Genomic DNA, 111133 nt, shown 5'->3' with positions numbered 1-111133 from the left:
CCTATTATGACGAATACGGCGCCCTGCGCGACATGGTGCAGAACCATATGCTGCAGCTGCTGTGTCTGGTGGCGATGGAGCCGCCCAGCGATCTGGACCCGGACTCGGTGCGCAATGAGAAGGTGAAGGTGCTGCGCTCACTTCGCCCCGTCACCGCCGAGGACGCCGAACGCGTCACCGTGCGCGGCCAGTATACGGCCGGGGAGGTCGAGGGTCGCCCGGTCGAGAGCTATGAGGCCGAACGCGGCCAGAAATCAGACACCGAAACCTTCGTCGCCATCCGCGCCGACATCGACAACTGGCGCTGGGCGGGGGTGCCCTTCTTCATGCGGACCGGCAAGCGGCTGGCCGAAAAGCGCACCGAGATCGTCATACAGTTCAAGCCGGTGCCCCACTCCATCTTCGGCCACGGAGAGCGCGGCGACATCTATGACAACCGGCTGGTGATCGAACTTCAGCCGGACGAGGACATTTCCCTGTCGGTGATGAACAAGAAGCCAGGGCTGGAGCAGCGGATGCAGCTTCAGCCGATCCGGATGAGCCTGTCGTGGGGGCAAGACGGCAAGGACGGCGCCCCTCCGCGCCGCCGCATCGCTTATGAGCGGCTGCTGCTGGACGCCCTCAACGGCGACTCCACCCTGTTCGTGCGCCGGGACGAGGCCGAGCAGGCCTGGAAATGGGTCGATGAAGTCGCCGACGCTTGGACGTGTCGCGAGTGCAAACCGCTGGACTATGCGGCGGGCGGTTGGGGACCGGAGGCGGCCGATCTGCTTCTGTCGCGCACGGGGCGGAAATGGAACGTGCGATGAGAAACGCAAACTCTCTTCCTTTTCCCCTCAGGGGAGAAGGTGGCCTGCGGAGCAGGACGGATGAGGGGGCTGTGTCCGCCCGCTCGACCTTTGACGTCGCGTCTGTATCCGGCCAGCCCCTCATCCGAGCCGCGCTGCGGCCCACCTTCTCCCTCGAGGAGAGAAGGAAGGTGTCAGTATGATCCAGGCCTTTCCCACCCACGATACTTGGGCCGAGGCCGCCGCTAATCGGCTGGCTACGGCGCTGGCGGATGCGGTGGCCGCTGACGGGCGCGCCCTGTTCGCCGGGTCGGGCGGATCGACGCCCTCGCCCGTCTATGCGCGGTTGGCGCAGGCCGATCTCGACTGGGCCCAGGTCACGGCGACGCTGGTGGATGAACGCTATGTGCCCGAAACCTCGCCGGACTCGAACGCGACCCTGCTGAAGCGCACCCTACTGAACGGCCCGGCCGCCGCCGCGCGGTTTATCCCGCTCTACAGCCCCGCCGTGACGGTGGATCGCGCGGCCGCCCTCGCCTCTCAGGCGCTGGCCGCTGAGGGCCGCCCGCTGGACGCCGTTCTGCTGGGCATGGGCGCGGACGGGCATATCTGCTCGATGTTCCCCGGCAGCCCGACGCTGACCACCCTGCTGACGCCCAGCCTCAAGCCTGCCGTCTACGGCGTGCCGGCCGGACGCGACGGCGCGGGGCCGCCGCAGGAGCGGCTGACGCTCAACCTGCCGTGGCTGGTCTCGGCGCGGCGGGTGGTGCTGGCCCTAACCGGGGCCAAGAAGCGCGCCGTATTCGAGCGTGAGGCGGCGAGCGATCCCGACGTCAGCCCCATCGCCGCCCTGATCGCGGCGAACGCCCCCCTTGAAGTGTTCTGGACGGAGGCCGACTGATGGCGCTCAATCCTGTGGTGGCCGAGGTCACCGCCCGCATCGTCGAACGCAGCCGCAAGACCCGCGCCGACTATCTGCGCCGCATGGACGCGGCGACCGGCTCCGGGTCGGGACGGGCCAAGCTGTCTTGCGCCAACTGGGCCCACGCCTTCGCCGGGCAGACGGTGGCGGACAAGCTGACAGCCATGACCGGCGCCCAGCCGAACCTCGGCGTCGTCACCGCCTATAACGACATGCTGTCGGCGCATCAGCCGTTCGAGCACTTTCCGGAGATCATCCGCAAGGCCGCACGCGAGGTCGGAGCCACGGCGCAGGTGGCGGGCGGAACCCCGGCCATGTGCGACGGCGTCACCCAAGGCCGCCCCGGCATGGAGCTGAGCCTGTTCAGCCGCGACGTCATCGCCATGTCGACAGGGGTGGCCCTGACCCACGACGCCTTCGACGCCGCCCTGATGCTGGGGGTGTGCGACAAGATCGTTCCCGGCCTGTTCATGGGCGCCCTGGCCTTCGGCCATCTGCCGGTGGTCTTCGCCCCGGCCGGGCCTATGCCCAGCGGCCTTCCCAACGCCGAGAAGGCCCGCATCCGCGCCGAATACGCCCAAGGCCTGATCGACCGCGCCGAACTGCTGAAAAGCGAGATCGCCTCGTACCACTCGCCCGGCACCTGCACCTTCTACGGAACGGCCAATTCCAACCAGATGATGATGGAGATCGCCGGGCTGCACCTGCCCTCGACCGCCTTCGTCCATCCCGACACCGGCCTGCGCGACGCCCTGACGGCGGCGGCGGCCAAGCGGGCGATCGAACTGGCGCGCGAGGGGCGCGGACGCATGGCCGACGTCGTGTCGGAGAAGACCATCGTCAACATGATCGTCGCCCTGCTGGCCACCGGCGGCTCGACCAATCACGCCATCCATCTGGTCGCCATGGCGCGCGCGGCGGGGGTGCTGATCGACTGGACCGACATGGACCAGTTGTCCTCGGTCACGCCGCTGCTGGCGCGGGTCTATCCGAACGGTTCGGCCGATGTGAACGCCTTCCAGGCGGCGGGCGGGGTCGCCTTCGTCACCCGCGAATTGGTTGAGGCGGGCAACCTGCACGCCGACGTGACCACCATCATGGGCCAAGGGCTGGAGCCTTATTTCAAGGAGCCCCGGCTGGAGGACGGCGCACTGGTCTGGCGCGACACGGTGAAGGAGAGTCTGGACCTCAGCATCCTGCGCCCCGCCTCGGACCCGTTCGACCGCGAGGGCGGCCTGCGGCTGGTGCAAGGCGATCTGGGCCGTGCGGTCATCAAGATCTCGGCGGTGAAGCCTGAGAACCGCATCGTCGAGGCCCCCGCCGCCGTGTTCGAAACGCAGGAAGACGCGCTTCAAGCCTTCAAGGACGGCAAGCTGAACCGCGATGTCGTGGTGGTGCTGCGCTTCCAAGGACCGCGCGCCAATGGGATGCCCGAACTGCACAGCCTGTCGCCGGCGCTCAGCGTGCTGCAGGACAAGGGCTTCAAGGTCGCCTTCGTCACCGATGGCCGCATGTCGGGCGCCAGCGGCAAGACGCCCGCCGCCATCCACGTCAGCCCCGAGGCCTTAGCAGGCGGCCCCCTGGCCCACGTGCGCGACGGCGACCTGATCCGGCTGGACCCGGAGGCCGGTGTGCTGACCACGGTCGGGGTCGGCGACCTGGGCGCGCGTCCGGCGGCGACGCGCTCGCGCGCCCATGCCGAGGGCTCGTCCTGGGGCTATGGCCGCGAGCTGTTCGGCGCCTTCCGTCAGGCGGTGTCGACGGCGGAGGAAGGGGCCAGCGTCTGTTTCGTCGCCCCCATCGGCGCGAACGGCCACGACGACGGCCCGCCCGATCCCAACCTGGTCGATCGCGCCGTGGACGCCTGAAGGAGAGCCGTATGACCGATCCCCTGCTTCTGGTCGGCGACGTCGGCGGCACAAACGCCCGCTTCGCCCTGGCCCGCATGGTCAACGGTCGCCCCCGGCTGGAGCATTTCGAGAGCTTCCCCGCCGAGACCCACCCGACCTTTCTGGACGGCGTGAAGGCCTATCTCGACGGCTGCCCGGTCAAGCCGACGGGCGGCGTCATCGCCGTGGCCGGGCCGGTGACGGACGGCGCCATCGACCTGACCAACTCGCCCTGGCGCGTGTCGGAGGGCGAGCTTCAGACGCTGGGGCTGAACCCGATCCGCCTGATCAACGACTTCGAGGCCCTGGCTTGGGGCGCGCCCATCGTGCCCGAAGACGAACTGGCGTCTCTGGGCGGCCCGGCCCAGGGCGATCCCCACGCCGCCATCGCCCTGGTCGGGCCGGGAACGGGTTTCGGCGTCTCCGCCCTGGCGCGCGACGCCCACGGCCGCGAGATGGCCCTGCCCAGCGAGGGCGGCCACGCCTGTTTCGCCCCTGGCGACGAAATCGAAGACGAAATCCTGCGCATCCTGCGCCGCCGCTACGACCGCGTCTCGATCGAACGGCTGATCTGCGGGCCGGGCCTGCTGAACCTGCACCGCGCCCTGGCCGAGATCGACGGTCGCGAGACCCACATCGACGACCCCGCCCAGATCACGGCCCAGGCGCTGGACGATCCGAACAGCCCCTGCGGCGCCACCCTGGCCCGTTTCTGCGCCATGCTGGGCGCTGTCGCCGGGGACATCGCCCTGACCACCGGCGCGCGCGGCGGGGTCTATATCGCCGGCGGGATCGCGCCGCGCATCCTGCCCTTCATCCAGGCCAGCCCCTTCCGTCGTCGGTTCGAGCGCAAGGGTCGGTTCCAGGACTATATGGCCGCCATTCCGACCAAGGTGATCCTGCATAAACACGCCGCCTTGCTGGGCGCCGCGCGCGTGGCCTTCGCCGAGGCGGGCTGAAAATGTGATCACAGGTGCGTGAACCGAATGTGATCCAGCGAGTTTCCAAGGCTCAACCATCTGGAGCACCATCATGCGCAAACTCGTTCTCGCCGCCGTCTCCATCGCCGCCCTGACCGGCCTGGCCGCCTGCCAGAACCCGGCCGAAAAGGAGGCCGACGCCCGCGCCGACGCCGTCGAGGCTCAGGCTGATGTGACGGCGACCCAGCTTGAGAACCAGGCCGACGCCGCCCCGACCGCAGCCCAGGCCGACGCCCTGAACGCTCAGGCGGACGCCGTGGAGAAGAAGGCCGATGAAAAAGCCGACGCCATCAAGGCTGAGGCCGGCAATCGCGACGGCGGCATGACCACCTCGAACACCCCGCCGAAGTCCTAAGCTGACATTGCACAGAAGAAGGGCCCCGTCGCGATCGCGGCGGGGCCCTTTTCATATCGGATTTGGGGAAGGCTTCAGACCTTGCCCTTCTCGAAGCCGGTCCAGCAGTCGTCATAGTCCAGCTGCATCAACGGCGTCTGTTCGGCCCAGGCCGTGGTGCGGATCGGCATCCGCGTCTCGAACATGAAGGCCAGGGTGTTCTCGATCTTGTGCGGCTTCAGATCGGCCTTGGTCGCGCCGTCCCAGCTGGCCTGATCCGGTCCGTGGCCGCTCATGCGGTTGTGCAAACTGGCCCCGCCGGGGGCGAAGCCGCCCGCCTTGGCGTCGTACTCGCCGAAGATCAGCCCCATGAACTCGCTCATGACGTTGCGGTGGAACCACGGCGGACGGAAGGTGTCCTCGGCCACCATCCAGCGCGGCGGGAAGATGACGAAGTCGCAGTTGGCCGTGCCGGGCGTGTCGCTGGGCGAGGTCAGAACGGTGAAGATCGACGGGTCCGGGTGGTCGTAGCTGACCGTGCCGATGGTGTTGAACCGCGCCGTATCATAGCGATAGGGGGCGTAGTTGCCGTGCCAGGCCACCACGTCCAGCGGGCTGTGGTCGAAGGTCGTGGCCCACAGCTGGCCGCCGTATTTCTGGACGCACTCGGTCGGGCGATCCACGTCCTCGAAAGCGGCGACCGGCGTCTCGAAATCGCGCGGATTGGCCAGACCGTTGGAGCCGATGGGGCCGAGGTCCGGCAGGCGGAAGGGCGCGCCGTAGTTCTCGCAGACATAGCCGCGCGCCTCTCCGTCCACCTCGACGCGGAAGCGGACACCGCGCGGGATGACGAGGATGTGGCCCGGCGCCGCCTCGATCACCCCCATCTCGGTGACGAAACGCTGCGTCCCGTGCTGCGGCACGATCAGCAGTTCGCCGTCGGCGGAATAGAAGACGCGGTCGACCATCGAGCGGTTGGCGACATAGAGGTGGACGCCCACCCCCGTGCCGGAATCGGCGCAACCGTTGCCGCCGTAGGTGGTCAGCCCCTCGACCCAGTCGGTCGGCTGGTCCGGCATGGGCAGCGGGTCCCAGCGCATCCGGTTGGGATTGGGCGGCGTCTCGGTGAAGGGGCCGGAGCGCACGCGGCCTTGCGCGAACGGCTGATACGGCCCGTGCTGGGCCGAGGGCCGCAGGCGATACAGCCAGCTGCGCAGATTGTGGTCACGCGGGGCGGTGAAGGCCGTGCCCGACAGCTGTTCTGCATAGAGGCCCAGCGCGGGGCGCTGCGGCGAGTTGCGGCCGACCGGCAGGGCGCCGTCCACCGCCTCGGTGGCGAAGTGGTTGGCGAAGCCTGTCTGATAGGCAGGCGCGTTGGATCGCGTCATGTCGTTTCTCCCTTGCCGGGAGGTGTAAGCGATCCTCGCCCAACCGTCACCCCGAGCCGCACGGCTTTGCCCTGGATAAAACGAGAAGCGTCAGAATCCTTGCGCTCTGGCCAGGCGTTCGGCGTGGAAGTGTGCGTCGCCGAGCAGCTCGTTCAGGACGCGGACGCGCTTCATGAACAGGCCGACGTCAAACTCGTCGGTCATGCCGACGCCGCCGTGCATCTGGACCGCCTCCTGCACCGCCAGTTCGGCGACGCGGCCGGCCTTGGCCTTGGCGATCCCCGCGGCCTGTTCGGCGTCGGGGCGGCCCGCGTCGATGGCCTGAAGCGCGGCCAGCGTGGCCGCCTTGGCCAGTTCCAGCTCAGTGAACAGGTGGGCGGCGCGGTGCTGCAGAGCCTGAAACTCGCCGATAAGCTTGCCGAATTGCTTGCGGGTTTTCAGATAGTCGAGGGTGGTCTTGAACGCCTGATCGCCTGCCCCAACCAGCGACGAAGCAGCGCAGGCGCGGCCCAGCGTCAAGGCGGCGTCCAGCGGCCCCTGCCCCTCGCCCACAGCGCCGACCACTGCGTCGGCGTCGACCTGAACCTCGCTGAGGGTCACGCGGGCGGCGTTGTGGGCGTCGACCATGACCGTGCGCTCGACCGAGACGCCCGGCGTCGCCGGATCGATCAGGAACAGGGTCAGGCCCTCATCCGTTTGCGCCGCCACGATCAGGGCGTCGGCGACGTGGCCGTCCAGCACAAAGCCCTTGGCGCCGTTCAGCTTGAAGCCGTTGCCGGACCGTTCGGCGCGCGCGGCGATCTTCGCGGGCGCGTGTTTGGGTCCTTCATCGACAGCGAGGCTGAGGATGACCTCGCCCGCCGCGATCTTGCCCAGCCAAGCCTTCTGCGCCTCTGATCCCGCCGTCTTCAGCACCGTCGCCGCCAGCACGGACGAACCCATGAAGGGCGACGGCGTCAGGGTGCGGCCCAGACTTTCGGCGATGACGCCCGCCTCGACGGCGCCGAGGCCCGAGCCGCCGTCTTCTTCAGCGATGACGACGCCGGAAAAGCCCATCTCGCCGAACGCCCGCCACAGGTCGCGCGAGACGCCGTCGGGGTCGCGGCTGTCGCGCAACTGGCGCAAGTGGGCGATGGGCGCGTGTTCTTTCAGGAAGCCGTCGGCGGCGTCCTGAAGCAAGGTCTGCTCTTCGGTCAGGATCAGGGGCATGGGCTCAGGCTCCCGGCAGTTGCAGCAGGTGTTTGGCGATGATGTTGAGCTGGACTTCGCTGGTGCCGCCCTCGATGGAGTTGGCCTTGGTGCGCAGCCAGTCGCGGGCGGCCTGGCCGTCGTTCGAGCGGTCGCCTTCCCATTCCAGCGCGTCCGATCCGCCCGCCGCCATGGCCAGTTCGTGGCGACGCTTGTTCAGTTCCGAGCCGTAGTATTTCAACATGGAGGCGATGGCCGGATGGGCCTGTTTCGCCTTCATCTGATCGCCCGCCCGCTCCATCGCCAGACGGAAGGCGGCGGCGTCGATGTCGTAGTCGGCGATACGGGCGCGCAAGCTTGGCTCATCCAGCCGCCCGGCCTCGTCCAGCCCCAGATGATCAGCCGCGACCTGACCCAGCGGTCGGCCGACCCCGGTATCGCCCATGGCGCCGATCATGGTTCGTTCATGCGCCAGTAGGGCCTTGGCCACGTCCCAGCCCCGGTTCAGCGTGCCGATCAGGTTCTGCTTCTCCACACGCACGTCGTCGAAGAAGGTCTCGCAGAAGGGCGACTTCCCGCTGATCAGGGTGATGGGCCGCGTCGTCACGCCCGGCGTCGCCATGTCGAACAGGACGAAGCTGATGCCCAGATGCTTGGGCGCCTCGGGGTCGGTGCGGACCAGGCAGAAGATCCAGTCGGCCTTGTCGGCGTAGGAGGTCCAGATCTTCTGGCCGTTGACGATCCAGTGGTCGCCCTGATCGACCGCGCGGGTCTGGATCGAGGCGAGATCGGACCCGGCGCCCGGCTCGGAATAGCCCTGACACCAGCGGATTTCGCCGCGCACGATGGGCGGCAGGAAGCGCTGCTTCTGTTCCTCTGTCCCGAAGGCCAGCAGGGCCGGGCCCAGCATCCAGACGCCGAAGCTGTAGAGCGCCGGATGGGCCTTGATGCGGCGCAGCTCGGCGGCCAGCACCTTGGCCTCTTCGCGGCTCAGCCCGCCGCCGCCGTATTCGCGCGGCCATTCCGGCGCGGTCCAGCCGCGTTCGGCCATGCGCTCCAGCCAGACCTTGTGCGCAGGGGTCGGATAGACGGCGTTGCGCCCGCCCCAGACCATATCCGCCTCAAGCGGCGGCGCGCCGCGACACTCCGGCGGGCAGTTCGCCTCCAGCCAGGCGCGCGTCTGCGCGCGGAACGTCTCCAGATCGGCCATGGCCGCCCTCCCTCGCGTTCTTGCTTGGGAAGGACGCTAGCCGGTCCTTTTTGAAAACGGAACCCTACTTCTTCGAGGGCAGGAAGGGCGAGAAGGTGATGACGGTGAAGGTGTCGCGGATGTGCGGGCGCGTCTGGACCTGCTTGGTCACGAAGGTGCCGATGTCGGCGTCCTTGGGCAGCTGGAACTTGGCCAGCAGGTCATGCTGGCCCGACGTCGAATAGACCTCGCTCACATTCTCGACATTATCGACCAGATCGGCCGCAACATCGTTGGCGTAGCCCAACTCGCATTTGATGAAGACGAAAATGGCGGTCATCATGGCCTTCAAGCCTCCCGTTCAAGCGGAGGTCTCTAGCGGATGGAGACGACATGGGTAAGGCTTTGTCGCCCGAGGCGACGCAGATGGAACGGGCCGCGGCCTATGAGGCGGCCTATAACAACCGCGCCCGCGTGCCGGGCCACCCCGCCATTCTGGATCGCTGGCGCAAGGACTCGCTGCGGGTGATCGACGCCCGGCGGCCCGAGACGATCGAATACGGCCCGTCCGAACGGCAGAAGATGGAATGGTTCGACGCGGGCGCGGGCGCGCCCGTCGCCGTCTTCATGCACGGCGGCTACTGGCAGGCGCTGGACCGCGGCTGGTTCGCCTGGGTGGCGCCCGCCCTGCTGGAGCATGGGATCAGCGTCGTCGTCCCCGGCTACGACCTGGCGCCCGCCGTCACGGTCGGCAAGATCATCGGCCAGATGCGCGAGGCGACGGAGTTCGTCCGCGCGCGCACCGGCAAACGGCCGCTGGTGTTCGGCCATTCGGTCGGCGGCCATATGGCGGCGGGCATGCTGTCCGAGGGTCGGGCGCGGGCGGCGCTGGCGATCTCGGGCGTGTTCGATCTGGAGCCGCTGGTCCACACCTCGCTGAACGAGGCGCTGAAGCTGGATACGCCGGTCGCGCGCGCCCTGTCGCCGATCCACTGGCCCGCGCCGAACGGCGCGACGCCCGGCGGCACCGCCCTGGACTGCTGGGTGGGCGGCGACGAAAGCAATGAGTTCGTCCGCCAAAGCCGCGAGATGGCCGCCGCCTGGGGCGGCAAGGGCGCCGACACCCATGTCGAGATCGTCGAGGGGGCCGACCACTTCACCGTGCTGGACCCTCTGGCCGATGCGGACAGCGCCATGGTGAAGCGGCTGGTGGAGCTGGCGACCGCCGAATAGCGGCGCTTACCAGGATTGATCCCCGCCGCCCTTGACGCCAAGGGCGGCGACCGTCGATCTGCGGCCGTCAGACTTGCGAAGGAGACCCCATGCGCCACGACCGCCTCAGCGTGCTCACCGCCCTTGAAACCCAGGGCGTGGTGCCGGTCTTCTATCACCCCGATTTCGAGGTCTGCGTCGAGGTGATCCGGGCCTGCGCGCGCGGCGGCGCCAAGGCGATCGAGTTCACCAATCGCGGCGACTTCGCCTGGGAGACCTTCACCGCCCTGTCGAAGGAGTTCGCGCGCACCGACCCTGACATCATCATGGGCGTCGGCTCGATCCTGGATGCGCCGACGGCGGCCCTCTACCTGGCGTCGGGCGCGCGCTTCGTCATCAGCCCCTGCCTGGTCCCCGAGGTCGCCAAGGTCTGCAACCGCCGCCAGGTGGCCTATTCGCCCGGCTGCGGCTCGGTGCGCGACATCTCCGAGGCGCAGGAGCTGGGCTGCGAGATCGTCAAGCTGTTCCCCGGCGCATCCGTCGGCGGACCGGACTTCGTCAAGGCGGTGCTGGGCCCCATGCCCTGGAGCAAGATCATGCCGACCGGCGGGGTCGACCCGGACGAAGCCTCCATCGCAAAATGGTTCGGCGCCGGCATCGTGGCGACCGGAATGGGGTCCAAGCTGATCACCGAGGCCGCCATTCAGGCGAAGGACTGGGCCGGCATCGAGGCCAAGGTGCGCCAGACCGTCGAGGCGATCGCGGCGTTCCGGGCGAAGTAGCCACGCCTCCTTCCCCGTCCCTATCCCGCCGTCGTTCTCGGGCTTGACCCGAGAACGACGGCGGAGAGGAAGCAAGTAGCAGTCCCAAAAAAAAGGCCCCGCCGGTCAAACCAGCGGGGCCTCTTCATATTCAGATGCAGACGCCAATCAGGCGGCGACGTCGCCCTTGGCGGCCAGCTTGGCCTGGTGGGCGGCCATGCCGGCGGCGATCAGCTCGGCGGCCTCGCCAGCGTCGCCCCAGCCCTTGACCGTGACCGACTTGCCCTTCTCCAGATCCTTGTAACGGGTGAAGAAGTGCTCGATCTGCTCGATCAGGATGGCGGGCAGCTGACGGTAGCTGGAGACCTCGGTGTAATAGGGGTTCAGCTTGTCGACCGGCACGGCCAGGATCTTTTCGTCGCCGCCGGCTTCATCGACCATCTTCAGCACGCCGATCGGACGCGAACGGATGACGCAGCCCGGCACCACCGGCGTCGGGTTCAGCACGATCACGTCGCAGGGATCGCCGTCGTCCGACAGGGTGTGCGGCACGAAGCCGTAGTTGCCCGGATAGTACATGGCGGTGTGCAGGAAGCGGTCGACGAACAGGGCGCCCGATTCCTTGTCCATTTCATACTTCACCGGCAGGCCGCCCTGCGGGATCTCGATGATGACGTTGATGTCCCACGGCGCGTTGGGGCCGACCGGGATGGCGTCGATGTTCATGATACGCTCTTGTTGCAGGTGCGAACGGGGAGAATTGACGCGCGTGATAAGCTTTGCGCGGCTTTACGGCAAGCGTCGCGGCGATCACGCTTGCCTTGCGGCGGCCGACGTGGCGTCAATCAGGCATGAGTCTGTTTGATTGGATCGCCCTGTTCGTCTTTGTCGTCGCCTGGCTGGGCTACGGCCCGCTGATCCGCCTGGTGGCGCGGCGCAGCGGTTCGCTCAACATGGACATGCTGGCGGTGCGCGACGCCTGGATGCGCGCCATGACCCACCGCGAGATGCGGCTGATCGACAGCCAGCTGATGGGCCATTCGATCAACTCCGGCTCCTTCTTCGCCTCGACCAATCTGCTGTTGATCGCCGCCGTGGCCGGGGTGCTGTTTGGGGGCGAAGCGGCCATACGCGGTTTCGCCGCCGTCGGCGCAGAGCCCGTCACGCCGCGCCTGATGGAGGCCAAGCTGGCCCTGGTGCTGCTGTGCCTGGCGCGCGGCTTCCTCGACTTCATCTGGTCGCTGCGTCAGTTGAACTACACCGTCGCCCTGATCGGCGCCGCGCCGGAAATCCACGAGGAAGCCGACCGCGTCGCCTATGGCCGCGCCGTGGCGCGGGTGCTCAACCCCGCCCTGACCAACTTCAACCAAGGCGTTCGCGGCTATTATTTCGCCCTGGCCGCCGCCGCCTGGCTGTTCGGGCCGCTATGGCTGATGTTGGGAGCGGTGTCTGTGTTCGCCCTCCTGGCCTGGCGCCAGCTGGCCTCGCCCGCCGCCGGCGCCATTCGACAGGCTCGCCGCCTGCTGGAGCGGGGCTGATCATCTCGCAACTGCGAAATCAACGAAGCGCGCCCGCATTTCAGGATCATGGGATTGAGCGTCGAACTTCGTAACACCCCGTGATTGTATATGATTGAATCGGGACTTGTATTTTTGTGCGCTGCAAACTAACTTGGCTTTCGACGCTTTCGAGCGTCTTGCCCTTCCTGGGCGTTTCCTCCCTATAGACTTTCCAAAGCCGCGCCGTTTGGCGCGGCTCTTTTTTTGCCTCGAGCGCAGCCGTCAGGCGCGCCAGTCGGCGCAAAGCTCGGCGATCACCCGACGCAGGGCCGAGCGGCAGCGCTTCCACCCCGGCGACGGCGCCCAGACCGCCTCATCCCAGTACAGACCCCGGCTCAGTTCAATCTGGACGGCCTGAAAGCCCTCATCCGGCCGCCCCCAGATCTGGGTCGCATAGCCGCCCGCATAGGGCCGGTTCAGCCCCACCGTCAGCCCTTGCGCCTCGAACAAGCGCCGCAGACGTCGCGTCAGCAGCGCCTCGCAACTGGTCCCGTGCCGGTCGCCCAGCACCACGTCCACCGCCCCGTTCGTCGCCCGCGCGGGCATGGAATGCCAGTCGATCAACACCGCCCGCCCGGACCGCGCCCGCGCCGCCCGCATCATCTCCGCCAGGGCCGCGTGATAGGGGGCGTGCACCCGCGCCACCCGCGCCTCCGCCTCGCTCCGCATCAGCCGTCGCCCATAAAGCGGCGTCCCGTCGCCCGCCAGCCGCGCCAGCACGCCATAGCCGGCCTGGGCCTTGGCGCTGACGCGCGACGCGACCGCATCGACGATCAGAGCCGGATCCCACTCGTCCGGCGCCCGGTTCAGATCGACATAGGCCCGGCCGATACACGCGGCGATCAGGCCCGCCCCCTCCCCCGGCCCGCAGTCGATCAGTTGATCCACGGCCGCGTCTTCGGCGCTGCGAACCGCGCGCGCAGAGGCCGTCGCCCCCATGTCGTCGGGATAGAGATCGCCCGAATGCGGCGAGGCGAACACCAGGGGCGTCGCCCGCCCGGCGTCCGCCGGAACAATCCAGAAGGGCGGCTGAGGCGCATCCATGCCTTCGCCATAGCCTGCTTCGCAGCGGAAGGCGCGTCCCGATGCCGCCGCGCCCCCGCTCGTCTTCATCGCCGGTTTACCCGGCTAGGCCTAGGTTGGCCGCCAATTCCCCAACGGTTTCGATACGATCATGGCGCGCATTCTTCTGGCCGAAGACGACAATTCTCTTCGCGGCTTTCTGACCCGCGCCCTAGAGCGGGCCGATCATGAGGTCGTGGCCTGCGAGAACGGCGACGACGCCATCGACGCCCTGGACCAGGGCCCCTACGACCTGCTGCTGACCGACATCGTCATGCCGGGCGCCGACGGCATCGAGGTCGCCCGCGTCGCCGCCGCCCGCCAACCGGGCCTGCGCATCATGTTCATCACCGGCTTCGCCGCCGTCGCCCTCAGCGCCGCCCAGGCCTCGCCCCAGGCCAAGGTTCTGTCCAAACCCGTCCACCTGCGCGACCTGGTGAACGAGGTCGAACGCATGATCGCGGCCTAAGCGAAAGAAAAGTCGAAGAAAGGCGTCAAAGCCCCTTGCAGGCCCCGCAAACTGCGGGTTATAGACGCCGCCTTCCTGCCCACCGACACATCAGTCGGCCGGGCCGCAGAATAGGCGGACGCGTAGCTCAGCGGGAGAGCACTACGTTGACATCGTAGGGGTCACAGGTTCAATCCCTGTCGCGTCCACCATTCTCTTTCAACCTTAGAGATGCAGTCCGACTGTCATTGGCCAGAAACTGACCCACTTCCTTGGTTGGCCGTCCTTAAGTGTTAGCCTGACAACCACTCCGTTGCGTCATGCGCGCCTCCCCACCTTGCGGATCGGTCTTCGTTTTCATCTTCTGGAAAGTTCGGAAGAGTTGTTCTGGAATGCGCAGCGCTGATCTTGTCCGGCGCCATTTCAGCCACAAGCCGCTTCGCTCTGGGTAGCCACGGTCGCAAGCCAAGCCTCTTCGAGCTTGGGACGAAGCACGCCCAAACAGGCAGGCTTCAAGACCAATATCGGTTTCGTTCAACTCGCAGGCAATTTTCACGACGGATCAGGCAGCGCTCCATAGTTGTTGTTGTACCGCCTTCCAGGGATAGGCATTGTAAACTTGAGGGCAGACCAAACCTCATTAAAGCTAAGGGCGGTGTTCTCGACCATGCCATGCTGATACCCGATCCTTATAACTTCGCGGATATTCAGATCCGTGCGATTTTGCTTACCCTTTGGCCAGGACACCCAAAGTCGTCCTTTGGGCGCAACGTGGTTTCTGAGGGTGGGGAATTGCTCATTCAGGTCAGAAGCCGTCAGAACGAAGAGATGGATATGATCAAACATCCCGTCCAGTGAGCTAGGGATCTCCAGTTCCGGTAACTTCATCGCGGCGTGCGCATCACTCGGCGCGCCAATGAAGTAAGCCCGAGAACCCGCTCTCAAGCCCATCTTTTCCGCCACTGTGCGCACTACCTGCCTCCCTTCGGTTGGTTTTATCCCCGCGCTCAAGACGCCGAGAATCCATCATGAAAGGCGACGCTGCCGGATACTTTTGAGCCATCGAGAGATAGTTTCATGAAGTACTCAGGAGGCGCCTCGTCGTATCGCACCGCGGGATCGTGTTCGAATCCGAAGCGCCGATAGTAGTCAGGGTCGCCCAGGACGACGCAGCCGCCCGCGCCAATAGCCTTCAGTTGTTCCAGACCGGCCCGGATCAGCATGCCGCCAAGGCCTTGGCCGTGGAGCTTCGGCGTGACGGAAACTGGGCCGAGGCCGAACCAGCCGATGTCCGCGCCATTGATCGTGACCGGCGAGAACGCAACGTGTCCGACAATTTCACCTTCATCAGTCGCGACAAGGGAAAGGGCGAGAGCATTTTTTGCCCGCAAGGCGTCGATAATCGCGCCTTCGGCGCCAGAGCTGTGTTCTGCGACCTTGAAAGCAGCTTCCGTCACCCGACGAATGTCTGACGCATCTTGCGGTATTTCTAGTCGAATATTGTACTTCATTGATTCCATTCCTTTAAAGGTGCTTTCGGCTTAGCTAACACGCCGAAAGAGGTGAGGTAGAGGCCGATCACTGATCTACGCAAACAGGCTTTCATGACGTTCGGATGCGGCCATGTTCAGCATATGGCTGAGCCCGCGAAGCGCACATCCGGCGGTCAGGGCGGACTTGAGAGCCAGGTCGCCCAGGCTCGCTCGTTGACGCGCCATATCAGCAAGTTGTTGGACGCCGTCCTGGAAAGCGTCGCGCTTGGAGTCGCCGCCAAGGTTCGCCGCCGTGGCGCGCGCCTATCCTGAAGGCCCGACGGGCGCGGACTACACCTCGATCGTCAACGAGCGGCACTTCGAGCGCCTGAAGGGGCTGCTGGGCGACGCTCGGACGAAGGGTGCCCGCGTCATCGAAGTCGGCGTCCATCCGGAGACCGCTGAGACGCGCTCCCGCACCCTCGCGCCGGCCTTGGTGATCGGCGCCGGCGACGACGCGGGGTTGATGCAGGAGGAAATCTTCGGACCAATCCTGCCGGTGCGCACTTATCGCACGATCGACGAGGTGATCGCCCATGTGAACGACCGCCCCCGGCCCTTGGCGCTGTATTATTTCGGCGACGAGGATGCGGGTTGCGCGCGTATGCTCGGTTCCACCACATCCGGCAACGTCGGGATCAACAACACGCTGATGCATGTCGCTCAGGAAGACTTGCCCTTCGGCGGCGTTGGCGCGAGCGGCATGGGCGCCTATCACGGCATCGAAGGCTTCCGCGCCCTGAGCCACGCCAAGGGCGTCTTCGTTCAGGGCCGCTGGAACCTGACGGGTTTGATCCGCGCGCCATTCGGCACATCGGCCGCAAGAGTGCTGAACGTGGTTCTGCGGAGATAAGGCGATATTGTTTGTCTTGGGCCGGGGGAGGCAGAGCCCCAACGCGCTCTCTGCGCCAGCACCAGCCGATACGAGACTGAAGGCTAAAGTTGCGATCAGTTCTCATATTGAGCCACCCTTAACTGGTTTTGAGCCAGTTCTAAGTGGTCCCGACAAAAGAATGGCGACCCCGGGAGGACTCCAACCTCCGACCTCGGCTTTAGGAAAGCCTTGCTCTATGCAGCTGAGCTACGGGGCCACGGCGTCACTGCCTAAAGGAGGTTGCAGCGTCAGGGAAGCCCTTGCGGTCGCCCGTCACGTCACAGCATGCGCGCGGCCGTTCCGCCTTGTGGTTAAAGGCCGTTAAGCTACAATCTCTAGTATGGAACAAAGCCTGAATCGACGGACGTCGCCGATTCGGTCATGATTCGTTTCGCCCGTGTTCCAGCGTGCGGTAAGGTTCCGCTTACCATTCGCCCCTGCCCTAGACATTCACGCTCGCCCCTCCCTCCGCGCCGCTTGTGAAAGCCTTCAGTGTTCGCCACCTTGGGCCGGTCATGAGCGACCGTTCCGCAGGCATGGCTCCATCGCGCGTCACGGCGATCCTGGGCCCCACCAACACCGGCAAGACCCATCTGGCGGTCGAACGGATGCTGGGTCACGCCTCGGGCATGATCGGCCTGCCGCTGCGGCTGCTGGCGCGCGAGATTTATGAGCGGATCGTCAAGCGGCGCGGGGCGGCCTCGGTCGCCCTGATCACCGGCGAGGAGAAGATCGTCCCGCCGCGCCCCGCCTATTTCGTCTGCACGGTCGAGGCCATGCCACTGGAGCGGTCGGCCGACTTCCTGGCGGTGGACGAGATCCAGCTGGTCGCCGATCCCGAGCGCGGCCACGTCTTCACCCAGCGGCTGCTGCACGCGCGCGGACGGTTCGAGACCATGTTCCTGGGCGCCGGGACGATGGCGCCGCTGATGCGGTCGCTGGTTCCGGACGCGGAGATCGTCACCCGCGACCGGCTGTCGACGCTGAGCTACGCCGGGTCGAAGAAGCTGACGCGCCTGCCGCGCCGCAGCGCCGTCGTCGCCTTCTCGACCGAGCAGGTTTACGCCATCGCCGAACTGCTGCGCCGTCAGAGGGGCGGGGCGGCCGTGGTCATGGGCTCGCTCAGCCCCCGCACCCGCAACGCCCAGGTCGAGCTGTTCCAGTCGGGCGAGGTGGACTTCCTGGTCGCCACCGACGCCATCGGCATGGGGCTGAACATGGACGTGGACCATGTGGCGTTCGCGGGGTTGCGGAAGTTCGACGGGCGGCGCACCCGCTGGCTGCACGCCGCCGAGATCGGCCAGATCGCCGGGCGCGCAGGGCGGCACCTGCGCGACGGCACGTTCGGCGTCACCGGCGAGGCGGAAGAGCTGGACGAGGATCTGGTCGAGCAGGTGGTCGAGCACCGCTTCGACCCGATCGAGGCGGCCGAGTGGCGCAGCGGGCGGTTGGATTTCGATACGCTGCCTGACCTGTTGCGGTCGCTGACCGTGACGCCGGACCGGCATGGGCTCCGGCTGACGGCTCAGGCGCTGGACGAGACCCTGCTGCGGCGCTTTGCGGTCGATGAGGACGTCCGGAAGATCGCCCGTTCGCGCGGCGCCCTGATGCGTCTGTGGGAAACGTGCCAGTTGCCCGACTTCCAGAAGACGACGCTGGACGAGCACGCCCGTCTGTCAAAGGAGGTCTTCACCGCCCTGACCAGCCGTCGCGGGCGGCTGACCGAGGACTGGGTCGCGCCGCGTTTCAACGACCTGGACCGCGACGACGGCCAAATCGACCAGTTGTCGGCGCGGCTGTCGGGGGTGCGGACCCTCAGCTACATCGCCAACCGGCCCGACTGGCTGGCGGGGGCGCAGGAATGGCGCGACCGAACCAAGGCGCTGGAGGAACGGCTCAGCGACGTGCTGCACGAGCGGCTGACGGCGCGTTTCGTCGATCGGCGCACGGCGGCCCTCATGCGGGCGCTGAACGTGCGCTCCGACGTGCTGGCGGGCGTGGCCGACGACGGCGAGGTCACGGTCGAGGGCGAAGTGGTCGGCCATCTGGACGGGGTGTGCTTCACCGTCGACGCGGGCGGATCGGCCCTGGCCGACCGGGCGCTGCGGCAGGCGGCGACGCGGGCCGTGGGGCCGGAGGTGGCGCGGCGGCTGGGGCGGCTGGCGGCGGATGAGGACGCGGCCTTTTCCGTCACGCCCGACGGCGGGGTGCTGTGGAACGGCGCCCTGACCGGGCGCATCGTCAACGAAGACCCCTTCTCGCCGCGCGTGCGGCTGCTGGGCGAGCTGGGGCCGGCCCCCGCGCGCGAGCGGGCCGAGCGGCGCATGGAGGCCTGGCTGGCGGCCGAGGCGGGGCGGGCGCTGAAGCCGCTGAAGCGGCTACGCCATGCGATCGAGAGCGGCGCCCTGACCGGCCTGCCGCGCGGGCTGGCGTTCCGACTGATCGAGGCGGGCGGCCTGATCCCCCGGCGCGAGGTCGAGCGCGATCTGGCGGCTTTGAGCCAGCATGAACGGCGCACGCTGAAGACCTTCGCCATCCGGGTCGGCGCCCATTCGGTCTGGCTGCCCGGCGTGATGAAGCCGCGCGGCGCGGCGTTGGCGCAGGCCTTCCTGCCGCGCGAAGCGATCAACGGCCTAGCGGGCGAAGGTCTGTCAGCTCTGCCGGAACCGCCGCCGTCGGCGCGCGCCCTGTCCGCCTTCGGCCGCCGCTCGGTCGGGCGCTGGACCGCGCCGGTCGAAACGCTGGAAGCCTTCGCCGACGCCCAGAAGGCGGCAGGCAAGGCGCCGCTGTCGGATGAAGCCCTGGACAGCCTCGGCTGGACGGCGGATCAGGCCAGGGCCATCCAGGCCGCCCTACGCACGCCGCGCGCCGAGCGAGCGACGTCCTCCGGCAAGCCGACGGCCCCGCCCAAGGATTCGCCCTTCGCCGCCCTGGCGCAGCTGACCCAGCCGCCCCGCCCGACCCCCTCCGCCAAACCCAAGGCGGCGCGCCGATCCCGGCGTCGCCCGCGACGCGCCGCGTCTCAGGGGGCGGGCCAGAACGCCGAATGAGCCTCGAAAGCTGCCGCATCGACGTCTGGCTGTGGCGCGCGCGCTTCGCCAAGACGCGAAGTCTGGCCGCGGCCATGGTCGAACAGGGCGCGATCCGCCTGACGCACAACGGCGCCCAGTCCCGGCTCGACAAGCCCAGCCGCAGCGTCCATCCCGGCGACGAGGTGCTGTTCGCCCAAGGCGGGCGTCTCATCGCCGTGCGCGTGGTGCAGATGGGCGAAAGACGCGGCCCGCCCGAGGAAGCCCGCGCCCTCTATGAGCCGCTGGACGTACCGACCTAGCCCGCCGCCTTCACGAACTCGCCTTCGATGTGCAGCTTCACCTCGTCGCCCAGGGCGGGCAGGCCGAAGGTGATGCCGAAGTCGGAACGCTTTATGGTCGCCTCGCCGTCGAAGCCGGCCTTATAGCCGCCGCGCGTCGGGCCGGCCTGATTGAACTCCACCTCCATGACCACCGGACGGGTCACGCCGCGCAGGGTCAGCTCGCCGTGGACCGTCGCCTCGTCGCGATCATCGGCGTCGACCATGATCCGGGTCGAGCGGAAGATGGCGACCGGATGGTTGGCGGTATCGAAGAAGTCCGCCGTCTGCAGATGGCGGTTCAGCCCGTCCGAGTTCGACGCCACGTCCGTCAGGGGAATGGTCGCGGTCAAGGTGCTGGCGGACGGGTTAGCGGGGTCCAGCTTCAGCTCGGCCTGGACGTTCACGAACTGGCCGACATAGGTCGAGAAGCCCAGATGATCGACGGACCAGGTGATCTTGCCGTGCTCCGGATCCAGCCTGTAGTCGCCGTGCTGGACCTCGGACGGAACCTTGGTCAAGGCGGACTGGGCCACGACCGCGCCGCCGGCCAGAAGGCTCAACGCCAGGCCGGCCGCGCCGATGCGGCCGAGGACGGAACGAGAGATGAAACCTTGATTGAAACGCATGGGGACAGGCCTCCGGGCGGACGATGATCAGGCGTCATGACGGTGAAGCGCGGCCCGGCGCCGTCGGGCCTGAACAGCTTTGCAACAGCGCCTTCGGTTGACAGTTGGTTCCGTCGGGGCCATGTGCGCGCCCTCGACCTCATCGCTGCCACAGGCCCGCCCGAACGCCATGACCTACATCGTCACCGACGCCTGCGTGAAATGTAAGTTCATGGACTGCGTCGAGGTGTGTCCGGTGGACTGCTTCTACGAGGGCGAGAACTTCCTGGTCATCGCGCCCGACGAATGCATCGACTGCGGCGTGTGCGAGCCGGAATGCCCCGTCGACGCCATCGTCCCCGACACCGAGGACGAACCCGACGGCAAGTGGCTGCAGGTCAACGCCGAATACGCCAAGGTCTGGCCGAACATCACAGTCAAGGGCGTGCCCCCGGCGGATCGCGAACAGTATGAACGCGAAACCGGCAAGTTCGAGAAATACTTCAGCCCCAAGCCGGGCAAGGGCTCCTAAGAATTCGCCACAATGCGGTCACAATGCGCCGATCCTCGCCGCGCGCCCTGTGGATGTTTTGAGATTTTCTAATTTTATGATAGGTTCCTCCCTATTCGAAACGGGCGGTTCCGCAACTCTGCGCGCCGCCCGCATTTACGACAGAACCTCGCCGCTAGAGACGAGGTCGGCCAGAGGTTTGGTGATCCGTTTTCGCGTCTGACAGTGCGATCCTCCGCCTCAACCGCCGGGCCCAGCGCTCGGCGGAGGGGCGGTTTTTCACTATCTGCGTGGCGACGATCTCATCCCGACGGTTCGGGAAAGGAATGACATGACGAGCAAGACCGGTCTGGAATTCAAGGTTGGCGATGCGGTGGTCTATCCCGCGCATGGCGTCGGCAAGGTCGCCGCGATCGAGACTCAGGAAGTCGCCGGCATGGCGCTGGAAGTCTATGTCGTGACCTTCGAACACGAGAAGATGACCCTGCGCGTCCCGACCAAGAAAGCCAAGACCGCCGGTCTGCGCACCCTGGCCGCCGACGACACCGTCTCCAAGGCCCTGACGACCCTGAAGGGCCGCGCCCGCGTCAAGCGCACCATGTGGTCGCGCCGCGCCCAGGAGTATGAAGCCAAGATCAACTCGGGCGATCTGATCTCGATCGCCGAAGTGGTCCGCGACCTGCACCGCGCCGAGACCCAGCCGGAACAGTCCTATTCCGAGCGCCAGCTCTATGAATCGGCCCTGGACCGCATGGCCCGCGAAGTCGCCGCCGCCAATAAGATCGACAAGGACGCCGCCATGGCCCTGCTGGGCAAGTCGCTCAGCGCCAAGAAGCCGGTCGCTCCGGCCGCCGAGGCTGAAGCCGAGGCCGCCTGACCTCAGGCGATCCGCAAACGACGCGAAAGGCCCGGCGGCGACGCCGGGCCTTTTTCATGAGCGCCGTCGGCAAGCGCTCAGTGAAACCAAATGGTCTGGCGAAATGGCCATGAATGGACAGGTCTGACCGGCCATTGATCCTCTAGGAGCGCGCGCATCGTCGTCGTTCGCAGAGGCCCTCCCCATGTCCATGCCCGCCCCTTCTCCACCCTTGCGGTGGAGCGACCTGCTGCACCCCGTCGTCGCCGGACTGATCTCGGTCATCGTCAACTATGGCGGCACCTTCATCCTGGTGTTCCAGGCGGCCAAGGTCGCGGGCCTCAGTCCTGAGCTGACCGCCTCCTGGGTCTGGTCGATCTCCATCGGCGTGGGGACGACGGGCCTATGGCTGAGCTGGCGCTACAAGGCGCCGATCATCACCGCCTGGTCCACGCCCGCGGCGGCCTTCCTGGTCACGGCCCTGGCGGCGACCTCCTACGCCGAGGCGATCGGCGCCTATCTGATCTCGGCGGCGGCCTTCGTCGTCCTGGGGCTGTCCGGCGGGTTCGACAAGGTGATCCGCCTGATCCCGCCCGCCATCGCCGCCGCCCTGCTGGCGGGCATACTGCTGCCCTTCGGGGTTCAGGCCTTCGGCGGCGTCGGCGTCGACCCCGTTCTAGCGGGCCTGCTGATCCTGACCTACGTCGTGCTGAAGCGGTTCACGGCGCGCTATGCGGTCGTGGGCATCCTCGTGCTGGGGCTGGGTTTCCTGCTGACGCAGGGGCGGGTCGACCTGTCGGGGCTGGAGCTGAAGCTGGCGGCACCGGTCTTCACCATGCCCGCCTTCTCGTTCAAGGCGCTGCTCAGCCTGGCCATCCCCATGTTCCTGATCACCCTGACGGGCCAGTATATGCCGGGGATGCTGGTGCTGCGAAACGACGGCTATGCGGTCAACGCCAACCCCCTGGTCACGGTGACGGGGCTCGGGTCGCTGCTGACGGCGCCGTTCGGGTCGCACGCCTTCAATGTGGCCGCCATCACCGCCGCCATTTGCACCGGCAAGGAGGCGCATGAAGACCCGTCCAAGCGCTGGATCGCGGGCGTGGCGGCGGGGGTGTTCTATATCCTGATCGGCGTGTTCGGCGTGACCCTGGCGGCGGTCTTCATGGCCCTGCCCTCCGTCTTCATCACCACCCTGGCGGGGCTGGCCTTGCTGGGCGCCATCGGCGGCAGCCTGGCGGGCGCCCTTGTCGAGCCGAAGTCCCGCGAGGCGGCCCTGATCACCTTCCTGGCGGCGGCGGCCAACATCCAGCTGTTCGGAATCGGCGGGGCCTTCTGGGGCCTGGTGATAGGGCTGATCGCCTATGCGGCCCTGAACGGCGACCTGGCGGCCTTCGCCAAGACCCTGCTGCCGGTCGGGCCCGCGCCCGAGCGTCCGGCGGAATAGGGCGCAAAGGAACAGAGGCCGGGTCTCGCGTCCCGGCCTCTTCCAAAATCAGATCAGAAATACTCGGCCCCGGCCGGGCACTGGGCGGCCAGGCGGCGCGCGGTGATGCTGGCCGGGATATAGGGCGTGCCGCGCGCCAGCTGGGCGCCGCCGTTGAAGCGGAAGGCCTGCTCTTCATAGGTGCCGTTCAGCCGCACATTGATGCGGCGGCCCTTGCGATCCTGACAGCTGCCTTCAAAGCGCGCGCGGCCGTCGCCGACCTGGCGGGTCGGATAGGTGCACCGCCACTTGCGCGTCGACAGACCGCCGAAGAATCGATTGATCTCGCTGGGCCGCACGCACTTCTGCTCAGTGTCGCGGGCGCCCATGACGCTGGTGGTGTACTCCCAGTAGCCGGGCAGAACCTCGGATTGGGCGGCCGACTGGGCCTGAGGCGCGGACGCTGGCGCGGCCAGCATCACGGCGCCGGCGGCCACAGGGGCGACGACAGCCATCAGCCGCGCGAAGGGGATCAAGGTCTTCATGGATTTGCCGTTCATGGGACTCATCATGGGTCTGCTCTATATAGTCACGCCTTGAACGACTGCTGAACGAAGGCGATCCCTCGCCTTCAGAATGACTCTGTCGCGCCGGACGACGACTCCAGCCTTGACGCCCGGCGAGTCCTTCCTCTATACGGCCCCCTCTCGCGCGGGCCTCCTTGCTCGCCGCGTCCCTGTTTCATGCGTCCGCACCGGTATCGCGGATGTGACCTTGAGGATCTTCAGATGTCGCGTCGCTGCGAACTCACCGGTATCGGCCCCATGGTCGGCCATCACGTGAGCCACTCCAACATCAAGACCAAGCGCCGCTTCCTGCCTGCGCTGAAGACGGTCAAGGTTCAGTCGGAAGCTCTGGGCCAGACCTTCTCGCTGCGTATCTCGAACGCCGCCCTGCGCACCCTGGACTTCAAGGGCGGCCTGGACGCCTTCATCGTCAAGGCTCGCGACGAGCAGCTGTCGATCGCCGCCCTGCGCATCAAGCGTCAGGTCCGCGCCAAGCTGGCCGAGCAAGCCGCCGCCTGATCGGCGTCGACTGACGGATTTTGAAGAGGCCGGTGGAGACGCCGGCCTTTTTCTTTTGCGCGCCGCGCGGCTAACCTCAGGGTTCGTCCTGCCGGAGCTTCAGCCTTGCGTCCTCTCGTCGCCCTCTGCCTGACCACGGCCCTGCTGTCGTCGCCCGTTCTGGCGCAGGAGGCGGCGCGCGAAACCACGGCCTTCACCCTGTCCAGCGGCGCGCCGCGCACGGCGGAGCAGTTGGCCCTGCACTTCGACAAGGCGGACCTGTCCTTCAGGCTGCTGCCGGAGACTCAATCCCTCGAAGGCGTCGCCGTCCTCGACTTCACCGCCACGGCGCCGACTTCGGCGGTCGTGGTCGAGCTGGACGCGGTCTTCGCCATCGCCGCCATCACCGTGGACGGGCAGGCCGTCGCCGACTGGTCCAACCCCGAGGGGCGGCTGACCATTCCCATGCCCCACCCCCTGACGGCGGGCGAAAGCGTTTCCGTCCGTATCGCCTATGCTGGACGCCCGCATCAGGCCAAGCGCGCGCCCTGGGACGGCGGCTTCGTCTGGACCACGACGCCCGACGGCCAGCCGTGGATCGCCAGCGCGGTTCAGGGCGAGGGCTGCGACCTGTTCTGGCCCTGCGTCGACCACCCCCAAGGCGAGCCGGAGCAGGTGGATCTGCACATCACCATCCCCTCAACCCTCAGCGCCCCCGCCAACGGCCGCTTTCTGGGCAAGAGCGACAACGGCGACGGCACGACGACCTGGAACTGGACCGCGCGCCAGCCCGACACCTACGCCATCAGCCTGAACGTCGGCCCCTATGTGGAGATGGCCGCCGACTATCAGAGCCGGTTCGGGAACATGATTCCGTTGCGCTTCTGGCGGCTGGCCTCGGCCGATCCGGCCAAGGCGCAGGCGCTGTTCGACGAGTTCCCGCAGATGCTCGACTTCTATGAGGCAAGCATCGGCCCCTTCCCCTTCGGCGACGAGAAGATGGGCGTGGTCGAGACCCCCCACCTGGGCATGGAGCACCAGACCATCAACGCCTACGGCAACGGCTACAAGCTGGACGGCAAGGGCTACGACTGGCTGCTGCAGCACGAACTGGCGCACGAATGGTTCGGCAATCAGCTGACCAACGCCGACTGGGACGACATGTGGCTGCATGAGGGTTTCGGCACATACATGCAGCCGCTCTACGCCCGCTGGCTGAACGGCGAGCGGGCCATGCAGGCCGAACTTCAGACCATGCGGCTGGCCCTGGCCAACCGCTTCCCAGTCGTGTCCGGCAAACAGCAGGACGCGGGAACCGTCTATGACGACAAGACCGGCCCGGCGCTGGATCTCTATTACAAAGGGACGCTGATCGCCCACGCCCTGCGCCTGCACATCGGCGACGACGCCTTTTATGAAAGCCTGCGCCGTCTGGTCTACGGCCGTCCCGATCCGCAGCCGGGGAATTTCCGTCCGCGCTACGCCACGACGCCGGACTATGTGGCCATCGTCAATGAAGTGACGGGGCGCGACATGGGCTGGTTCTTCGACGCCTACCTCTATCAGGCGGCCCTGCCCGATCTGGTCATGACGCGGCAGGGCGAGCAGGTGACGCTGGAGTGGAAGACCGCAAACGGCCGCCCCTTCCCCCTGCCGGTCGAGGTCGAGGTGGACGGCGCCGTGCGCGCCCTGCCCATGACCGACGGCCGCGCGACGTTCGAGGCGCCGCCGGGCGCGCACATCCTGCTGGACCCCGGCTCAAAGGTCTTGAGGCGGCTGGAGTATCTGGAGCGGTGGAAGGCGGCCTCAACCGCCAACTGACGCTCAGGCCGTTTCCAACTGACGCCGTCCCAGGGCCGCGAACCGGCGCCAGTCGGCGTTGTCAGCCCAGACAGCGGCCAGAGCCTCCAGCAGATGATCCTCGTCGTCGTCGTTGTGCAGCGGCGTCGGCGTGACGCGCAGCCGCTCGGTCCCGCGCGGCACCGTGGGGAAGTTGACCGGCTGGATATAGACGCCGTGCTCATCCATCAGGGCGTCCGTCACCGCCCGCGCCGTGGCCGCGTCGCCGATCATCACCGGCAGGATATGGCTGGGGCTGGGGAGGACCGGCAGACCCAGCCGCTGCATCCCCGCCTTGATCGAGGCGGCGCGCGCGGCCAGCGTCCGACGCGGCGCGCCGTCGGCTTTCAGATGTCGCAGCGCCGCCCGCACCCCGGCCACGACCGAGGGCGGCAGGGCCGTGCTGAAGATGAAGCCCGGCGCGTGACTGCGCACGAAATCGACCGCCGCCGCATCGCCCGCCACATAGCCGCCCATGGCGCCGAACCCCTTGCTGAGCGTGCCCTGAATCATGCTGATGCGGTGCGACTGGCCGTCGCGTTCGGCCACGCCCGCGCCACGCGCGCCGTACAGGCCCACGGCGTGAACCTCGTCCAGATAGGTGAAAGCGCCGTGCTTCTCGGCCACGTCGCAGAGGGCGGCGATGGGGGCGAAATCGCCGTCCATCGAATAGCAGCTCTCGAAACAGACCAGCTTGGGCCGATAGCGGCAGACCCCGCTCATCAGCCGGTCCAGGTCGCGCCAGTCGTTGTGGGCGAAGATGTGCTTCTCCACGCCCGAGCGGCGCATGCCCTCGATCATGGAGGCGTGGTTCAGGGCGTCGGAAAAGATCACCGCTCCCGGCAGGCGCGACGCCAGCGTCGACAGGGCCGCGTCATTGGCCGCATAGCCGGAGGTGAACAGCAGCGCCGCCTCCTTGCCGTGCAGATCGGCCAGATCGCGCTCCAGCAGGACGTGTTCGTGGCTGGTGCCCGAGATGTTGCGCGTCCCGCCCGCGCCCGCGCCATAGGTGCGGATAGCGCTTTGCGCCGCCTCGACCACCTCGGGATGGACGCCCATCGACAGATAGTCGTTCGAGCACCAGATGGTGATAGTCCGCTCGCGCCGGTGATCCCAGGCGTAGGGCGCGCCCTTCGACAGCCGCTCCAGATCGGCGAAGACGCGATACCGGCCCTCCTGCTTCAGATCGTCCAGATCGCGGCTGAAGAAGTCGGCGAAATCAAAAGCGCCCATGACATCACATCCCATCACAGGACGGGCGGCGACATTGCCATCCCGCCGGGGGCGTGACACCTAACGCTGGATTGGCTGGATCATTCCGGCCACTTTGGAAAGAAACTGCAGACCATTGCTGAAGCGCGCCCAGCTGGAATCCGTTCAAGCCTTCATGGACCATCCGGCCCAGTCCGGCCTGCCCCTGCACGCCCGCATCCAGCGCGCCGTGCGCCAGTTGATCGTCGAGCGATCGCTGACGGCGGGGCGGCCCCTGCCGTCATCGCGGACGCTGGCCCGGTCGCTGGGCGTGTCGCGCGATACGGTCGAGACGGCCTATGCCCAGCTTCACGCCGAGGGCTTCATCGAGCGGCGCGTCGGCAGCGGCAGCTTCGTCTGCGAGCTGACCGAACTGGGCCTGAAGCGCGGAGTGCTGCGTCCGGCGGGCCGCCGCCCCGCCCTGCAACCGGCGACAGCGCCGACGCTCAGCAAGCGCGGACAAGCGATGGCCGACAGCGGAGGTCTGCGCGATCCCTACGCTCCGCTGGCCTTCTCGCCCGGCGTGCCGGAGACGCGGCTGTTTCCTTTCGCACAGTGGGACCGGCTGCACCGCCTGACCCTACGCGAGGAGGGCGCCGCCGCCCTGCACCACGGCGACCCGCAGGGCCATCCGCGCCTGCGCCGCGCCATCGCCGGCTATGTGAACCTGGAACGCGGGGCGCGGGCCGATCCCGACCAGATCCTGGTCCTGACCAGTTCCCAGCAGGCCCTGTCGCTGTGCGCGCGGGTGCTGGCCGATCCCGGCGACGGCGTCTTCATCGAAGACCCGGCCTATCAGGGCGCCGCCAAGGCGCTGGATGCGGCGGGGCTGAAGCGCCTGCCCGTGGCGGTCGACGCACAGGGGCTGCGGACCGACGACCTGCTGGCCCGACGTGAGGACGGGCGGGCGGTCTTCGTCACCCCCTCGCACCAGTTTCCGACGGGGCGCACCCTGTCGCTGGACCGACGGCTGGCGCTGATCCAGTGGGCGACCGAGCATGACGCCTGGATTCTGGAAGACGACTACGACAGTGAATTCCACTATGCCGGGCGGCCGACGGCCTGCGTTCAGGGCTTGGACCCGCATGACCGGACCCTGTATCTGGGCACCTTCACCAAGTCGCTGTTTCCAGGTCTGAGGCTGGCCTATCTGATCCTGCCGCGCCCGCTGGTCGAGCCGGTGGTCGCGGCGCGCAGCCTGATGGACGGCTTCACCGCCTCAGTGGCGCAGCTGACGCTGGCCCGCTTCATCGAGGACGGCCGGTTCGGCGCCTATGTCCGCACCATGCGCGGCGTCTATGCGGAACGGCTGGATGCTCTGGAGGCGGCGGTGAGGGCGCGCCTGCCCCACGTCGTCACGCCCGACCGACCCGCCGGGGGCCTGCAGATGCCCTGCTTCCTGAAGGACGGCTTCGATGAGGCCGAGACGGTGCGCGCGGCCCGGCGCGTCGGCGTCCACCTGACCGGCCTGACGCCCCTGCACGACATGGGCGCGGGCCGTCCCGGCTGGCTGATGGGCTTCGCCGCCTCGACCCCGGCCGAGATCGACGCCGCCGTCGACCGGCTGGCGAAGCTGTTCCTCGCGTGATCGACGCTTACAAAGCGGTCTGACAATCTGCGCCGACGTGGCGGGGAATGGCCGGGACAGCGCCGCCTAGGATGCGGAGGTCGGCGGTCAGCCGACGCCGTGAAAGCTCCCGTCCCTTGCCTGCCCTCGCCCTGTTCTCGACCGACCAGCCGGGCCGCCGATCCGACCACGGCGGCGGCCGGATTCACGTTTCCTTACGCGCCGTCGCCGCCAACTATCGCGCCATGTGCGACCAGGTCGCGCCCGCAGCCTGCGCCGCCGTGGTCAAGGCCGACGCCTATGGTCTGGGCGCGGCCCGCATCGCGCCCGCCCTCTATGACGCCGGATGCCGCGCCTTCTTCGTCGCCCATCTGTTCGAGGCCGTGGATCTGCGCCGCAGCCTGCCCGCAGACGCCGAACTGTTCGTGCTGAACGGTCTGGCGCCCAGCGCCGAATACGCCGCCCTCGCCGCCGGGGCGATCCCGGTGCTGAACAGCCGCGAGCAGATGGAGGGCTGGGCCCGCCTGGGCCGGGCCGTCGGGCGGCCGCTAGCAGCGGCGATCCAGTTCGACACCGGCATGTCGCGGCTTGGCCTGCCGCCCGAGGACGCCGCCTTCGCCTTCGACCCGGACGGCCCGATCCGCTGGATCGAACCGCGCCTGATCCTCAGCCACCTGGCCGTCGCCGACACGCCCGGCCACGCGGGCAATGCGCGCCAGCGTCAGGCCTTTGAGCGCATACTGGCCCACGCGCCGCCGGGCGTTGCGCGTTCGCTGGCCAACTCGGCCGGGTGCTGGCTGGGCCAAGACTATCACTACGACCTGTGCCGGGTCGGGGCCGCCCTGTTCGGGCTGGACGCCTCGCCCTCGGCCAAGGCCATGCAGCCGGTGGTCGAGGTGACGGGCCGCGTCATCCAGACCCGCGCCGTGCCTGCGGGCGCGGGCGTCGGCTACGGCTGGGCCGTCACGGCGGCGAAGGGAATGCGTCTGGCCACCATCGGCGTGGGCTATGCCGACGGCTGGCCGCGTCAGTTGTCGGCCGTCGGCGGCGCCGCGTTCGAGGGGCGGTTGCTGCCCTTCGTCGGCCGCATCTCGATGGACAGTCTGGTCGTGGACGTCAGCGCTCTGCCGCCCGACGCGCTGAAGCCGGGCGATCACGTCGAGCTTCTGGGCCCCAACCGCCCGCCGGAGCAACTGGCGCTGGAAGGCGCGACCATCGACTATGAAGTCATCGCGCGACTGGGCCGTCGCCTGTGTCGGGAGTATGTTTCGTGACCCTTTCGTCTGAAAACCTCGCACGCTTCGGGTCTGATCCGCGCGAGCGGTTCGCCGCCAATCTGGCGCTGGTCCATCGCCGCATCGCCGCCGCCTGCGAACAAGTCGGGCGGCCGATCGACAGCGTGCGTCTGCTGCCCATCACCAAGACGGTTCCGGCCGAGATTCTTCGTCTGGCCTGGGCCGCGGGCGTCACCGACTTCGGCGAGAACAAGCTGCAGGAGGCCCGCGACAAGGCCGAGGCCATGGCCGACCTGTCGATGCGCTGGCACGTCGTCGGCCATCTGCAATCGAACAAGGTCAAATACCTGACCCGTCTGGCGGACGAGTTCCATGCGCTGGACAGCCTCAAGCTGGCCGAGGTGCTGGACAAGCGGCTGGAGACCGACGGGCGCGACATGAAGGTCTATGTCCAGGTCAACACCTCGGGCGAGGAGAGCAAGTTCGGCCTGCATCCCGACGACGCGCTGGACTTCATCGAACGGCTGGAAGCCTTCCCCCGGCTGAAGCCGCAGGGGCTGATGACGCTGGCGGTGTTCAGCGATGATCCCGACCGGGTGCGGCCCTGCTTCACCCTGTTGCGGTCCCTGCGCGACAGGGCCGAGCGCATCGATGCGCGCATCACCGGCCTGTCGATGGGCATGACCGGCGACTACGAACTGGCCGTGCGCGAAGGCGCGACCGTGGTGCGCGTCGGACAGGCCATCTTCGGCCCGCGCCCGACGCCGAACGCCCACTACTGGCCCGGTCTGGCCTGAGCCGACTGTCCTGAGCTGACTGGCCTGATCACCATTCCCTCCCCGGAGTAACCGCGTGACGATTCCCTTCATCGATCTTCTCAGCCAGCGCCGACGCATCGGCGCGACCATCGACGCCGCCCTGATGGAGGTCGCAGCCAGCGGCCAGTACATCATGGGTCCGGCTGTCGGCGCCTTTGAACAGGCCCTGTGCGACTTCGGTCAGGCGCCCCACGCCCTGTCCTGTTCCAACGGGACGGATGCGCTGGTGCTGCTGATGATGGCGTGGGGCGTGGGGCCGGGAGACGCCGTCTTCTGCCCCGCCTTCACCTTCGCCGCCACGGCCGAAGTGGTGGCGCTGGCGGGCGCCACGCCGGTCTTCGTCGACATCCGCCCCGACACCTGGACGATCGACCCCGACCACCTGCGCGCCGCCGTCGAGGCGGTCGAGCGCGAGGGCGTGCTGAAGCCCCGCGCCGTCATCGCCGTGGACCTGTTCGGCCAGCCCGCCGACTATCCCGCCCTGTCGGGCATCACCCAGAAACACGGGCTGAAGCTGATCGCGGATTCGGCGCAGGGGTTCGGCTGCACCCTGAACGGCCGGCACCCCATCCACTGGGCCGACGCCACGACGTTGAGCTTCTTTCCAGCCAAACCTCTGGGCGCCTATGGCGACGGCGGGGCGGTGCTGATGAAGGATGAGGCGCTGATGGATCACCTCGTTTCCCTGCGCGTCCACGGACAGGCGACGGCGGCGGATGCAGCGGCGCAGGGCTTTGCGCACGACCCCAAATATCTGAACCCGCGTCTGGGCATGAACGGGCGGCTGGACACGCTGCAGGCCGCCGTCCTGCTGGAGAAGTTGAAGATCTTCCCGGACGAGATCGAGCGCCGCAACCGCATCGCCGAGCGCTATGTGCAGGGTCTGGCCGGTCATGTGGCGGCGACGCCCGTCGTCATTCCCGGCGGCCGTTCGGTCTGGGCCCAGTTCACCGTCGAGCATGACGACCGCGACGCTCTAGCCGCCCATCTGAAGGCTGAGGGCGTGCCGACCGCCGTCTATTATCCGATCCCCCTGCACCGCCAGCCCGCCTATCGCCAGCACCCGGTCGGACCCGGCGGTCTGGCCGTGACCGAGGCCAAGGCGGAACGGGTCGTCAGCCTGCCGATGAGCGCCTATCTGGACGAGGCCGTGCAGGACCGGGTGATCGCCGCCGTCGCCGGCTTCGGCTGAGGGCTTTCAGCCCTCGGTCAGGCGCATCTCGAAGGCGCCCGCCGCCTGGGTGCGCAGCAGAACGGTCTGGACCCCGGCGGTGGCGCGGGCGGCGGCCTCGGCCAGCGCCTCGCCGCGCATCAGCCAGCCGGTCAGATAGGCGGTGAACAGGTCGCCGGTGCCGCTGGGCCGGATCGGGATGCGGGGGATGGAGACGCGATGGGCGACGCCGCCCTCGACCGCCACCGTCTCGACCTCGCCGGGCGCGGTGTCGGTCAGGACGCAGCCGGTCACCACCGTCCGGCCCGTGCCGCGCGCGTTCAGGATGCGGGCCGCCTCGATCACGCCCTCGACCGTATCGGGCCGTTCGCCGACCAGTCGGCCCAGTTCGAACTGGTTGGGAGTGATGATGTCGGCCATCGGCGTCAGTTCGTCGCGGAACTGTTCGATCAGGCCCTCGGCGACGAAGACGCCCAGATCATCGTCGCCGATCACCGGGTCGCAGATGTGCAGAAGCGCCGGGTTCCTCCCCTTCCAGCGCCGCAGGAAACCCGCCGTCGCCGCCGCATTGGCGGCCGAGCCCATATAGCCCGTGACCACCGCCCCGGCCGTCATCGGCAGGTCGCGCTCCTCGACCCCCAGCAGCAGGTCGGCGACCAATTCCGTCTCCAGAATCCGGCCGCGCATGGTGGGATAGTGCGGGTGATTGGACAGCAGGGTGGTCGGCACCGCCGCCACCTCCAGCCCCATGGCCTGCATCGGCTGGACCGCCGCGCTGTTGCCGACGTGGCCGTAGACGACCTGGCTTTGAATCGAGATGACCCGCACGCGCGTTCGGAACCTCCTTAAGCGGGCGTCAGCGCCGGTCCGACAATCGGATAGGCCCGCGTCAGTTCTCTTCCCTGCGCCTTCACCGCCGCGCTGTCGAGATCGCCGTCGCGCAGACCCTTGAGGATGGTCAGGATCATGCCGCCGACCGTGCGGAACGCCTCGGCGTCGAACCCGCGCGAGGTCGAGGACGGCGAGCCCAGCCGCAGCCCCGACGTCACCATCGGCGAGGCGGTGTCGTAGGGGACGGCGTTCTTGTTGGCGATCAGGCCGTGATCCTCCAGCGCCTCGACCGCCGCCTTGCCGGTCAGGCCGAAGGGGCGCAGGTCGACCAGCACCAGATGGCAGTCCGTCCCGCCCGACACGAGGCGCAGGCCACCGTCCGCCAGCGTCTGGCCCAGCACGCGGGCGTTCTCGATCACCGCCTTGGAGTATTCGACGAAGTCCGGTTGCAGCGCCTCATGGAAGGCTGCGGCCTTGCCCGCGATGACGTGCATCAGCGGCCCGCCCTGCGTGCCGGGGAAGACCGCCTTGTCGATGCGCCGCGCCAGTTCCGGATCGTTGCACAGGATCAGGCCGCCGCGCGGGCCGCGCAGGGTCTTGTGCGTGGTCGAGGTGGTGACATGGGCGTGCGGCGTCGGATTGGGATAGAGGCCCGCCGCGATCAGCCCGGCGTAGTGGGCCACGTCGGCCACCAGGTATGCCCCGACCTTATCCGCGATCTGGCGCATCCGGGCGAAGTCGATGCGGCGCGGATAGGCCGAGCCGCCCGCATAGATCAGGCGCGGCCGGTCCTGAAGGACGCGCTGCTCCATGTCGTCATAGTCGATCAGGTCGTCGTCTTCGCGCACCCGATAGGCGCTGACCTCGAACCACTGGCCCGACAGGCTGACCGGCGAGCCGTGCGTCAGGTGGCCGCCGCAGGCCAGATCCAGCCCCATGATGCGGTCGCCCGGTTTGATGAGGGCGAACAGCACGGCCAGGTTGGCGTTGACGCCCGAGTGCGGCTGGACGTTGGCGTAGGCCGTGTCGAACAGGGTGCAGGCGCGCTCGATGGCCAGCTTCTCGGCGATGTCGACCGCCTCGCACCCGCCGTAGTAGCGGCGGCCCGGATAGCCCTCGGCGTATTTATTGGTCAGGACCGAGCCCTGCGCCTGACGCACAGCGGCGCTGACGATGTTCTCGGACGCGATCAGCTCGATGCTGTCCTGCTGGCGCTGGCGCTCCAGCATCAGGGCTTGGGCCAGTTGCGGGTCCAGAGCCCGCGTCGCCAGGTCGGAAGTCATGCTGTCTCCGTCAGACAAGAAAAAACGGCGGGTCGGCCGGTGAGGAGGGATCGCCGACCCGCCAAGCAATCCGGCTTCGGGGGACAGAAGCCGGATCGAACAGCATCAACGCAGGGCGGAAAGGTCCGCGCCATGGTTGATGTGATAGACGGCGTCGCCGAGGACGATGGCCGGAACGGACTTCACGCCCGCCGCCTCGGCCTCGTCCAGACGCTGAGGCGTCTCGCCCAGATGAACGACCTCGACCTCATAGGCCGCAGGATTCAGCGCGCCGGCGAAGCGCTGCTCGGCGTCGACGCAGACGGTGCAGCCTGCGTGATAGAAAACGGCTTTCTCGGCCATGACCCTATCCCTTGTTTCTGTTCCCGCAGCGGTGTTGCTGCCTGGGAGTGCGCGTGGGATACCCGGCCTATCGGCCCTGTCATAAGAGCCGCTTTCCTGAAACCTGGTAGGCCGGATCATGGGACGCAGCGCCGTCGTCATTGAACTGATCGAAGACCCCGCCCGGCCCCTGTTCATCAATCTGGCGGGGTCGGTGATCCGTGAGATCGAGCGCGGTCGGCTGAAGCCCGGCGACCGCCTGCCCGGCACCCGCGCCCTGGCCAGCGCCCTGGGCGTGCATCGCAACACCGTCGACGCCGCCTATCAGGAGTTGGTGCTGCAGGGCTGGCTGACCGCCGAGGCGTCGCGCGGCACCTTCGTCGCCCGCGACCTGCCCGATCTGGGCACGCAGAACTGGGGCGTCCGGCCCGCCGCCGCGCGCCTCGCCTCGCCCCTGCCGCAGACCCGGCCCGCGCCGCCGCCGATGCAGTTCTCGGACGGGGCCCCCGATGCGCGCCTGATGCCGGGGCTGGAGCTGGCCAGGGCCTTCCGCCGCTCGCTGACCGGCGCCGAACTGAAGTCGCTGCCCGGATACGGCGACCCGCGCGGCGCGCCCTCGCTGCGAACGGCGTTGGCCCGCTATCTGTCGACCGAGCGCGGCCTGACCATCGGCGCAGACGACATCCTGGTCACGCGCGGCAGCCAGATGGCCCTGTTTCTGGCCGCCGCCGTCCTGAATCCCGGCGACGCCATCGCCGTCGAAGATCCCGGCTATCCGCTGGCGTGGAAGGCGTTTCGCGCGGCCGGCGCCAGGGTGGTCAGCGCCCCGGTCGATGCTCAAGGCCTGGACGTCGAGCGCCTGGAGGCGCTGCTTGCCCGCGACCCGACCATCCGCGCCGTCTATGTCACGCCCCATCATCAGTTCCCGACCACCGTCACCCTGGGCGCCGGACGACGTCTGCGCCTGCTGGAGATGGCGCGTCGCCACGGCCTGATCCTGATCGAGGACGACTATGACCATGAATACCGCTTCGAGGGCCGCCCGGTCCTGCCCCTGGCCGCCCGCGCCCTAGGCAGGAGCCAGGGCCAGGACGGGAACCGCATCATCCATATCGGTTCGGTGTCCAAACTGCTCTCGCCCGTGGTCCGCATCGGCTATGCGACAGGCGCGCCGGACCTGATCCAGGCCATGACCGCGCGACGCGAGGCCATCGACCGTCAGGGCGACCTGCCGCTGGAACGGGCGCTGGCGCGGCTGATCGACGACGGCGAGTTGGGCCGCCACGCCCGCAAGGCGCGCAAAATCTATGAACAGCGCCGCGATCTATTGTGCGCCGAGATCGCCGCCCGGCTGGGCGATGCGGTCGCCTTCGACAAGCCGGCGGGCGGGCTGGCGCTGTGGCTGCGCGTGAACCCGGACATCGACGCCGCCGCCTGGGCCGCCGAGGCCGAGCGATCCGGCCTGATCCTGACGCACGGCGGCCAGCTTCAACTCCAGCCCGGCCCAGGCCGCAACGCCTTCCGCATCGGTTTCGCCAGCCTGGACGAAGCCGAACTGGTCCGCGCCGTGACAAGGCTGAGAGCGGCCGTCCCAAACTAGGCTATCGAGAATGACTTGCACCTGACCGCGCACCAGCGCATGAACCGACCTCGATAGAGCCGCCCAAGAGGTCATCCGTGTCCGACGTCGACAAAACCGCCGCCACCCTGCCCGAGGGCCAGCCCGTCGGCCGCGTCATCGCCATGCCCGCCGACACCAATCCGGAAGGCGACATCTTCGGCGGCTGGCTGCTGGCGCAGATGGACCTGGCCGGGGCGACCCCGGCGTTCGAGCGCGCGGGCGGCCGCTGCGCCACCGTGGCCCTCGACGGCATGGTCTTCCACCAGCCGGTGTCGGTCGGCGACGAAGTCTCCATCTACGCCAAGATCATCCGCACGGGCCGCACGTCGATCCGCGTCCATGTCGAGGCGTGGAAGCGCGCCCGCGGCCAGGCCGAGGCCCAATCGGTCCGCGTGACCGAGGGCGTCTTCACCTATGTGGCCATCGACCAGGAGCGCAAGCCGCGCGAAGTGCCGCCCGCCTGAAGCCGGCCGAGAAGTCCGAGCGCCACGGTCGGTAATTCTTGACGTTCGGGGGCGGCGGCCCTACCTCCCCCGCATGGCCATTCGTCGTATCCTGACTATCGATAACGCCGCCGATCTGGCGATCCTGAAGACCGTCGCCGCGCCCGTCGAGGGCGGCGTCAGCGACGCCGTGCGCGCCCTCATGGATGACATGCTGGAGACGATGTACGACGCGCCGGGCATCGGCCTGGCCGCGCCCCAGATCGGCGAGTTGACCCGCGTGGTCGTCATGGACCTGGGCGACAAGCCGGTCGAGGGCAAGGCGGACGAGCCCGAAACCGAGGAAGAGGCGCTGGAGCGCCGCAACCCGCGCTTCTTCGTCAACCCGGAAATCCTGTGGTCGTCCGAAGAGATGTTCTCCTACGAGGAAGGCTGCCTGTCGGTGCCGACCTATTACGACTCGGTCGAGCGCCCCGCCCGCGTGCGCGTGCGCTACATGAACTATCAGGGCGAGACGATCGAGGAAGAGATCGAGGGCCTGTACGCCGTCTGCTTCCAGCACGAGCTGGACCACCTGAACGGCGTCCTGTTCATCGACCACCTGTCGCGCCTGCGTCGCGACCGAGCGGTCACCAAGGTCAAGAAACACGCGAGGATGGCCGCCTGATGGCTCGCAAGACCCGCATCATCGACCAGCGCGGCCGTCGCCGCCTGACCCGCAACGAAAAGGTCGGCGTCGCCAGCGTCGCGACCTTGCTGGCCGTCGCCGCCGTCGGCGTGGTGGCCGGTCTGGTCATCGATCGTCTGCTCGATTTCGACGACGCCCTGGACGCGGGCGGCGAGTGGGACGAGGGCGGCGGCGTCTATACCCGCTGGATGTAATCGGCCCCACGGTCTAAAGGCCTGCCCATGCGCCTAGCCTTCATGGGAACCCCCGACTTCGCCGTGCCGTCCCTGGCCGAGCTGATCGCCTCGGGGCACGAGATCGTCGCCGTCTATTCGCAACCGCCGCGCCCCAAGGGCCGGGGTCAGAAGCTGACGCCGTCGCCGGTTCACGCCTTCGCCGAGGCCATGGGCCTGCCGGTCTTCACGCCTGAGAGCATGAAGTCGCCGGAGGCCATCGACGTCTTCAAGAGCCTGGACCTCGACGCGGCCTGCGTCGTCGCCTACGGCCAGATCCTGAAGCCTGAAGTGCTGGAGGCGCCGCGTCTGGGCTGCTTCAACCTGCACGGGTCGCTGCTGCCGCGCTGGCGCGGGGCCGCCCCGATCCAGCGCGCCATCATGGCCGGGGACCGCCAGACCGGCGCCCAGATCATGCGGATGAGCGAGGGGCTGGACGAAGGCGCCATCATCCTGTCCGAACTAATGGACATCCACGCCGACGACACGGCCGCCTCTCTGGGCGACCGCATGGCCCATGTCGGCGCCGCCCTGTGGCCCCGCGCGCTGGCCGCCATCGAGCGCGGCGGCTTCACCGAGACGCAGCAGGCGGGCGAGCCGACCTACGCCAAGAAGATCACTTCGGCCGAGGCGCGTATCGACTGGACCCGCCCGGCCGCAGAGGTGGACGCCCACATCCGCGGCCTGTCGCCCTTCCCCGGCGCCTGGTTCGAGGTCGAGGCTGACGGCGAGCCCGTCCGCATCAAGGCCCTGATGTCGGTTCTGGCCGAAGGACAGGGGACGCCCGGTCAGGTGCTGGACGACGCCCTGACGATCGCCTGCGGAACCGGCGCCGTGCGCCTGACCCGCGTGCAGCGCCCCGGCAAGGCGGCGCAACCGGCCGACGAGATGCTGCGGGGCTTTCCGGTTCCAGCCGGCGCCATGCTGGACGGGCCGCGTCAGGTCGAGAAGGCGGAGCCTTCTGATCGCGGCCCCCAAGGCTAATGCCCCGGTATCGTTTCACAGTTGAATACGACGGCTCGGCCTACAACGGTTTTCAGGCCCAGCTCGGCCAGCCGACCGTGCAGGGCGCCATCGAGACGGCGATCACCGCCTTCAGCGGCCAGGCCGTGCGGATCGCCGCCGCCGGGCGCACCGACACAGGCGTCCACGCCACGGGCCAGACCTGCCACGTCGATCTGGAGCGCGACTGGCCGGCGCAGACGGTGATGAACGCCCTGAACGCCCATATGGTGAAGGAGGCCGTGGCGGTGCTGGACTGCACGCCGGTCAGCGACGACTGGCACGCCCGCTTCACCGCCAATGGACGCAAATACCTGTATCGCATCCTGAACCGCCCCGGCCGTCCGGCGCTGGATCGAGGCCGGGTCTGGCACGTCAGGAAGCCGCTGGACGCCGAGGCCATGCACGCGGCGGCGCAATACCTGACCGGCCTGCACGACTTCACCACCTTCCGCGACGCGGCCTGTCAGTCGGCCAGTCCCGTGAAGACGCTGGACGTGGCCCGCGTGAACCGCGTCGGCGAAGAGGTGCATCTGGTGTTCGAGGCGCGCAGCTTCCTGCATCGCCAGGTGCGCTCAATGGCGGGCAGCATCGCCGAGGTCGGCCTGGGCCGCTGGCGTCCCGCCGACCTGGCCGATGCGCTCGAAGCCAGGGACCGCTCGCGGTGCGGCCCGGTGGCGCCGTCAGACGGGCTTTATCTGACGGGCGTCACCTATGAGGCCGAAGCCTAGCGCCAAGCCTTAGCGCTTGAACAGGCCGCCCAGCGCGCCGCCGAGGCCGCCCGGCAGGTTGTCCAGCAGACCGCCCAGCATGTCGTCGGCGCCGTCGACGGAGCCGCCCGGCGTCAAGCGATCGACCGCTTCCGGCAGCAGGCCCGCCAGGGTCTCGCTGGCCTGTTCCGGCGAAATGCCCAGCTTCTGTGCGAAGTCGGCGATCGGACCCGAGCCGATGACGGCGGCGATCTGTTCCGGCGAGATCGCGGCGTTGCCGCCCTTGCCGATCCACGAGGCCGCCACGTCGCCCAGGCCGTTCTGACCGAACTTTTCGGCCAGGCCCGCCACGCCGCCCTGCCCCTTCAGCAGGTCGGCCAGGCCGCCGGCGGCGTCATCGCCGAGGCCGCCCAGGATATTGTCCAGAAGTCCCATCTCAATTCCTCCGATTGCGCCGTCAGAATGACGGACTTCGTCTGCGGATTTGTGGCGAAAAGGCAAAACAAGGCAACGCCTCGCGCCTTCGCCCGGCGTCAGCTCTTGGCGCGCTCCGAGCCCGAGGTGACGGCCTGACCGGCGGCGGACAGGTCGCGGCCGATGCCCGACACCGTGTTGCAGGCGGCGGTGGTCAGGGCGGCGGCGATGACGCCGAGAACGATGAGCTTGCGCATGATGACATCCCCATGAATCGATTTGGCGCTTCAACGTGAAGCTTGACCATAAGGTTGCATGGCCAATTCATCCTTCAATCTGCTAACGGCGAAAGCATGACGCAAGCTTCCGGAACCGCCGCCCGCCGTTTGGTCGAAACCCTGGTGATGAACGGGGTCGACAAGGTCTTCTGCGTGCCGGGCGAGAGCTATCTCGCCGTGCTCGACGCCCTGGCCGACGTGCGAGACCAGATCGAGGTCATCGTCTGCCGCCACGAGGCCGGCGCCGCCAACATGGCCGAAGCCTACGGCAAGCTGACCGGACGCCCCGGCGTCTGCATGGTCACGCGCGGACCGGGCGCCACCCACGCCTCGATCGGCGTGCATACGGCGCATCAGGATTCGACGCCGATGATCCTGTTCGTCGGTCAGATCGCCCTGACCGACCGCGGCCGCGGCGCCTTTCAGGAAGTCGACTACCGCGAAGTGTTCGGCGGCCTGGCCAAATGGGCGACCGAGATCGAGAGCCCGGAGCGCACGGTGGAAGTGGTCGAGCGCGCCTTCGCCACGGCCCAGCAAGGCCGCATGGGCCCGGTGGTCGTCGCCCTGCCCGAGAATATCCTACACGAGGACGGCGGCCCCTCGCCCATCCGCCCCGTCGTCCCGGCCAGGGCGGCCCTGGACCCGGCCTTCGTCGAACAGGTGCGCGAGCGCCTGTCGCGCGCCGAACGCCCGATGCTGATCCTGGGCGGCTCCGGCTGGAGCGATGAGGCGACGGACGCGATCTCCGGCTGGGCCGAACGCCTGGGCCTGCCGGTCGCCCTGTCCTTCCGCCGCAAGGATCTGATCCGCAACGACCACCCCGGCTATGCGGGCGACCTCGGCCTGGGGCCCAACCCCAAGCTGGTGGCGCGGGTCAAGGACGCCGACCTGCTGCTGGTGATCGGCGCGCGCATGGGCGAGAACCCGACCCAGGGCTACACCCTGTTGGACCGCACCAAGACGGCCGAAACCCTGATCCACATCCATCCGGGCCCCGAAGAGCTGGGCCGCGTCTGGGCGCCCGCCCTGTCAGCGGCGGCGGACAATTCGCTGGCGGCCCTGGCCCTGTCGACTGTCGAGCCGAGCCGCGTCTGGGCCGAACAGGGCGCGACGGCCCATGCCGACTTCCTCGCCTTCTCCTCGCCCATCGAGGTGAACAGCGCCGTCAATATGAGCGAGGTCATCGCCCACCTGGCCGACGCCCTGCCCGAGGACGCCATCATCACCAACGGCGCAGGCAATTTCGCCGCCTGGCTGCACCGCTTCCACCGCCATCAGGCCCGCCGCACCCAGCTGGCCCCGACCTCGGGCGCCATGGGCTATGGCTATCCCGCCGCGCTGGGGGCCAAGGCGGTTGATCCGGCGCGCGAAGTGGTCTGCATCGCCGGCGACGGCGACTTCATGATGAGCGCCAACGAGATGGCCACCGCCGCCCAATACGGCCTCGGCGTCGTCGTGGTCGTCGTGGACAACGGCACCTTCGGCACCATCCGCATGCACCAGGAGCGGGAATACCCGGCCCGCGTCATCGCCACCGAGCTGAAGAACCCCGACTTCGTCAAATACGCCGAGGCTTTCGGCGCCTTCGCCGTTCGGTGCGAGATGACCGGCGATTTCCCGGCGGCTCTGGCGGCCGCGCGAGAGGCGGCGGCAGGCGGGCGCCCTGCCCTGATCCATCTGATCACCGACGCCGAACAGATCGCGCCGGGCCGCACGATCACGCAGTTGCGCGGCGGGTAAGGCGCCCCCTCTCCCGGCGGGAGAGGGCTGCCTCCCGGCTTGCGTCCCGCCACGCTTCGCGAAAGAGTGCCCCCTTATTGTACCGAGGGGGGTCTTTCTCATGCGTCGTCTTCTGATTTCATCCGCCGCCGTCCTGGCGCTTTGCGCCGCCGCGCCCGCTGCCATGGCAGAGGGGGCCGCGCCCGTCGCCGCGACCACCCAGGCCCAGAGCGAGGACGCCCGGCTCAACGCCTTCTTCGAACAGGCCTTCGAAGCGCGCGTGGCGCTGAGCCCCCAGCGCATGACCTCGCTGGGCCGCAAGACCGACTATGACAAGCTGGACGACGTCTCCGACGTCGCCGCCGAACGCTCCCTGGCCCTGCAGGAAACCCAGCTGGCGCAGATGAAGGCCCAGTTCGACCCGGCCAAGCTGAGCGAGCAGAGCCGCCTGTCCTGGCGTCTGTTCGAACACGGGGTGCAGCAGGCCCGCCTGTCGAACCAGTGGCGCGACTGGGGCTTCCAGTTCGCCGCCAACGGCAACCCGACGACCAGCCTGCCGGTCTTCCTCATCAACAACCACCGCATCGGCAGCGTCTCGGACGCCGAGGCCTATGTCGCCCGCTTGAACGCCGCCGAACGCTACATGGGCCAGGTGGCAGACACCCTGACGGCGCGCGCCGGCAAGGGCGTGGTCTCGCCGCGCTTCGTCTTCGAGCCCTCGATCGACAACACCCGCGCGGTGATCGCCGGCGCCCCGTTCGACGGCGCCGCCGACAATCCGGTCTGGGCCGACTTCCAGAAGAAGATCGCCGCCCTGGACGCCGATCAGGCGACCAAGGACCGCCTGCTGGCCTCGGCCCGCACGGCCCTGACCGGCCCGTACAAGCGCGGCTTCGACACGGTTCTGGCGGCGCTCGGCCAGGTGCAGACCCAGGCCGACAGTGACGCGGGCGTCTGGCGCCTGCCGCAGGGCGAGGCCTATTACAACGCGCGCCTGCGGCTCTCGACCACCACCGACCTGACCGCCGACCAGATCCATCAGATCGGCCTGGACGAGGTCGCCCGCATCCAGCGCGACATGGAGACGATCAAGACCCAGGTCGGCTTCACCGGCTCGCTGCAGGACTTCTTCGCCTTCCTGAAAACCGATCCGCAGTTCCAGTATCCGAACACGCCGGAAGGCAAGGAAGCCTATCTGACCGACGCCCGCGCCTTTGTGGCCCAGGTCATGGCCGTAGCGCCGCAGTGGTTCTCCAACCTGCCCAAGGCCCCGCTGGAGGTCCGCGCGGTCGAGCCGTTCCGTGAGGCGACGGCCTCCATCGCCTTCTACAACTCGCCTGCACCGGACGGCTCGCGCCCCGGCATCTACTACGTCAACCTGTCGGACATGACCCAGGTGCTGAAGCCCCAAATCGAGGGCATCAGCTATCACGAGGGCGCGCCGGGCCACCACTTCCAGATCGCCTATGCGCAGGAGATGGAGCACCTGCCCAGTTTCCGCCGCTTCGGCGGTTACGGCGCCTATTCCGAAGGCTGGGGCCTGTATTCCGAGCGCCTGGGCAAGGAGATGGGCTTCTATCAGGATCCCTATTCCGACTTCGGCCGTCTCTCTACCGAGTTGTGGCGTGCGGTGCGTCTGGTGACCGACACCGGCCTGCACGCCAAGCGCTGGAGCCGTGAGCAGGCGATGGACTACTTCCGCCACAACTCCCTGCTGTCCGAGCGCGACATCCAGAAGGAGGTCGAGCGCTACATCACCAACCCCGGCCAGGCGACCAGCTACAAGATCGGCGAGCTGAAGATCGAGGAACTGCGCGCCAAGGCCGAGGCGGCGCTGGGCGACAAGTTCGACATCAAGGACTTCCACACCGTGGTCCTGGGATCGGGCGCCGTGCCGCTGGACGTTCTGGGCGACCTGGTCGACGCTTGGATCGCCAAGGGCGGCGGCGCGCCCAACTAAGTCTTCCTTCTCCCCTCCGGGGGAGAAGGCGGGCGCCGGAGGCGCTCGGATGAGGGGGAGGTTTCAGCGCACGCGCGGCTGACGTCTCGCTTTCATCCGCCCGCCCCCTCATCCGTCATGCTGACGCATGACACCTTCTCCCCCGAGGGGAGAAGGGCTAGGAGGCTGCCCATGCCCTTTACCGCCACCGTCCTGACCATGTTCCCCGAGGCCTTTCCCGGACCGCTGGGGGTGTCGCTGATCGGCGCCGCCTGGCGCGAGAAGGGGCTGTGGGACTTGCAGACGCTGGACATTCGCGCGTTTTCCGAAGATAAGCGCGGCTTCCTGGACGACACCCCTGCGGGCGGCGGTCCTGGTCAGGTGCTGAAAGCGGACGTGGTGGCCAGGGCTCTCGACAGCCTGGAAGGCCCGCCTAGGCCGCTTTTGTACATGAGCGCACGCGGTCGACCCCTGACGCAGGCGCGAGTGACGGAATGGGCCAAGGCCGACGGCATCGTCGTGCTGTGCGGCCGTTTCGAGGGGGTGGACCAACGGGTGCTCGACGCCCGGGGGTTCGAGGAGGTCTCCGTCGGGGACGCGGTGCTCGCCGGCGGCGAGGCGGCGGCCATGGTGGCGATCGAGGCGTGCGTCCGGTTGGTTCCGGGGGTTCTGGGTGCGGCGGAAAGCCTGTCCACCGAGAGCTTCGAGGACGACCTGCTTGAGCATCCGCAGTACACGCGACCGCGGACGTTCGAGGGCCACGACATCCCCGAGATCCTGTTGTCAGGCGATCACAAGAAGATCGCCAAATGGCGCCAGGAGCAAAGGGAAAAGACCACGCGGGAGCGGCGCCCGGATCTCTGGGAGCGGCATCTCGCCAACTTACAGCTAAAGAGCAAATAAGCTCCGGAGAGACACTATGAACATCGTCCAGCAACTCGCTGCCGAAGAAAAAGCCCGCCTGCTCGAAGGCAAGACCATCCCCGAATTCCAGCCGGGCGACACCCTGCGCGTCAACGTGCGCATCAAGGAAGGCGAGCGCGAACGCATCCAGGCGTTCGAAGGCGTCTGCATCGCCCGTGACGGCGGCGGCATCAACGAGACCTTCACGGTCCGCAAGATTTCCTTCGGCGAAGGCGTGGAGCGTCGCTTCCCGATCCTGTCGCCGAACGTCGACTCCATCGAAGTGAAGCGTCGCGGCGTCGTCCGTCGCGCCAAGCTGTACTACCTGCGCGACCGCCGCGGTAAGTCGGCCCGTATCGCCGAGCGCCAGACGGCCCGCAAGGTCGCCGTCCCGGCCACCGGCACGGCCGAGAAGGCCGGCGACGAGGCCTGATTTCAGGCTTCGGCTTCACGCTGAAGATCAAGAGCCCCGGCGGAGACGCCGGGGCTTTTTAGTATCTGACCTCTAGTGCGCAAACACTCGCCGCGCGGCGGCTCGCTGCTTGAGCGCCTCTTAGCCCGCCAGTCCCTGTTTCAGGGCGCTCAGTTGGCCGCGCCCCGCCCGGACCTCGTCATAGGCGCGGCGGATGGTCTCCTTGGTCGTCGCCGACAGGGCGTCATCCGACAGCGCGCGCTCAAAGCGCATCTTCAGCTGATCCTCGCCGCTTTCCACCATGCCGAGCACTGAGGCGTCGTTGCGCAGCAGGGCGTGCTTCACATCCATGAAGGCCCGCTGGGCCTTGGCCAGAATGGAGCCGTCTTCCTCCGGCGATCCGCCGCGTTCGCGCACCGTCGCCTTGAACGCCTCGGCCAGACGACGCCGCTCGGCCGCCCGCGCCTCGAACCAGGTGCGATAGGGGCCGTCCGCCGCCTCCACGGCCGCCTGATGATAGCCGTCGGCGCTGTCGACCAGCCCCTCGACCAAACCATTGAGGGTCTTGATGTCGTGGCTATTGCCGCTCATCGGAAACCTCCGTTGCTGCTCAAGAGAGAAACCCCTGCCAGCGGCGAAGGTTTCCAGCGTCACAGCTTGGTGCGCAGCGACCACAGCTCGGGGAAGCAGCGGCGCTTCAGCGTCTCGACCAGATAGCCGACGCCGTCGGTGCCGCCCGTGCCCTGGCGACGGCCGATGATGCGCTCGACCGTAACCACATGCTTGTGCCGCCACGTCAGCAGGGCGTCGTCCAGATCGACCAGCTTTTCGGCCAGTTGGTACAGCGGCCACCAGCGCTCGGTGTCGCGATAGACCTCCAGCCAGGCGGCCTCGACGCCCTCGTTCGCCTCATAGGACTGGCTGACGTCGCGGTTGAGCACGGCCTCCGGCACGGGCAGGCCCGCCTTGGCCAGCTGGCGCAGGGCGTCGTCGTAGAGGCTGGGCGCCTCCAGGGCCGCCTGCAGCGCCGCATGGGCGTCAGGGCGTTCGGCGTGGAAGCGCAGGAAGCGCGGGTCTTTCAGGCCCAGCATGGTCTCCAGACGACGGAACTGGTCGCTCTGGAAGCCCGAACTGGCGCCCAGGTCGCCGCGGAACTTCAGGTAGTCGGCGGGCGTCATGGTGGCCAGGATGTCCCAGCTCTGGGTCATCACCGACTGGATGCGGCTGACGCGGGCCAGGCTCTTGTAGGCGGGCACAAGATCGCCCGCGCGCACCAGCGTCTGCGCCAGCGCCACCTCGTGCAGGATCTGCTTGAGCCACAGTTCCTTGGTCTGGTGGATGATGACGAACAGCATTTCGTCATGCTGGTCGGAGCGCGGCTTCTGGGCGGACAGGATGTCGTCGAGCGCCAGATAGCCGGCGTAGGTCACGCCCTGCGGCTCATGCTTGGCCGTCTCGATCGCGTGTCCGCGGATGTCGTTTGCTTCGGTCATGCGCCAGCTATCGCCCGATCAGCCGGGCGGGGCCAGACCCTTTTTGACTTGAGAAACTAGTTGGCGGCGCGGTCGTCGGCGACGGCGTTGGCGGCCATCTGACGGCCGTTGGCGAAGGCGTCGCGGGCGTTGTTGTAGATGAAGCCGTAGGTCGGATAGACGGTCGTGCCCAGATCGTTGATCGGGTTGTACCAGACCTTCACCCGGCTCCAGTCGCCCGAGGACGAGACGTCCACGACGGTGACGTTTTCCTCGACCTTGCCGCGGCTGCCGCCCCAATTGGCGTGAGTGACGCGGATCACGCGGTCGGTCAGGACGTCGGAGACGACGGCGACGTGGCCGGCGCTCATGCGGCCGTGGGGCTGGAACACCAGCACCGAGCCGGTCTCAGGCGCGTCGCCGGTGCGGAACTTGCTGACGGCCTGACGCCACCAGGTCCAGGCGTCGCCGAAGATCTGAATCCCCGAGAACATGCGCGCGAAGGTCACGCACTGCCAATAGGGGTCGCCGGCCTGAGCCGGGGTCGTGCTGAAGGCGAAGAAGCCAAGGGTCGCCGCAAGGGCGGCGGCTGTGAGCCGTTTCATCATCTGGCGTGCTCCCGACTGAACGCGGACAAGCCTTAGACGATAGGGTCAGAATGTTGAAGAACTGTTTCCGACTGTTTCCCCGGCTGATCCACAGATGATCGCCGCTTCGCCGCCCATCCACGCAGGAAACGACGGGCCGGGCGCTCGATCAGCTGGTGAACAATCGCCGCCGCGACAATCAAGCCCGCGATGACCGCCAGCCACAATACGAGAGGAAGCTGCTTGTCTTCCGCTCCGGTCAGGCGCGCCGCGACATTGACCGCCAGGATCTGCCACGGGGCGCACAGCATATAGACCGCATAGCTGATCTCGCCGAGATAGACTGCGGGCGCGGAGCCGAGAACGCCCGCCTTGTTCGCCGGAATGCTAGCCAAGGCCAGGATCAGCAGGCTGCCGGACAGGACGGTGATCCCGTCCCAGCTCATCAGCGAGGCGCTGAGCGCCATCACGACCGCCGCCGCCAGGGCCAGCAGGCCCGCGCGCGGCAAGGGCGCCCGGCGATAGACCAGGTAGAGGGCGCAGCCGTAGGCGAAGCAGGGCACGATCCGCAGCGCGCCCCATTTGAAGGTCGCCTCGGTCAGGCGATAGCCGGCGACGCGCTCAAAACCGACATAGAGGGCGGCAAGGAACAGCGCCGCCGCCCCTGTCGCCAGCCACGGCCGGTTCCGCAACTTCCACGCTGCGGCGGCGAAGACGGGGAAGGTCAGATAGGCGAACCACTCGGCCGAGATAGACCAGGACGGGTGGTTCCAGCCCGCCTCGCCCGCAAACCCCCAGGCGTGGACCATCAGCAGGTTGGGCAGCAGCGTCTTCCAGCTGAGGATGCTGGCGTCGATCGCCATGCCGGCCGCCGTCGCCGCCAGCCCCAGAGCCATGACGCCGAAGAGGGTGAACAGGTGCAGCGGATAGACCCGCGCGATGCGCGCCCACAGGAAGCCCCTGTAGCCGAAGCGTTTCTCGCCGAACGCCTGCAGATAGACGTGGCTGAGGATGAAGCCCGACAGGACGAAGAAGAGCTCGACGCCCAGATAGCCCTTGGCCGCCAGGGCGGGCATGCCGCCGACCGCCAGATTGGGCCACATCAGATAGACCACGACCCACAGGGCCGCGAGGAACCTGAGCGAAGTCAGGGGACGGATGTCGATCGGCGTCGCTACGGGCGTCATGGGACCATCCTGGCCGGTGAACCGACCGGGGACAGCCCGGCCGCATAACAGCGCTCAATGCAAGCCGGGCGCCAGCTTCGCCTTACTCTACGCGGCCGCTCTCCCCGGCCCTCTCGATGGCGGCCGTGGCGGCGGCGCAGCCGGTCAGGGTCTCATCCCCGATCTCGACCTTGGCGGTCAGGGGATAGGTGCGGTCGCTCATGCCGTCCGAGCAGTCCGTCGCCGTCAGGGTGACGGTCAGATCCGTCCCGGCCTCGGTCTTGGCGGTCCAGCTGGCGACCGTGCCCTGCAAGCTCGGACCGGGATTGGCGGCCTTCTGCTCGGCCCGGTCGACGCCGGAATAGGTCAGGCCGTCCGGCTTGATCTCCACCGCCCAGAAGGGCTCGGTTCCCAGCACGCGCACCGGCTGGTCCAGATCGACGCCCGCCAGGGCGCGCGGCTCGACCTTGGCGGGCGCGGGCGCCTTTTCAGCGGGCTGCGAGCAGGCGGCCAGGGCCAAAGACAGAGTCAGGGACAAGGCGGCGGCGGAGAGGAGGGCGACGCGCATGGCGGTCCTTTCTGAAAATTCGCGGCCAAAGTCCCGGTTTGCCTTCCCCCCGTCAAGACAGGCGCCAAAGCGGCTCGCCTGGGTTAATGTCCCCTCATGCCGATTCGCCCCGCCCCGATTGCAGACGCAGGCGCCGCCTTCACCGCCTGCGAATTCTTCGCGGGAGGCGGTCTGGCGGGGCTGGGGCTGAACCTGGACGGCGTCGGTTTCCGCACCGTTCTGGCCAACGACATCGACGCGGCCAAGGCGCGCGCCTTTCGCGCCAACCACCCCGAGACCTCGCTGATCCACGCCGACGTCTGGGCGGTGACGCCGGATCAGGTTCCGGGCGCGCCCGACCTGTGCTGGGCGTCGTCGCCGTGTCAGGACGTCAGCCTGGCGGGCGCGCGCGGCGGGCTGAAGGCCCAGCGCTCGGGCGCCTTCTGGGGCTTCTGGAAGCTGATGCAGGGGTTGGACGCCGAAGGCCGCGCCCCGGCCGTCATCGTGCTGGAGAATGTCGTCGGCCTACTGACCTCGGGCGAGGGGCAGGATTTCGCCGCCGTCTGCGGGGCCATGGCCGAGGCGGGCTATACGGTCGGCGCCCTGGAGATCGACGCCGGGCTGTGGCTGCCGCAGTCGCGCCCGCGCCTGTTCATCATCGCCATGCGGGGCGTCGAGGGGCCGCGCCTGCCCGCCCCCGCCCAACCCTTCCATTCCTCGCGCCTGATCTCCGCCTGGGAGCGCCTGCCCGAAGCGGCGAAGGCGAACTGGGCCTGGTGGCGGCTGGCCGCTCCGCCGCGCCGCAACCTCGACCTGGCGGCCGTTCTGGAAGCTGAGGCGCCCTGTTTCAGCGAAGCGGAGACGCAGACCCTGCTGACCATGCTGTCGCCGCTGCACCGGGCGCGGCTGGAGACGCTCAAAGCCTCAGGCGAGCGGCGCGTCGGCGCAGCCTTCCGCCGGGTGCGAACCAAGGACGGGAAAAAGCTGCAACGGCTGGAGATGCGCTTCGACGGTCTGGCCGGATGCCTGCGCACGCCGTCGGGCGGTTCATCGCGCCAGTACGTCGTCATCGTCGAGGACGGCCGCGTCGCCATGCGCCGTCTGACCGGGCGCGAGGCCGCCCGCCTGATGGGGGTGGACGACGCCTATCGCCTGCCCGCCAGCGAAAGCGCGGCGCTGAAGCTGATGGGCGACGCCGTGGCCGTGCCGGTGGTGGACGCCCTGGCGCGCGGCCTGTTCCTGCCCGCCCTCTCCGGCCAGGCGGAAGCCGCCGCCTGAAGCCTTAGTAGTAGAGGTCGTCGTCCTTGCGGTCCTCGGCGCTCTCGATGCCGGGGTCGAAGCTATTGTCGACCTGATCGTCCCAGCCGTCGCGATCAGAGCGGAAGGCCAGGGCCATCAGCCCCCAGGCCAGGCCGACCGTGCCCAGCACGCCCAGCCCCATGGCGATCCAGCCGTGCATGCTCATCTCGCCCCCGCCGATCAGACGCCAATAGGCCGCCAGCCCAAGCGTGCTGACGGCCGATATGGCGACGGCGAGGAGCAACGACCGCAGAAGCCGGACCAGCCGCCCGCCTCTGGAGGTCGATGTCATGGCTCAGCTCAGCGCTGGACCCACTGGCCCTGGGCGTTCTTGTACCACTGGCCCGAGCTGATGCGCGGCAGCAGCTGGGTCTCGAACATCCGGGCGCCGGCCACTTCGGCCGAGGTGCCGGCGTCGGCGGCGCTGCGGGCGTAGGCCTGGCGGCGGCCGGCGTTGGTCGCGCTGATGGCGGCCTGGGTAGGACCGTCGACCGAGGTGCGCACGCCGACGTAGCCGTCGGCCTGCTCGCCCGCCGCGCCGGCGGCCTTGGCCTGATCGACCAGAGCCTTCTGCGAGGCGGTCTGAGCCACGGCGGCGCCGGCGGCGACGCCCAGAGCGGCGACAGCGGCCACAGCCACGAAGAGTTTGCGGTAAGTCATGTCAAAGCCCCCTTTCGTATCAGAACAGGTTGGGGTTTTCGCGGAGCAGGTTCTGCAGTTCCTGGTCCAGCTTGATGCGGATGTCGGCGTCCAGCTTGGCGTAGATCTGCAGCGGCTCGCTGAACTTGATGTTCACCGTAGGCGCGCATGCGGCCAGGCTGACGGCGCCGAGGCCGAGCATGGCGACGATCTGACGCTTGCTGATCATGGGGCCGGTCTCCGAGGGCGGCGTTGGAAGTCATCGCCACTAAACGCTGCGGCGTGTGAATGGGTTCTGAACAAAGCGCGGCCGCGACTCAAGGCGTTTCATCCGTCGTCAGCACGGGCGTTTCGCCGCGCCGGGCGTATTCCAGAAGATCCGAGATGATCTGGTTGGCGTTCCACGTCGTGTCCAGCGTCAGATCGATCGGCGTATCCGACGGCAGATTCAGCTTCTTGTTGAGGAAGTCGCGACGGATCAACTCCATGAAGGTCAGGCGAAGCTGCTCGCGCTCCGGCGGATCGTGGCGGCCGTTGATGCGGAAGCGAACGCCGAGCCGTCCCTGATCCAGGCTGTTGACCTCGGCAGTCAGGTCGCTGATCGCCAGATCCTGCATGGCCTGATAGGCCAGATCCTGCATGGTGTTGGGCGGCACGCCCGTCTCGCCTCCGCCGCCGGCGGCCAGGTCGTCGAACACCTGGGGCTGGATCGACAGACGGCCGGGCCGCACCCCGTTCAGCACGCCGCCGACGATGCGCCAGCCGTCCTTGGGGTCATAGGTGAAGGGCAGCCGCCCCGACACCACGGCGTCGAACTCGGCCTTGTCCTGAAGATTGGCGCTCTTCAGCAGTTCGTTCAGCTGCACGCCTTCGACCACGACCACCCCGCCCCAGCCTTCGCCCGGCGTCAGCGGCAGCGAAAGAGGCTCGACGCTGATGCGCCCGCCCGCCGCCTGGATCTGGCCGCCGCCGATGGTCAGGGCCTTTTCGTCCAGGCCGAAGGAGAGCTGAAGATCGGTCAGCGGCGTCACCGTCTGCACCCGGTCGGCGGTCAGCGTCTGGTTCGGGGCGGTGATCAGCGGCGTCAGGCTAGTGAACTCCACCCGCCCCTTCAGCCCCTGGACCTTGCCCGCCGGGCTGGTGAAATCCAGCTCCGGCACCGTCAGGACGCCCGAACTGGTCGCGCCCTCGGCCGCCCAGTCGAACCGCCCCTCGAACCCGGCCGAACCTTCGACCGGCGACTTCACATAGTCGGCCACGATCGGGCTGAGGTCGTCCGGCTGAAGCCCATGCTCGGTGAAGGCCAGGCTGGGCGCCGAGATCACCGCCCCGCCCGCTTCGGCCTGAACGTCATGGCGCACCTCGACGCGGCCGACGGCGTGGTCCAGTCGGCTGAGATCAAAGCCGGCGCTCCAGACGTCGCCCGCCAGCCGCGCCTCGCCCTTGGCCTGAAGCGGCAGGAAGCGGACCGGATCGGCTGTGTCCGCGACCTGGGCCTTGCTGACGCCCACCCGCATCGACAGCCCCTTGGCCGCGCCGTCGACGACCAGATCGCCCTCGGCGCCCGTGAAGCCGACCTCGAAGACGGGCGCCGTCGCCGCCACCTCGGCCAGCCGCGCCTGAGCGCGCCAGGCGCCGTTGCGGGCGGTGAACAAGGGCGTCGACGTCGGACACACGCGGCCGGACACGGCCTCGACCGAGTTCTCGCCCAGGTCGAGCTTGTCCAGCGTCACCGGAATACAGTCGCTCGCCGTATAGGTCAGGCGCCCGCCCGCCGAGGCCAGTTCGCCCTGGGTGCTGAAGGCGATCCCGCGCGCCGGACCGAAGTCCAGAGCCGCCCGCCCCTTCAGCTTCGCCGCGAAACCGCCCGGCGTCAGCCGCCATTCAACGCCGTCGAAGCGCGCCTCGGGCAGGCCGCCGCCGCGTATCGACGCCACGCTGAAGGCCCCGCGCGTCGCCCCGCCCGCCGTCAGGGACAGGGTCGGCCCCGTCGCCGCCGACAGCCTCAACTCGCCGCCGTTGGCCGGGCGGGCGGTGATCGGCCGCAGCAGGGTCAGCTCGACCCCGGCGTTGTCGCTGATCAGCCTCACCTGGGGCGCATCCAGGGCGAAGGCGCCCAGCGCCCGCTTCAACTCCGCCAGCTCCGGAAGATCGTCGGCCAGCGGCGCGCCCAGCACCGGCGCCGAAACCCGATCCGCCCCCAGCGCGCCGGTCGCGCTGATCCGCGTGATGGAATCCCGCACCAGGTCGAAGTCGAGGCGGCCCCGCGCCCCGTCCAGCGTCACGTCGCCGGTCGCCAGCCGCCGCGCCGTCAAGGTCGCCGGCCCTTGAACCTCGAAGGCCGCGCCCTTGCCCCCGGCCTGAATCGCGTTCGAGGCGACGACCGCCTGGGTCAGCCGGTTCTCGCCGAACCGGCCCGACGCCGCCGTCAGCCGCAGGGGCGAGGCCGCGCGCCACTTCATCTCCTGGCCTTCCGTCCCGCCCGACGTCGACAGGGTCAGGCGGCTGAGGTCCAGCGCCGCCTGGCGAACCTCCATACCCTCGCCCTGAAGCCGGTCCGCCGTCGCCGACGCCTTCGCCTCGCCCTTGAGGCTATAGGCGTTGAGCCAGCCTTCGACCGCCCCGGCGAAATTCATCGTCGCCGCCGCCTGACGCGCCGTCGCCCCGGCCCCGGCCAGTTCATCCGCCGTCAGCCGCGCGGTCAGACCGATCCGCCCGTCGCCGCGCCGGGTCTTCATGTCCGGGTAGGGCAGGTCGCCGCTGAGGCTGAGCGCAGCCCCCTGCCCGCCGACGCCCGCCACAGCGAAGCGCTCGGCCTGGGCGTCCAGCTTCACCGCCGTACGGTCGCCCACGGTCGTCACCTCAATGACCCCGCCCAGGCCGCGCGCCTCGGTCTCGCCGCTCTTGAGCGAGGCGGCGGGCATCCGCCCCGACAGCCGCATCAGCTTGCCGTCGTCGATCCGCGCGTCCGCCAGCAGGCGAATCGGGCCGTATTCGGTGTCGAGCCGCGCCTGGCCGCCTTCGACGATGACCAGGGGCGCGCGGGAATCCGGCTTGGGCGGCTTGCCGGTGAACTCCTCGACCAGGGGATCAAGGCTGCCCAGCGACAGCTTGCCGTCCTTCCACGCCGCGCGCACGATCGGGCGGACCAGACGGACGCGGCTGGGCGTCACCCCCAGCCCGGCCTTCGACCACGGCAGGCCCACGGCGTAGTCGACCTCGACCCGCTCGACCTTGAAATCGGGGTTCTTGGGGTCGCCGATGGAGACCTTGCCGACGAAGCCGTTGAGCTCCAGCCGTTCGACCTCGACGTCGGCGTCTATGCCCTTGCGGTCCAGCCAGCCGACCAGCAGTTCGCGCGCCGCCGCCCGCCGGTTCAGATAGACGGTCGCCGCCAGCACCAGCAGCAAGGCCAGCAGGATCAGCAGCGTCCGGGCCGCCAGCCGCAGCCGCCGCGGCCTTCCCTTGCCGGACGGCGCGCCAGAGGAATGAGCGGGTCCGGCGTCGGACCCTGAGGTGGCGATGTCGTCGGTCAAGGGGGCGCGGCGTTCAACTTAACAGGAAGGGCAACAACGCCACAGAATGCGCGACAACAACAGTCGTTGCAGAATGAGCACTGCGGCGTGACACCTCCGCCACTACCAATCGACCTCAACTACAAGAAGGCGAAGTTTGGCGTGAGACTCACGCAGAACGCTAAATTACTGCACATCATCGCCGCCACGTTAACCAATCGTAACATTCCATCTTCCCAAGATGGGACGTGCGGGCTATACGGCTCGCTTCGCGTTCGTCGGGCGACCGGCAAACGCGTCGAGATTCGACTGTTTTGGCGCGGAACGCGTCGCCGACTTGCCGGGGACCCATGGCTCAGTTCGATCCTCGCCGCCAGCCTGTCCGGCTCGCGCCGCACCTGCTGACGACCTGCGCCGCTGTGGGCATCGCCCTGCTGGCCGGTCGTGGATATGAACAGGTGAAGGCCGAGGAAGTTCCGGCCCTGACCGCGGCGCAGATCGAATCGCTGGAAGCCCAGGCCTACGCCGCCGCCGCCGCGCCGGCCGGCATGACCGCCCCGGAAGCCATCCCCGTCCAGATCCGCCGCGGCGAGACCTTCGAGCAGGCCGTGCGCCGCACCGGCATCGGCGCCGACGAGGCCCGCGCCGTGGCCGCCACCGTCGCCAGCGCCTTCGACCTGAAAGACATGCGCGCGGGCCTGCGCTTCGAAACCGCCGTGTCCAAGCCGCGCGGCGGCCTGGGCGACGCCCGCCTGATCGGCCTGACCATGCGCACCGGCCCGGCCAGCCAGCTGACCGTGTCGCGCAGCTTCGACGGCGCCCTTCGCCTGCGCTCGCTGGACGAGAAGATCACCGAGGAAACCGTCGTCGCCAACGACAAGGTGCAGCGCTCCCTGTCGGCCAGCGCCCGCGAACTGGGCGCCACCTCGGCCGTGGTGCGTCGCGCCAGCCAGCTGTTCGCCCACAAGTTCGACATGCAGCGCGACGTGCGCGCGTCGGACGAGTTCACCCTGGTCTTCGACCGCACGGTCACGGAATCGGGCCGCACGGTGGAAACCGGCGAACTGCTCTACGCCGAGCTGAAGGGCCACGCCTTCTACCGCTTCCAGCCCGCCGGCTCAAAGACGGCCCAGTATTTCGACGCCACGGGCAAGAACACGCGCACCGCCATGATGCGCACCCCGCTGCAGAACTTCCGTCGCGTCAGCTCCAACTTCGGCGTCCGCACCCACCCCATCTCGGGCTATCGCAAGATGCACCAGGGGATGGACTTCGCCGCCTCCACCGGCACGCCAGTCGTGGCCCCCGCCGACGGGGTGGTGGTCGAGGCCCGTCGCTGGGGCGGTTACGGCAACTGGCTGCGCATCCGCCACTCGAACGGCCTGGAAAGCGGTTACGGCCACCTGTCGCGTTTCGCCTCGGGCATGCGCGCCGGTCAACGCGTGACCCAGGGCCAGGTCGTGGCCTACGTCGGTTCGACCGGCGCCTCGACCGGTCCGCACCTGCACTATGAAATCTGGCGCAACGGCCAGCGGATCAATCCGGCCGGCATCAAGACCCAGGAAGGCACCGTCCTGGCGGGCGCCGATCTGGCCGCCTTCCGCGCCGAGAAGGCCCGCATCGACCGCGTCATCGCCGCCGGCGGCCAACGCCGCCCGGCCGCCGTGCAGCAAGCCGCCAACGGCCTGCGTCCCGCCGAGGGCTGATCCCCTCTTCCAAGCGCTGATCTCAGCCGACCAGTTGCGGAACGCCGCCCTGGTTCGGACAGCGTACGCCATGCACCCAGACGTCGGCCTCGCCTAGCCGAACGCCGAGCAGCTCCAGCAACGGCTGAACCACGCCGTCCAGCACCGGCCCCAGCGGCGTCAATACGGCCGCCAGAAGTTGGGTCACCAGGTGCAGCGGTATGCCCAGGGCCGTCAGCTTGGTGTCCCGCAACAGGGTCGTCAGCAGCCCATTCGCAAACCCCTTGGCCTTGACGCTCTTGGGCTGCGCCGAACCGATCTCAGCCCCTGTAAAGCGCAGCTCGCTCCATTCCACATCCGCGACCTGAATATCGGCGCTGCCCTCGACGGCGATCAGCAACACAGACACCAGCCTGGCCGGGCTGACCTTGAGCTCGGACTTGAAGTCGCGCAGGCGCTTCTCGTCGATCTCGCCCAGACGCACGCGGGCCACGCCGGGCCGCGCCTCGATCAAGACACGCGGCTCGCCCTGGCACTGAACCGCCTTCAGCCGCGCCTCGGCGCTGGCCGCCTCGACCAGGATGGGAACCTTGACCTGCGCCAACAGGCCGACCAACGGGACTTTGTCCAACGCCGTCGCCTTCAGATAGAGGCGCGTCTGCACCGTGCGGATGATGGGCTCGCCAGTGCTGGTCACGGTCAGCCAGGGCGCGCGATTGGGTCGCTCGCCGATGGCCAGCATGACGTCGAGGTCCGCCAGCCCCGTGCGGGCGCCCACGTCCAGGGCCAGCTGACGCTCCTGATTGGCGGTCTGCAGCGTCGCCATCAACAGGTCCATGGCCGAAACCTCGGCGTTCAGTCCGCGCCGCAAGCCTTCGCGCGCATCCGCCTCGACGCCGATCAGTTCATCCAGCTTCACCGTCGCGCTCGCCGGAAGGCGGGTCAGCTTGCCCAGCGCGCTCTGGGCGCCCGAGCCGGCCACGGCCTCCAATGCCTTCAGCACCTGGCCGGTCTGGGCCTCATGCGCCAGCAAGGCGTCATAGTCGCCCGCGGCGACGCCCAGCTCCGCCGCCAGGGCGTCCGAGAATTGCAGCAGATTGACCCGCGCGTCGGCCAGGGCGCGATAATCCATCACCGTCAGTGACACATGGCTCCCCAACAGGCCGGACAACAGGGCGTTGGCCAGGCCCCCATCCAGGCTCGCCAGCCGCGAGCCGATGGAGAACATGGCGCTGGGTTGGCCGCCCGGCAGGGCCGCCATCGCCGACTTGGACACCGTCACGCTGTCACGCCCCATGATCCAGCGGCCGAAATAGAGCGGCGCCGGCGCGCTCAGAACCACGCGGGCGGCGTTGGGGCGGGCCGCGCCTGGGGTGAAGCGTGCAGCGGGCTTCAACCGACGATCCGGCGTATAGCCGCCGAGCTGAAGCCGCACGCTCGCCAGATCCGCCAGATTGGCGCGGGCGGTGTCGGCGGCGGCGGCCTCGGTCCGCGCCAAAGGCTGCGACAGGGTCTGGGCGGCGGCCAGGGCCGATAGATCCGCCGCGCCCTGCACCTCGCGCCCCTTCAGCACCATGGAGCCCACATCAACCGCCAAGGCCGCTGCGATACAGATCAGAGCGCTGAACACGGCCGCCATGACGGCCACCCCGCCCCGGTCGTCGCCCCAGCGGCTCATACGTCGGCGCGGGCGCATCTCAGCTCTCCTCGACGCGGATGACGGCGGCGCGGCGAATGGTGCGGGGCGGCGGCACGGTCAGCGGCGACAGGGCCATCAGCGGATGACCGCCCGCATCATAGGCGACCTCCACCCTGACCCGCCCCGGCTCGGCCCGCACCCCCACGACGGCGTCGGCGGCCTTGAGGCCGAGATCCTTCAGCTGCGCCTCGACCACCTCTCGTGCAAGTTGTTCCCGCTCGGCCGCATCCAGCCCCGCGATCGCCGCCCGCGCGCCCTCGGATACGGCCGACTGGACCGAATGCGCCATCCAGAACCAGGCGCCGTAGACGACCATCCCCACCAACAGCAGGAAGAACACCGGCCCTACAAGGGCCAACTCAACCGCCGCTGCGCCCTCGCGCTCTTCGCCCCGGATACGTGCATAGCTTCGCATCATCGCACCTCATGACGCGATGATCATCGTTATTACAACTTAAAGGAGAATGTAGGCGCGTGATGAATACGCCCTAACCCTCGCTGGCGTTCAACAAATGCCCGGCGGCGCGCGAGTTTAAACCCGCGACCGGCTGCGCCTTCTCGTGAGGCTCCCGATCATGAGAGAGCCGATCACGCCGATGTTCCAGACATAGTAGGCCGAGATATAGCCCCACTGCTCCAGCTGCAAATTGGAGGCGAAGGCGTAATGGGTGGCCAGCACCAGGAATTGGAAGCCCGCCGCTGCGATCAACCACCGACGGCCGCTGCTGACGACGCCGTACAGAAGGAGCAGGAACACCCCCGCGTCCGCTCCGATCGCGAACCAGGGCGGCGACCGATGATCGAACGGGGCGACGGCCGAGATCACCCCCGCCACGATGATGGCGATCGCTACAGCGCGCTCCCAGGGGCCGCCGCGGACGAGGGCGAGCCCCGTCGCAACGGCCAGCAGGATAATCGTGAACAGGAAAATGGGCGACATGGCGCACCATGCCACCCACAGATGATTCAGCCCACCCGTTCGATAAGCGAGAGACGGACGTTGCGCGGAATCTGCTGGTCCTCCTTGTCCAGGCCGACCAGTTGCACGCCGCGGAAGCGCGTCGTCTCCTTCACATTGGCGAGGGCCTCGTGCAGCTCGACCATTGCGGCCTGGGCGGCGACCTGGGCCGCCATCGCTCTGGCCAGGGCGTCAAACGCCGGCTGGCCGACGGTGGCGGACAGGCCCGCGTCCTTTCGACCGCGGGTCAGGGCTTGGGCGAGGCCCCCGAGACGTTCGATCGATTGATCCTGCCCGTCCTCGGCCCGTTTGAGCGCGCGCTGTATGCGCGAGGCGATCAAGGTCGCCTGCTCGGTTCTCTTCATCAGTTCAGTGTCTTCCGGTATTGAAGCCGGCGAACCTTCAGGAGCCGTACCGCAGCTTCTGCAGTACGAAGGCGAACTGTTCGGCGCCGGCTGCGGCTGTCAGGATCCAGGCGGCTGCGGCGGCGACGCCGAAGACGATGAGGATGCTTCCCAGACGCCCGAGTCCGACTGGGTCGGCGCGAAGTTCACGTCCAACATGGCCGCTGCGATATAGGCCAGCTCCCTCATCACGCCGCTCGGCGTCAGGAACGGCGCCTGCTTGCGCGCCCCCTCCATGAGGAGAGGCAGCATCCGGCGCTTGGCGGAGGTCGTCGCCATCTTCATGAAGAGGGCTTCGGCCTCGCCCCAACGCAGGGTGGGGATGGGATCGTTGCTCGAAAACATAGGGCGTCCTTTCGGCGCCCCCAGTCGATGCGATCAGCCCCTCGGCGGGTATTGGGAACGAGCCCGATTGGGAACCGCCCCCAACGCCTTCACGGGCCGCCAGGGCCAGCGCGGCGGCGATGCGGTTCTCGACCTGCAGCTTTCTGGTCGCGTTCTCGCAATGGCGGTCCACCGTGCCCGGGCGAATGCCCAGCTCCCGCGCGATCTGCTTCGAGTTGAAGTGCGCATGGACAAGCCGGAGGCATTGGCGCTCTCTCTCGGTCAGCAAGGCTACGGATTCAGTCACGCCTTCCACCTGCGACGATCGTTCGACGATGAATGTCGCCCGCCGCCCTGAGCGACACAAGCCGGCATGACCGTCGCACACACTGTCGAGGTCCGGCTAATGGAACGGACGCATCTGCCCGCCGCATTGGCGATGCGAATGCTCTCAGACCGGGGCCAATCGCAGTGATTATACACGCGCCTGAGGGATTCAGCATCATGCTTGAGGGAGTGGCGCGCCGCGACGGATGATGCCGAGAACTATTGTGCGAGCATCCTGATGATGGGCTGACGTCTCGAGGGCGCCAGGAGCATGCGTAATCGGGCGGTCCTGAAGGCCATACCTCAGCGCGGCCATCGCCTCTGTCGGTGAGATGCAGACCTGCGTCTACTGCTACACATCTGGCCCCACGCTTATGATCGAAGAAGTGGCGGACCGAGAAGGCCTTCGAGGAGCATTTAGCTCGAACCGCCGACAGTCCCGACAGATGGCAGATCGCCCTGCCGAACGACCGCGAGTCCAACTACGAGTAGGAGCCGAAGCGATTTCATCGGCCTGCGTGCAAGCCGATGTTTCGTTGAAGAGCCTAGAACTTTAGACTGAAGCTGGCTGTGAAGGCATGATCCTGGGCGCCGTTTGAGACCTGCCCAGCGTAACCTAGGCTCATGGTTGTGGCGGGCGTGAAGGAGAGGGCGAGTCCGCCTTCGAGCACGGTGCTGTCTTTTGAGATCGGCGCGCCTGTGATCGTGAAGGCGTCGCCTGCTGTGAAGGCGTGGACGCTTTGCGGCGAGGTGTCGCCGAAAGCACGCCTCCACCCGACTGTCCCGCGAAGGGCCGCTTTCGTTTCGCCCAGATCGAACGCCTGTTCAGCGCGTAGGCCCAGAGTGGCGAAGGTCACATCGGCGTTGGCTTCTTCGCTGGTCAGAGCGGCATCGCCGCCGCTTTCAGAGAAACCATCCGTTTTCAGACGGATGTGCGCCAGGTTGGCGAAAGTTTCGAGGCGTGCACCGTCGCCTGCGGTCAGCCCATAAGCGACCTCACCAAACGCCTGTAAGGCGTCGGCGCGATATTCGGCCCGGGTGCGATCGCTCAGACCGGGCATGGCGATGGTGCGGCGCGCGTCCAGTTCGTGCCAGCTCTGGGCGAGGCCGGTGCGGAAGGCGAGGGCGCCATGCTGCGTCCCGGCATAGACGCCCAGGTGGTAGTTGTCGGACGAGACGGATGACGCCCTGTCGCGGGGTTTGATGTTGGACTGGCTGTAGCCCCCGGTCACGCCCACGCGCCAGCGGCTCAGCAGCGCATCGCCGCCCAGCAGGACGCCGCCGGTGTCGCGATCCAGCGTCTTGCCGTCGTCATCGCCGTCGAATGCGCCCCACGAGCGGAAGCCCTGCGCCCAGAAGGCGGGACCAGCATGGTCGGAGGCGACGGCGACGGGCGCGCCGCTGGAGGCATAGGCGACGACGGGGGCTGTCGAGGCTGCTGCCTGTCCGAAGGCGGCGCGCAGACGGTCGTTGGCCGCGTTGCGGATCAGGCGGCTGTCCTCGATCATGGCCGTCAGGGCTGAGACATGAAGCTCTCCCGACAACTGATCGAAGCTGGCGCGGATCTGGTCCGCGTCATCGGACAGTTGGACGACGGCGTCATAAACCGCGTGTTCCGCACCGAAGCCGATGCTCTCGATGGCGTGGGCCGTGGCCGCCTGATTGCGCGTCTTGGCGGCCGAAGCGAACTCGTTGTCGTTACGCAGCAACTCCATCTGCACCGTTCCAGCCCCGTAATCGTAGTGCAGCTTGGGATTCAGGAAGGCGAAATCCGAGGTGACGTCGTCGAATGCGCCCGTCAGACTTGCAGCAGACAGGATGGTGTAGGTCGAGCGCGGATCATAGCGTCCGGTCGCGCCGATATGGGCGACTGTTCCACCATTCAATGTGGCGGCGCCGGTGACGCGCACCATGTCGCTGTCGGCGCCGAGCGGATTGACCTCGACCTCGAAGCGAGCACCGGCCGCCAGCGTCAGATCGCCGTTGATGGTGAGGGTTCCGATGGAGTTGCCGGGCGACAGGACGCCGCCCGATGCGATGCTGACGTGCGAGCCTGCGCCCGAACCGATCACGCCCGATCCGCCCAGGGTCGCGCCGTCCAGCACGTTCAGCGATCCGCCCAGTCGGCCGAGCCCGTTGGCGTTCCCGACCAGCAGCGTTCCGGCGTTCAGCGTGGTCACGCCGCTGAAGCCCGAGCTGTCGCCCGTCAGCAGCACGGTTCCGGGGCCGTCAAGCGAGACGCGCCCGACGCCGGAGAAGGCGCCGGCAAAAATACCGGCATTGGCGTTGACGAGGCTCAGCCGGCTTGATGCGGAGATCAGGGCGATGTCGCCGAAGAGGGAGGAAGTCGTGCCGATCAGGCCGCCGTCCTCGATGCGCGCGCCGCCGAAGGCGTTGTCGCCGGATAGGATCAACGTCCCTTCGCCGCGCTTGATCAGAGCGCCCGCGCCGTTGATGTCGGCGCTGACCTCGAAGCGGTTGGCGGCGTCCGTGATGTCGAAGGCCCCGCCGGCGGCGCCCCAGCCGATGGTCCGGTCGGTGCCGTTGAAATCGGTTCCGGTCACGCGCAGCGCGCCGCCATCAAAGCGCAGCGCGCCGTCGGCATGGCCCAGATTGGCTTCCTGTGAAACGGCGACCACGCCGCCGCGCAGGGTCGTTCCGCCAGCATAGCTGTTGGCGCCGGACAGGGTCAGAACGCCGCCTTGCGTCACGATCAGACCGCCCGCGCCGGTGATCGTGGCGTCTATGCGGGCGCTGTTGGCCAGCACGCGGATTTCAGACCCGTCTGCGTCCGTGACCAGCGAGCCGGGGCCTTCCAGACGATAGCCGTCATCAACGAACTGAAGTCCCTGGAACGCCTGGGCGCCGTCGACCGTGATGACGCCGCCGGTGTAGCCTCCCGGCTGATGGCGGAAGACGGCGTGCTGGCCGCTCCAGTTGGCCGCAACCGTCCCGTTCCTGTTATTCCATTGCGGGCTCGAGGCGCTCCAGACGCCGTCGCCGCCCTGCCAGTGCTGCAGGGTGTCGTCGCCGACCGCGGCGATGAACAGATCGACATTGCCGTTTCCGGTCATGATCTCGAAAGCGGCGGGATCGTTGATGGTCGGGGTCTGGCCGATCGTCAGACCGGCGCCGCTCAGCACGCCGCCATAGGTCATCAGGCGATAATAGCCGAGCCCGGCCGCGCCATCGGCGGCGTTCAGGCTCTGGCTCAGGTTGAGCGCGCCGTCCAGCGACAGGTCGCCGCTGACGTTAATGCGGTCGCTGAAGCCGGGCGCGCCCAGTTCCATATTGACCGTAGAACCTGCCGCCAGCGTCAGGTCGCCGTCGATGGTCAGGGTTCCGATGGAGTTTCCGGGCGACAGGACGCCGCCTGCCGCGATGCTGACGTGCGAGGCGGCGCCCGACCCGATCACGCCCGACCCGCCCAGGGTCGCGCCGTTCAGCACATTCAGCGACCCGCCCAGCTTGCCGAGGCCTGAGGCGTCGCCGACCAGCAACTTACCGGTGTTAAGCGTCGTCAGGCCCCCAAACGTGGAGCTGTCGCCGGTCAGCAGGGTCGCGCCGTCACGGTCCAGAACGAAGCGCCCGGCGCCCGACACGGCGCCTGCATAGGTCTGGTTTCCGGCGTCTGTGAAGCTGAATGCGGCGGGGGAGGCGATGTCTACATCACCGCTGAAGCGGTCGATGGCGGCGATTAACTCTCCCTCGGCGACAGACCAGTCCAGATGAGACGCGCCGCTCAGGCTAAGCCTGCCGACGCCTTGCTTTTTCATCGTGCCGAAGACGCCGTTCAGACCCGTAAGACTGCCCGCGAAGACGCTATCTGTCGCCTGATCGAACAAGACGGTCGCGGCGTTTTCGATCCGGCGGGACAGGGACCCGGCATGGCCGATCAACGTCCCGGTCTCAACCAGAGTCCGCTGGACGGCGGCGGCCTGATCGAGACGCAGCGTTCCTGCGCCGCGTTTGTGAAGGGCGCCGGCGCCCGAAATGGCGCCCTTCAGGTGCAGCTGCGTGCCTGCTGCCGTGTCGAACACGCCCTCCTGCGCCAGTTGGATCTCGCGGTTGGTGGCGAAGCTGTCCGTGGTTTCCAGCACGCCGCCGTTGAACGTCAGGGCGCCTGACGCATCACCCAGATTGGCGTCTGACGCCACGCGCAGCGCGCCCTGCGTCAGGGTCACGCCGCCGGTGAAACTGTTGGCGCGGGTCAGGGTCAGGGTTCCCGCCCCGTTTTTGATCAAACCGCCAGAGCCCAAAACGATGCCGTCGAAGGCGAAGTCGTCGGACCGCTGGAAGGCCAGGGTTCCGTGATTGATGATGTCGCCCATGACCGAGCCGGTCGCGCCGTCGTTGCCGATCTGAAGCACGCCGCTCTGAATGGTCGTGTCGCCGGTATAGATGCTGTCGCCGGTCAGGATCAGGGTTCCCTGTCCAGCCTTGGTCAGGCTGCGCCCGTCCCAGCCGAGCGCCGCATTGGGCGACTGATCGCGCAACGCCACGCCTAAGATGATGTTGTCCGTGGCGTTGGTCAGGGTGAATGTCCCGTGGGACATGTTGTTGCCGCCTGTCCAGCTCAGTCCATAGGTCGCCTGATAGCTAAGTCCGTCACCCGACTTGCCCGTGTGGACGGTTAGATAGTCGACGGAACCGGCGAAGCCGCCGATCGTCACGCTCGCGAAATCGCCGCTGATGCCGTTGGCGGTCGAGATCAGCACCTTCGGCAACTGGCCTTCGTCATCGATGCCGCTGAGGTTGAAGACGACGTCCGAACCGATGTTCAGACGATCGGCGGCCAATGTCGGCCCGGTCGTACCTGCGCCGATGTTCAGGCGGGTCTGAGCGGCCAGATCAATCGTATTCTCGACCGACAGGGCCGCTGGTCCGGTGACGGCGAGGGTGGCGCCGGACCCGCTGACGTTCAGATCGCCGCTCAGGCGGCTGACGCTGCCGGTCGTTCCATTTCCGAACTGCAGCACGCCGCCCGTAACGGCGGCCGAACCTGCCAGGCGGCCTTGAACGATCAGCTTGCCGCCCGATACGGTTGTCTTGCCCTTGAAGTCGACGTTATCGGCCGTCAGCATGGTCGTCCCGGCGATCTGATTGATGCTGCCCGTGCCGCCGCCCTTCAGGCGCGTATCGAACAGATAGTCGTTGTCGGTATGGTTGAACCGCAGGGTCGCTGCGCCCTTGCCGAACTCAATCAGCCCGGCCTGCAGGGTTCCTGCCCCCACCGCGTCGGCGGCGTTGTCGCTGGCCGCACCGATGCTGAGCGTGCCGGTCGTGCCGAACCCGGGAAACAGGCTGTCTTTCGCCAGATAGACCGTGCCGGTTCCCGTTGCGCCGACTGTAACGAGGGCTCCATCCGCAATGGAGACGGCGCCCGTGCCGTAGTTGCCGAATACTCCGAAGCCGACATTCAGGTCGCCGGTATTGTTCCAGCGCGACCCCGCGCCCGCGACGCTGACCGTGCCGACGCCGCCGCCCATGCTGCCGATATAGCTGGTCGTATTGGACACGACGCCGCCGTCGGCGATGCGCAGGGTTCCCTGGGCGTTCATGTTCCCGACCTTCAGTTCGCCGTCATTCGTCCACGTGGACCCGGCGCCTGAGACTTCGACCAGGCCCTCTCCGGGGGCGTTCGAGCCAGCGCCGATGTGGCCGTCGACGCTGGTTATGACGGCGCCGTCCAGAGCGTAAATCTCGCCCCGCCCACGGTTGACGCCCGCCAGCAGGGCGAAGCCGTTGTCCCATCTGGAGCCTTGCCCCGACACGGTCACGCTGGCCGCAGAGCCGGAACTGGACGCCACGTCGCCGAAAATGTTGGATACGGTCGCGCCGTCAAGAATACGCAGAGCGCCCTGGCCGATTCCGCCGACCGTCAGATTGTAATCCATCGCCCAGCCCGCGTTCGGGCCTGTGACTTCGATGCTTGCCGGGTCGCTGCCTGCGCCTTCGATATGACCGGCGTCGCCGCCCAGTCTGCCGGTGATCTTCAGCGCGCCGTTCGTCACGCGCGTGTCGCCCGTGAAGGCGGAGCTGTCGCCGCTCAGCGTCATCGTGCCGGCGCCCTGTTTGATGATGTCGCCGGCGCCGTCGAACTGACCTGCAAACACCGTATTGGCGCCGGTGCCGAATGTCAGAGAGTTGGTGCCCAGAAGGACTTTCGTTCCGGCAACGCCGGACAGGGCGCCGATGGTCTGTCCGCTGGACAGGCCTGAGATGTCGAACGTCGCGTTCGCCGCTGTCAGGCTCACATTGTTTCCAGACATTAGGGCGCCTGAATGGGTCAGGGCCAGGGTTCCTCCCGCGACCATAACGCCGCCGGTGAAGCTGTTCGCGCCGCTCAGCGTCATGACGCCTGAGCCCTGTTTGACGATGGCGCCTGTGCCGCTGATCGATCCTGCGAACGCCGTGCTGGCGGTCGAGCCGAAGGTTAGAATGTTTCCGCCCAGCAGAACATTTGTTCCTGTGTCGCCGACCAGAGAGCCGATCGTCTGGGCGGAGGATGCAGCGGATATGTCGAACGTCGACCCGTTATTCAAAGACATGGCGGTCGTCCGGGCGAGCGTTCCTGAACCGCTCAGGGCCAGGGTCCCTGCCGCGATGTCAACGCCGCCGGTGAAATGGTTGGCGCCGCCCAGCGTCATGACGCCTAAGCCTTGCTTGACGATGCCACCTGCGCCAGTGATTGACCCGTTGAATGTTGTGCTGCTGGCACCCCCGAGCGTCAGATTGTTTACACCAAGAACAATTTTTGTTCCGGAAACGCCCGACAAGGCGCCGATGATCTGTTGATAAGGTGAGTTGGAAATATTTAATACTGCGCCAGCAGCGGGCAGAAGGACCTTGCTCGAAGGCGAGAGTCTTCCTTGCTTTTCCAGGGACAAAATTCCGGTATTTATTAATGTGTCTCCGGTGTATTGATTGGTTCCTTCTAAAATAAGAACTCCATCTCCATTCTTGCTAACGGAGTTTTGTCCAATTATTTGTCCCGATACAATGTATATATTCTTTGCGCCATTTACCTTGATTGAAAGATTTGATTTTAAGATTAGTGTTACTGATTTGTCAATATTGGAAAGTTGGATGGGTGAGGGAATTCCATTGGATATTATTTCTGCGTCTTCTGATGAACCTGAATCCATAATAATGGATCCATCATGCAAAAGATGTATACTTTCTATAGAGTTATTTGAAGTAATTCTTCCTACTGTATATGTATTCTCGCCAAGATGTATTCCAAAGTTGTTTTGTGGAGTTTGGTTGTGCAATAATATAGACGCGCCCGGGCTATTTGGAACCGCTGACGTGCTCCACTCCCGGGGATCGTTCCAACGACCGAAAGTACCAATCCATTCTGACGTTGCCGCCTGCGCCCATGTGGGTTGAGGCGCGACGCTTACGCACAGGAAGACGGCCAGCGCAGCCGGGACAAGCGGGCGCTGCGTCGTCGCGCGGCCCGCTACGGCGACCAGGGCGGTCGAACTGCGCAGCAACGAACGCATCGCGTGCAAAGTGGTTTTGGACATGTCGATCCCCGATCTGTTGCGATCGTTTCGCGGGACTGGGGCCGTGCGCGATAACGATCCATCCGCCAAGAGGACGGCCGCCCGATCTGAAGAGCGGCGCATCCGAATTTGGCGTTCGATGGGGCGCTCGGACAACATTGTCAACGGAGGCAAAACGACAAAAGTGCTTGATAATTAATGCACTATATCGAGCATCTCAGGATGCGGCGTTTTTGTTTTCTCTCCGTCTCACGTCGCTGCATCGGAGTGAAAATCGAACGATTTTTATCGCATCGCTGACAGCCAGCGGCTCCAGTCAAGTTCGGATGCCGAATGGGTCGCGCCCAATTCCTGACCGAAGGCCATCTGCCGATAGTCACGCGGCGGCAGGCCGAAGGTTCTCGAAAAAAAGGCGCTGAAAGCCGCCGCGTTATGAAATCGCCACCCGGCGGCGATATCGGCGATCGGGCGGTGGCGCTGGGCGCGGTCCGCCAGGTCTTCACGACAGCGATACAGCCGACGCAGGCGCACATAGGCCGAAAAGCCGTGGACCGGCTCCATGATCCGATAAAGGGTCGCGCGCGAAAAACCGAAGTGCCGGGCCACGCGCTCGGCGCTGAGTTCGGGGTCCGACAGACGGTCTTCCAGATGCCGTCGGACCGCCAGCCAGGCGGCGGTTCGCACCGGTTGGGCCTTTTCCTCTGTAACCGCTCCGTTCAGGGCCGCCGCCGCCAGCGCCAGGGTCGGCCCCTGCATGGCGATGGCCTGATCCTGCGTCATCTCCGGCCCAGCCTGATAGAGCGCTAGAAGGTGGCTGCGGAGCAGGGCGACCAGCGGCTGCTGCGACGCGAACAGGGCGCCGCCGAACGCATCCGGATCGCCCAGCAGGGGGTCGAACAACCGCCGGGGCAGAACCAGATCGAAGCTCTGATACTCGGTCGATCGCGTCTGAAGTTGCTGGGTCATGTCGACGACCAGCAGATCGCCATTCTGCGCCAGCACCTCGTGCCCGCGTGCGTTCGCGCTGCGCTGCCCGCGCACATAGAACTGCAGCATGTAATAGTCGAGGCTGTCCGAGGCGATGCGCAGGCGCGTCCGCTCGGTCGCCTGGCCGGAACTCTTGACGGTGCCGAACATCAGGTCGCCCGCCTGGAAGGCGTCGACATAGGCGTAGAATCCGTCGTCGGTAATGCGCTCCACATCCCAGACCGATGTCGCGCTGTCTCGCCACAGCGGCGCCCGCTGCCGCTGCGGCAACTGATTGGTGTCGAGCACGGATCGTGGAAGGTGCTGTCGCGCGGCGGTCATGCCCGCAGTTTACACTGTTTTTTATTTCAGAAAGGCGATGGGCGTCGTTTAACCGCGAGGCGACCATCACCTCGTTCGACCAAATGCGTTCGAACATTGTGTAGCAACTTTGTGTAGCAGCCCTCCGCCCGCTTTCTTGAATGATCATAAGACTTTAGCTCATGATCGTCGGTCGAATTGTGTAGCAATCGTCTGAAAACGGTTGTGCGGACGGTAATTCTGCAGCGTTATCAACGATGTTGGGAGAGGTGGCGCGCCGCGACGGATGATGCCGAGAACTATTTGACCCTGGTCGGCTGGGCACCTTGATGCATCACTCTCTAGACGCCTACAGACCATCCAATTGACGCGCCAAACTTAGCGGTGAATAGGATGGTGGATTCCTGCAGGCATCGTGAAGCGCCCTTGGTTACCCATCGCCAATGAGATTGCGCGGGGGAGCATTGCATAACGAGGCTGTCAGTGATCGAGGAAACTCGCGTAGCGCCGATTGACACTGACGTTTGAGGCCGCAAACGCGCCGGGGCCCGTCACGGCGGGCGCTGCAGCGCGCTAGACGTGAAGCTCCAAGTCTCAGTGCGACGCCGCGTACTGCTTCAAGAGGAAGTCGATCGTGATGTTTTCAGCAACGGCGTCATGAGGGATCAGGGCGTATCGCCACCGCTTGCCCCCATATGTGTGCGCGTGTTCAGTCGCCCAGCCACACCACTGCACGGCAACGTCGCGCTTCGCCAAAACGTCCTTGTCGGTCATCTGCGTCGCCATTTTTGGCTCCAGCATGACAATGCAATCATCCATCTCAGCGACAAAGTCAGGCTGATATTCAAGATGGTCGTTTCCACTCCGATAGAACATTTGGAACTGCCCTTTGGCCGGGCGTAGCCATTTCAAAGCTTCACGTTCAAGAATGACGGCTAGCTTACGCTCCGTGTCCGAGTGGAACTTCGTGACGTTCGATAGGCACTTGGAAAATCCGCCAAACAGGTAGCGGGCCATGTTGCTCTTGTCCGCGGGTGACTGTCGGAAATCGAGCGGCGGTTCGTTGACCGTTGTGAACGCGCTTTCCTTCAGATCAGTCCAACCTTGCCGGACCTCGTGATGATATTCGACCGTATCATCTAGCCAAAAATAGTCTTGCATTTGCGCGTGAACGGCGCGAGCGATTTCCCTTTGGTGGAGCGCCAGCACCCGCCTAGCGTCATCTTCCGGCAAATAGGTTTGCAGATGCGCGGCGACCTGTCCCGCCAAGTCGTAGAGCAGGTCAGCATGCTCATCGTAGGCGATATCGGGGAAGTCGATCAGACCGCTAACAACATAATCCTCAAGCCGCTCTTCGGAGAGATTACCCTGGCTAAGGCCAATGACATCCACCTGATCGGTACGGAGATGCTTAGCCCACAATTCCTCACTTGGCGCGGGATAGCGCATTCCAGAAAGGTCGAGCTTGAAGGGCTTGAAACCCGCCTTCACCTCTCCCTTCGGCATCACGATGATGCGGGGAATGTCGATGGTGCCTTCAGCCATAAGTTTGGCTGTTGCCGCCACGACGGCGGCCATGTCGGGAGCCGGAGCTTCAATGCCCTCCAGTTCCATTTGCGCGGGCTGAAACTGACTGGCGACCTCCCGAACGACTTGAGCCTGGACTTCAGGGCGGCTCAGGTAAGCGGCGCTCGGAACCTTGTCTGGGTCACGCGCTAGCTTCCGAAAGGCATCATAAGCCAACCGCGCAACCTTCAACTCCTGCGGGTCGACAAATGCCGGGGCGACTGACGGCGGTGCTGCTGGGCCTTCAGGAGCCGGTGCCGACTGGAGGCCAAGGCTGGACAACAGGGTCGGCGTCGCCACAACCGTCACCGTCTTCCGAATCAGGTCGGCTTCGTCGAGGATGAGTTGCTTGAGCCGGATCGGCGAATTAGGGTTGTTCGCCTCGTCGACGATCTCCTGAAAACGGTCATGCGCGACGATATTCAGGCGGTCAACAGCGGTGACGCCAGTGCGCTTACCGTATGGAAGGCGCAAGCCGCGACCGATGCTCTGCTCGATGAGCGTCCGGGCATTCGCCGCGCGAAGGGGAACGATGGTGTAGAGGTTTGTGACGTCCCACCCTTCCTTCAACATATTGACGTGGATGACGATCTCGACCGGATTGTCGTTCTGCTCGACCGTCAGCAGCTTTTCGACGGTCTCCTCTTCCTTCACGCTGGAATCGACCTGGATCACCTTGTCGGCGTATCGCCCTTGAAAGAAGGCGTCCGATTGGATCGACGCCATAAGTTCCGCCGCGTGATTTGTGTCGCGCGCGATCACCAGGACGAACGGCTTGACGATCCGCTCGCCATTCTCGCGGGCGTAGGTCTCAAGATCGACCTTGACGCTTTCGTGCAAGCGAATGCCATCCTCCAGCTTCATGGTCTGGATCGCTTCAGGCGACTTACCTGCCGGATTGAAATTCTTGCGCGTGACGACGGCTGGCTCCTTGACGAAGCTATCCTCCATCGCACGCGCCAGCGGATAGTCGAAAACGACATTGCGGAACGGCACCGGGCCGCGAGCGCTCTCGACAAAAGGCGTCGCGGTCAGCTCCAGACCGAGGATTGGCTTCAGCTCATTGATGGCCCGCATCCCCGCCGTCGCACGATAGCGATGCGACTCGTCCATCAGCAGAACGAGGTCGGGAAGATTGGCCAGATAGTCGAAATAGCTCTCGCCAATCTCTTCGCGGAAAGAGCGGATGCGAGGCGACCGCCCGCCACGCACCTCGGACGAAATCTTGGCGATATTGAAGATGTTGATGGTCGTCGGGAAAAGCTGACCACCAGACGCGATCTGGCGCTCGAAGTTCTCGCCAGTCGTCAGCACTGGCGGTGCAATGGCGAATTCCGACAGGCCCTTGAAGACGTACTTCGGCGTGTTCGGCGTAAAGTCCGCGATCAGTTTGTTGTAAATCGTCAGGTTGGGGGCCAGGACGAAGAAATTATTGATGCCCTGGGCGATCTTCAAATAGGCGATGAAGGCCCCCATCAGGCGCGTCTTGCCCACGCCCGTCGCCAAGGCGAAGCAGAGCGAAACGAAGTCACGCTCGAAGTCCGTAACGCCTGGGTATTCGCTGCGGATCACATCGAGGGCTGCGGCGAGATCCGCCCGCTTGGAAGGCGGCGCGATCTCGGTCACGCGGTCCAGGATTTCCAAACTGGTGCGTTGGGGCTGACGCAGGCTCAAACGCCCGGCGATGGCATTTACATGGCGGAGATTGCTCATTCGGCATCTCCTTCATCAAACAGGCCTGGCTGAGGCGAGGCCTTCTCTGCCGATGTGTCTGCCTGCGGCAGATTGGCGACGTTGAGGCTGTAGTCGTCATGTCCCCATTCGCATCGTGTACGAATATGGTTGGGAATCTTCCGGACCGTCAGATTGGGCCAGTTGTCCGGGTTTCCTCGGAATGCGGCGCATAGGATCAGCAGCGACCGCCCTTCACCCACATCCTCGCTGAGAGCCGCCAGTTCATCTGGCCCCAACGTCTGGGTGGTTACGTAGAGGAAGTCGGCTTCCGACGACTGGCCTTGCTGCCAATAAATATCGGGACTCGGCGCATAGGCGAAGCCTTCCAGCTTGCACAGCGCCTGCGTCAGCATCTCGGCGTTGTAGTCCTTGGAGATGACTTCGCGACCCCACTTGTCCTTTTGCAAGAGCGACGGTGCGAGTTCGTAGTAGCGGAAGCCACCTCCGCCCTTCCAATCAACAGCCTTGGAGATGCCGCCATGATCCGTGCCGTCAACGACCTTCTGCAAACGCGGCACAATGTGAGTGGTGCAGTGGTCGCCGAGTTCAACCATGATCCAGCGACGGCCCATTTTATGGGCGGCCACGCCTGTAGTTCCTGAGCCTGCGAATGAGTCGAGTACTATGTCGCCTGGTTTCGTGGCGATCTGTATCACCCGGCTAAGCAATTTTTCCGGCTTCGGTGTATCGAACGGTCGCACGCCTTCGACGTAAGTCTTGGCTTCAGCCTTTGCATGCCGGTTGCTCCCGGCGAAAGCATGCGTCCAGATCGTCTCTGGGGGCCGAGTATCATTGTCCTCAGCATAAATCCGGAAGTTAGCACTCCAACCGTTTCTGCCTTTCACCCATTCAATCCGCCAAAGCTCCTTCTCCACTCGATCAGGGCTCCACCTCCATCGGCTGTCAGAACCATCTGGATTTTTGGGATAAACCTCAGCTCCATCGGGGGCGATCAGAGGAAAATACATAGAAGGTCGAGCTTCTCGCGTCCCATCTACCCCCATCGCTCGCAGCGGCTTAAGATAGTACCGACGACCTTTATCGTCTGTCTTATTATAGTGGGACGGGGCTGCTTCTTCTTCGGAGATCACATGGTTTATACTAAGGGATTGGGAATCCTTCGCAAAGACCAATAAATGGTCATGCCTGGTCGAAAAAAATCGAGCATCCATTCGAGGACTGTCCGCTTTTTCCCATACAATGTTCGCCATAAAGTTCGATCGACCAAATAGTTCGTCGCAAATTACCTTTAGATAATGCGCTTCGTTATCATCAACGGTAATCCAAAGCGATCCATCCTCGGAAAGCAGACGCCTAATCAATTCGAGACGGTCCCGCATAAGGCCAAGCCAAATACTATGCTCGAGACCATCGTCGTACTGGGCAAAAGCGCTACCCGTATTGTAGGGCGGGTCGATGAAAACGCATTTCACTTTACCGGCGTAGTCCGTTTCAAGCGCTTTCAGCGCGAGCAAGTTGTCGCCGTGGATGAGCACGTTGTCGAAGATGTCCGCATCGCTTACGCGCTTCGCTGCGTGATAGCTCTTCTCCGCATCCTCAATCAGGATGCGGGGCTCCAGGCGGGGACGGTTCTCCTTCCCCACCCAGGTCAGTTCCAGTTTCGTCTTCTTACTCGTCATAGGCTTCCTATTTCACGCCTCTAGGCGGGCGCGTTTTGTATGTTCCATAGCTGCGCCTTCAGAGCCCCGAAAAGAATCTGGCAGTCGCCCTGGGTCTTGAAAACAGATTGAAAATCTCGGGTCGAGCGAAGCACGCTCGCACCGCCTGCGACCGTATCGTAGCTCGCGAATCCCTTGGATACAGCCTGCGACAGCAGCTTTTCAGCATAGTCTGAAACTGCCGCTGATATCGCCGCGCGTTCATCCTCAGAGAGCGCTATCGCCTCACCAGTTTCCGGCTCCAGCCGCTTGAAGATCGCCGCAAGCACCACCCAACGTGCGTTCGTATAGAAGGACTTCTCGGCACCCGTGCTGGCGCGTGCGGCATCGCCCATGATTTGAAGGACGATGCGCTGCACCTGCACGGCCCGCCAGGCCGTCCGTGCCGAAAGCGATATCGGAAAAACTCTTTCGTGGCGCGTTCGCACAGCCTGATCTGCTGGGAATACCATCTCCAAGGACCGCAAAGAATCACGGTTTGTCGCAACCCGATAAAGCAGATCGCAGTCCTGTGCATTGTGCAGACAGGCACAGGCTGTCAGCGCCTCATCAATCGTAAAATTCTGATCGTCCGGCGCGGGCGTGTCTTCATCCAGCCGATAATGATAGCCGATGCCATGGGGGCTCAGCGTCAAGCTGATCTGTTCGTGCAACGGATAGGCAGCGGCGAAGTCTTTCAGGCTGACGTAGTTCTGGAAATTCGCAGCCCGAGAAATGCGTTCCGCGAACGACGCCTCGTCCTCGCACTTTTCGAGGGAAACGATCTTGATGAAGGCATAGCCGGATGGAGCAGCATCGCCCTCGGGTATGGCGACACACTTGCCGATAGATCCCAGCGTTTGAGCGCCGTTGATGATGGCAAAGCCCCTTGCCGTCACCCGCTTTCGCTCGGAATTCGTACGGTCAAGGTTGTTGAGCTCCAGGCGGTCGCAATAGGCAGTTAGGCCATTGTTGAGATAGTGGAAAAGGCCCGCCTCTTCCGTCAGGGTCTTCTGAATGTCGTCGTTTACGTCCGTGCTGCCTTTGAAGCCTCGGATATTGGCGCGGATAAGCTTTGCGCCATGCTCTTCATGAAGCGCTTTCAACCGCTCCAAGGCGATGAGCCCGTAGATTGTCTCAAAGGGGGAGGTCATCAGGCCGGGCCGGATAATCTCCAACTCAATGGCCGCGATACCCGGCCCCTCGTCTGCGCCCGTCACCCAATCGTTGAGGGTCGTGAGATTGACCGACTGGAACCGAAAGAAATCATCCTCCTGGTCCTTGCTGACCTTCGCTTTCAGCCGCTCGAAAAGGTGCTTACGGTCATCGGAGATGAGGGGAAGCGCCGAGTAACAGAGGGCCGCACGCACCTGCGTGGCGGCATCAGCTAAAATGCCCTCCAGCTGCCCGCGTCTCGCAGTGATGAGCGCGTTCGCCGCGAAGGCTTCGAACTTGCCCTCAAGCAGGTTCTCCACGCCGGTTTTGAACTTCGTGACATCGCCCAATTCCGGCTCGTTCATGCCGGAGTGGACGTATTTCGATTGCGTGAGCCAGAGGGTATTGGTGACTGGCGAGAAATAGATGCCGTCGATCCCGCCATCTCCCCCTCCATCGACCACGCTGTCTGCGGCTTCCTGAAGAGTGGCTCCGCCCAGCTTGTGTAGGGCATAGGCGGCAAGCGCGCGGCTCAGAAAGTCACGCTCATTCTGCTCAGCGTCGCCGTTCGTTTTCTGAGCAAGCAGACCGTCGAACAATTGGTGCAGTTTCGTAGGCAGGGCCAGGATTTCAATCGGACGATCCGGCATCAGCGCAGCCTCCAACGGATCGAGAACACTCTTTTTGACGTCACATCCTGCTCTAATCGCCCTTCTATCTGGGCGATCAATTCGCGGCGCTGTTCGTCAATCTTGTCCTGAGCATCAAAGAGGCTGCGCCTCTTGGTCGTCCGGGCTGCCTCTAGGGTCTTGACTGCTTTCTGACCCGCCAGCTTTTCTTCCAGCGTCAGGGCAATGGTGGCGGCACGGCGCGCTTCCTTAATCTGCCTATCGAGTTCCTTCAGCTCGCGCTCAAGCCCGACCTTCAAATCATCAGCCCAGCCATCCAACTTGTTCGCTTCCGCCTCGAAAAAGCGGGCGTTTCGCTCTGATATTTCTTTGCGTATCGCGTTTTTCTGCTGCGCAAGTAACTGAGTCAGCGCGGCCTCAACATTCTGCGGCAGATGCGCTTCACCGGTTACCGCCGCTCCCACCGTCAAGAGACGGCTCGCCGCCTCCGCCTCCAGGCTCTCGCCTCCATCCGTCTGAGCGGCTATCAAGAGATGATCCTCGCCCTGGCCGAGAGCATCAACCGAGAGAAGCTGAACCGACATCCATCCCGCGTGCCCGACATAGGGCTTTAGGGCACTGATCTGTCCTTCGTGGCTGCCCAGATCGAATACGATTTCAGAGACAACCAACTCACGTTCTTTGGCACGCTCAACAATCGCGTCGCCCAACGCATGGTTAAGTCGGAAGAGATGCGCTTCCCCCGAGCGACGTGGAAGTTCGTACAAGCCGGTCGCGATAGGTCGGTCTTCGGCCCATTCTGGCAAGCTATCGAGTCGGAAAGACGAGTCATTGATGAACGTCGCCGCCCCGTCCAGTTCGTGCTTGGCGAGACGCATGAGCTGCCGCTCAAAATGATTCAGCAGGACTTTCGCGTCCTCGTCTCTCAGCCTCAGTTTCTCTCGGACCTCGTCATCGAAGTTCTCCAGGAGTTTCCGACGCGCAAGCTTCATCGCCTCACTGATTTCCGAGCCGAGCTCACGCTGAAGGTCGTCGAACGCCTGTTTGATGTCCTCGGGCTGGCGACATTCGTTGTAGATTTCAGCGATACGTTTCTCAAAGTCCACGCCGGACTCGATTGCGCCAAGCACCTCGTCGCTGGCCCCGAACACACCCTCGAATAGCTGAAATTTCTCAGACAGCAGCTTATAGACGCGCTGATCAGCCTCGTTCTTTTTGTTGAGGAAGTTCACTACCACTACATCGTGCTTCTGGCCGTAGCGATGGCACCTGCCGATCCGTTGCTCAATCCTCTGAGGATTCCAAGGCAGGTCATAGTTGACGACCATAGAGCAGAACTGAAGGTTGATGCCCTCAGCCCCCGCCTCGGTGGCGATCATGATCTTCCCAGTATCACGGAAATAATCGACAAGCGCGGAGCGCATATCCGCTGTCCGCGAGCCGGTGACACGATCTGATCCCTCGTGGCGGACAAGCCAATCCTGATAAATGGCGCGCGACTGTTCGTCGGTATTGCTGCCGTTGAAGAGTACGATGGAATCTGCGAACGGGCTGTCAGCTAGGACTCTCAACAAGTACGATTGTGTGCGCTTGGACTCGGTGAAGATGATGGCTTTCTCAGCCGCACCGCCTTCACGGGCCTTCGCAAATCCCACTTCAAGCGCCGTCAACAATGCACGGCCTTTAGCGTTCTGTTCGATCGATGTCGCTAGTTTGGCAAACTCTCGCAGTTCGGAGATCTCAGCCTCCAAAGCGCGCTGGTCGCCTTCGCTTAGAGGCGCCGATGCCTCGTCATCGCTCCACTCGTCCTTCATCTCGTCGAGAGCCTCATAATCATCCTCGACAATCTCGGTCAGGGCGGCAGGCGGCCTCCCCTGATCCAAGCGCGCTTGGAGGCGGTCGGAGATGGACGCAAGCGCACCGGCGATAGCGAAGGAGGATGACGCGAGCAGCTTACGCAGCACCAACGTCATCAGGGCGCGCTGGCCAGACGGCAGGGCCTGAAGATTTTCACGCTGGAGATACGCCGTCACAAGATTGTAGAGGCGATCTTCAGTCTCGTCAGGACTGAACTCTTGCAAGATCGCGTGACGCTTGGTGTAGGGAACGTACGCTGTCACCTGACGACGAAGCGTTCGGTGACAGATGGGTCTAAGGCGTTCGCGTAGAAGCTCGAAAGCGCGTTCTTGCGCCACGCCAGCGAACTGTTCGCGGAAGCTTTTAAGATCACCGAACGAATGTTCGTCGATGAAGCTTACAAGCCCAAAGAGCTCCAATAACGAGTTCTGCAGCGGCGTCGCCGTGAGTAGCAACTTGTGACGCTCGGACAGCGCAGTCTTGAGCGTATTGGCAATGATGTTGGAAGGTTTATAGACGTTACGAAGCCGGTGCGCTTCGTCCATGACAACCAAGTCCCATGGCGTGGTGGCGACATCAGAGGCCTTGCTGCGTGCAAACTGGTATGAACATATAATCACGCTATCATCGAGCTGAAACGGCCTTATATTACCAGATTTGATTTCAGCGTTGTATGATTTTGACTCCAAAATCGTAGCGGGAATGAAGAATTTTTCTTGGAGTTCCTGATGCCACTGCTTGCGAAGATTCGCGGGGGCAATGATGAGGATGCGACGTTTGCTTTCCGCCCATCGCTGAGAGATCACCAGTCCGGCTTCGATGGTTTTTCCGAGCCCGACCTCATCGGCGAGCAGCGCCCCTTTGGATAACGGCGACGAAAAGGCGAAGAGGGCGGCGTCGACCTGGTGGGGATTCATGTCGACTTGAGCGCCAGCCACTGCGACGGCCAACCGGTCCGCGCTGTCAGACGGACGGCGGCGGGTCAGATCGTAGGCAATGTACTTAGACTGGTAGTCAGTGATCATTTTCAGGTCGTCGGGGTTGAGCGGCACAATATGATTACCGAGGATGGAAATCTTGGCAGTTTATGAGAGGTCGTTAACGCGCGTAGACTATTGCGTACCAGTGTTTTTTTGGAGCGCCTTGAACCACTATCTCAATCATTGTGAGACCCAGAGGGAGCGACGCAACACCCTGATTGTCGTGACCTAGACTCTTAAAATCAGGCCTTCAGTCGGACACCCGGTCCGCCCGTCGCATCGGCTGACACGAAGATGGCGCCGTCCGCTTCGAGGGCGGACTGAAGGCGCTCGAGTGTATTAGTCTGCATCCCACCCCTGCCAGCCTCAAAGCGGTGAATGGTTGATTCAGCCACGTTGGACCGTTCAGCCAGTACTCGAACGCTGATGCCAAGGCCTGCGCGAGCCATCCGGATTTGGGCGGGATTGATCATTTTTAGCGAAAACCTCCGACTAGTTGCAGAATTCTGTTGACTTGGTCGGCGAATTCCGCTGAACTCTAACCGAAATACTCCGAAACTCCACCGTTCAGCATGATCTGAGCGACCGGGCGGCTGCGCGGGAGGTCACGCATGCCTGACCACCAAGAGACCCAGAGACGGGTGATTCCTCCTCGTGGGGAAGCGACAGCGGACTCAGCAAGCGTGGTGTCATGAGAACCCGACGGCGCGATCCCGACCTCCACCTTGCGCGAGCGTTCGCCCACAACGCGCGCGCCTTCCATGCGATGGCCTGGACCGATGATGACCGTATCGGCGCCCGGTCAGCTTACCATTCCGCCATCGCCATCGAACTCGGCCTCAAGGCCTACCTGCTCCATCGCGGCCTCTCCGACGACTGGAACCGCGCTTACCTCCGTCACGATCTGACCAAGGCGATTAGGTGCGTCCGGATGTTGGGGTTTCAAAACATCCCAGACGGCATCGCCGAACTCGCCGACATGCTCGGACCGCTCTACGCTTCCGGCGCCCTGCGTTCCGGTATGTGCAATCCGGAACTGCCGCTACCGCCCGACGCGATCGACCAAGCCATCTGCGACCTCCTCAGCGCAGTGGAGGCCGCCATCGGAGTGGAATGTGAAGCGACCCCATGAGGCGCTGGCCCTCGCCGCTCCGACGGCGTCCTCGTCGATCAGCCGAAGAACGCCAGCGCAGGGTTCTCGTCCGGGCGATCCGCCGACTGCCACGCGGCTGTCGCGACGTCTTCGTTCTCCATCGCTTCGCCGGAATGCCTCTGGAGCAGATCGCGGAGCATCTGGGAATCGAGAAAAAGACGGTCGAAACGCGCCTGGCGGAGGCGCTCGTTCGCTTGGGCCGAGCCGTCGATGAGGTGTGCGGTTGCGAGCCTTCTGAAGGGCAATGAGGGTCTAGGGCAGGATAGGCTTTGCGCCGGCATTGTCTGACAGGCTTGGCCGTATTGACCTTCATTGCGTGGTGAGGAGCAGCGCCGTCCGCCCGCTTCAACCCCGCTCCGCGCCCTGCGGGCTGCGGCGGACGCCGCAGGCGTTGACCCGGTCGGCCGCCGCCGCTGGGGGCCTGGCATGGATCGATGGATCGATCCGCCTTGCGAGAAAGCGGCGGCCGGAGATTTGCGAGGGAGAGGTTACGAATATGCGCACGGTTATGGAGCGGACAGCTTGTCGGGCATGTACGTCCAGCCGTCATCAGAGCCCGTGGCGCATCGGCGCCGGACTCCGCCAGCCCGGCAAGTTGGCGTACAGTCGGCCGTCCGCATCACCGTCACCTGGCCCGATGATCTCCCGATCAGCCCGGCCGAGCTTCTGGCGGTGGAGGCGTGGCTTGGCGAGGTGCTCGACGAGATTCTGGGTCCGCGCCTCTGAGAGGAGCAGGGCATGAGCGGTACGACCATTACCCCAAGCGTCCAGACCCGAGCCGCCCTCTATCTGAGGGTCTCGACGGGGCGGCAGGCCGTCAACGACCTCTCTATCCCGGACCAGCGCCGCCAGCTCGAGACCTATTGCGAGAGCAAGGGATGGGAGACGACGGCGGAGTATGTCGAGCCGGGCAACACCGCCACCGACGACCGGCGTCCGTCCTTCCAGTCCATGATCGAAGCGGCGCTGATAAAGCCGCCCGCCTTCGACATCATCGTGGTGCACAGCTTCTCTCGCTTCTTCCGCGATCAGTTCCAGTTCGAGTTCTATGTGCGGAAGCTGGCGAAGAACGGCGTGCGTCTGGTCTCGATCACCCAGGAGCTGGGTGACGACCCCATGAGCGTGATGATGCGCCAGATCATGACGCTCTTCGACGAATACCAATCCCGTGAGAACGCCAAGCACACCCTGCGAGCCATGAAGGAGAACGCCCGCCAGGGGTTCTGGAACGGCGCCCGACCGCCCATCGGCTACCGCATCGTCGCCGCCGAGCAGCGCGGGGCCAAGATCAAGAAGACGCTGGAGATCGACCCGCTTCAGGCCGAGACGGTTCGGACCATCTACCGCTGGGCGCTGACCGGTGACGGCTCGCAGGGGCCGATGGGACTGAAGACCATCGCGACGCGGCTCAACGATCAGAACATTCGCACGCGCGACGGCGGGCGCTGGGGCATCAGCACGGTCCATCAGATTCTGACGCGCTCCACCTACATGGGCGAGCACAGGTTCAACACCCGCGACCACAGGACCAGAACGCCGAAGCCAGAATCCGAGCACGCCGTGATGGCGGTGCCGCCTATCGTGTCGAGGGCGGACTACGAGGCGGTCCGGGTGCGCCTGGCGTCGCGGAATCCCAAGTGGACACCGCCGCGTGTTTCGACCGGCCCGAACCTGCTGACGGGCATCTGCTTCTGCGGATTCTGCGGCGGCGCGATGACCTTGAGAACAGGAAAGGGTCAGGCGGGCGGCCAGTATCGCTACTACGCCTGTTCGACCAGGGCGCGGATGGGCGAGGCGGGATGCACTGGGTTGGCTGTTCCCATGCACAAGCTGGATGACGCGATCATCAACCACCTCGAAACCCGGCTCCTTGATCCGGATCGCCTCACAGCGCTCATGGAGCAGCTTCTGGATCGTCGGGAGGAGTGGGCCGACCAGAGGCGAGGTCACATCGCGGAGATGCGCAAGCGCGCGACAGAGGCCGAGGCCAAGCTGAACCGGCTCTATGAAGCCATCGAGAACGGCCTGCTGGCGCCGGACGACGCTTCGCTGAAAGATCGGGTCGCCGAACTCTCCGGCATCCGCGATCAGGCTCGGGCGGACGCTGAGCGGATCAGTGCGTCAGTGGAGCGGTTGGCGCCGACGATCACACCGGACGCCTTGGCGCGGTTCGCTACCGCCGCCCGGCGCAAGCTGAGGGATCGCACCAGCGGCTATCGTCGGGATCACCTGCGCGCCCTGACCCAGCGAGTGGAGGTCATCAGCAAGACCGAGGCGCGCGTAATCGGCTCGCGAACGGAGCTTCTGCGGGCCTTGGCGTCTAGTGATGGTGGGAGTTACGCCGCCGCTGGCGGAGTTCTCGGTTTTAAACCGAAGTGGCGCACCCGACAGGATTCGAACCTGTGACCTCTGCCTTCGGAGGGCAGCACTCTATCCAGCTGAGCTACGGGTGCGTACGCGGCGCGAGGGCCGGACGGCGGTGCTTACAGCATGGGCCGGATCGTCTCAATCCCTGAATCTCGGCGCGACGTCCCTTCTTGGCGCATGACGCGCGACGGCCTAGCGTGCCGGTTGAAGAGAGGGAGCATCCATGCGCGTCACCACCATCGCCGCCCTGGCGGGCGCCGCCGCCCTGCTGGCCGCCTGCGCCGCATCGCCGAAACCGGGCAGCGACAGCCTGGACGCCGTAGCCCGCGACTATGTCGCCCTGACGCTGGAGATCGGCGAGCGCGAGCCGGGCTATGTCGACGCCTATTACGGCCCGGCCGAATGGGCCGAGGCGGCCAAGGCCAATCCGCGCGCCCTGCCCCAGTTGGCCGAAGGCGCGGCCGCCCTGACTCGACGCCTTGAGGCCCTGCCCGAACGGGGACTGGACGACCAACGCCGCCAGCGCCGCGCCTATCTGCTGGCTCATGTCTCGGCGGCCTCGGCGCGGCTGCGGATGCTGCAGGGCGAGAAGCTGGGCTTCGCCGACGAGGCCGAGGCCCTGTTCGGGGTGCGGCCGGAGTTGCGGCCGCTGTCGTCCTATGACCCGGTACTGGCGCGCATCGACGCCCTGGTCCCCGGCGAAGGGCCGCTGGCCGAGCGGGTCGCCGCCTTCCGCGCCCGCTACGTCGTCCCCAAGGACCGGCTGGATAGGGTGATGCGCGCGGCCATCGCCGAGTGTAAGGCGCGCACGGAACGCCACATCACCCTGCCCGCCGGCGAGACCTTCACGCTGGAGTTCGTCAACGACAAGCCGTGGTCGGGCTACAACTGGTTCAAGGGCGGCGCCTTCAGCCTGATCCAGGTGAACACCGACCTGCCCATCTACATCGACCGGGCGGTCGATCTGGGCTGCCACGAAGGCTATCCCGGCCACCACGTCTACAACGTCCTGCTGGAGCAGACCTTCGTCAAGGACAAGGGCTGGGTCGAGATGAGCGTCTATCCTCTGTTCAGCCCCATGTCCTTCATCGCCGAGGGCAGCGCCAACTACGGCATCGACCTGGCCTTCCCCGGCCATGATCGCACCGATTTCGAAGCGCGCGTGCTGTATCCGCTAGCGGGGCTGGACCCGGCGACGGCCGAGGCCCAGACGCAGCTTCTGGCCCTGACGCGCGAGCTGGCGCGGGCGGAGTATACGGTGGCCGACAACTATCTGGCCGGGCGCATCGACCGCGAGACGGCGCTGGACCAGCTGCAGAAATACAACCTCGTCGCGCGCGACCGGGCGGCGCAGCGGCTGAGCTTCATCGAGACCTACCGCGCCTATGTCATCAACTACGGCCTGGGCCGGGACATGGTGCAGGCCTGGGTCGAGCGACAGGGGCCGGACCACTGGAAGACGACGGAACGGCTGCTGGCCAGCCAGACGCTGCCGGTCGATCTGGACTGAGGCGGTTCGCAACCCGCGGCGGGCCAGAGACGTTAACGCCAAGGTTCAAATCTCAGAGGGGCTTTCACCCATGCGTATCCGTATGCTGACCATCGCCGCAGCCTCGGTCTTGGCGCTCGGCGCCGCCGCCTGCACCCAGGCCGAACAACAGAAGGCCGAGGCCAACGCCGAAGCCGCCGGCGACAAGGCCGCAGACGTCGCCGCCCAGACGGGCGAAGTCGTCGAGTCCGGCGCCATGAAGGCCGCGCAAGCGGTCGAAGAAGGCGCGGGCAAGGTCGCCGACAAGCTGGAAGACAAACAGGCTCAGGCCGCCGCCGAGGGCCGCCCCGGCGCCGTCGATCCGGCCACGGACACCCGCGTCCCGGCCAAGAACTAGGACATCAACCAGAGCCCTCCCTTCGCCTGCAGGAGGGAGGGCCTTCGTCGGCTTACGCCTCCGCCAGCAGGTGATCGACCAGGGCCTTGGCCTCGGCGCTGGCCCAATCGGCCTCGCCGGTCAGGACGGCGCGTACCCGGCCCTGACGATCCAGCAGAATGGTCTGGGGCATGGCGCCCTTGCCCGGAAACTCGAAGGCCAGCTGGAATTTCGGGTCGATGTAGAATTCCAGCGGCGCGTTTTCGGCGATGAAGGCCCGCGCCTCGCCCGCCGTCTTCTCCACATCCATGCTGACGGTGACGACGACGAAATCCTCGCGCGCCTTGTAGTGGTCGGCCAGGGCCGCCAGGGTCGGCATCTCGATCTTGCACGGCGCGCACCAGGTGGCCCACAGGTTCACCACCGTCACCTTGCCCGCGAAGTCGGCCAGGCGGACATCGCCGCCGTCGGCGTTCTTGAACACATAGCCGGACACCGCCTGAAAGGCGTCTTGAGAGGCGGGCGTCTGAAGCGCCGCCAGCGATCCCTTGGCGAAGGCCGCCAACTGCGGGTCGACAGTCTCGGCTGCGGCAGGCGCGGACTCTTTGCTTCCGCCCTTCTGATTGACGTATAGCAGCGCCGCGCCCACGCCGATCACGCCGATCACCGCGAACGTCGCCACGCCCGCCCAAGTCCGCCCAGAGCCGCTCATGTCCGATACGCCTTCCAAACCACAGCAAGATGTCCCCGCTCAGGGGCAGTCTCTATGGGGCGGACGCTTCAGCGCCAAGCCCGCCGACATCATGCAGGCCATCAACGTCTCCATCGGCGTCGACAAACGCCTGTGGGCGCAGGATTTGGCCGGATCGCGGGCCCATTGTCGCATGCTGGCCCAGCAGGGCATCATCCAGCCGGCCGACGCCGAGGCCATCCTGGGCGGTCTGGACGTCATCGAGGGCGAGATCCGGAACGGCTCCTTCCCCTTCCGCGACGTCTATGAAGACATTCACATGAATGTCGAGGCGCGCCTGTCGGAACTGATCGGCGAGCCGTCGGGGCGTCTGCACACGGCGCGCAGCCGCAACGATCAGGTGGCGACGGATTTCCGCCTGTGGGTGCGCGACGCCTGCGACCGCACCGTGGCCCAGTTGAAGGATCTGCAAGGCGCCCTGCTGGACCGGGCGGAACAGCACGCGGGCGACCTGATGCCGGGCTTCACCCACCTGCAGACGGCCCAGCCGGTGACCTTCGGCCACCATCTGATGGCCTATGTCGAGATGTTCGGCCGCGACGCCGGGCGCTTCGCCGACGCCCGCGCCCGCATGAACGAGAACCCGCTGGGCGCCGCCGCCCTGGCCGGGTCGCCCTTCCCCATCGACCGCCACATGACGGCGCAGGCGCTGGGCTTCGACCGCCCGATGGCCAACAGCCTCGACGCCGTGTCGGACCGCGACTTCGCCCTGGAAAGCCTGGCCGCCGCCTCGATCGCGGCGGGCCACCTGTCGCGTCTGGCCGAAGAGATCGTGGTGTGGATGACGCCGATGTTCGGTTTCGCCACCCTACCCGACGACCTGACCACCGGCTCGTCCATCATGCCACAGAAGCGCAACCCCGACGCCGCCGAACTGGTGCGCGCCAAGACGGGCCGCATCAACGGCGCCCTGATCGCCCTGACCACGGTGATGAAGGGCCTGCCGCTGGCCTATTCCAAGGACATGCAGGAGGACAAGTCGCCGGTGTTTGAGGCGTTCGATGCGCTCGATCTGGCGCTGACGGCCATGACCGCCATGGTCGCCGTGATCCGCCCCAACACCGAGAGGATGGCCGCCGCCGCCGGCGCGGGCTTCTCGACCGCCACCGACCTGGCCGACTGGCTGGTGCGCGAGCTGAACCTGCCCTTCCGCCAGGCGCACCACGTCACCGGCGCCGCCGTGAAGCGGGCCGAGGCCCTGGGCCTGGGGCTGGGCGAATTGCCGCTGACGGAATTGCAGGCCCTGGATGGCCGGATCACCGAAGGCGTGTATGAAGTGCTGACGCCCGAAGCCTCCTGCGCCAGCCGCCAGAGCTTCGGCGGCACGGCGCCGGAGCAGGTCCGCGCGCGCATCGCCGACTGGAGAAGCCGCCTGTGACGAAGACGTCTGTGAAGAAGACCCTGATCCTGGCGGGCGCCGCCGCCCTTCTGCTCTCGGCTTGCGGCCGCATGGCCGACCTCGAACCGCCGCAAGGCGCCACGCCGAAGAAGCAGACCGAGCGCGCCATCCGCGACAAGTCGGCCGCTCACCTGCCGGAACCGGCGATGCAGAACCTGCCGCCGCGCCAGATGCCCATCGACAACGGCACGTCCGACCCGTTCGGCAAGCCGCCGCCGATGAACTGAGCCTTCGCTCCGACCTTCTGACTGGACTCCCCGCCGGTGCACCATTTCGATCTCAAGGACGGCGTCCTGCACGCCGAGGGCGTCTCGCTGGAGGCGCTGGCGGAGATGGTCGGCACGCCGACCTACGTCTATTCCTCGGCCACGCTGCGCCGTCACTACGGCCTGCTGCGCGAGGCGTGCGACGCGCATAAGGACGCGCTGGGCGAGGCCCTGATCGCCTTCGCGGTCAAGGCCAACTCCAACCTGTCGGTGCTGGCCACGCTCGCGAAACTCGGCTGCGGCGCCGACACCGTGTCCGAGGGCGAGATCCGCCGGGCCCTGGCCGCGGGCGTTCCGGGCGAGCGCATCATCTTCTCGGGCGTGGGCAAGACCGACGCCGAACTGGCCTTCGCCATCGACATCGGCGTGCGCCAGATCAATGTGGAGTCCTCGGCCGAACTGGACCGTCTGATCGCCGTCGCGGCCGACAAGGGCACAGCGCCCGCCATCGCCATCCGCGTGAACCCCAAGATCGGCGCGGGCGGCCACGCCAAGATCACCACCGGCGGCGCGGGCGACAAGTTCGGCGTGCCGGTCGAAGAGGCGATGGCGCTCTACGCCCGCGCATCAAACTCGCCTCACGTCACGCCTGTGGGTCTGGCCTGCCACATCGGCAGCCAGATCACCGACCTGGCCCCGCTGGAAGCCGCCTTCCGGGTGCTGCGCCAGATGACGGAGAGCCTGCGCGCTGACGGGCACAACGTCACCCGCCTCGACCTCGGCGGCGGCCTGGGCGTGCCTTATTACGGCGAGACGGCGACGCCCTCTCCGGCTGACTATGTGGCTATGGCCGCGCGCGTGCTGGACGGACTGGGCGTCGAGGCCGCCTTCGAACCGGGCCGCCTGATGGCCGCCAACGCGGGCGTGCTGCTGAGCCGCGTCATCCAGGTCAACGAGCGGACGGACGGTCGCCGCTTCCTGGTGCTGGACGCGGCGATGAACGATCTGATGCGTCCAGCCCTCTACGACGCCTTCCACGACCTGAAGCCGGTGCGACCGACGCCGGGCGAAGCCCTACCCTACGATGTCGTCGGCCCGGTCTGCGAGACTGGCGACACCTTCGCGCGCGATCGCGACCTTCCGCCGCTGAAGGCGGGCGACCTCGTCGTCTTCATGAGCGCCGGCGCCTATGGCGCGGTGATGAGCGGCGAATACAACACCCGCCCCCTGGCCGCCGAGGTTCTGGTCGACGGCGAACGCTACGCCGTCATCCGTCCGCGCCCGACCTATGAGCAAATGTTCGCCCGCGAGCCGATGGCCGACTGGCTTTAAGCCTCAGTCCAGGGCGCAGATGTCGGGCAGGCCGCGCATGCCGCCCGCGTGGTCCAGGCCGTAGCCGACCAGGAATCGGTTCGGCGCCTCCCAGCCGACGAAGTCGGGCTCAGGCGCACGGGGCTTGGGCCAGGGCTTGCGGGCGAAGACGCAGGTCAGCACCTCGGCCGCGCCCGCCTCCTTGGTGATCCGCACCGCCTCGGCCAGCGACAGGCCGGTGTCGAACACGTCGTCCAGGATCAGCACCTTCCGCCCATCGAGCGGCCGCTGATAGGGGGCGCGGACCTCAATCCGGCCCCGGCTGGTCTGTTCGTCGCCGTAGGAGGCCAGCCACAGGGCGTCGAAACGGACGTTGCGGCCCTCGCGCGCCAAGGCGCGGGTCAGGTCAGCGGCGAACCACAGCCCACCGGTCAGCAGGACGGCGGCCACCGTCTCATCGTCGACATGCGGGGCGATGCGGCGCGCCAGATCGGCCACGACGGCCTCGATCTCGGCCTGGGACAGAAGAACCGTGGGGGCGGGGGTCGCTTGGATGTCAGCCATGCCCCCGCCGATACCGCCTGGACGGGGGCGGAGTCGAGAGGCGAAGCAGCTGGATCAAGGTCGAGACCGCTCAGCGGCGCAGACCGCCGTCTTCCCGCACGGCGCTGTCGTCCGAGGTCTTTGCGCGCGGCGCGGAGGTCGACTTGGAGGACGCCTTGGCGGCAGGCCTGAGCGCGTCCTCGAGCAGATAGTCGACGCTCAATCCCGCCACCCGCCCCTGCGGATCAGGAATGACCACGGCGAAGCCCTGAACCTGCCCCGGCAGGATGGGCGGCCCGTCCAGCCGCAGGACGCGGCGCGTCACCGTGGCGCCCTTGGCGTCCTTGAGGACCACGACCAGCGGCGGCGGGACGACTTCGATGTCGCGAATATTGCGCAGCGCGCCTGACACCAGGGTGCGGCCGGGATCGTGCGGCGTCGTGCGGCCCCGCAGCGCCTCGACCTCCAGCCCGACGGTGTTCACGTCCAGACCCAGCGACTTGTAGACCCCCGCCGCCGGGGGGAAGGCGCGGGCGATCTCCTCGCGGAACAGGACGCCGCCGGTCAGCAGGCCCAGCACCACGGCCGCCGCCGCCGCCCAGGCCGCCCCCGCCGCCGCCGCCTGGCGCACGCGACGCTTGCGCTCGGCCTTGGCGCGGAAGGCGCGGGGCAGTTCCGGCGCCGGGGTCTCGGCGAAGGTGTCATAGTGCGGCGCGGCCTCGGCCTCAGCGGCCGGAGCGGCGGCCGGCTCCAGTTCCAGAGGGGCGTCTTCCAGGGTCGCGCGCCAGTCGTGGCCGCACGCCTTGCAGCGCACGCGACGGCCGTTCGGGCCGATCGCCTCGTCGGAAACGAAATAGCTAGTGGCGCAGGCGGGGCAGGTCAGTATCATGTCAGCTGACTGCGAGGCTTATCGCCCCCTCCTGTCGCGGCGCAACGCCCCGGTCCAATACGAAACTCGATGCCCGATCCGATCCGCCGCGCCGCCGACCCTGACTCCGCGCCTGACGCCGTCCGCCTCAGGGGCGTGGGCTTCGGTTATGCGGACAGGCCCGCCGTGCTGCGGGACGTTAACCTTACTCTGCCAAACGGCTCTTTCCACTTCCTTACCGGACCCTCGGGCGCGGGCAAGTCCTCGCTGCTGCGGCTGCTGACCCTGGCCGCGCGACCGCAGGCGGGGCGAATCAGTCTGTTCGGCCAGGATGTGACCCAACTGCCCCGCCGCGAGGTTCCCGCGCTTCGCCGCCGCATGGGCGTCATCTTCCAGGACTTCCGCCTGCTGGACCATCTGTCAGCCTTCGACAACGCGGCCCTGCCGCTGCGCCTGGCAGGCGAGCGCCCGGCCGAATACGCCGCCGACGTGCAGGAGATGCTGCGCTGGGTCGGCCTGGGCGCGCGGCTGGACGCCCTGCCGCCGACCCTGTCCGGCGGCGAAAAGCAGCGCCTCGCCATCGCCCGCGCCGTGGTGGCCCGCCCGCGCCTGATCCTGGCCGACGAGCCGACCGGCAGCGTCGACCGGCCGATGGGCGAGAAACTGATGCGGCTGTTCCAGTCGCTGAACAAACTGGGCGCCACCGTGCTGATCGCCAGTCACGACGAGGCCCTGGCCGAGCGCAGCGGCGCCGCCGTGCTGCGGCTGGAAGGCGGACGCCTGGCGCAGATCGCGCCCGGCCCGGCGCCCGCCGCGGCGGAGGGCCTCGCATGATCGGCCGCTTCCGCAGCGCCCAGCCCGAACTGCTGCCGCGCGAGGCGGGCGGCGAACGCTGGCTGGTCGTGGTCATCGCCGTGCTGTGCTTCCTGGCCTCGATCGCCGCCGTCGGCGCCCTGGCCGCCGACCGGGCCGCGCACGGCTGGGCGCGGCAACTGCGGGCCGAGGCGACCGTGCAGGTGCGCCCGCGCGTCGACGAGACCGGCCCGGCCGCCGCCGCCCGCGCCGCCGAGACCCTGGCTGGCGTCGACGGCGTGGCCGAGGCCCAGGCGATGGACCGCAAGGCCGCCGAGGCCTTGCTGCGCCCCTGGGTCGGCGAGGCGGCCCTGCCCGACCTGCCCCTGCCCTATCTGGTCATCGTCCATCTGGACCCGAAAGCGCCCGCCAGCGCCCCCAGCCTGAGCCGCGCCCTGGCCGAGGCCGGGCTGGACGCCACCGTCGACGACCACAGCCTGTGGCGCGGCGAGGTCGAGCGGTCGGCGGGCCTGATCACCGCCCTGGCGGGAGCCGCCTTCCTGCTGATCGCGGCGGCGACGGCGGCGGCCATCGCCTACGCCACCCGCGCGGGCATGGCGGCCCAGGCCGCGGTAATCGAAACGCTGAGCCTCAACGGCGCCTCGGACGGCGCCGTCGCCACCCTGTTCCAGAAACGCTTCGGCCTGCTGGCCGCGACCGCGGGCGCGGCGGGCGCGGGGCTGGCGGCGTTGATGCTGGCCGGGCTGCGCCTGATTGGCGGCGAAGGCGGGCTGACTCCGGCCCTGCCGCTGGCCTGGGTCGATCTGCTGGTGCTGATCGCCTGCCCCTTGCTGGCGGGCGCCGTCGCCGTCCTGGCCGCCCGCCTCACGGCGCTGGCGAAGCTGGGCCAGCGTAGCTAGTTAGTCTCCTATGAAGTTCCTGACGCTGATCGCCGTGGTGGCGCTGATGTGGCTGACGGGCCTGTTCGTCTTCGCCGAACGGGTGCGCGGCTTCACGCCTGCGCCCGACCCCGCGCGCGCCGACGCCATTGTCTCTCTGACCGGGCCGTCGGCCGAGCGCGTCAACGCCGCCATCCGCCTGCTGGAACAGGGCAAGGGCGACCGGCTGCTGATCTCGGGCGTCAACCGTGAAGTCCGCCGCCAGGAGCTGCGCGCCCTGACGCCGGGCTCCAGCAAACTGTTCAACTGCTGCGTCGACCTGGGTTTCGAGGCCGAGAACACAGTCGGCAACGCCCAGGAGATCGCTGCCTGGGCGCGGTCCAAGGGCTATGACGACCTGATCGTCGTGACCTCCGACTATCATATGCCGCGCAGCCTGCTGGAGATCCGCGGCGCCGCGCCGGGCGTGCGGCTGACGCCCTACGCCGTCTCCACCCCATCGCTGGACAACGCCGGATGGTGGCGCGCGACCGAGACGGCGCGGCGCATGACGCTGGAATACATGAAGTACCTGGCCGTGCTGGGCCGCGAGGGGATGCACCGCCTGACCGGCCGTCACCCCGAACGCCCCGGCCCGACCGCCGAGGCCGACGCTGACGCCTCCGAACCGAACAAGGCCGCCGCATGACGACCGTCCGATCCCTGATCTTCACCCTGTGGCTCTACCTGTCGATGCCGCTGTTCGCCATCGGCCTGTCGCCGGCGCTGCTGATGCCGCACGGCGTCGCCATTGCGGTGATCAAGCTGTGGGCGCGCTTCGTCCTGTTCGGCCTGCGCTGGATCGCCGGGGTCAAGGTCGAGGTGCGCGGGCTGGAGCATCGCCCGACCGGCCCGGCCCTGATCGCCGCCAAGCACCAGGGCATGCTGGACGTCATCGCCCCATTCGCCTTCCTGGACGACGCCTGTTTCGTGATGAAGAAGGAGCTGATGCCCCTGCCCTTCTTCGGCTGGTTCGCCTGGAAGACGAAGATGATCGCCGTCGACCGCGCCGCCCACGCCAAGGCGCTGAAGGACATGGTGCGCCAGACCCGCGCGCGTCTGGCCGAAGGCCGTCAGATCCTGATCTTCCCCGAGGGCACCCGCACGACGCCGGGCGAACCGGCGGACTACAAGCCCGGCGTCGCCGCCATCTATCGCGACGTGGCCGCGCCCTGCTGGCCCGTCGCCACCAACTCGGGCGTGCATTGGCCGGCTCACGGCTTCAAACGCTATCCGGGCACGGTCGTTTTCGAATTCCTGCCGCCGATCCCGGCCGGGCTGAAGCGCGCCGCCTTCATGGCGGAATTGGAAAGCCGGATCGAAACGGCCTCAACCGCCTTGTTGCCGCCCAAAACCTAGGCTTTGGAGAGCGAGACCCTATATCATCAGCTGTTGACCTGGGACTCGTTCATGACCGCACACAGCCCCCTCCGCCTCGCGCTGCTGGCGGCGGCCCTCTCAGTCCTGCCGGTCTCGGCCCTGCCTGTCTCAGCCATGGCGCAGTCTCAGCCGTTCATCCCGGCTGAGACCCCTCAGACGTGGAAGGTCGATGTCGGCGGCGGCGTCGTGCGCGGCTTCAGCGCCACCGGCAGCAACAGCGACGAGGCCAACGTCACCGCCTGGGGCTCGGCCTCCTATCGCGACATCGTCTACGCCAACGGTCTGGACGGCCTGGGCTGGAATGCAGTCAAGCGTGACGGCTTCCACGCGGGGGTGCAGTTGCGTCCGCGTTTCGCCGCAGGCGACATCGACGGCATGGATCGCCCGGACCTGGGCGCCGACGCGGCGCTCTACGCCTTCAAACGGCTGCCGGGGAATATCGTCGTGGGCGGCCGTATCCAGCATGACGCCACCGGCGACGACGCCGGAATGGAATACTACGGCTCCATCAGCCACCAGCGCGTGACTCGCGTCGGCCTGTTGCAGACCATGGCCTATATGCGCGGCGCCAGCGACGAGCGGGTTCAGCGCTATTACGGCGTCAGCGCCGCCGAGCCCGCGAGCAGCGGCTTGACCGCCTTCGAACCCTCGGGCGGACTGTCGGCGGCGGGGGCGGCGGCCCTGCTGGCCATCCCGATCGGCGATCGCTACGGCATGGGCACCTTCGTCAACTACGAACAGCGCCTGGGCGACATCAAGGACAGCCCCCTGATCGAGGACGACTACATCTGGCGCGCCGGGGTGATCGGCGTGTTGCGCTTCAACAGCGGGGACTAGACCATTATCGATCGGGATTGATCCATCCCGATCCAGATCAATGGTCCGCTTAAGTCCTAACGCGTCAGCGCGCCGCGAACTCGCTGAGGGCGTCGAGGACGGCGCGGTTCTGGTCCGCCGTCCCGACCGTCACCCGCAGGCAGTCCGGCAGGCCGTAGCTCGCCACGCCGCGCACGATGATCCCCCGAGACTGCAGATAGTCCTGCGCCGCCGAGGCTGGGCGTTTCGCATCCGGGAAGCGGATCAGGATGAAGTTGCCCGAGGCGGGCAGAACCTCGAACCCGAAGCCGCGCACGGCCTGGATCAGGCGCGGCCGCCACTCGGCCACCAGATCGCGCGAGGCCTTCTGGTGCGCCTCGTCGCCCAGGGCGGCGATGGCCGCCTCGATCCCCGGCACGGAGACGTTGAACGGCAGGCGGATGCGGTCGATGGCCTGCTCGACCGCCAGCGGCGCATAGCCGAAGCCGACGCGCAGACCGCCCAGGCCGTGCAGCTTGGAGAAGGTGCGGGTGACGACGATGTTGGACGCCGTGCGCGCCAGGTCGAAGGCGCTCTCCCAGTCCGGCTCGGTCACGAACTCGGCGTAGGCTTCGTCGACCACCAGGATGACGTGGGCGGGCAGGCCCGCGTGCAGGCGGCGGATCTCCTCGCCCGTGGCGTAACTGCCGGTCGGATTGGCGGGGTTGGACAGATAGACCAGCTTGGTCCGCTCATCGACCAGGGCCAGCATGGCGTCGACGTCGGCACGGAAATCCGGTTCGGCCGCCAGTCTGACTTCGGCCTGACAGGCGCGTGCGGAAATCTGATAGGCGACGAAGGCGTACTGGCTGGTGACGATGTTGTCCCCGGCTTCCAGATAGGTCTGGTTCAGCAGGGCGAAGACCTCGTCCGAGCCGTTGCCGAAGATCAGACGTTCCGGCTCCAGCCCATGCGCCTCGGCCACGGCGGCGCGCAGACGGTCGGCCCGGCCGTCGGGATAGAGGTGGATCGAGGACACGGCGGCGGCGAAGGCCTCGCGCGCCTTTTCGCCTGCGCCCAGAGCGTTCTCGTTGGAGGACAACTTGATCGGCTTGGCCACCCCGGCGATGGCGCTCTTGCCGCCGACATAGGGGGCGATGTCCAGCACGCCGCGCTTGGGTTGAGGCGCGCCGCCGGACGGCGCCTGTTTCGCTTCGGTCATGCGCGCGTCATCCCCTGCCGGCCGCAATGTTCAGAAGACGGGAGCGGCGCCGATGACGCCGGTCAGGCCGCCGGGCGCGCCGTCCAGCCTGACGTCTTCCGCCTGCACATAGCCCGTCAGGACGAACAGCTTCAACCCGCCTCCGCCCGACAGGAATTCGGCCGCCAGCCCCGCCTGCCCCAGGGCTTCGACGATGCGTGCATCCGGCCAGGCGCTGTCCGTGACCCAGAAGGTGCGGTCGTCGCCCGTCGGCCCCGGCGCCTCGGTCCCGACCATCAGGGCGCGCGGCGCGGCGGCGGCGTCATCCGGCAGGGCCGCGATGACCTTCAGCATGGGCAAGGCCAGCAACCGCCCCCACCACGGCCGCGCCGACAGATCGATCAGGGCGCGCGTCTTCTGCGCCGCCCCGTCTCGCACGGCGATCAGGGCCTGGTCCGCCTCGACCATCGGCCGCGCCGCCAGACCCCAGCGGTCAGACGCCAGCATTTGCGACAACGATCCGCAGGCGATCAAAGGCCGCCCGTCCGCCGCTTCCAGTCGTCCCAGCACGGCGCGCACCGCCGACTTTTCCGCCAGGCTCGCACCTTGCAGAACCGCGCGCAGGGCGATGGCGTCGCCGTCGACCGAGCCGCGCGGCCCCGCCGCCAGCCGGGCGCGGACGGCCTCGGCCACGGCCCGCTCCAGCGACAGGCGCGCTTCGTCGGCGGGCGGCTCGATCAGCATGACAGGGGCAGAATCAGAACAGCTGCGGCGCGGGCGCCAGGGCGAACGGCCCCAGATAGGTCCGCCCGCCACGGAACAGGATGGCCAGCTCCACGCCCTGACCTTCGTCGCCGGTCCCGCCCTGCGGCGTGGCGGCGGCGGCCTTGGCGGCGGCGGCGCGATCCAGCGCCCCGCCCTGCTGGGCGCCCGCCAGACCGACAATGGCCGCCAGCGGCTTCTCGGCGCGCACGAAAACCTCGCCTTCCAACTGGCCCTTGCCGTCCGCCGACAGGGCGTCGCTGGAAACGAAGGCCTTGCTCTCGCCCGCCTGAAGCTGCCCCTTCACATTGATGAAGCGGCCGCCCGCCGCCGTCCAAGCGGTCAGCAGACCCTTGGCGTCCGCGCCCTTGCGCAGGGCCGAGGCCTTTTCAATCACCGCCTCGATCTGGGCGTTCAGCATCCCCGATTGGGTGAAGCCTTCGACCGGGCCGTTCGTCCGGCCCTCGCCGTCGACCAGACGGAACAGCACGTCTACGTCATCGGTCGGGGTGTCCGAACCGACCATGTGCGGCCGCATGTAGAACTGCACCAAAGCGGCCTGTTTCAGCGGAAACGGCTCGGCGTCCGGCAGGGCGGTGAAGACCGGCTTCTCCAGCTCCAGCGCCACATTGGGCCAGCGCTGCGTCAGGCCGTGCACGCTCATGCGGATGCCCTCGGCGCGGATGGCGGTCTTGCCCTTCTCGCCGCGCGTGACGGTCAGGCCGTCGGGCGCCGCCAGCACCCAGCGCGTGGGGTTGTAGGCGTTGGCCTGGGCGATCATCTCGGGTGCCGCGATCGCATGGCCGGACGGAGCGACGACGTCCAGGTGCTTGATCGTCACCCGCGCGTGCATGGGCCAGCCGGTGGTGGCCATTCCGGCGTGCTCGATGGTCCAGCCGCTCTCCTTCAGCCCGGCGATCTTGGCCTCCATGCGGCGCTCGATCTGCTGGGTCAGGAAGAACCACCAGCCGGTCCACAGGACCAGGCCCACGGCGACGATGACGAAGGGGATGATCAGCCCCTTGCGGCTGTGATGCGGTGCGGCGTCGGTCATGAGCGCGCTTTAGCAGGACGCGAGGCTGCTGACACGTCCTGTCAGCAGGAACAGGCCAGGTTGCCGTCCGTTCGAATCGCAATCTGACAGGAGACGAAGACCATGGAGACGCAGCAGCTTCATCGCGGCCGGCTGATCGACCATCTGCAACTGGTGACGCCCGACCTTGAGGCCAGTCGTCGCTTCTACGGCGCGGTGCTGGAGGCCCTTGGCGTGCCGATCGCCGGCGAGGCCGAACGCTTCTTCTGGGCCGACGAACTGTTCGTCTCGGCGGTGGACAGCATCGCGGCGCAGGGTCGGCCGACCGGCCGTTGCCACCTGGCCTTCCAGGCCAGGGATCGCGCCATGGTCGAGGCCTTCCACAAGGCGGGCCTGGCGGCGGGCGGAACCGACAACGGCGCGCCGGGCGAGCGGCCCTATCACCCCGGCTACTACGCCGCCTTCCTGCTGGACCCGGACGGCAACAACATCGAGGCGGTGTTTCACGGCGAGGCCGAGCGTTCCGCCGCCAGCGTGGTCGTGACGTTCGAGAGCTAGGCCGATCAGGCCGTCAGATCCGCCCACGTCGCCGTACAGGCCCGCGCGGCTTCGTCCGGCGCCAGCTCCAGCAGCAGGCCGCGCTGGCCGCCGTTGATCAGCACCCGATCGAACAGGAGCGCCGTCTCGTCGATGAAGGTCGGGACGGCCTTCCTCTGGCCGAAGGGGCTGACGCCCCCAACCTTGAATCCGGTCAGACGCTCGGCGTCGGCGGGCTTCATCATCTGGGCCGACTTGCCCCCGGCGGCGGCGGCCAGCTTCTTCATGCTGACCTCGCAGTCGGAGGGCACGACGACGCAGACGGGCTTGGCGTCCACCAGGGTCATCAGCGTCTTGAACACCTGCTCGGGCGCCCAGCCCAGGGCCTCGGCCGCCTGCAACCCCACACGCGGCGCGTCGGGATCGTAGTCGTAAGGTTGCAGTTCGAAAGCGACGCCGGCCTTGCTCAGGGCGACGGTGGCGGGGGTGGTGCGCGACATGGTCAGCCGGTCTGCTCCGCCAGGAAGTCCTTGGTCAACTCCACCGTCTCGGCCAGCCCCAGACGCAGCACCTCCGTCCCCGGCGGCAGGGCGGCGAACAGGCGCGTCGGACAGGCGGCGTCCAGCATGACGAAGACGCCCCGGTCGTCGGCGCGGCGGATCAGGCGGCCGAACGCCTGAGCAATCCGCCCGCGCGCCAGAGCGTCGTCCCACGAACGACCGCCCGAGCCTGTGCCGAACCGCTCTCGCCGCGCCTTGTGCAGCAGGTCCGGGCGCGGCCACGGCACGCGGTCGAAGGCCAGAACGCGCAAGGACCGCCCCGGCACGTCCACCCCGTCCCTGACCGCATCGGTGCCCAGCAGGCAGCTGTCCCGCTCGGCCCGGAAGACGTCGACCAGGGCCCCGACCTCCAGCGGATCGACGTGCTGGGCGTAGAGGGGCAGGCCCGCCCGCGCCAGTTCGGGCCCCAGCCGCTCATAGACCGCCTTCAGCCGCCGGATGGCGGTGAACAGGCCCAAGCCTCCGCCGCCCGCCGCCAGGAACAGTTCGCGCATGGCCGCCGCGATCTGGCGCGGGTCGTCCTTGACCAGATCATTGACGACGATGACCCGGCTGTTGGTCGCATAGTCGAACGGGCTGTCGACCTTCAGCGTCCGCGCCGGTTCGATCAGGCGCGCGGCGCCGGTCCGCATCCGGGCGAGATCGAAGGGGTCTTCCGCCGCCGGATCGGTCAGGGTGGCGCTGGTCACCAGCACACCGTGCGACGGCATGACCACCGCCGCCTCCAGCGGCACGGTCGGATCGATCCAGTGACGGCGCAGGGCCACGTCGTGGATGCGGCCGAAGGCGGCCTCAGCGCTCAACCAGTCCACATAGTCGGGGTCCGGTTCGTCCCCGCCCTCCTCCAGCGCCGCCAGCATGGAGCGCCAGCCGGGCAGGGTCATGCGCGCGCGCCGGTCCAGTCCGCGCAGCGAGCCCTCGATGCGGGCGCGGGCGGCGCCGTCCAGTTCGGCCGCCTCCTCGTCCAGAATGTCTTCGAGATGGCGCGACAGGGCGAGCAGCGGCACCTCGACGGCGGCGATGGCGCGAGCGGCCTCGCGCGCGGCCTCAAGCACCGGCTCGGCGACGGGACGCAGGGCGCATTCGAGGCCGAACTCGGCGGCGCCGGTCTCGGCCGCGCGGGCGCGCAGCTGCTCCAGCGCCGCGACCAGAAACCGCTCGATCGGCCCGATGGGGTTCACCTCGCCCGACGCCGGGGCGATACGGCCCGACACCCCCTCGCCGGGCAGTTGGGCGGCGGCCTGCAGCGCGTCCTTCAGGGCCTTGGAGGCGGCTTCGTTGTCGGCGGTCAGATCGCCCAGCCGTTGTTCAAGCCCCCGTCCGCGACGACCGCGACCTTCCGGCCCTCTGATCCAGCGACGCAGCTCGGCCGCCTCCTGCCCCGACAGGCAGGCGGAGAAGGCGCTGTCCGCCGCGTCGAACAGATGGTGTCCCTCGTCGAAGACGATGCGTTTCAGCGCCGCCGTCTCGCCGTCCTGTTTCAGCCCCCGCGCCGTGCGGGCGCCGTCGAAGGCGGCCTGGGTCATCACAAGCGCATGATTGGCCACCACCAGATCGGCCCGGCGGCTGGCGCGGATGGTCTTTTCGACGAAGCACAGGCGATAGTGGGGGCAGGCGGCGTGGACGCACTCGCCGCGCCGGTCGACCAGATTGGCCGGTCCCGCCTGATGCATGGGCGCGGTCGCATAGAGGCCGGGCAGCCAGCCGGGATAGTCGCCCCCGGTCATGTCGCCGTCGCGGGTATGGGCGGCCCAGCGCGCGGCCAGCGCCATGCCGATCAGGTCGCCGTTCCCCAGTTGCGCCGCCTGCACCATGTCCTGAAGATTGAGCAGGCAGAGGTAGTTTTCACGCCCCTTCCTCACCACCGTCTTGCGGCGGCGCTCGGCTTCATCGGGCCACAGGGCGCGGCTCTCGCGGTCGATCTGACGTTGCAGGGCGCGGGTGTAGGTCGAGATCCACGCCGCCCCGGCGTTACGCTCGGCCCACAGGCTGGCGGGCGCCAGATAGCCCAGCGTCTTGCCGGTGCCGGTCCCCGCCTCGGCCAGCAGGACGCGCGGTCGGCCCTCTTCATTGCGCGGCGAGAAGGCGTAGGCGGCCTCGGCGGCGTAGTCGGACTGGGCGGGCCGCGTCTCGTCCAGACCCGAGGCCTGAAGCAGCTTGTCCAGGCGGATGCGGGCGCTCTCGGAATCAACGGGGGCCGACCCGGCCTCGCCGCGCGGCGCCTCGTCCTCCCACTCCTGCAGGCGCGCCCAGACGTCGAGGCCCGAGCCGCGCTGCTGGCGGCTCCGGAGCGGCCCGGCGCGCAGGGCCTGAAGCACCCGCGACGCCCAGCCCCAGCCCGCCCGCTCCAGCGTCAGGGCCAGCGTGTAGGCCTCCTCCCGCGCCGGATAGGCGGGCGCGGCCAGCTCGGCCAGCAGGTCGGCGGCGGCGGCGCGCAGGGCGGCGGCCTGGGCCTCGGCCCCCCTCGGCTCCTCGCGCCCGAGCGCCAGCGCCAGCCCCGTGGCCGACGGGGCGCAGAACCGTGCCGGGCGCACGAAGGCGAACAGCTCCAGCGCATCCAACATCTCGGCCGAGCGCGACGGCGGCGCCAGACCCAGCCGCCGCGCGGTCAGCCCGGCGTGGGCGACGATGACGTCGCCGCCGGTGAACAGGCCCTCGGCGGCGCCCCGCCCGATCTTGCGCGCGCCTTGATCGTCGCACACGGCCCCGGCCCCCGGCGGCGTGGCCAGCGCAGGCGGCAGGTCGAACGTCAGGGACGACGCGGTGCTGATCTCGGCGGATTCGACAGTCACCCTCGCTCAATAGCGTCAGAGGTGACGAAACGGAACGGGAACATGCTATAGGCTTGGCGTGACGCCGCCGATCACCGCAACGCTTCCGTCCCTGTTCGCCGACTGGTTCGCCGGTCGGGGCTGGTCGCCGCGCCGGCATCAGCTGGAAATGGTGGCGGCGGCGAAGGCCGGACAGCACGCCCTGCTGGTGGCGCCGACGGGCGGCGGCAAGACGCTGGCGGGCTTTCTCCCCAGCCTGATCGATCTGGCCGAGCGAGGGCCGAGGCCGCAGACGGGGCCGGGATCAGGCGTCCACACCCTCTATCTGTCGCCGCTGAAGGCCCTGACCACCGACGTCGAACGCAACCTGATGACGCCCATCCGCGAGATCGGGCTGAACATCCACGTCGAAAGCCGCACCGGCGACACCAAACAGTCGAAGAAGCAGCGCCAGCGCGACTTCCCGCCCGACATCCTGCTGACCACGCCGGAGCAGTTGGCCCTGTTCTGCGCCTGGGAGGGGGCGAGGGACTATTTCGCCGACCTGAAATGCGTGGTGTTGGACGAGGTCCACGCCATCTGGAGCGGCAAGCGCGGCGACCTGCTGGCGCTGGGGCTGGCGCGGTTGCAGACCTTCGCGCCGCAGATGCGGCGGGTGGCGCTGTCGGCGACAGTGGATGATCCGCAAAAGATCGCCAACTGGCTTTCTCCTTCTCCCCTCGGGGGAGAAGGTGGGCGGCGGAGCCGCTCGGATGAGGGGGCCGCTGAGAACAAACCCGACGCCGCCAGCATGGATCAGACCGCCCCCTCATCCGTCTCGCTGCGCGAGCCACCTTCTCCCCCGAGAGGAGAAGGAGTCAGGCTTGTTTTGGGCGACCCCGGAGCGCCGCCGATGATCGACGTGCTGGTGTCTGAGGGCCGCGTCCCCTGGGCCGGGCACACCGGCGTCCACGCCATCCCGGAAGTCTATGACGCCATCCGCCGCGCAGGGCTGAGCCTGATCTTCGTCAACACCCGCTGGCAAGCCGAGTTCGTCTTCCAGTCGCTGTGGGCGATCAATGAGGACGACCTGCCGATCGCCCTGCACCACGGCTCCCTGGCCGCCGAGCAGAGGCGCAAGGTCGAGGCGGCCATGGCGCGCGGCGATCTGAAGGCCGTGGTCTGCACCTCGACGCTGGATCTGGGCATAGACTGGGGCGACGTCGATCTGGTGATCCAGTTGGCTGCGCCCAAGGGGGCCAGTCGTCTGGTCCAGCGCATCGGCCGGGCCAATCACCGGCTGGACGAGCCCTCGCGCGCCCTGATGGTCCCCGCTAGCCGCTTCGAGATGCTGGAGTGCCAGGCCGCGCGCGAGGCCGTGGCCGAGAACGCCTTCGATTGGGAGCCGGAGCATACCGGCACGCTGGATACGCTGGCCCAGCACGTGATGGGCTGCGCCTGTTCGGAGCCGTTCGACCTGAGCGATCTGTTCGCCGAGGTGACGACGGCGGGGCCCTATCGCGGCCTGACCTATGAGGCGTTCGAGGAGGTAGTCGATCTGGTCGCCACCGGCGGCTATGCCCTGCGCACCTACGACCGCTTCGCCCGCATCGTGCGGACCCGCGACGGCAAATGGACCGTCCGCAACGCCCAGATGGCCCAGCGGCACCGGATGAACGTCGGCGCCATCGTGTCGGCCGCCAATCTGAACGTGCGGGTCGCGGGGCGGCGCGCGGGCGGCAAGCACCTGGTCGCAGGCCGCAAGATCGGCGAGGCAGAGGAATGGTATTTCGAGCAGATGACGCCCGGCGACACCTTCGTCTTCGGCGGTCAGGTCTGGGCCTTTCAGGGCATCGTGAAAACGGACGCCCTGGTCTCGCCCGCCGTCGATAAAGACCCGAAGATCCCCTCCTACGGCGGCTCCAAATTCCCGCTGGGCACCTCGCTGGCCGAACGGGTGCGGCGCATGGTGCAGGACCGCGACCACTGGCGCGTCCTGCCGCCCGACGTGCAGGAGTGGCTGGAACTGCAAGCGTTGCGCAGCGCCATCCCCGAAGCCGAGACCCTGCTGGTCGAGACCTTTCCGCGCGGCACGCGGCATTTCCTGGTCGCCTATCCATTCGAGGGGCGTCTGGCGCACACGACGCTGGCCATGCTGCTGACCCGGCGGCTGGATCGGATGGGCGTGGGGCCGCTGGGCTTTGTGGTGACGGACTATTCGCTGGCGATCTGGTCGATCCGGCCGATGGACGACCTCGATCTGGACGCCCTGTTCGAGCCGGACATGCTGGGCGACGATCTAGAGGCCTGGCTGGAGGAAAGCTTCATGATGAAGCGGTCATTCCGCAACTGCGCCCTGATCTCGGGCCTGATCGAGCAGCGCCAGCCGGGAGCGGAGAAGACCGGACGGCAGGTGACGTTCTCGACCGACCTGATCTACGACGTGCTGCGGCGGCATCAGCCGGACCACCTGCTGCTGAGGACGGCGCGAGCGGATGCGGCGACAGGCCTGTTGGACGTGGCGCGACTGGGCCAGCTGTTAAGCCGCATCCACGGCCGCATCGTGCACAAGAGGCTGGACCGGCCCTCGCCCTTCAGCGTGCCGGTGCTGGTGCAGATCGGGCGCGAACGGGTCGGGGGAGACGCCGCCGAAATGATCCTGGACGAAAGCGCTGAGGCCCTGATCGCCGAGGTCATGGAAGACGCGCCCGAGGCGCTAAAGGGGGCCGCGTGAAGACATCATGCGCCCTTCTCTCCTTGGGGGAGAAGGTGGCTTGCGGAGCAAGACGGATGAGGGGGACGCCAGCCGCGTGCTCGTCGTTTAGCGGCTTGCCTGCGGATACAGCCCCCTCATCCGAGCGGCTCCGCCGCCCACCTTCTCCCCCTAGGGGAGAAGGACGATGAACGACGCCTTGCGCGCGGCCCTGTCGCCCTATCGCCACCCCTGCGGCGGGCTGAGGCTGACGGTCAACGGCGAGCCTTGCGTGCTGCGCTGTTCCGGCGCCCTGTGGCTACCGACGCATAAGACCCTGATCGCCTCGGACCTGCATCTGGAGAAGGGCTCGGCCTTTGCGGCGCGCGGGCAGATGCTGCCGCCCTATGACAGCCCCGCGACCCTGGTCAGGCTCGAGGCCGAGATCGAGGCGCTGGACCCGCGCACGGTCATCCTGCTGGGCGACAGCTTCCACGATTCAAAGGCGGTGTCGCGCATGGACGGCGCTCAGCTGACGCGGCTGGAAATCTTGGCCGCCGGGCGCGACTGGATCTGGCTGGAGGGCAATCACGACCTGGACGCCCTGGCCGGCGCGCTGGCAAAGCCCTTCAAGCGCCTGCCCGGCCGAGTGGTCGAGACCCTGGCGCTGGGCGGCCTGTTCCTGATCCATGAGCCGCAGGTCGATCCGGCGCCGGGCGAAGTCGCGGGCCACCTGCATCCCGCCGCCCGCGTCGCCGCCTATGGCCGGGGCGTGCGCCGGCCCTGCTTCGTCACCGACGGGCGGCGGCTGATCCTGCCCGCCTTCGGCGCCTTCACCGGCGGGCTGGACGTGCGCGATCCCGCGATCACGGGCCTGTTTCCCGTCCCGCCGCTGACCGCCCTGCTGGGACGGGACAAGGTTCACGCCGTCGCCTTCGACCGCCTGAGCTGACCAAAGGCGACGGCGCGATCAACCTCAGCCGACGTGCGGCGTGATGATGCCCAGCGGCAGGGTGGTGACGTTCTTCACCCCGCGCGTGACGATATGGCTCTCGCAGTTGGAGACGATGCCCAGCGTCAGCAGCTTGTCGCGCAGGAACTGGTCGAAGGCGTGCATGTCGGTGGTGATGATGCGCAGGACGTAATCCTCGCGCCCCGTGATGGTGGCGCACTGCACCACTTCGGGCCAGCTTTCGACGGCCTGTTCGAAGATCTGCAGGTTGTCGCGGGTCGGCAGGCTCAGCTTGACGATGGCGTAGACTTCGAAGTCCAGGCCCAGAAGACCGGCGTCCAATAGCGTGACACGCTTGCGTATCAGGCCAGAGTCCTCCAGTCTCTTGATCCGGCGCCAGCACGGCGAGGCCGACAGGCCGACGCGATCGGCGACCTCGGCGACAGACAGGCCTGCGTCCTGTTGAAGGATGTCGAGGATGCGCGCGTCGATAGGGTCGAGGTCGTCGGCCAAAGGCTTTCTCCGAATTAGCTTTCTGCGCAATAAAATACCCCAAAACGCCATTTGGCAAGGGTATTTTTAGGAGAGCCAACAATCATACGCCATGCTATGCCCTCATCCATAAGGAAACGCGGCCGGTTCAACCGGACGGGAGGCATTGATGAAGAACACCCCGACGCTGTCGCTGCGCGTGCCGGAGCCTTCGGGTCGGCCGGGCGACACGCCTGATTTCAGCCACCTGAAGCTCGATGCGCCGGGAGCCGTCGACCGCCCGGAGGTCAGCACGGCGCCCGCCGAGATGCGCGATCTCGCCTTCCGCCTGATCCGCGTGCTGGACGATGAAGGCAAGGCCGTGGGCCCGTGGGATCCCAAGCTGGACCCTGAGACGATGCGTCGCGGCCTGAAGGCCATGATCCTGACGCGCGCCTTCGACGACCGGATGCACCGCGCCCACCGTCAGGGCAAGACCAGCTTCTATATGAAGTGCACCGGCGAAGAGGCCATCGCGGTCGCCCAGGGCATGATCCTGAGCCGCGAGGACATGGGCTTCCCCACCTATCGCCAGCAGGGCCTGTTGATCGCGCGCGACTATCCGCTCGCGACCATGATGAACCAGATTTATTCGAACGCCGAAGACCCCATCAAGGGCCGCCAGCTGCCGATCATGTATTCGGCCAAGGACTACGGCTTCTTCACCATCTCGGGCAATCTGGGCACGCAATATGTTCAGGCCGTGGGCTGGGGCATGGCCTCGGCCATCCGCGGCGACGACAAGATCGCCATCACCTGGATCGGCGACGGCTCGACGGCCGAAAGCGACTTCCACTCGGCCCTGACCTTCGCCGCCGTCTATCGCGCGCCGGTCATCCTGAACATCGTCAACAACCAGTGGGCCATCTCGTCCTTCCAGGGCATCGCCGGGGGTCTGGACACCACCTTCGCCTCCAAAGGCATCGGCTACGGCTTGCCCGCCCTGCGCGTCGACGGCAACGACTTCCTGGCCGTCTGGGCGGCGACCCAGTGGGCCGAGGAGCGCGCGCGCACCAACCAGGGCGCGACGATCATCGAGCTGTTCACCTATCGCGGCGCCCCGCACTCGACCTCGGACGACCCCAGCCGCTACCGCCCCGGCGACGAGCATGAGAAGTGGCCGCTGGGCGACCCGATCGCCCGCCTGAAGCAGCACCTGATCGGTCTGGGCGAATGGTCCGACGAACAGCAGGAAGAAGCCGAGAAGGAAGCGGTCGAGAAAGTCCGCGCCGCCGCCAAGGAATCCGAGGCCATTGGCACTCTGGGCCAATCGCGCCCCAGCGTGAAGACCATGTTCGAGGAGGTCTATGCGACCGAGGACTGGCGTCTGGTCGAACAGCGCCGCGAAGTAGGAGTCTGAGTGATGGCCGAGATCAACGACAAGATTGAAGCCGACATGGTCGACCAGAAGGACGCCCCGGCGTCGGTCGCCCCGGACGCGCCCGCTATCGCCGCGATGAACATGATCCAGGCCCTGAACTCGGCCCTGGACGTCAAGATGGCCGAAGACCCCACCGTCGTCTCCTACGGCGAGGACGCGGGCTATTTCGGCGGCGTCTTCCGCGTCACCGACCACCTGCAGAAGAAGCACGGCCTGAACCGCAGCTTCGACGCCCCGATCTCGGAATCCGGCATCGTCGGCACGGCCATCGGCATGGCCGCCTATGGCCTGCGCCCGGTCGTCGAGATCCAGTTCGCCGACTACATCTATCCGGCCTACGACCAGATCGTCTCCGAAGCGGCCAAGATGCGCTATCGCTCGGGCGGCCAGTTCACCACGCCGATGGTGGTGCGCAGCCCCTACGGCGGCGGCATCTTCGGGGGCCAGACGCACAGCCAGTCGCCCGAAAGCCTGTTCACCCACATCGCCGGTCTGAAGGTGGTGATCCCGTCCAACCCCTATGACGCCAAGGGCCTGTTGCTGGCGGCGATCGAGGACGACGATCCGGTCATCTTCTTCGAGCCCAAGCGCCTCTACAACGGCCCCTTCGACGGCTGGCACGAAAAGCCGGTCAGCCCGTGGAAGGCGCAGGAACTTGCCCAGGTTCCGACCGGCAAATACGTCGAGCCGATCGGCAAGGCCCGGGTGATGAAGGAAGGCGCCGACGTCACCATCCTGGCCTACGGCACCATGGTCTGGGTGGCGCTGGCGGGCGCCGAACATGCGGGCGTGGACGCGGAGGTCATCGACCTGCGCACCCTGGTCCCGCTGGACATCGAGGCCATCGAGGCCTCGGTCAAGAAGACCGGCCGCTGCGTCATCGTGCACGAGGCGCCGAAAACATCGGGCTTCGGCGGCGAACTAAGCGCCCTGGTTCAGGAGCGCTGCTTCTATCACCTGGAGGCGCCGGTGGCGCGCGTGACCGGCTGGGACACGCCCTATCCACACGCCTTTGAATGGGAATATTTCCCCGGACCGCAGCGGGTCGCCGACGCGCTGAAAGCCGTCATGTCGGGAGGCCGTTAAGATGGGTCGTTTCGTCTTCAAGCTGCCCGACGTGGGCGAAGGCACTGCCGAAGCCGAGCTCGTCGGCTGGCACGTCAAGGTCGGCGATACGGTCGCCGAGGATCAGATCGTCGCCGACGTCATGACCGACAAGGCCACGGTCGAACTGACCAGCCCGGTCGCGGGCGTCGTCACTGCCCTGCACGGCGAGCCCGGTCAGATGATGGCCGTGCGCGGCCCGCTGGCCGAGTTCGAGGTCGAGGGCGAAGGCAACGCCGCCGCCGACGAACCGGCCGCCGCGTCCGTCGCCGCCGCGCCGGAACCTGCTGCGGCTCCGATCGAAGCCCCCAAGGCTGAAGCCGCCCCGGCCCCGGTCGCCGCCGCTGGCGCGAACCACGTCTTCAAACTGCCCGACGTGGGCGAAGGCACGGCTGAGGCCGAACTGGTCGGCTGGCACGTCAAGGTCGGCGACGCGGTTCAGGAAGACCAGATCCTGGCCGAGGTCATGACCGACAAGGCGACGGTCGAACTGACCAGCCCCGTCTCCGGCGTCGTCGTCTCCCTGCACGGCGAAGCCGGTCAGCAGATCGCCGTCGGCGGTCCGCTGGTCAGCTTCAAGGTCGAGGGCAAGGGCAATGTCGCCGAAGCTCCCGCCGCTGCCGCGACGCCTGTCGCCAAGGCCGAGAAGGCTGCGCCGGCTCCTGTCGCCGCACCGACCGCCAAGCCTTCCGCTGCGCCCAAGGCCGACGCCAAGCCCGTTCCGGCCCTGACCGGCCGCCAGCCGGGCGAGCGCCCGCTGGCCTCGCCCGCCGTGCGCAACCGCGCGCGAGATCTGGGAATCGATCTGGTCTTCGTGCCGGGCAGCGGCCCCGCAGGCCGCATCGAGCACGCCGATCTGGACGCCTTCGTCGCGCGCGGCGGCACGTTCGCCCCGGCCACGGCCTCGGGCGGCTCGCTCTACGCCAAGGCTGAGGGTGCCAACGAAGTCCGCATCATCGGCCTGCGCCGCAAGATCGCGGAGAAGATGGCCGAGAGCGTGCGTCGCATCCCGCACATCACCTATGTCGAGGACATCGACATGACGGCGGTGGAAGAACTGCGCGCCCACCTGAACGCCCAGAACAAGGGAACCGGCCGCGCCAAGCTGAACGTCCTGCCCTTCATCGCCCGCGCCATCGTCGTGGCCCTGAAGGATCAGCCGAACATCAACGCCACCTATGACGACGAGGCGGGCGTGCTGACCCAGCACAACGCCGTCCACCTGGGCATCGCCGCCCAGACGCCGAACGGCCTGATGGTCCCGGTCGTCCGCCACGCCGAGGCGCGCGACGCCTATGACACGGCCGAGGAGATCGCCCGCGTCTCGGGCGCCGCCAAGGACGGCAGCGCCAAGCGCGAGGAGTTGTCCGGCTCGACCATCACCATCACCTCGCTGGGCACGCTCGGCGGGGTGGTGCACACGCCCATCATCAACCACCCCGAAGTCGCCATCGTCGGTCCCAACAAGATCGAGGAGCGCGTGGTGGTGCGGAACGGCCAGATGGTCGTGCGCAAGATGATGAACCTGTCCTCCAGCTTCGATCACCGCATCGTCGACGGCCACGACGCGGCGGTCTTCGTGCAGAAGATCAAGACCCTGCTGGAGAACCCGGCCACGCTCTGGATGAACTGATGACCCAGACCCTCAAGACCAAAGTCCTGATCATCGGCGCCGGAACCGGCGGCTATGTGGCGGGGATCCGTTGCGGCCAGCTGGGGCTGGAGACCGTGCTGGTGGACGCGTCGCCCGGCCTCGGCGGCACCTGCCTGAACGTCGGCTGCATCCCGTCCAAGGCCATCATCCATGCCGCAGGCAAGTTCGAGACGGTGGCCAAGGCCGCCGGCGACGGCACGCTGGGCATCACCGCCTCGACCCCGGCCATCGACCTGTCCAAGACCGTCGAGTGGAAGGACGGCGTGGTCAAGAAGCTGAACGCCGGCGTCGCCGCCCTGCTGAAGAAGGCCAAGGTCAAGGTCATCAAGGGCTGGGCCGAGTTCACCGACGCCAAGACCTGCACGGTGAAGACCGACGACGGCGACATCCGCATCACCGCCGAACACGTCATCCTGGCCACGGGGTCGGAGCCGGTCGAACTGCCCTTCCTGCCCTTCGGCGGCGACGTGATCTCGTCCACCGAGGCCCTGAACCTGCCGGAAGTGCCGAAGAAGCTAGTCGTCGTCGGCGGCGGCTACATCGGCCTGGAGCTGGGCATCGCCTTCCGCAAGCTGGGCGCCGAGGTGGCCATCGTCGAGATGGCCGAGCGCATTCTGCCGCTCTACGACAAGGCCCTGACCGACCCGGTCGCCAAATGGCTGGAGAAGCACGGCGTCCAACTGCTGCTCGGCGCCCGCGCGGGCGGCTTCGGGGACGGCAAGCTGAACGTCACCGACAAGGACGGCAACCCGATGCAGCTGGACGCCGACAAGGTGCTGGTCACCGTCGGCCGCCGCGCGCGGACCCACGGCTGGGGCCTGGAGAACATGGGCGTGGCCATGAACGGCCCGTTCGTGAAGATCGATGAACGCTGCGCCACCAGCATGAAGAACGTCTGGGCCATCGGCGACCTGACCGGCGAGCCCATGCTGGCGCACAAGGGCTCTGCCCAGGGCGAGGTCGTGGCCGAGATCATCGCCGGCCACGACCGCGTCTTCGACCCGGTCACCATCGCCGCCGTCTGCTTCACCGAGCCGGAGATCGTCTCGGCGGGCCTCGGCCCCGACGACGTCAAGGGCCGTGACGACGTGATCCAGGCCGTCTTCCCCTTCGCCGCCATCGGCCGCGCCCTGGCCATCGAGGCGGGCGAGGACGGCGGCTTCGTCCGCGTCATCGCCTCCAAGACCGACCACCGCCTGCTGGGCGTCCAGGCCGTCGGCCAGCACGTGTCGGAGCTGTCCAACAGCTTCGCCCAAATGCTGGAGATGGGCGCGGTGCTGGAGGACGTGGCCGGAACCATCCACGTCCACCCGACCCTGGGCGAAGCCTTCCACGAGGCGTCCCTGCGCGCGCTCGGCCACGCCATACATATCTAAGGGCGCTATGCTCGGGTCGCGGACCCTCGCGACTTGAGCGCAGTCGAGCAGGCCGCGGTCGTCGGCCCTTCGGGACGTCCCGACCCGACGCGGCCTGAGCACGTCTTCCTTCTCCCCTTGCGGGAGAAGGTGGCAGCCGAAGGCTGACGGATGAGGGGTCGCGCGGCGGTCTAAGCGTGCCCTTCATCCGACCTCGGAGAGACCCCTCATCCGGCCCTGACGGGCCACCTTCTCCCACAAGGGGAGAAGGAACAGCTTTACCCGCCTCGGCGTGACCGGGCGGCGAGAGGGCTGGGCGGGGCGCCGGGGCTTCGCCCGGAGAGAATTGAGCAATACCGTTTCGACGAAGGCCGACGCCCCGCGCGAAGAGTTGGACATGAGCTCGGGGCAGGCGCCGTTATTCGCGGCTACCCCCGGCGCCCATGACGGGCAGGCCGCGCGACGACGCGGTCCTGGAACGGTCCGAGTAACCCCCTCGACCCTGGCCGGAGCCTCTCTGGCGGACGGGTCGAACGCCCCGTCGCTAGGCCCCGTCGGCTCCGCGTCCCGATGTCTGCGGCCGGTCGCGCTTGCGCGCGGCGTGAGGCCGCGGAACGGCGTTGGAGGCGTTCGCCTCGTTCCGCCGCCCGCAGGACATCCTGAACCGCCCGCCCGAACCGTCGCCGCCTTCCGCTGGGGTTCCCCTTGCCCGGCGCGCGCGATGGGAGGCCGACGATCCGACACGGACCCCGTTCTCTCCGCTCCCGCCGCCGCTTCGGTTCGCCGGCCGAGCGAGCCCTCCCCTGCGACGGGACGAGGGCCAGGATGCGGGAGGCGGGAGGTGGGGCGCGTCGATCGCGGCCGGCGTCGGCCAGTCCCGCCGGATTTCAGGGATTGGCGGACCTTGATGTGAAGGCCGACGGCTTTTCCTTCTCCCCTTGTGGGAGAAGGTAGCAGGCAGAGCCTGACGGATGAGGGGTTGCGGGACGTGAACCCCATAGCCTCGCCATCAGATTTCGGAGAGACCCCTCATCCGAGCCCTTCGGGCCCACCTTCTCTCACAAGGGGAGAAGGAACAGAGAGGCCCGCTTGCCCACGGCCGACGAAAGACCGACCCTTGGCGCAAACGGGAGGCTTCGATGAGCGCGCAGACCCACTACCTGGCCGTCTTCACCAGCGACAAGACCGGCCCCAAATGGCGGGCCTGGCGCGCCATGAGCGAGGCCGAGCAGGCCGAGACGGCCCGCCTCGGCGTCGCCGCCGTCGCCGAATGGGAAGAAGCGCACCGCGACTCCATCGTCTTTCAGGGCGGCCCGCTGGGCCCGACCAAACGCATCGACGACGACGGCGCCGTGACGGACGTGGTCAACCTGCTGACCGTCTTCATGGTCGTGCGCGCCGACAGCCACGAGGCGGCGGCCCGCCTGTTCGAGAACCACCCGCATATGAACCCCTTCCCCTGCGACGGGGTGGAGGTGATGCCGGTGCTGGGGTGAGGCTCAGTGGGCGCCCGGCGGGGTCCAGTTCGGATCGGAAAACCAGTCGGCCGCGAGGTCGCGCCAGTCCGGGTTGGCCTTCTCGATCAGGGCCAGCTTCCAGTCGCGCAGCCACTTCTTGATGCGCCGCTCGCGCCGGATCGCATCCAGCATCAGGGCGTGCTGCTCGAACCAGACCAGACGAGTGCAGTCATAGGCGTCGCTGAAGCCGGGAAAGGCGCGCGTTCTGTGCTTCCACACGCGGCTTTCCAGATTGGAAGTCGAGCCGGCGTAGAGCGTCCCGTTGCGCCCGCTGGCCATGATGTAGGTCGCGATCAAGGTGCGATGGGTCGCCATGCACACAAGCTATGCCGCTCCCCCTCTTTCGTCATCCTCCGGGCCGCGCGCAGCGCGGAACCGGGGGACCCAGCGGCGCCGAAGGCGATCTAAGGGCGGCCGCCGAGCGTGGATCTTTCGCGCTCCCGCGCGCCGCTGGGTCCCCCGGTCTGCGCCGCTGACGCGGCTTGCCGGAGGATGACGAAAGAAAAAAGGGGCCGCAATGACGCGGCCCCTTTCTCGGATCGACGCTGGAAGGCGCGTTAATGCACCCGCGCCTTCCCGATCTCCAGCCCATCGCTACCCGCTGACACCGCCACCACGCTGCCGTCCTCGATCTCGCCGGCCAGCAGCTTCTTGGCCATCGGGTCGACCAGCTCCTTCTGGATGACGCGCTTCAGCGGCCTTGCGCCGTAGACCGGGTCGTAGCCCTTGTCGGCGAGCCAGGTCAGGGCGCTGTCGTCCAGGGCCAGCGTCAGGCGGCGGTCGGCCATCAGCTTCTCCAGACGCGCCAGCTGGATGCGGACGATGCCGCCCATCTGTTCGCGGCCGAGGCGGTGGAACAGGATGATCTCGTCGATGCGGTTCAGGAACTCGGGCCGGAAGTGAGCGCGGACCTGTTCCATGACCAGAGGACGGACGGCCTCGACATCCTCGCCCTCGGGCTGGTCGGCCAGAAACTGGCTGCCCAGGTTGGAGGTCATGATGATCAGGGTGTTCTTGAAGTCGATGGTGCGGCCCTGACCGTCGGTCAGGCGGCCGTCGTCCAGCACCTGAAGCAGCACGTTGAAGACGTCGGGGTGGGCCTTTTCGACCTCATCGAACAGGACGACCTGATAGGGGCGG

Annotated in this window: 103 protein-coding genes, 3 tRNA genes and 2 pseudogenes (2 of these 108 only partly in view); 56 read left to right on the top strand and 52 right to left on the bottom strand. The window is 67.1% G+C overall.

The annotated features are described in order from the left end of the window. From zwf to ACU5AP_RS04805, 5 genes are all read left to right on the top strand, one after another. Positions 1-809, top strand: partial view of a glucose-6-phosphate dehydrogenase gene (zwf, locus tag ACU5AP_RS04825; RefSeq protein WP_446680866.1) — the 3' portion only. 646 nt of this gene lie to the left of the window's left edge; 809 of the gene's 1455 nt are visible here — the last part of the coding sequence; its start codon lies beyond the left edge, outside the window; the stop codon is at positions 807-809. 178 nt (positions 810-987) lie between these two features. Continuing rightward, the gene (gene pgl / locus ACU5AP_RS04820) at positions 988-1689 is read left to right on the top strand and encodes a 6-phosphogluconolactonase (RefSeq protein WP_128718789.1); all 702 of its coding nucleotides are present in this window, start codon (positions 988-990) and stop codon (positions 1687-1689) included. After that, entirely contained in the window at positions 1689-3578 is a 1890-nt protein-coding gene (edd, locus tag ACU5AP_RS04815; protein WP_128718790.1) for a phosphogluconate dehydratase, read from the top strand. The genes pgl and edd overlap by 1 nt, the downstream gene beginning before the upstream one ends. Before the next feature lie 11 nt (positions 3579-3589). Next, entirely contained in the window at positions 3590-4558 is a 969-nt protein-coding gene (gene glk, locus ACU5AP_RS04810; RefSeq protein WP_128718791.1) for a glucokinase, read from the top strand. A gap of 73 nt (positions 4559-4631) precedes the next feature. Beyond that, positions 4632-4934 (top strand): hypothetical protein, encoded by a 303-nt coding sequence (locus ACU5AP_RS04805; RefSeq protein ID WP_076224290.1) that lies wholly within the window; start codon positions 4632-4634, stop codon positions 4932-4934. A 74-nt stretch (positions 4935-5008) separates the two neighbouring features. Here ACU5AP_RS04805 and hmgA read toward each other — a convergent pair whose 3' ends face one another. The 4 genes from hmgA to ACU5AP_RS04785 all read right to left on the bottom strand — a co-directional run bounded on the left by hmgA (position 5009) and on the right by ACU5AP_RS04785 (position 9021). Next, positions 5009-6301: a homogentisate 1,2-dioxygenase gene (gene hmgA, locus ACU5AP_RS04800; RefSeq protein WP_128718792.1), complete on the bottom strand. Its 1293-nt coding sequence runs from the start codon at positions 6299-6301 to the stop codon at positions 5009-5011. A 90-nt stretch (positions 6302-6391) separates the two neighbouring features. Further along, positions 6392-7510 carry an acyl-CoA dehydrogenase family protein gene (locus ACU5AP_RS04795; RefSeq protein ID WP_312990636.1) on the bottom strand — a complete coding sequence of 373 codons (1119 nt, stop codon included), beginning with the start codon at positions 7508-7510 and terminating at the stop codon, positions 6392-6394. A gap of 4 nt (positions 7511-7514) precedes the next feature. Continuing rightward, on the bottom strand, positions 7515-8699 hold the full coding sequence (locus ACU5AP_RS04790) for an acyl-CoA dehydrogenase family protein (RefSeq protein WP_128718794.1): 1185 nt from the start codon (positions 8697-8699) through the stop codon (positions 7515-7517). A gap of 64 nt (positions 8700-8763) precedes the next feature. Continuing rightward, positions 8764-9021, bottom strand: a complete 258-nt coding sequence (locus ACU5AP_RS04785) for an Lrp/AsnC ligand binding domain-containing protein (RefSeq protein ID WP_040347054.1) — start codon at positions 9019-9021, stop codon at positions 8764-8766. Positions 9022-9071: 50 nt separating this feature from the next. Between ACU5AP_RS04785 and ACU5AP_RS04780 the strand changes: the two genes are divergently transcribed. Beyond that, positions 9072-9911, top strand: a complete 840-nt coding sequence (locus tag ACU5AP_RS04780; RefSeq protein WP_046652281.1) for an alpha/beta hydrolase — start codon at positions 9072-9074, stop codon at positions 9909-9911. Between the two features lie 89 nt (positions 9912-10000). Next, positions 10001-10672 carry a bifunctional 4-hydroxy-2-oxoglutarate aldolase/2-dehydro-3-deoxy-phosphogluconate aldolase gene (locus ACU5AP_RS04775; protein WP_128718795.1) on the top strand — a complete coding sequence of 224 codons (672 nt, stop codon included), beginning with the start codon at positions 10001-10003 and terminating at the stop codon, positions 10670-10672. Between the two features lie 147 nt (positions 10673-10819). Here the strand turns inward: ACU5AP_RS04775 and ppa are convergent, their stop codons facing one another. Further along, positions 10820-11377, bottom strand: a complete 558-nt coding sequence (gene ppa / locus ACU5AP_RS04770; protein ID WP_003166163.1) for an inorganic diphosphatase — start codon at positions 11375-11377, stop codon at positions 10820-10822. A gap of 125 nt (positions 11378-11502) precedes the next feature. Between ppa and ACU5AP_RS04765 the strand changes: the two genes are divergently transcribed. Continuing rightward, positions 11503-12189 carry a DUF599 domain-containing protein gene (locus ACU5AP_RS04765; protein ID WP_003166164.1) on the top strand — a complete coding sequence of 229 codons (687 nt, stop codon included), beginning with the start codon at positions 11503-11505 and terminating at the stop codon, positions 12187-12189. A gap of 243 nt (positions 12190-12432) precedes the next feature. Here ACU5AP_RS04765 and ACU5AP_RS04760 read toward each other — a convergent pair whose 3' ends face one another. Then, positions 12433-13323 (bottom strand): N-formylglutamate amidohydrolase, encoded by an 891-nt coding sequence (locus ACU5AP_RS04760; RefSeq protein WP_446680865.1) that lies wholly within the window; start codon positions 13321-13323, stop codon positions 12433-12435. Between the two features lie 61 nt (positions 13324-13384). On the opposite strand from ACU5AP_RS04760, the gene cpdR reads away from it, so the two are divergent. Further along, on the top strand, positions 13385-13741 hold the full coding sequence (cpdR, locus tag ACU5AP_RS04755; protein WP_003166166.1) for a cell cycle two-component system response regulator CpdR: 357 nt from the start codon (positions 13385-13387) through the stop codon (positions 13739-13741). A gap of 116 nt (positions 13742-13857) precedes the next feature. Continuing rightward, positions 13858-13932: transfer RNA gene (locus tag ACU5AP_RS04750), tRNA-Val, on the top strand. Positions 13933-14272: 340 nt separating this feature from the next. On the opposite strand, the gene ACU5AP_RS04745 is transcribed toward ACU5AP_RS04750, so the two are convergent. Then, positions 14273-14692 carry a hypothetical protein gene (locus tag ACU5AP_RS04745; protein WP_198478748.1) on the bottom strand — a complete coding sequence of 140 codons (420 nt, stop codon included), beginning with the start codon at positions 14690-14692 and terminating at the stop codon, positions 14273-14275. 35 nt (positions 14693-14727) lie between these two features. Then, on the bottom strand, positions 14728-15231 hold the full coding sequence (locus ACU5AP_RS04740) for a GNAT family N-acetyltransferase (RefSeq protein WP_128718875.1): 504 nt from the start codon (positions 15229-15231) through the stop codon (positions 14728-14730). Positions 15232-15505: 274 nt separating this feature from the next. Between ACU5AP_RS04740 and ACU5AP_RS04735 the strand changes: the two genes are divergently transcribed. Further along, complete coding sequence (locus ACU5AP_RS04735) at positions 15506-16105, top strand: aldehyde dehydrogenase family protein (protein ID WP_312990665.1); 600 nt, start codon at positions 15506-15508, stop codon at positions 16103-16105. 161 nt (positions 16106-16266) lie between these two features. Here ACU5AP_RS04735 and ACU5AP_RS04730 read toward each other — a convergent pair. Next, positions 16267-16343, bottom strand: a tRNA-Arg gene (locus ACU5AP_RS04730). Between the two features lie 298 nt (positions 16344-16641). Here ACU5AP_RS04730 and ACU5AP_RS04725 point away from each other — a divergent pair. Beyond that, positions 16642-19176 carry a helicase-related protein gene (locus ACU5AP_RS04725; RefSeq protein ID WP_128718877.1) on the top strand — a complete coding sequence of 845 codons (2535 nt, stop codon included), beginning with the start codon at positions 16642-16644 and terminating at the stop codon, positions 19174-19176. Further along, on the top strand, positions 19173-19457 hold the full coding sequence (locus tag ACU5AP_RS04720; protein ID WP_128718878.1) for an RNA-binding S4 domain-containing protein: 285 nt from the start codon (positions 19173-19175) through the stop codon (positions 19455-19457). The genes ACU5AP_RS04725 and ACU5AP_RS04720 overlap by 4 nt, the downstream gene beginning before the upstream one ends. Here the strand turns inward: ACU5AP_RS04720 and ACU5AP_RS04715 are convergent. Then, complete coding sequence (locus tag ACU5AP_RS04715) at positions 19454-20104, bottom strand: YceI family protein (RefSeq protein WP_128718879.1); 651 nt, start codon at positions 20102-20104, stop codon at positions 19454-19456. The two genes, ACU5AP_RS04720 and ACU5AP_RS04715, sit on opposite strands and share 4 nt — an antisense overlap. A gap of 169 nt (positions 20105-20273) precedes the next feature. Between ACU5AP_RS04715 and fdxA the strand changes: the two genes are divergently transcribed. The 3 genes from fdxA (at position 20274) to ACU5AP_RS04700 (ending at position 22897) form a co-directional block, all read left to right on the top strand. Further along, positions 20274-20615, top strand: a complete 342-nt coding sequence (gene fdxA, locus ACU5AP_RS04710) for a ferredoxin FdxA (RefSeq protein ID WP_003166185.1) — start codon at positions 20274-20276, stop codon at positions 20613-20615. Positions 20616-20925: 310 nt separating this feature from the next. Then, positions 20926-21471 (top strand): CarD family transcriptional regulator, encoded by a 546-nt coding sequence (locus tag ACU5AP_RS04705; RefSeq protein WP_046652322.1) that lies wholly within the window; start codon positions 20926-20928, stop codon positions 21469-21471. A gap of 184 nt (positions 21472-21655) precedes the next feature. Beyond that, positions 21656-22897: a benzoate/H(+) symporter BenE family transporter gene (locus tag ACU5AP_RS04700; protein ID WP_446680864.1), complete on the top strand. Its 1242-nt coding sequence runs from the start codon at positions 21656-21658 to the stop codon at positions 22895-22897. Between the two features lie 53 nt (positions 22898-22950). Here ACU5AP_RS04700 and ACU5AP_RS04695 read toward each other — a convergent pair whose 3' ends face one another. Then, positions 22951-23436 carry a DUF3617 domain-containing protein gene (locus ACU5AP_RS04695; RefSeq protein WP_223850613.1) on the bottom strand — a complete coding sequence of 162 codons (486 nt, stop codon included), beginning with the start codon at positions 23434-23436 and terminating at the stop codon, positions 22951-22953. Between the two features lie 228 nt (positions 23437-23664). Here ACU5AP_RS04695 and rpmB point away from each other — a divergent pair, with 228 nt between their 5' ends. Together rpmB and ACU5AP_RS04685 are read left to right on the top strand one after the other, a co-directional pair. Further along, positions 23665-23961 carry a 50S ribosomal protein L28 gene (rpmB, locus tag ACU5AP_RS04690; protein ID WP_040346215.1) on the top strand — a complete coding sequence of 99 codons (297 nt, stop codon included), beginning with the start codon at positions 23665-23667 and terminating at the stop codon, positions 23959-23961. 105 nt (positions 23962-24066) lie between these two features. After that, the gene (locus ACU5AP_RS04685) at positions 24067-25761 is read left to right on the top strand and encodes a M1 family metallopeptidase (protein ID WP_446680863.1); all 1695 of its coding nucleotides are present in this window, start codon (positions 24067-24069) and stop codon (positions 25759-25761) included. 3 nt (positions 25762-25764) lie between these two features. On the opposite strand, the gene hemA is transcribed toward ACU5AP_RS04685, so the two are convergent. After that, on the bottom strand, positions 25765-27012 hold the full coding sequence (gene hemA, locus ACU5AP_RS04680; RefSeq protein WP_088410507.1) for a 5-aminolevulinate synthase: 1248 nt from the start codon (positions 27010-27012) through the stop codon (positions 25765-25767). 115 nt (positions 27013-27127) lie between these two features. Here hemA and pdxR (ACU5AP_RS04675) point away from each other — a divergent pair, with 115 nt between their 5' ends. From pdxR (ACU5AP_RS04675) to ACU5AP_RS04660, 4 genes are all read left to right on the top strand, one after another. Continuing rightward, positions 27128-28618, top strand: coding sequence for a MocR-like pyridoxine biosynthesis transcription factor PdxR (gene pdxR / locus ACU5AP_RS04675; protein ID WP_446680862.1), 1491 nt, complete (start codon positions 27128-27130; stop codon positions 28616-28618). Between the two features lie 116 nt (positions 28619-28734). Next, a complete protein-coding gene (alr, locus tag ACU5AP_RS04670) occupies positions 28735-29871 on the top strand; it encodes an alanine racemase (RefSeq protein WP_446680861.1) in 1137 nt (378 codons plus the stop codon). After that, the gene (locus ACU5AP_RS04665; RefSeq protein ID WP_446680860.1) at positions 29868-30629 is read left to right on the top strand and encodes a YggS family pyridoxal phosphate-dependent enzyme; all 762 of its coding nucleotides are present in this window, start codon (positions 29868-29870) and stop codon (positions 30627-30629) included. The genes alr and ACU5AP_RS04665 overlap by 4 nt, the downstream gene beginning before the upstream one ends. Positions 30630-30684: 55 nt before the next feature. After that, positions 30685-31842 carry a DegT/DnrJ/EryC1/StrS family aminotransferase gene (locus ACU5AP_RS04660; RefSeq protein ID WP_446680859.1) on the top strand — a complete coding sequence of 386 codons (1158 nt, stop codon included), beginning with the start codon at positions 30685-30687 and terminating at the stop codon, positions 31840-31842. Positions 31843-31848: 6 nt separating this feature from the next. Here the strand turns inward: ACU5AP_RS04660 and pdxY are convergent, their stop codons facing one another. The 3 genes from pdxY to ACU5AP_RS04645 form a co-directional block, all read right to left on the bottom strand. Next, on the bottom strand, positions 31849-32649 hold the full coding sequence (gene pdxY, locus ACU5AP_RS04655; protein ID WP_446680858.1) for a pyridoxal kinase: 801 nt from the start codon (positions 32647-32649) through the stop codon (positions 31849-31851). 17 nt (positions 32650-32666) lie between these two features. After that, positions 32667-33935, bottom strand: coding sequence for a serine hydroxymethyltransferase (gene glyA, locus ACU5AP_RS04650; RefSeq protein ID WP_128718889.1), 1269 nt, complete (start codon positions 33933-33935; stop codon positions 32667-32669). Positions 33936-34040: 105 nt separating this feature from the next. Then, positions 34041-34277, bottom strand: coding sequence for a hypothetical protein (locus ACU5AP_RS04645; protein WP_003166197.1), 237 nt, complete (start codon positions 34275-34277; stop codon positions 34041-34043). A gap of 118 nt (positions 34278-34395) precedes the next feature. Here ACU5AP_RS04645 and pdxR (ACU5AP_RS04640) point away from each other — a divergent pair, with 118 nt between their 5' ends. The 6 genes from pdxR (ACU5AP_RS04640) (at position 34396) to truA (ending at position 38953) form a co-directional block, all read left to right on the top strand. Then, positions 34396-35856, top strand: a complete 1461-nt coding sequence (gene pdxR, locus ACU5AP_RS04640; RefSeq protein WP_128718890.1) for a MocR-like pyridoxine biosynthesis transcription factor PdxR — start codon at positions 34396-34398, stop codon at positions 35854-35856. Between the two features lie 77 nt (positions 35857-35933). Continuing rightward, a complete protein-coding gene (locus ACU5AP_RS04635) occupies positions 35934-36341 on the top strand; it encodes an acyl-CoA thioesterase (protein WP_003166199.1) in 408 nt (135 codons plus the stop codon). A gap of 73 nt (positions 36342-36414) precedes the next feature. After that, positions 36415-36987 carry a peptide deformylase gene (gene def / locus ACU5AP_RS04630; RefSeq protein ID WP_446680857.1) on the top strand — a complete coding sequence of 191 codons (573 nt, stop codon included), beginning with the start codon at positions 36415-36417 and terminating at the stop codon, positions 36985-36987. Beyond that, positions 36987-37202 (top strand): hypothetical protein, encoded by a 216-nt coding sequence (locus ACU5AP_RS04625; protein ID WP_003166203.1) that lies wholly within the window; start codon positions 36987-36989, stop codon positions 37200-37202. The genes def and ACU5AP_RS04625 overlap by 1 nt, the downstream gene beginning before the upstream one ends. Before the next feature lie 27 nt (positions 37203-37229). Next, positions 37230-38204: a methionyl-tRNA formyltransferase gene (gene fmt, locus ACU5AP_RS04620; RefSeq protein ID WP_003166204.1), complete on the top strand. Its 975-nt coding sequence runs from the start codon at positions 37230-37232 to the stop codon at positions 38202-38204. Continuing rightward, positions 38204-38953 carry a tRNA pseudouridine(38-40) synthase TruA gene (gene truA / locus ACU5AP_RS04615; protein ID WP_128718892.1) on the top strand — a complete coding sequence of 250 codons (750 nt, stop codon included), beginning with the start codon at positions 38204-38206 and terminating at the stop codon, positions 38951-38953. Before fmt ends, truA begins: the two co-directional genes overlap by 1 nt. A 9-nt stretch (positions 38954-38962) precedes the next feature. Here truA and ACU5AP_RS04610 read toward each other — a convergent pair whose 3' ends face one another. Beyond that, a complete protein-coding gene (locus ACU5AP_RS04610; RefSeq protein WP_223850615.1) occupies positions 38963-39433 on the bottom strand; it encodes a YidB family protein in 471 nt (156 codons plus the stop codon). A 32-nt stretch (positions 39434-39465) separates the two neighbouring features. Continuing rightward, positions 39466-39603 carry an entericidin A/B family lipoprotein gene (locus ACU5AP_RS04605; protein WP_003166208.1) on the bottom strand — a complete coding sequence of 46 codons (138 nt, stop codon included), beginning with the start codon at positions 39601-39603 and terminating at the stop codon, positions 39466-39468. Between the two features lie 96 nt (positions 39604-39699). On the opposite strand from ACU5AP_RS04605, the gene ACU5AP_RS04600 reads away from it, so the two are divergent. The 4 genes from ACU5AP_RS04600 (at position 39700) to rplS (ending at position 44618) form a co-directional block, all read left to right on the top strand. After that, complete coding sequence (locus ACU5AP_RS04600) at positions 39700-41364, top strand: thiamine pyrophosphate-binding protein (RefSeq protein ID WP_446680856.1); 1665 nt, start codon at positions 39700-39702, stop codon at positions 41362-41364. 100 nt (positions 41365-41464) lie between these two features. Beyond that, the gene (locus ACU5AP_RS04595) at positions 41465-43303 is read left to right on the top strand and encodes a DUF885 domain-containing protein (RefSeq protein WP_446680855.1); all 1839 of its coding nucleotides are present in this window, start codon (positions 41465-41467) and stop codon (positions 43301-43303) included. Positions 43304-43474: 171 nt separating this feature from the next. After that, the gene (trmD, locus tag ACU5AP_RS04590; protein ID WP_003166210.1) at positions 43475-44185 is read left to right on the top strand and encodes a tRNA (guanosine(37)-N1)-methyltransferase TrmD; all 711 of its coding nucleotides are present in this window, start codon (positions 43475-43477) and stop codon (positions 44183-44185) included. A gap of 16 nt (positions 44186-44201) precedes the next feature. After that, positions 44202-44618: a 50S ribosomal protein L19 gene (gene rplS, locus ACU5AP_RS04585; protein ID WP_003166211.1), complete on the top strand. Its 417-nt coding sequence runs from the start codon at positions 44202-44204 to the stop codon at positions 44616-44618. Positions 44619-44738: 120 nt separating this feature from the next. On the opposite strand, the gene ACU5AP_RS04580 is transcribed toward rplS, so the two are convergent. The 5 genes from ACU5AP_RS04580 to ACU5AP_RS04560 form a co-directional block, all read right to left on the bottom strand. Next, positions 44739-45188 (bottom strand): PA2169 family four-helix-bundle protein, encoded by a 450-nt coding sequence (locus tag ACU5AP_RS04580; protein ID WP_223850616.1) that lies wholly within the window; start codon positions 45186-45188, stop codon positions 44739-44741. A 59-nt stretch (positions 45189-45247) separates the two neighbouring features. Continuing rightward, a complete protein-coding gene (locus tag ACU5AP_RS04575) occupies positions 45248-46090 on the bottom strand; it encodes a tryptophan 2,3-dioxygenase (protein WP_003166213.1) in 843 nt (280 codons plus the stop codon). A gap of 56 nt (positions 46091-46146) precedes the next feature. Beyond that, positions 46147-46677 (bottom strand): CHAP domain-containing protein, encoded by a 531-nt coding sequence (locus ACU5AP_RS04570; RefSeq protein ID WP_046652349.1) that lies wholly within the window; start codon positions 46675-46677, stop codon positions 46147-46149. A gap of 32 nt (positions 46678-46709) precedes the next feature. Further along, positions 46710-47843, bottom strand: coding sequence for an acyltransferase family protein (locus tag ACU5AP_RS04565; protein ID WP_446680854.1), 1134 nt, complete (start codon positions 47841-47843; stop codon positions 46710-46712). 82 nt (positions 47844-47925) lie between these two features. After that, a complete protein-coding gene (locus tag ACU5AP_RS04560) occupies positions 47926-48390 on the bottom strand; it encodes a COG3650 family protein (protein WP_040346237.1) in 465 nt (154 codons plus the stop codon). A gap of 96 nt (positions 48391-48486) precedes the next feature. Between ACU5AP_RS04560 and ACU5AP_RS04555 the strand changes: the two genes are divergently transcribed. Beyond that, a complete protein-coding gene (locus ACU5AP_RS04555) occupies positions 48487-49647 on the top strand; it encodes a DNA cytosine methyltransferase (RefSeq protein ID WP_446680853.1) in 1161 nt (386 codons plus the stop codon). A 4-nt stretch (positions 49648-49651) separates the two neighbouring features. On the opposite strand, the gene ACU5AP_RS04550 is transcribed toward ACU5AP_RS04555, so the two are convergent. The 4 genes from ACU5AP_RS04550 to ACU5AP_RS04535 form a co-directional block, all read right to left on the bottom strand. Beyond that, complete coding sequence (locus ACU5AP_RS04550) at positions 49652-49960, bottom strand: hypothetical protein (RefSeq protein ID WP_312052466.1); 309 nt, start codon at positions 49958-49960, stop codon at positions 49652-49654. Positions 49961-49968: 8 nt separating this feature from the next. Continuing rightward, a complete protein-coding gene (locus ACU5AP_RS04545; RefSeq protein WP_046652354.1) occupies positions 49969-50328 on the bottom strand; it encodes a YdbL family protein in 360 nt (119 codons plus the stop codon). Positions 50329-50347: 19 nt separating this feature from the next. Further along, a complete protein-coding gene (locus tag ACU5AP_RS04540; RefSeq protein ID WP_040346241.1) occupies positions 50348-50536 on the bottom strand; it encodes a YnbE family lipoprotein in 189 nt (62 codons plus the stop codon). 88 nt (positions 50537-50624) lie between these two features. Continuing rightward, positions 50625-53843: an intermembrane phospholipid transport protein YdbH family protein gene (locus tag ACU5AP_RS04535; RefSeq protein WP_446680852.1), complete on the bottom strand. Its 3219-nt coding sequence runs from the start codon at positions 53841-53843 to the stop codon at positions 50625-50627. Positions 53844-54172: 329 nt separating this feature from the next. Here ACU5AP_RS04535 and ACU5AP_RS04530 point away from each other — a divergent pair, with 329 nt between their 5' ends. Continuing rightward, on the top strand, positions 54173-55528 hold the full coding sequence (locus ACU5AP_RS04530) for a M23 family metallopeptidase (protein ID WP_046652356.1): 1356 nt from the start codon (positions 54173-54175) through the stop codon (positions 55526-55528). A gap of 22 nt (positions 55529-55550) precedes the next feature. Here ACU5AP_RS04530 and ACU5AP_RS04525 read toward each other — a convergent pair whose 3' ends face one another. The 14 genes and pseudogenes from ACU5AP_RS04525 to ACU5AP_RS04460 all read right to left on the bottom strand — a co-directional run bounded on the left by ACU5AP_RS04525 (position 55551) and on the right by ACU5AP_RS04460 (position 78045). Beyond that, positions 55551-57203 carry a TadG family pilus assembly protein gene (locus ACU5AP_RS04525; RefSeq protein ID WP_223850618.1) on the bottom strand — a complete coding sequence of 551 codons (1653 nt, stop codon included), beginning with the start codon at positions 57201-57203 and terminating at the stop codon, positions 55551-55553. A 1-nt stretch (position 57204) separates the two neighbouring features. After that, positions 57205-57624: a TadE/TadG family type IV pilus assembly protein gene (locus ACU5AP_RS04520; protein ID WP_181409296.1), complete on the bottom strand. Its 420-nt coding sequence runs from the start codon at positions 57622-57624 to the stop codon at positions 57205-57207. 114 nt (positions 57625-57738) lie between these two features. Next, positions 57739-58146: a hypothetical protein gene (locus tag ACU5AP_RS04515; RefSeq protein WP_003166223.1), complete on the bottom strand. Its 408-nt coding sequence runs from the start codon at positions 58144-58146 to the stop codon at positions 57739-57741. A gap of 26 nt (positions 58147-58172) precedes the next feature. Beyond that, complete coding sequence (locus tag ACU5AP_RS04510; RefSeq protein WP_003166224.1) at positions 58173-58529, bottom strand: hypothetical protein; 357 nt, start codon at positions 58527-58529, stop codon at positions 58173-58175. A gap of 99 nt (positions 58530-58628) precedes the next feature. Further along, on the bottom strand, positions 58629-58913 hold the full coding sequence (locus tag ACU5AP_RS04505) for a hypothetical protein (protein WP_223850704.1): 285 nt from the start codon (positions 58911-58913) through the stop codon (positions 58629-58631). Between the two features lie 166 nt (positions 58914-59079). Beyond that, positions 59080-59199, bottom strand: a pseudogene (locus ACU5AP_RS04500) (LuxR C-terminal-related transcriptional regulator); the annotation flags it as partial. Between the two features lie 565 nt (positions 59200-59764). Further along, the gene (locus ACU5AP_RS04495; protein ID WP_446680914.1) at positions 59765-65770 is read right to left on the bottom strand and encodes an autotransporter domain-containing protein; all 6006 of its coding nucleotides are present in this window, start codon (positions 65768-65770) and stop codon (positions 59765-59767) included. A gap of 45 nt (positions 65771-65815) precedes the next feature. After that, positions 65816-66367: pseudogene (locus tag ACU5AP_RS04490) on the bottom strand (autotransporter-associated beta strand repeat-containing protein); the annotation flags it as partial. A 648-nt stretch (positions 66368-67015) separates the two neighbouring features. Beyond that, the gene (locus ACU5AP_RS04485) at positions 67016-68038 is read right to left on the bottom strand and encodes a helix-turn-helix domain-containing protein (protein WP_446680851.1); all 1023 of its coding nucleotides are present in this window, start codon (positions 68036-68038) and stop codon (positions 67016-67018) included. 573 nt (positions 68039-68611) lie between these two features. Next, entirely contained in the window at positions 68612-71296 is a 2685-nt protein-coding gene (locus tag ACU5AP_RS04480) for a DEAD/DEAH box helicase (RefSeq protein WP_446680850.1), read from the bottom strand. Further along, complete coding sequence (locus ACU5AP_RS04475; RefSeq protein WP_446680849.1) at positions 71293-72957, bottom strand: site-specific DNA-methyltransferase; 1665 nt, start codon at positions 72955-72957, stop codon at positions 71293-71295. Before ACU5AP_RS04475 ends, ACU5AP_RS04480 begins: the two co-directional genes overlap by 4 nt. 20 nt (positions 72958-72977) lie before the next feature. Continuing rightward, positions 72978-74780 carry an AIPR family protein gene (locus tag ACU5AP_RS04470; RefSeq protein ID WP_446680848.1) on the bottom strand — a complete coding sequence of 601 codons (1803 nt, stop codon included), beginning with the start codon at positions 74778-74780 and terminating at the stop codon, positions 72978-72980. Then, positions 74780-77641 (bottom strand): SNF2-related protein, encoded by a 2862-nt coding sequence (locus ACU5AP_RS04465; RefSeq protein WP_446680847.1) that lies wholly within the window; start codon positions 77639-77641, stop codon positions 74780-74782. The genes ACU5AP_RS04470 and ACU5AP_RS04465 overlap by 1 nt, the downstream gene beginning before the upstream one ends. 197 nt (positions 77642-77838) lie before the next feature. Then, positions 77839-78045, bottom strand: coding sequence for a helix-turn-helix domain-containing protein (locus tag ACU5AP_RS04460; RefSeq protein WP_446680913.1), 207 nt, complete (start codon positions 78043-78045; stop codon positions 77839-77841). Positions 78046-78287: 242 nt separating this feature from the next. Between ACU5AP_RS04460 and ACU5AP_RS04455 the strand changes: the two genes are divergently transcribed. From ACU5AP_RS04455 to ACU5AP_RS04440, 4 genes are all read left to right on the top strand, one after another. Next, the gene (locus ACU5AP_RS04455; protein ID WP_446680846.1) at positions 78288-78728 is read left to right on the top strand and encodes a hypothetical protein; all 441 of its coding nucleotides are present in this window, start codon (positions 78288-78290) and stop codon (positions 78726-78728) included. After that, positions 78725-78997: a sigma-70 family RNA polymerase sigma factor gene (locus ACU5AP_RS04450; RefSeq protein WP_446680845.1), complete on the top strand. Its 273-nt coding sequence runs from the start codon at positions 78725-78727 to the stop codon at positions 78995-78997. Before ACU5AP_RS04455 ends, ACU5AP_RS04450 begins: the two co-directional genes overlap by 4 nt. A 178-nt stretch (positions 78998-79175) precedes the next feature. Then, positions 79176-79475, top strand: a complete 300-nt coding sequence (locus ACU5AP_RS04445; RefSeq protein ID WP_446680844.1) for a hypothetical protein — start codon at positions 79176-79178, stop codon at positions 79473-79475. 12 nt (positions 79476-79487) lie between these two features. Next, a complete protein-coding gene (locus tag ACU5AP_RS04440) occupies positions 79488-81155 on the top strand; it encodes a recombinase family protein (protein WP_446680843.1) in 1668 nt (555 codons plus the stop codon). On the opposite strand, the gene ACU5AP_RS04435 is transcribed toward ACU5AP_RS04440, so the two are convergent. Next, positions 81126-81202: transfer RNA gene (locus tag ACU5AP_RS04435), tRNA-Arg, on the bottom strand. The genes ACU5AP_RS04440 and ACU5AP_RS04435 overlap by 30 nt on opposite strands. Before the next feature lie 137 nt (positions 81203-81339). On the opposite strand from ACU5AP_RS04435, the gene ACU5AP_RS04430 reads away from it, so the two are divergent. Further along, a complete protein-coding gene (locus ACU5AP_RS04430; RefSeq protein ID WP_128718898.1) occupies positions 81340-82626 on the top strand; it encodes a hypothetical protein in 1287 nt (428 codons plus the stop codon). A gap of 70 nt (positions 82627-82696) precedes the next feature. After that, positions 82697-83002, top strand: coding sequence for a hypothetical protein (locus tag ACU5AP_RS04425; protein WP_040346247.1), 306 nt, complete (start codon positions 82697-82699; stop codon positions 83000-83002). A gap of 52 nt (positions 83003-83054) precedes the next feature. Here the strand turns inward: ACU5AP_RS04425 and ACU5AP_RS04420 are convergent, their stop codons facing one another. Further along, entirely contained in the window at positions 83055-83693 is a 639-nt protein-coding gene (locus ACU5AP_RS04420) for a TlpA family protein disulfide reductase (protein ID WP_128718899.1), read from the bottom strand. Between ACU5AP_RS04420 and argH the strand changes: the two genes are divergently transcribed. The 3 genes from argH to lysA are packed head-to-tail and all read left to right on the top strand — an operon-like array spanning position 83692 to position 86669. Then, on the top strand, positions 83692-85110 hold the full coding sequence (gene argH, locus ACU5AP_RS04415; protein ID WP_128718900.1) for an argininosuccinate lyase: 1419 nt from the start codon (positions 83692-83694) through the stop codon (positions 85108-85110). The two genes, ACU5AP_RS04420 and argH, sit on opposite strands and share 2 nt — an antisense overlap. After that, positions 85107-85358 (top strand): LPS translocon maturation chaperone LptM, encoded by a 252-nt coding sequence (gene lptM / locus ACU5AP_RS04410; RefSeq protein ID WP_223850705.1) that lies wholly within the window; start codon positions 85107-85109, stop codon positions 85356-85358. Before argH ends, lptM begins: the two co-directional genes overlap by 4 nt. 36 nt (positions 85359-85394) lie before the next feature. Next, a complete protein-coding gene (gene lysA / locus ACU5AP_RS04405; protein WP_128718901.1) occupies positions 85395-86669 on the top strand; it encodes a diaminopimelate decarboxylase in 1275 nt (424 codons plus the stop codon). A 3-nt stretch (positions 86670-86672) separates the two neighbouring features. Here the strand turns inward: lysA and ACU5AP_RS04400 are convergent, their stop codons facing one another. Both ACU5AP_RS04400 and ACU5AP_RS04395 read right to left on the bottom strand, forming a co-directional pair. Beyond that, positions 86673-87212 carry a phosphoribosyltransferase gene (locus ACU5AP_RS04400; protein WP_446680842.1) on the bottom strand — a complete coding sequence of 180 codons (540 nt, stop codon included), beginning with the start codon at positions 87210-87212 and terminating at the stop codon, positions 86673-86675. Between the two features lie 70 nt (positions 87213-87282). Next, a complete protein-coding gene (locus ACU5AP_RS04395) occupies positions 87283-88080 on the bottom strand; it encodes a DUF3426 domain-containing protein (RefSeq protein WP_446680841.1) in 798 nt (265 codons plus the stop codon). A 69-nt stretch (positions 88081-88149) separates the two neighbouring features. Between ACU5AP_RS04395 and ACU5AP_RS04390 the strand changes: the two genes are divergently transcribed. The 5 genes from ACU5AP_RS04390 to ACU5AP_RS04370 are packed head-to-tail and all read left to right on the top strand — an operon-like array spanning position 88150 to position 92006. Then, positions 88150-88893 (top strand): cell division ATP-binding protein FtsE, encoded by a 744-nt coding sequence (locus ACU5AP_RS04390; protein ID WP_446680840.1) that lies wholly within the window; start codon positions 88150-88152, stop codon positions 88891-88893. Then, positions 88890-89771 carry a cell division protein FtsX gene (locus tag ACU5AP_RS04385; RefSeq protein ID WP_046652374.1) on the top strand — a complete coding sequence of 294 codons (882 nt, stop codon included), beginning with the start codon at positions 88890-88892 and terminating at the stop codon, positions 89769-89771. Before ACU5AP_RS04390 ends, ACU5AP_RS04385 begins: the two co-directional genes overlap by 4 nt. A 10-nt stretch (positions 89772-89781) precedes the next feature. Further along, a complete protein-coding gene (locus ACU5AP_RS04380; RefSeq protein WP_003166233.1) occupies positions 89782-90438 on the top strand; it encodes a YdcF family protein in 657 nt (218 codons plus the stop codon). Next, complete coding sequence (locus ACU5AP_RS04375; protein ID WP_128718905.1) at positions 90435-91148, top strand: lysophospholipid acyltransferase family protein; 714 nt, start codon at positions 90435-90437, stop codon at positions 91146-91148. Before ACU5AP_RS04380 ends, ACU5AP_RS04375 begins: the two co-directional genes overlap by 4 nt. A 51-nt stretch (positions 91149-91199) precedes the next feature. Then, positions 91200-92006 carry a MipA/OmpV family protein gene (locus ACU5AP_RS04370; protein ID WP_446680839.1) on the top strand — a complete coding sequence of 269 codons (807 nt, stop codon included), beginning with the start codon at positions 91200-91202 and terminating at the stop codon, positions 92004-92006. A gap of 64 nt (positions 92007-92070) precedes the next feature. Here ACU5AP_RS04370 and hisC read toward each other — a convergent pair whose 3' ends face one another. From hisC to ACU5AP_RS04355, 3 genes are read right to left on the bottom strand one after another with little or no spacing between them, the layout of a single operon-like run. Continuing rightward, the gene (hisC, locus tag ACU5AP_RS04365) at positions 92071-93186 is read right to left on the bottom strand and encodes a histidinol-phosphate transaminase (RefSeq protein WP_312990735.1); all 1116 of its coding nucleotides are present in this window, start codon (positions 93184-93186) and stop codon (positions 92071-92073) included. Between the two features lie 30 nt (positions 93187-93216). Next, the gene (locus ACU5AP_RS04360; protein ID WP_446680838.1) at positions 93217-93909 is read right to left on the bottom strand and encodes a hypothetical protein; all 693 of its coding nucleotides are present in this window, start codon (positions 93907-93909) and stop codon (positions 93217-93219) included. Positions 93910-93922: 13 nt separating this feature from the next. Further along, a complete protein-coding gene (locus ACU5AP_RS04355; protein WP_128718909.1) occupies positions 93923-94981 on the bottom strand; it encodes a DUF2125 domain-containing protein in 1059 nt (352 codons plus the stop codon). Between the two features lie 102 nt (positions 94982-95083). On the opposite strand from ACU5AP_RS04355, the gene ACU5AP_RS04350 reads away from it, so the two are divergent. Beyond that, positions 95084-95518 (top strand): VOC family protein, encoded by a 435-nt coding sequence (locus ACU5AP_RS04350; RefSeq protein WP_046652382.1) that lies wholly within the window; start codon positions 95084-95086, stop codon positions 95516-95518. A 5-nt stretch (positions 95519-95523) separates the two neighbouring features. Here the strand turns inward: ACU5AP_RS04350 and ybaK are convergent, their stop codons facing one another. Both ybaK and ACU5AP_RS04340 read right to left on the bottom strand, forming a co-directional pair. Then, positions 95524-95997, bottom strand: a complete 474-nt coding sequence (ybaK, locus tag ACU5AP_RS04345; RefSeq protein ID WP_128718910.1) for a Cys-tRNA(Pro) deacylase — start codon at positions 95995-95997, stop codon at positions 95524-95526. 2 nt (positions 95998-95999) lie between these two features. Then, entirely contained in the window at positions 96000-98849 is a 2850-nt protein-coding gene (locus tag ACU5AP_RS04340; protein ID WP_128718911.1) for an ATP-dependent DNA helicase, read from the bottom strand. Positions 98850-98907: 58 nt separating this feature from the next. Here ACU5AP_RS04340 and ACU5AP_RS04335 point away from each other — a divergent pair, with 58 nt between their 5' ends. Beyond that, positions 98908-101541, top strand: coding sequence for a ligase-associated DNA damage response DEXH box helicase (locus ACU5AP_RS04335; RefSeq protein WP_128718912.1), 2634 nt, complete (start codon positions 98908-98910; stop codon positions 101539-101541). Positions 101542-101707: 166 nt separating this feature from the next. Further along, positions 101708-102451: a ligase-associated DNA damage response endonuclease PdeM gene (pdeM, locus tag ACU5AP_RS04330; RefSeq protein ID WP_128718913.1), complete on the top strand. Its 744-nt coding sequence runs from the start codon at positions 101708-101710 to the stop codon at positions 102449-102451. A 24-nt stretch (positions 102452-102475) separates the two neighbouring features. On the opposite strand, the gene ACU5AP_RS04325 is transcribed toward pdeM, so the two are convergent. Further along, positions 102476-102964 (bottom strand): Lrp/AsnC family transcriptional regulator, encoded by a 489-nt coding sequence (locus ACU5AP_RS04325; protein ID WP_003166242.1) that lies wholly within the window; start codon positions 102962-102964, stop codon positions 102476-102478. A gap of 148 nt (positions 102965-103112) precedes the next feature. On the opposite strand from ACU5AP_RS04325, the gene ACU5AP_RS04320 reads away from it, so the two are divergent. The 5 genes from ACU5AP_RS04320 (at position 103113) to ACU5AP_RS04300 (ending at position 109972) form a co-directional block, all read left to right on the top strand. Further along, entirely contained in the window at positions 103113-104342 is a 1230-nt protein-coding gene (locus ACU5AP_RS04320; RefSeq protein ID WP_128718914.1) for a 3-methyl-2-oxobutanoate dehydrogenase (2-methylpropanoyl-transferring) subunit alpha, read from the top strand. Between the two features lie 3 nt (positions 104343-104345). Continuing rightward, positions 104346-105449, top strand: a complete 1104-nt coding sequence (locus ACU5AP_RS04315) for an alpha-ketoacid dehydrogenase subunit beta (protein ID WP_312053974.1) — start codon at positions 104346-104348, stop codon at positions 105447-105449. A gap of 1 nt (position 105450) precedes the next feature. Continuing rightward, positions 105451-107100 carry a 2-oxo acid dehydrogenase subunit E2 gene (locus ACU5AP_RS04310; RefSeq protein WP_446680837.1) on the top strand — a complete coding sequence of 550 codons (1650 nt, stop codon included), beginning with the start codon at positions 105451-105453 and terminating at the stop codon, positions 107098-107100. Beyond that, positions 107100-108497, top strand: coding sequence for a dihydrolipoyl dehydrogenase (gene lpdA / locus ACU5AP_RS04305; protein WP_446680836.1), 1398 nt, complete (start codon positions 107100-107102; stop codon positions 108495-108497). The genes ACU5AP_RS04310 and lpdA overlap by 1 nt, the downstream gene beginning before the upstream one ends. 1118 nt (positions 108498-109615) lie before the next feature. Next, complete coding sequence (locus ACU5AP_RS04300) at positions 109616-109972, top strand: hypothetical protein (RefSeq protein WP_446680835.1); 357 nt, start codon at positions 109616-109618, stop codon at positions 109970-109972. A 3-nt stretch (positions 109973-109975) separates the two neighbouring features. Here the strand turns inward: ACU5AP_RS04300 and ACU5AP_RS04295 are convergent, their stop codons facing one another. Together ACU5AP_RS04295 and clpB are read right to left on the bottom strand one after the other, a co-directional pair. Then, positions 109976-110308 carry a GIY-YIG nuclease family protein gene (locus tag ACU5AP_RS04295; protein WP_128718918.1) on the bottom strand — a complete coding sequence of 111 codons (333 nt, stop codon included), beginning with the start codon at positions 110306-110308 and terminating at the stop codon, positions 109976-109978. A gap of 242 nt (positions 110309-110550) precedes the next feature. Continuing rightward, a protein-coding gene (gene clpB, locus ACU5AP_RS04290) for an ATP-dependent chaperone ClpB (RefSeq protein ID WP_128718919.1) crosses the window boundary here: on the bottom strand, positions 110551-111133 show its 3' portion. 2003 nt of this gene lie beyond the right edge of the window; only the last 583 of its 2586 coding nucleotides appear in the window; its start codon lies beyond the right edge, outside the window; its stop codon occupies positions 110551-110553.

The organism is Brevundimonas sp. RM1 (genome assembly GCF_052907225.1).
The sequence above is the reverse complement of the archived record's forward strand: the minus strand, read 5'-3'. Positions and strand labels throughout refer to the sequence as shown.

Bases quoted from the DNA above. Each gene is read 5' to 3' on its own strand.
- pgl (WP_128718789.1), top strand. From the start codon at position 988: ATGATCCAGGCCTTTCCCACCCACGATACTTGGGCCGAGGCCGCCGCT.
- edd (WP_128718790.1), top strand. From the start codon at position 1,689: ATGGCGCTCAATCCTGTGGTGGCCGAGGTCACCGCCCGCATCGTCGAA.
- glk (WP_128718791.1), top strand. From the start codon at position 3,590: ATGACCGATCCCCTGCTTCTGGTCGGCGACGTCGGCGGCACAAACGCC.
- ACU5AP_RS04805 (WP_076224290.1), top strand. From the start codon at position 4,632: ATGCGCAAACTCGTTCTCGCCGCCGTCTCCATCGCCGCCCTGACCGGC.
- hmgA (WP_128718792.1), bottom strand. From the start codon at position 6,301: ATGACGCGATCCAACGCGCCTGCCTATCAGACAGGCTTCGCCAACCAC.
- ACU5AP_RS04795 (WP_312990636.1), bottom strand. From the start codon at position 7,510: ATGCCCCTGATCCTGACCGAAGAGCAGACCTTGCTTCAGGACGCCGCC.
- ACU5AP_RS04790 (WP_128718794.1), bottom strand. From the start codon at position 8,699: ATGGCCGATCTGGAGACGTTCCGCGCGCAGACGCGCGCCTGGCTGGAG.
- ACU5AP_RS04785 (WP_040347054.1), bottom strand. From the start codon at position 9,021: ATGATGACCGCCATTTTCGTCTTCATCAAATGCGAGTTGGGCTACGCC.
- ACU5AP_RS04780 (WP_046652281.1), top strand. From the start codon at position 9,072: ATGGGTAAGGCTTTGTCGCCCGAGGCGACGCAGATGGAACGGGCCGCG.
- ACU5AP_RS04775 (WP_128718795.1), top strand. From the start codon at position 10,001: ATGCGCCACGACCGCCTCAGCGTGCTCACCGCCCTTGAAACCCAGGGC.
- ppa (WP_003166163.1), bottom strand. From the start codon at position 11,377: ATGAACATCGACGCCATCCCGGTCGGCCCCAACGCGCCGTGGGACATC.
- ACU5AP_RS04765 (WP_003166164.1), top strand. From the start codon at position 11,503: ATGAGTCTGTTTGATTGGATCGCCCTGTTCGTCTTTGTCGTCGCCTGG.
- ACU5AP_RS04760 (WP_446680865.1), bottom strand. From the start codon at position 13,323: ATGAAGACGAGCGGGGGCGCGGCGGCATCGGGACGCGCCTTCCGCTGC.
- cpdR (WP_003166166.1), top strand. From the start codon at position 13,385: ATGGCGCGCATTCTTCTGGCCGAAGACGACAATTCTCTTCGCGGCTTT.
- ACU5AP_RS04740 (WP_128718875.1), bottom strand. From the start codon at position 15,231: ATGAAGTACAATATTCGACTAGAAATACCGCAAGATGCGTCAGACATT.
- ACU5AP_RS04725 (WP_128718877.1), top strand. From the start codon at position 16,642: ATGAGCGACCGTTCCGCAGGCATGGCTCCATCGCGCGTCACGGCGATC.
- ACU5AP_RS04720 (WP_128718878.1), top strand. From the start codon at position 19,173: ATGAGCCTCGAAAGCTGCCGCATCGACGTCTGGCTGTGGCGCGCGCGC.
- ACU5AP_RS04715 (WP_128718879.1), bottom strand. From the start codon at position 20,104: ATGCGTTTCAATCAAGGTTTCATCTCTCGTTCCGTCCTCGGCCGCATC.
- fdxA (WP_003166185.1), top strand. From the start codon at position 20,274: ATGACCTACATCGTCACCGACGCCTGCGTGAAATGTAAGTTCATGGAC.
- ACU5AP_RS04705 (WP_046652322.1), top strand. From the start codon at position 20,926: ATGACGAGCAAGACCGGTCTGGAATTCAAGGTTGGCGATGCGGTGGTC.
- ACU5AP_RS04700 (WP_446680864.1), top strand. From the start codon at position 21,656: ATGTCCATGCCCGCCCCTTCTCCACCCTTGCGGTGGAGCGACCTGCTG.
- ACU5AP_RS04695 (WP_223850613.1), bottom strand. From the start codon at position 23,436: ATGAACGGCAAATCCATGAAGACCTTGATCCCCTTCGCGCGGCTGATG.
- rpmB (WP_040346215.1), top strand. From the start codon at position 23,665: ATGTCGCGTCGCTGCGAACTCACCGGTATCGGCCCCATGGTCGGCCAT.
- hemA (WP_088410507.1), bottom strand. From the start codon at position 27,012: ATGGGCGCTTTTGATTTCGCCGACTTCTTCAGCCGCGATCTGGACGAT.
- glyA (WP_128718889.1), bottom strand. From the start codon at position 33,935: ATGACTTCCGACCTGGCGACGCGGGCTCTGGACCCGCAACTGGCCCAA.
- ACU5AP_RS04645 (WP_003166197.1), bottom strand. From the start codon at position 34,277: ATGGCCGAGAAAGCCGTTTTCTATCACGCAGGCTGCACCGTCTGCGTC.
- pdxR (WP_128718890.1), top strand. From the start codon at position 34,396: ATGGGACGCAGCGCCGTCGTCATTGAACTGATCGAAGACCCCGCCCGG.
- def (WP_446680857.1), top strand. From the start codon at position 36,415: ATGGCCATTCGTCGTATCCTGACTATCGATAACGCCGCCGATCTGGCG.
- ACU5AP_RS04625 (WP_003166203.1), top strand. From the start codon at position 36,987: ATGGCTCGCAAGACCCGCATCATCGACCAGCGCGGCCGTCGCCGCCTG.
- fmt (WP_003166204.1), top strand. From the start codon at position 37,230: ATGCGCCTAGCCTTCATGGGAACCCCCGACTTCGCCGTGCCGTCCCTG.
- truA (WP_128718892.1), top strand. From the start codon at position 38,204: ATGCCCCGGTATCGTTTCACAGTTGAATACGACGGCTCGGCCTACAAC.
- ACU5AP_RS04605 (WP_003166208.1), bottom strand. From the start codon at position 39,603: ATGCGCAAGCTCATCGTTCTCGGCGTCATCGCCGCCGCCCTGACCACC.
- ACU5AP_RS04600 (WP_446680856.1), top strand. From the start codon at position 39,700: ATGACGCAAGCTTCCGGAACCGCCGCCCGCCGTTTGGTCGAAACCCTG.
- ACU5AP_RS04595 (WP_446680855.1), top strand. From the start codon at position 41,465: ATGCGTCGTCTTCTGATTTCATCCGCCGCCGTCCTGGCGCTTTGCGCC.
- trmD (WP_003166210.1), top strand. From the start codon at position 43,475: ATGCCCTTTACCGCCACCGTCCTGACCATGTTCCCCGAGGCCTTTCCC.
- rplS (WP_003166211.1), top strand. From the start codon at position 44,202: ATGAACATCGTCCAGCAACTCGCTGCCGAAGAAAAAGCCCGCCTGCTC.
- ACU5AP_RS04580 (WP_223850616.1), bottom strand. From the start codon at position 45,188: ATGAGCGGCAATAGCCACGACATCAAGACCCTCAATGGTTTGGTCGAG.
- ACU5AP_RS04575 (WP_003166213.1), bottom strand. From the start codon at position 46,090: ATGACCGAAGCAAACGACATCCGCGGACACGCGATCGAGACGGCCAAG.
- ACU5AP_RS04570 (WP_046652349.1), bottom strand. From the start codon at position 46,677: ATGATGAAACGGCTCACAGCCGCCGCCCTTGCGGCGACCCTTGGCTTC.
- ACU5AP_RS04565 (WP_446680854.1), bottom strand. From the start codon at position 47,843: ATGACGCCCGTAGCGACGCCGATCGACATCCGTCCCCTGACTTCGCTC.
- ACU5AP_RS04560 (WP_040346237.1), bottom strand. From the start codon at position 48,390: ATGCGCGTCGCCCTCCTCTCCGCCGCCGCCTTGTCCCTGACTCTGTCT.
- ACU5AP_RS04555 (WP_446680853.1), top strand. From the start codon at position 48,487: ATGCCGATTCGCCCCGCCCCGATTGCAGACGCAGGCGCCGCCTTCACC.
- ACU5AP_RS04550 (WP_312052466.1), bottom strand. From the start codon at position 49,960: ATGACATCGACCTCCAGAGGCGGGCGGCTGGTCCGGCTTCTGCGGTCG.
- ACU5AP_RS04545 (WP_046652354.1), bottom strand. From the start codon at position 50,328: ATGACTTACCGCAAACTCTTCGTGGCTGTGGCCGCTGTCGCCGCTCTG.
- ACU5AP_RS04540 (WP_040346241.1), bottom strand. From the start codon at position 50,536: ATGATCAGCAAGCGTCAGATCGTCGCCATGCTCGGCCTCGGCGCCGTC.
- ACU5AP_RS04530 (WP_046652356.1), top strand. From the start codon at position 54,173: ATGGCTCAGTTCGATCCTCGCCGCCAGCCTGTCCGGCTCGCGCCGCAC.
- ACU5AP_RS04525 (WP_223850618.1), bottom strand. From the start codon at position 57,203: ATGCGCCCGCGCCGACGTATGAGCCGCTGGGGCGACGACCGGGGCGGG.
- ACU5AP_RS04520 (WP_181409296.1), bottom strand. From the start codon at position 57,624: ATGATGCGAAGCTATGCACGTATCCGGGGCGAAGAGCGCGAGGGCGCA.
- ACU5AP_RS04515 (WP_003166223.1), bottom strand. From the start codon at position 58,146: ATGTCGCCCATTTTCCTGTTCACGATTATCCTGCTGGCCGTTGCGACG.
- ACU5AP_RS04510 (WP_003166224.1), bottom strand. From the start codon at position 58,529: ATGAAGAGAACCGAGCAGGCGACCTTGATCGCCTCGCGCATACAGCGC.
- ACU5AP_RS04505 (WP_223850704.1), bottom strand. From the start codon at position 58,913: ATGTTTTCGAGCAACGATCCCATCCCCACCCTGCGTTGGGGCGAGGCC.
- ACU5AP_RS04495 (WP_446680914.1), bottom strand. From the start codon at position 65,770: ATGTCTTTGAATAACGGGTCGACGTTCGACATATCCGCTGCATCCTCC.
- ACU5AP_RS04485 (WP_446680851.1), bottom strand. From the start codon at position 68,038: ATGACCGCCGCGCGACAGCACCTTCCACGATCCGTGCTCGACACCAAT.
- ACU5AP_RS04480 (WP_446680850.1), bottom strand. From the start codon at position 71,296: ATGAGCAATCTCCGCCATGTAAATGCCATCGCCGGGCGTTTGAGCCTG.
- ACU5AP_RS04475 (WP_446680849.1), bottom strand. From the start codon at position 72,957: ATGACGAGTAAGAAGACGAAACTGGAACTGACCTGGGTGGGGAAGGAG.
- ACU5AP_RS04470 (WP_446680848.1), bottom strand. From the start codon at position 74,780: ATGCCGGATCGTCCGATTGAAATCCTGGCCCTGCCTACGAAACTGCAC.
- ACU5AP_RS04465 (WP_446680847.1), bottom strand. From the start codon at position 77,641: ATGATCACTGACTACCAGTCTAAGTACATTGCCTACGATCTGACCCGC.
- ACU5AP_RS04460 (WP_446680913.1), bottom strand. From the start codon at position 78,045: ATGGCTCGCGCAGGCCTTGGCATCAGCGTTCGAGTACTGGCTGAACGG.
- ACU5AP_RS04455 (WP_446680846.1), top strand. From the start codon at position 78,288: ATGAGAACCCGACGGCGCGATCCCGACCTCCACCTTGCGCGAGCGTTC.
- ACU5AP_RS04450 (WP_446680845.1), top strand. From the start codon at position 78,725: ATGAGGCGCTGGCCCTCGCCGCTCCGACGGCGTCCTCGTCGATCAGCC.
- ACU5AP_RS04445 (WP_446680844.1), top strand. From the start codon at position 79,176: ATGGATCGATGGATCGATCCGCCTTGCGAGAAAGCGGCGGCCGGAGAT.
- ACU5AP_RS04440 (WP_446680843.1), top strand. From the start codon at position 79,488: ATGAGCGGTACGACCATTACCCCAAGCGTCCAGACCCGAGCCGCCCTC.
- ACU5AP_RS04430 (WP_128718898.1), top strand. From the start codon at position 81,340: ATGCGCGTCACCACCATCGCCGCCCTGGCGGGCGCCGCCGCCCTGCTG.
- ACU5AP_RS04425 (WP_040346247.1), top strand. From the start codon at position 82,697: ATGCGTATCCGTATGCTGACCATCGCCGCAGCCTCGGTCTTGGCGCTC.
- argH (WP_128718900.1), top strand. From the start codon at position 83,692: ATGTCCGATACGCCTTCCAAACCACAGCAAGATGTCCCCGCTCAGGGG.
- ACU5AP_RS04420 (WP_128718899.1), bottom strand. From the start codon at position 83,693: ATGAGCGGCTCTGGGCGGACTTGGGCGGGCGTGGCGACGTTCGCGGTG.
- ACU5AP_RS04400 (WP_446680842.1), bottom strand. From the start codon at position 87,212: ATGGCTGACATCCAAGCGACCCCCGCCCCCACGGTTCTTCTGTCCCAG.
- ACU5AP_RS04395 (WP_446680841.1), bottom strand. From the start codon at position 88,080: ATGATACTGACCTGCCCCGCCTGCGCCACTAGCTATTTCGTTTCCGAC.
- ACU5AP_RS04390 (WP_446680840.1), top strand. From the start codon at position 88,150: ATGCCCGATCCGATCCGCCGCGCCGCCGACCCTGACTCCGCGCCTGAC.
- ACU5AP_RS04385 (WP_046652374.1), top strand. From the start codon at position 88,890: ATGATCGGCCGCTTCCGCAGCGCCCAGCCCGAACTGCTGCCGCGCGAG.
- ACU5AP_RS04380 (WP_003166233.1), top strand. From the start codon at position 89,782: ATGAAGTTCCTGACGCTGATCGCCGTGGTGGCGCTGATGTGGCTGACG.
- ACU5AP_RS04375 (WP_128718905.1), top strand. From the start codon at position 90,435: ATGACGACCGTCCGATCCCTGATCTTCACCCTGTGGCTCTACCTGTCG.
- ACU5AP_RS04370 (WP_446680839.1), top strand. From the start codon at position 91,200: ATGACCGCACACAGCCCCCTCCGCCTCGCGCTGCTGGCGGCGGCCCTC.
- hisC (WP_312990735.1), bottom strand. From the start codon at position 93,186: ATGACCGAAGCGAAACAGGCGCCGTCCGGCGGCGCGCCTCAACCCAAG.
- ACU5AP_RS04360 (WP_446680838.1), bottom strand. From the start codon at position 93,909: ATGCTGATCGAGCCGCCCGCCGACGAAGCGCGCCTGTCGCTGGAGCGG.
- ACU5AP_RS04355 (WP_128718909.1), bottom strand. From the start codon at position 94,981: ATGACCGACGCCGCACCGCATCACAGCCGCAAGGGGCTGATCATCCCC.
- ACU5AP_RS04350 (WP_046652382.1), top strand. From the start codon at position 95,084: ATGGAGACGCAGCAGCTTCATCGCGGCCGGCTGATCGACCATCTGCAA.
- ybaK (WP_128718910.1), bottom strand. From the start codon at position 95,997: ATGTCGCGCACCACCCCCGCCACCGTCGCCCTGAGCAAGGCCGGCGTC.
- pdeM (WP_128718913.1), top strand. From the start codon at position 101,708: ATGAACGACGCCTTGCGCGCGGCCCTGTCGCCCTATCGCCACCCCTGC.
- ACU5AP_RS04320 (WP_128718914.1), top strand. From the start codon at position 103,113: ATGAAGAACACCCCGACGCTGTCGCTGCGCGTGCCGGAGCCTTCGGGT.
- ACU5AP_RS04315 (WP_312053974.1), top strand. From the start codon at position 104,346: ATGGCCGAGATCAACGACAAGATTGAAGCCGACATGGTCGACCAGAAG.
- ACU5AP_RS04310 (WP_446680837.1), top strand. From the start codon at position 105,451: ATGGGTCGTTTCGTCTTCAAGCTGCCCGACGTGGGCGAAGGCACTGCC.
- lpdA (WP_446680836.1), top strand. From the start codon at position 107,100: ATGACCCAGACCCTCAAGACCAAAGTCCTGATCATCGGCGCCGGAACC.
- ACU5AP_RS04300 (WP_446680835.1), top strand. From the start codon at position 109,616: ATGAGCGCGCAGACCCACTACCTGGCCGTCTTCACCAGCGACAAGACC.
- ACU5AP_RS04295 (WP_128718918.1), bottom strand. From the start codon at position 110,308: ATGGCGACCCATCGCACCTTGATCGCGACCTACATCATGGCCAGCGGG.